At 52.4% G+C, this 115,343-nt stretch carries 88 protein-coding genes and 2 pseudogenes (2 of these 90 cut by a window edge); 26 read left to right on the top strand and 64 right to left on the bottom strand.

The window, feature by feature from the left end:
- The 10 genes from ACKGJP_RS25000 to ACKGJP_RS25045 all read right to left on the bottom strand — a co-directional run.
- Window positions 1-4,151 carry the 5' portion of an OmpL47-type beta-barrel domain-containing protein gene (locus ACKGJP_RS25000; protein ID WP_409341501.1) on the bottom strand. Its footprint begins 418 nt before the window's first position, so 4,151 of the gene's 4,569 nt are visible here — the first part of the coding sequence; it begins with the start codon at window positions 4,149-4,151; its stop codon lies beyond the left edge, outside the window.
- Window positions 4,152-4,218: 67 nt separating this feature from the next.
- Window positions 4,219-5,889: an ABC transporter substrate-binding protein gene (locus ACKGJP_RS25005; RefSeq protein WP_409341502.1), complete on the bottom strand. Its 1,671-nt coding sequence runs from the start codon at window positions 5,887-5,889 to the stop codon at window positions 4,219-4,221.
- A gap of 101 nt (window positions 5,890-5,990) precedes the next feature.
- Window positions 5,991-6,866 (bottom strand): carbohydrate ABC transporter permease, encoded by an 876-nt coding sequence (locus ACKGJP_RS25010; protein ID WP_409341503.1) that lies wholly within the window; start codon window positions 6,864-6,866, stop codon window positions 5,991-5,993.
- Window positions 6,867-6,899: 33 nt separating this feature from the next.
- Entirely contained in the window at window positions 6,900-7,814 is a 915-nt protein-coding gene (locus ACKGJP_RS25015) for an ABC transporter permease (RefSeq protein WP_409341504.1), read from the bottom strand.
- Window positions 7,815-8,084: 270 nt separating this feature from the next.
- Complete coding sequence (locus ACKGJP_RS25020; protein WP_409341505.1) at window positions 8,085-10,361, bottom strand: AraC family transcriptional regulator; 2,277 nt, start codon at window positions 10,359-10,361, stop codon at window positions 8,085-8,087.
- 166 nt (window positions 10,362-10,527) lie between these two features.
- Window positions 10,528-11,367 (bottom strand): tetratricopeptide repeat protein, encoded by an 840-nt coding sequence (locus tag ACKGJP_RS25025; protein ID WP_409341506.1) that lies wholly within the window; start codon window positions 11,365-11,367, stop codon window positions 10,528-10,530.
- An 80-nt stretch (window positions 11,368-11,447) separates the two neighbouring features.
- Window positions 11,448-12,101: a M48 family metallopeptidase gene (locus ACKGJP_RS25030; protein WP_409341507.1), complete on the bottom strand. Its 654-nt coding sequence runs from the start codon at window positions 12,099-12,101 to the stop codon at window positions 11,448-11,450.
- Window positions 12,102-12,528: 427 nt separating this feature from the next.
- Window positions 12,529-13,089, bottom strand: a complete 561-nt coding sequence (gene sigK, locus ACKGJP_RS25035) for an RNA polymerase sporulation sigma factor SigK (protein ID WP_409347252.1) — start codon at window positions 13,087-13,089, stop codon at window positions 12,529-12,531.
- 493 nt (window positions 13,090-13,582) lie between these two features.
- A complete protein-coding gene (locus ACKGJP_RS25040; RefSeq protein WP_113035934.1) occupies window positions 13,583-13,786 on the bottom strand; it encodes a helix-turn-helix transcriptional regulator in 204 nt (67 codons plus the stop codon).
- A complete protein-coding gene (locus ACKGJP_RS25045) occupies window positions 13,783-14,256 on the bottom strand; it encodes a DUF2975 domain-containing protein (RefSeq protein ID WP_219834129.1) in 474 nt (157 codons plus the stop codon). Before ACKGJP_RS25045 ends, ACKGJP_RS25040 begins: the two co-directional genes overlap by 4 nt.
- Window positions 14,257-14,710: 454 nt before the next feature.
- Between ACKGJP_RS25045 and ACKGJP_RS25050 the strand changes: the two genes are divergently transcribed.
- Window positions 14,711-15,913, top strand: a complete 1,203-nt coding sequence (locus ACKGJP_RS25050) for an IS110 family transposase (RefSeq protein ID WP_409341508.1) — start codon at window positions 14,711-14,713, stop codon at window positions 15,911-15,913.
- A gap of 210 nt (window positions 15,914-16,123) precedes the next feature.
- Window positions 16,124-16,474: pseudogene (locus tag ACKGJP_RS25055) on the top strand (transposase); the annotation flags it as partial.
- A 368-nt stretch (window positions 16,475-16,842) separates the two neighbouring features.
- Here ACKGJP_RS25055 and ACKGJP_RS25060 read toward each other — a convergent pair.
- Entirely contained in the window at window positions 16,843-19,629 is a 2,787-nt protein-coding gene (locus ACKGJP_RS25060) for a carbohydrate binding domain-containing protein (protein ID WP_409341509.1), read from the bottom strand.
- Between the two features lie 330 nt (window positions 19,630-19,959).
- On the bottom strand, window positions 19,960-21,504 hold the full coding sequence (locus ACKGJP_RS25065; protein ID WP_409341510.1) for an FAD-dependent oxidoreductase: 1,545 nt from the start codon (window positions 21,502-21,504) through the stop codon (window positions 19,960-19,962).
- A 20-nt stretch (window positions 21,505-21,524) separates the two neighbouring features.
- Between ACKGJP_RS25065 and ACKGJP_RS25070 the strand changes: the two genes are divergently transcribed.
- Entirely contained in the window at window positions 21,525-21,890 is a 366-nt protein-coding gene (locus ACKGJP_RS25070; protein WP_409341511.1) for a transposase, read from the top strand.
- A gap of 142 nt (window positions 21,891-22,032) precedes the next feature.
- Here ACKGJP_RS25070 and ACKGJP_RS25075 read toward each other — a convergent pair whose 3' ends face one another.
- The 15 genes and pseudogenes from ACKGJP_RS25075 to ACKGJP_RS25145 form a co-directional block, all read right to left on the bottom strand.
- The gene (locus ACKGJP_RS25075) at window positions 22,033-23,559 is read right to left on the bottom strand and encodes an extracellular solute-binding protein (protein ID WP_409341512.1); all 1,527 of its coding nucleotides are present in this window, start codon (window positions 23,557-23,559) and stop codon (window positions 22,033-22,035) included.
- Window positions 23,560-23,665: 106 nt separating this feature from the next.
- Window positions 23,666-24,544 carry a carbohydrate ABC transporter permease gene (locus tag ACKGJP_RS25080; RefSeq protein WP_409341513.1) on the bottom strand — a complete coding sequence of 293 codons (879 nt, stop codon included), beginning with the start codon at window positions 24,542-24,544 and terminating at the stop codon, window positions 23,666-23,668.
- 11 nt (window positions 24,545-24,555) lie between these two features.
- Entirely contained in the window at window positions 24,556-25,521 is a 966-nt protein-coding gene (locus tag ACKGJP_RS25085; protein WP_409341514.1) for an ABC transporter permease, read from the bottom strand.
- Window positions 25,522-25,716: 195 nt separating this feature from the next.
- Window positions 25,717-27,552, bottom strand: coding sequence for a sensor histidine kinase (locus tag ACKGJP_RS25090; RefSeq protein WP_409341515.1), 1,836 nt, complete (start codon window positions 27,550-27,552; stop codon window positions 25,717-25,719).
- A gap of 8 nt (window positions 27,553-27,560) precedes the next feature.
- On the bottom strand, window positions 27,561-29,252 hold the full coding sequence (locus ACKGJP_RS25095; RefSeq protein WP_409341516.1) for a response regulator: 1,692 nt from the start codon (window positions 29,250-29,252) through the stop codon (window positions 27,561-27,563).
- A gap of 96 nt (window positions 29,253-29,348) precedes the next feature.
- Window positions 29,349-30,344: an FG-GAP repeat domain-containing protein gene (locus tag ACKGJP_RS25100; RefSeq protein ID WP_409341517.1), complete on the bottom strand. Its 996-nt coding sequence runs from the start codon at window positions 30,342-30,344 to the stop codon at window positions 29,349-29,351.
- A 262-nt stretch (window positions 30,345-30,606) separates the two neighbouring features.
- Window positions 30,607-30,869: pseudogene (locus ACKGJP_RS25105) on the bottom strand (MFS transporter); the annotation flags it as partial.
- A gap of 222 nt (window positions 30,870-31,091) precedes the next feature.
- Complete coding sequence (locus tag ACKGJP_RS25110; RefSeq protein ID WP_409341518.1) at window positions 31,092-31,304, bottom strand: hypothetical protein; 213 nt, start codon at window positions 31,302-31,304, stop codon at window positions 31,092-31,094.
- 20 nt (window positions 31,305-31,324) lie between these two features.
- Complete coding sequence (gene sigK / locus ACKGJP_RS25115; RefSeq protein WP_409341519.1) at window positions 31,325-32,026, bottom strand: RNA polymerase sporulation sigma factor SigK; 702 nt, start codon at window positions 32,024-32,026, stop codon at window positions 31,325-31,327.
- 226 nt (window positions 32,027-32,252) lie between these two features.
- Window positions 32,253-32,639 (bottom strand): hypothetical protein, encoded by a 387-nt coding sequence (locus ACKGJP_RS25120; RefSeq protein WP_409341520.1) that lies wholly within the window; start codon window positions 32,637-32,639, stop codon window positions 32,253-32,255.
- 66 nt (window positions 32,640-32,705) lie between these two features.
- A complete protein-coding gene (locus ACKGJP_RS25125; protein ID WP_409341521.1) occupies window positions 32,706-33,290 on the bottom strand; it encodes a hypothetical protein in 585 nt (194 codons plus the stop codon).
- Window positions 33,291-33,310: 20 nt separating this feature from the next.
- Entirely contained in the window at window positions 33,311-33,817 is a 507-nt protein-coding gene (locus tag ACKGJP_RS25130) for a stalk domain-containing protein (RefSeq protein ID WP_409341522.1), read from the bottom strand.
- Between the two features lie 59 nt (window positions 33,818-33,876).
- Entirely contained in the window at window positions 33,877-35,037 is a 1,161-nt protein-coding gene (locus ACKGJP_RS25135; protein ID WP_409341523.1) for a DUF6155 family protein, read from the bottom strand.
- A 588-nt stretch (window positions 35,038-35,625) separates the two neighbouring features.
- Entirely contained in the window at window positions 35,626-36,549 is a 924-nt protein-coding gene (locus ACKGJP_RS25140) for a response regulator (protein WP_409341524.1), read from the bottom strand.
- A gap of 1 nt (window position 36,550) precedes the next feature.
- Window positions 36,551-37,840 carry an ATP-binding protein gene (locus ACKGJP_RS25145; RefSeq protein ID WP_409341525.1) on the bottom strand — a complete coding sequence of 430 codons (1,290 nt, stop codon included), beginning with the start codon at window positions 37,838-37,840 and terminating at the stop codon, window positions 36,551-36,553.
- 122 nt (window positions 37,841-37,962) lie between these two features.
- Between ACKGJP_RS25145 and ACKGJP_RS25150 the strand changes: the two genes are divergently transcribed.
- Both ACKGJP_RS25150 and ACKGJP_RS25155 read left to right on the top strand, forming a co-directional pair.
- Complete coding sequence (locus ACKGJP_RS25150) at window positions 37,963-39,243, top strand: cation:dicarboxylate symporter family transporter (protein WP_409341526.1); 1,281 nt, start codon at window positions 37,963-37,965, stop codon at window positions 39,241-39,243.
- Between the two features lie 51 nt (window positions 39,244-39,294).
- Complete coding sequence (locus ACKGJP_RS25155; protein ID WP_409341527.1) at window positions 39,295-40,731, top strand: NAD-dependent malic enzyme; 1,437 nt, start codon at window positions 39,295-39,297, stop codon at window positions 40,729-40,731.
- A gap of 39 nt (window positions 40,732-40,770) precedes the next feature.
- Here ACKGJP_RS25155 and ACKGJP_RS25160 read toward each other — a convergent pair whose 3' ends face one another.
- From ACKGJP_RS25160 to ACKGJP_RS25190, 7 genes are all read right to left on the bottom strand, one after another.
- A complete protein-coding gene (locus ACKGJP_RS25160) occupies window positions 40,771-42,039 on the bottom strand; it encodes a hypothetical protein (RefSeq protein ID WP_409341528.1) in 1,269 nt (422 codons plus the stop codon).
- The gene (locus ACKGJP_RS25165) at window positions 42,023-42,562 is read right to left on the bottom strand and encodes an RNA polymerase sigma factor (protein ID WP_409341529.1); all 540 of its coding nucleotides are present in this window, start codon (window positions 42,560-42,562) and stop codon (window positions 42,023-42,025) included. Before ACKGJP_RS25165 ends, ACKGJP_RS25160 begins: the two co-directional genes overlap by 17 nt.
- 911 nt (window positions 42,563-43,473) lie before the next feature.
- The gene (locus ACKGJP_RS25170) at window positions 43,474-44,589 is read right to left on the bottom strand and encodes a metallophosphoesterase family protein (protein ID WP_409341530.1); all 1,116 of its coding nucleotides are present in this window, start codon (window positions 44,587-44,589) and stop codon (window positions 43,474-43,476) included.
- Between the two features lie 257 nt (window positions 44,590-44,846).
- A complete protein-coding gene (locus ACKGJP_RS25175) occupies window positions 44,847-46,322 on the bottom strand; it encodes a nicotinate phosphoribosyltransferase (protein ID WP_409341531.1) in 1,476 nt (491 codons plus the stop codon).
- Between the two features lie 29 nt (window positions 46,323-46,351).
- Window positions 46,352-46,906 carry a cysteine hydrolase family protein gene (locus ACKGJP_RS25180; protein WP_409347253.1) on the bottom strand — a complete coding sequence of 185 codons (555 nt, stop codon included), beginning with the start codon at window positions 46,904-46,906 and terminating at the stop codon, window positions 46,352-46,354.
- 100 nt (window positions 46,907-47,006) lie between these two features.
- Window positions 47,007-47,780, bottom strand: coding sequence for an NUDIX domain-containing protein (locus ACKGJP_RS25185; RefSeq protein WP_409341532.1), 774 nt, complete (start codon window positions 47,778-47,780; stop codon window positions 47,007-47,009).
- A 159-nt stretch (window positions 47,781-47,939) separates the two neighbouring features.
- Window positions 47,940-48,467, bottom strand: a complete 528-nt coding sequence (locus ACKGJP_RS25190; RefSeq protein ID WP_409341533.1) for a hypothetical protein — start codon at window positions 48,465-48,467, stop codon at window positions 47,940-47,942.
- A 175-nt stretch (window positions 48,468-48,642) separates the two neighbouring features.
- Between ACKGJP_RS25190 and ACKGJP_RS25195 the strand changes: the two genes are divergently transcribed.
- The 5 genes from ACKGJP_RS25195 (at window position 48,643) to ACKGJP_RS25215 (ending at window position 52,645) form a co-directional block, all read left to right on the top strand.
- On the top strand, window positions 48,643-48,819 hold the full coding sequence (locus ACKGJP_RS25195) for a hypothetical protein (protein WP_409341534.1): 177 nt from the start codon (window positions 48,643-48,645) through the stop codon (window positions 48,817-48,819).
- A 266-nt stretch (window positions 48,820-49,085) separates the two neighbouring features.
- Entirely contained in the window at window positions 49,086-49,841 is a 756-nt protein-coding gene (locus ACKGJP_RS25200; protein ID WP_409341535.1) for a class I SAM-dependent methyltransferase, read from the top strand.
- Window positions 49,842-50,047: 206 nt separating this feature from the next.
- Window positions 50,048-50,872 carry a pyridoxine/pyridoxal/pyridoxamine kinase gene (gene pdxK / locus ACKGJP_RS25205; RefSeq protein WP_409341536.1) on the top strand — a complete coding sequence of 275 codons (825 nt, stop codon included), beginning with the start codon at window positions 50,048-50,050 and terminating at the stop codon, window positions 50,870-50,872.
- Between the two features lie 185 nt (window positions 50,873-51,057).
- Entirely contained in the window at window positions 51,058-51,567 is a 510-nt protein-coding gene (locus ACKGJP_RS25210; protein ID WP_409341537.1) for a cysteine dioxygenase, read from the top strand.
- 949 nt (window positions 51,568-52,516) lie between these two features.
- A complete protein-coding gene (locus ACKGJP_RS25215) occupies window positions 52,517-52,645 on the top strand; it encodes a hypothetical protein (RefSeq protein ID WP_409341538.1) in 129 nt (42 codons plus the stop codon).
- A gap of 243 nt (window positions 52,646-52,888) precedes the next feature.
- Here the strand turns inward: ACKGJP_RS25215 and ACKGJP_RS25220 are convergent, their stop codons facing one another.
- A complete protein-coding gene (locus ACKGJP_RS25220; RefSeq protein WP_409341539.1) occupies window positions 52,889-53,380 on the bottom strand; it encodes a hypothetical protein in 492 nt (163 codons plus the stop codon).
- Window positions 53,377-53,904, bottom strand: a complete 528-nt coding sequence (locus ACKGJP_RS25225) for a YfiT family bacillithiol transferase (RefSeq protein WP_409341540.1) — start codon at window positions 53,902-53,904, stop codon at window positions 53,377-53,379. The genes ACKGJP_RS25220 and ACKGJP_RS25225 overlap by 4 nt, the downstream gene beginning before the upstream one ends.
- A 222-nt stretch (window positions 53,905-54,126) precedes the next feature.
- On the opposite strand from ACKGJP_RS25225, the gene ACKGJP_RS25230 reads away from it, so the two are divergent.
- Entirely contained in the window at window positions 54,127-55,467 is a 1,341-nt protein-coding gene (locus ACKGJP_RS25230) for a TrkH family potassium uptake protein (RefSeq protein WP_409341541.1), read from the top strand.
- 93 nt (window positions 55,468-55,560) lie between these two features.
- Here ACKGJP_RS25230 and ACKGJP_RS25235 read toward each other — a convergent pair whose 3' ends face one another.
- The 3 genes from ACKGJP_RS25235 to ACKGJP_RS25245 form a co-directional block, all read right to left on the bottom strand.
- Entirely contained in the window at window positions 55,561-56,277 is a 717-nt protein-coding gene (locus ACKGJP_RS25235) for a hypothetical protein (protein WP_409341542.1), read from the bottom strand.
- 289 nt (window positions 56,278-56,566) lie between these two features.
- Complete coding sequence (locus ACKGJP_RS25240; protein ID WP_409341543.1) at window positions 56,567-57,526, bottom strand: ROK family protein; 960 nt, start codon at window positions 57,524-57,526, stop codon at window positions 56,567-56,569.
- 163 nt (window positions 57,527-57,689) lie between these two features.
- Window positions 57,690-58,484, bottom strand: coding sequence for a DeoR/GlpR family DNA-binding transcription regulator (locus ACKGJP_RS25245; protein WP_409341544.1), 795 nt, complete (start codon window positions 58,482-58,484; stop codon window positions 57,690-57,692).
- Between the two features lie 318 nt (window positions 58,485-58,802).
- On the opposite strand from ACKGJP_RS25245, the gene ACKGJP_RS25250 reads away from it, so the two are divergent.
- Window positions 58,803-59,672 carry a ketose-bisphosphate aldolase gene (locus tag ACKGJP_RS25250; protein ID WP_409341545.1) on the top strand — a complete coding sequence of 290 codons (870 nt, stop codon included), beginning with the start codon at window positions 58,803-58,805 and terminating at the stop codon, window positions 59,670-59,672.
- A gap of 159 nt (window positions 59,673-59,831) precedes the next feature.
- Window positions 59,832-60,764: a 1-phosphofructokinase gene (gene pfkB / locus ACKGJP_RS25255; protein WP_409341546.1), complete on the top strand. Its 933-nt coding sequence runs from the start codon at window positions 59,832-59,834 to the stop codon at window positions 60,762-60,764.
- 1,019 nt (window positions 60,765-61,783) lie between these two features.
- Here the strand turns inward: pfkB and ACKGJP_RS25260 are convergent.
- Together ACKGJP_RS25260 and ACKGJP_RS25265 are read right to left on the bottom strand one after the other, a co-directional pair.
- The gene (locus tag ACKGJP_RS25260; RefSeq protein WP_409341547.1) at window positions 61,784-62,584 is read right to left on the bottom strand and encodes a M55 family metallopeptidase; all 801 of its coding nucleotides are present in this window, start codon (window positions 62,582-62,584) and stop codon (window positions 61,784-61,786) included.
- 141 nt (window positions 62,585-62,725) lie between these two features.
- Complete coding sequence (locus tag ACKGJP_RS25265) at window positions 62,726-64,279, bottom strand: glycoside hydrolase family 31 protein (RefSeq protein ID WP_409341548.1); 1,554 nt, start codon at window positions 64,277-64,279, stop codon at window positions 62,726-62,728.
- A gap of 164 nt (window positions 64,280-64,443) precedes the next feature.
- Between ACKGJP_RS25265 and ACKGJP_RS25270 the strand changes: the two genes are divergently transcribed.
- From ACKGJP_RS25270 to ACKGJP_RS25280, 3 genes are all read left to right on the top strand, one after another.
- Window positions 64,444-65,325 (top strand): AraC family transcriptional regulator, encoded by an 882-nt coding sequence (locus tag ACKGJP_RS25270; RefSeq protein ID WP_409341549.1) that lies wholly within the window; start codon window positions 64,444-64,446, stop codon window positions 65,323-65,325.
- Window positions 65,326-65,440: 115 nt separating this feature from the next.
- Entirely contained in the window at window positions 65,441-66,586 is a 1,146-nt protein-coding gene (locus tag ACKGJP_RS25275) for a GNAT family N-acetyltransferase (RefSeq protein ID WP_409341550.1), read from the top strand.
- Window positions 66,579-68,528, top strand: coding sequence for a hypothetical protein (locus ACKGJP_RS25280; RefSeq protein ID WP_409341551.1), 1,950 nt, complete (start codon window positions 66,579-66,581; stop codon window positions 68,526-68,528). Before ACKGJP_RS25275 ends, ACKGJP_RS25280 begins: the two co-directional genes overlap by 8 nt.
- A 242-nt stretch (window positions 68,529-68,770) precedes the next feature.
- Here the strand turns inward: ACKGJP_RS25280 and ACKGJP_RS25285 are convergent, their stop codons facing one another.
- Window positions 68,771-69,643 carry a phytanoyl-CoA dioxygenase family protein gene (locus ACKGJP_RS25285; RefSeq protein WP_409341552.1) on the bottom strand — a complete coding sequence of 291 codons (873 nt, stop codon included), beginning with the start codon at window positions 69,641-69,643 and terminating at the stop codon, window positions 68,771-68,773.
- A gap of 100 nt (window positions 69,644-69,743) precedes the next feature.
- Here ACKGJP_RS25285 and ACKGJP_RS25290 point away from each other — a divergent pair, with 100 nt between their 5' ends.
- The 3 genes from ACKGJP_RS25290 to ACKGJP_RS25300 all read left to right on the top strand — a co-directional run bounded on the left by ACKGJP_RS25290 (window position 69,744) and on the right by ACKGJP_RS25300 (window position 71,992).
- Entirely contained in the window at window positions 69,744-70,592 is an 849-nt protein-coding gene (locus ACKGJP_RS25290; protein WP_409341553.1) for an AraC family transcriptional regulator, read from the top strand.
- Window positions 70,593-70,771: 179 nt separating this feature from the next.
- Window positions 70,772-71,326, top strand: a complete 555-nt coding sequence (gene lepB, locus ACKGJP_RS25295) for a signal peptidase I (protein ID WP_409341554.1) — start codon at window positions 70,772-70,774, stop codon at window positions 71,324-71,326.
- Between the two features lie 66 nt (window positions 71,327-71,392).
- Window positions 71,393-71,992 (top strand): AAA family ATPase, encoded by a 600-nt coding sequence (locus ACKGJP_RS25300; protein WP_409341555.1) that lies wholly within the window; start codon window positions 71,393-71,395, stop codon window positions 71,990-71,992.
- A gap of 92 nt (window positions 71,993-72,084) precedes the next feature.
- Here the strand turns inward: ACKGJP_RS25300 and ltrA are convergent, their stop codons facing one another.
- The 3 genes from ltrA to ACKGJP_RS25315 all read right to left on the bottom strand — a co-directional run bounded on the left by ltrA (window position 72,085) and on the right by ACKGJP_RS25315 (window position 76,229).
- Window positions 72,085-73,476, bottom strand: coding sequence for a group II intron reverse transcriptase/maturase (gene ltrA, locus ACKGJP_RS25305; RefSeq protein ID WP_409341556.1), 1,392 nt, complete (start codon window positions 73,474-73,476; stop codon window positions 72,085-72,087).
- Window positions 73,477-73,911: 435 nt separating this feature from the next.
- Entirely contained in the window at window positions 73,912-75,108 is a 1,197-nt protein-coding gene (locus ACKGJP_RS25310; protein ID WP_409341557.1) for a LacI family DNA-binding transcriptional regulator, read from the bottom strand.
- Complete coding sequence (locus ACKGJP_RS25315) at window positions 75,105-76,229, bottom strand: glycoside hydrolase family 88 protein (RefSeq protein ID WP_409341558.1); 1,125 nt, start codon at window positions 76,227-76,229, stop codon at window positions 75,105-75,107. The genes ACKGJP_RS25310 and ACKGJP_RS25315 overlap by 4 nt, the downstream gene beginning before the upstream one ends.
- 321 nt (window positions 76,230-76,550) lie before the next feature.
- Here ACKGJP_RS25315 and ACKGJP_RS25320 point away from each other — a divergent pair, with 321 nt between their 5' ends.
- Window positions 76,551-76,883, top strand: coding sequence for a hypothetical protein (locus ACKGJP_RS25320; RefSeq protein ID WP_409341559.1), 333 nt, complete (start codon window positions 76,551-76,553; stop codon window positions 76,881-76,883).
- A gap of 62 nt (window positions 76,884-76,945) precedes the next feature.
- On the opposite strand, the gene ACKGJP_RS25325 is transcribed toward ACKGJP_RS25320, so the two are convergent.
- Window positions 76,946-78,127, bottom strand: coding sequence for a glycine C-acetyltransferase (locus tag ACKGJP_RS25325; RefSeq protein ID WP_409341560.1), 1,182 nt, complete (start codon window positions 78,125-78,127; stop codon window positions 76,946-76,948).
- Between the two features lie 225 nt (window positions 78,128-78,352).
- Entirely contained in the window at window positions 78,353-79,396 is a 1,044-nt protein-coding gene (gene tdh / locus ACKGJP_RS25330) for an L-threonine 3-dehydrogenase (protein WP_409341561.1), read from the bottom strand.
- Window positions 79,397-79,894: 498 nt separating this feature from the next.
- On the opposite strand from tdh, the gene ACKGJP_RS25335 reads away from it, so the two are divergent.
- On the top strand, window positions 79,895-80,458 hold the full coding sequence (locus ACKGJP_RS25335) for a helix-turn-helix domain-containing protein (protein ID WP_409341562.1): 564 nt from the start codon (window positions 79,895-79,897) through the stop codon (window positions 80,456-80,458).
- 362 nt (window positions 80,459-80,820) lie between these two features.
- Here ACKGJP_RS25335 and ACKGJP_RS25340 read toward each other — a convergent pair whose 3' ends face one another.
- The 3 genes from ACKGJP_RS25340 to ACKGJP_RS25350 all read right to left on the bottom strand — a co-directional run bounded on the left by ACKGJP_RS25340 (window position 80,821) and on the right by ACKGJP_RS25350 (window position 84,010).
- Window positions 80,821-81,648, bottom strand: coding sequence for a carbohydrate ABC transporter permease (locus ACKGJP_RS25340; protein WP_409341563.1), 828 nt, complete (start codon window positions 81,646-81,648; stop codon window positions 80,821-80,823).
- Window positions 81,649-81,667: 19 nt separating this feature from the next.
- Complete coding sequence (locus tag ACKGJP_RS25345) at window positions 81,668-82,585, bottom strand: carbohydrate ABC transporter permease (protein WP_409341564.1); 918 nt, start codon at window positions 82,583-82,585, stop codon at window positions 81,668-81,670.
- 135 nt (window positions 82,586-82,720) lie between these two features.
- Complete coding sequence (locus ACKGJP_RS25350; RefSeq protein WP_409341565.1) at window positions 82,721-84,010, bottom strand: ABC transporter substrate-binding protein; 1,290 nt, start codon at window positions 84,008-84,010, stop codon at window positions 82,721-82,723.
- 179 nt (window positions 84,011-84,189) lie between these two features.
- Between ACKGJP_RS25350 and ACKGJP_RS25355 the strand changes: the two genes are divergently transcribed.
- Window positions 84,190-84,732: a GNAT family N-acetyltransferase gene (locus tag ACKGJP_RS25355; protein ID WP_409341566.1), complete on the top strand. Its 543-nt coding sequence runs from the start codon at window positions 84,190-84,192 to the stop codon at window positions 84,730-84,732.
- Between the two features lie 197 nt (window positions 84,733-84,929).
- Here the strand turns inward: ACKGJP_RS25355 and ACKGJP_RS25360 are convergent, their stop codons facing one another.
- From ACKGJP_RS25360 to ACKGJP_RS25370, 3 genes are read right to left on the bottom strand one after another with little or no spacing between them, the layout of a single operon-like run.
- Window positions 84,930-86,540, bottom strand: a complete 1,611-nt coding sequence (locus ACKGJP_RS25360; RefSeq protein ID WP_409341567.1) for a response regulator — start codon at window positions 86,538-86,540, stop codon at window positions 84,930-84,932.
- On the bottom strand, window positions 86,509-88,404 hold the full coding sequence (locus tag ACKGJP_RS25365; protein WP_409341568.1) for a sensor histidine kinase: 1,896 nt from the start codon (window positions 88,402-88,404) through the stop codon (window positions 86,509-86,511). The genes ACKGJP_RS25360 and ACKGJP_RS25365 overlap by 32 nt, the downstream gene beginning before the upstream one ends.
- A 28-nt stretch (window positions 88,405-88,432) precedes the next feature.
- Complete coding sequence (locus ACKGJP_RS25370) at window positions 88,433-89,770, bottom strand: extracellular solute-binding protein (protein ID WP_409341569.1); 1,338 nt, start codon at window positions 89,768-89,770, stop codon at window positions 88,433-88,435.
- Window positions 89,771-89,997: 227 nt separating this feature from the next.
- On the opposite strand from ACKGJP_RS25370, the gene ACKGJP_RS25375 reads away from it, so the two are divergent.
- Complete coding sequence (locus ACKGJP_RS25375) at window positions 89,998-90,984, top strand: LacI family DNA-binding transcriptional regulator (protein WP_409341570.1); 987 nt, start codon at window positions 89,998-90,000, stop codon at window positions 90,982-90,984.
- Window positions 90,985-91,224: 240 nt separating this feature from the next.
- Window positions 91,225-93,828, top strand: coding sequence for a GH116 family glycosyl-hydrolase (locus ACKGJP_RS25380; protein WP_409341571.1), 2,604 nt, complete (start codon window positions 91,225-91,227; stop codon window positions 93,826-93,828).
- 1,223 nt (window positions 93,829-95,051) lie between these two features.
- On the opposite strand, the gene nagZ is transcribed toward ACKGJP_RS25380, so the two are convergent.
- The 10 genes from nagZ to ACKGJP_RS25430 all read right to left on the bottom strand — a co-directional run bounded on the left by nagZ (window position 95,052) and on the right by ACKGJP_RS25430 (window position 109,753).
- Window positions 95,052-96,731, bottom strand: a complete 1,680-nt coding sequence (gene nagZ / locus ACKGJP_RS25385) for a beta-N-acetylhexosaminidase (RefSeq protein ID WP_409341572.1) — start codon at window positions 96,729-96,731, stop codon at window positions 95,052-95,054.
- Between the two features lie 19 nt (window positions 96,732-96,750).
- A complete protein-coding gene (locus tag ACKGJP_RS25390; protein ID WP_409341573.1) occupies window positions 96,751-98,385 on the bottom strand; it encodes a response regulator in 1,635 nt (544 codons plus the stop codon).
- A 34-nt stretch (window positions 98,386-98,419) separates the two neighbouring features.
- Window positions 98,420-100,252, bottom strand: a complete 1,833-nt coding sequence (locus ACKGJP_RS25395; protein WP_409341574.1) for a sensor histidine kinase — start codon at window positions 100,250-100,252, stop codon at window positions 98,420-98,422.
- A gap of 26 nt (window positions 100,253-100,278) precedes the next feature.
- On the bottom strand, window positions 100,279-101,103 hold the full coding sequence (locus ACKGJP_RS25400; protein ID WP_409341575.1) for a carbohydrate ABC transporter permease: 825 nt from the start codon (window positions 101,101-101,103) through the stop codon (window positions 100,279-100,281).
- 1 nt (window position 101,104) lies between these two features.
- A complete protein-coding gene (locus tag ACKGJP_RS25405) occupies window positions 101,105-101,989 on the bottom strand; it encodes a carbohydrate ABC transporter permease (protein ID WP_409341576.1) in 885 nt (294 codons plus the stop codon).
- Window positions 101,990-102,249: 260 nt separating this feature from the next.
- Entirely contained in the window at window positions 102,250-103,623 is a 1,374-nt protein-coding gene (locus ACKGJP_RS25410; protein WP_409341577.1) for an extracellular solute-binding protein, read from the bottom strand.
- A 438-nt stretch (window positions 103,624-104,061) separates the two neighbouring features.
- Window positions 104,062-105,885: a peptidoglycan D,D-transpeptidase FtsI family protein gene (locus ACKGJP_RS25415; protein WP_409341578.1), complete on the bottom strand. Its 1,824-nt coding sequence runs from the start codon at window positions 105,883-105,885 to the stop codon at window positions 104,062-104,064.
- A 258-nt stretch (window positions 105,886-106,143) separates the two neighbouring features.
- Window positions 106,144-107,787 (bottom strand): hypothetical protein, encoded by a 1,644-nt coding sequence (locus ACKGJP_RS25420; RefSeq protein ID WP_409341579.1) that lies wholly within the window; start codon window positions 107,785-107,787, stop codon window positions 106,144-106,146.
- 83 nt (window positions 107,788-107,870) lie between these two features.
- Window positions 107,871-108,764 (bottom strand): carbohydrate ABC transporter permease, encoded by an 894-nt coding sequence (locus tag ACKGJP_RS25425; protein ID WP_409341580.1) that lies wholly within the window; start codon window positions 108,762-108,764, stop codon window positions 107,871-107,873.
- A gap of 26 nt (window positions 108,765-108,790) precedes the next feature.
- Window positions 108,791-109,753, bottom strand: a complete 963-nt coding sequence (locus ACKGJP_RS25430; protein WP_409341581.1) for an ABC transporter permease — start codon at window positions 109,751-109,753, stop codon at window positions 108,791-108,793.
- A gap of 271 nt (window positions 109,754-110,024) precedes the next feature.
- Between ACKGJP_RS25430 and ACKGJP_RS25435 the strand changes: the two genes are divergently transcribed.
- Entirely contained in the window at window positions 110,025-111,794 is a 1,770-nt protein-coding gene (locus ACKGJP_RS25435) for a sensor histidine kinase (protein ID WP_409341582.1), read from the top strand.
- A complete protein-coding gene (locus tag ACKGJP_RS25440; protein WP_409341583.1) occupies window positions 111,769-113,367 on the top strand; it encodes a response regulator in 1,599 nt (532 codons plus the stop codon). Before ACKGJP_RS25435 ends, ACKGJP_RS25440 begins: the two co-directional genes overlap by 26 nt.
- Before the next feature lie 97 nt (window positions 113,368-113,464).
- On the opposite strand, the gene ACKGJP_RS25445 is transcribed toward ACKGJP_RS25440, so the two are convergent.
- On the bottom strand, window positions 113,465-115,343 hold the 3' portion of the coding sequence (locus ACKGJP_RS25445) for a methyl-accepting chemotaxis protein (RefSeq protein WP_409341584.1). Its footprint extends 173 nt past the window's final position; only the last 1,879 of its 2,052 coding nucleotides appear in the window; the start codon falls outside the window, past its right edge; the stop codon is at window positions 113,465-113,467.

Here is a 115,343-nt window from a genome sequence, read left to right on the forward strand (position 1 = left end):
TCCGCGAGAATTCGGGTGTCGATCAGGACATCGTTTTCATAAAGCCTATAAACCCTGCCGTTATTGCCCCACCATACATTCATCGCGATGTTGTAGTGACCGTCAAGAATACCCGTGTCGTATCCATTGTCATTCAATAGCACAGGCTTTCCAGGCACACCGGTGCTTGCCGACGGAAGGCTGTTTACGACAGCCGTCGCCGTACCCGTGTTGCCCGCCGTATCGACAAATTCAAAGGTGAAGCTGCCATTGTAAAGGAACGTATAGCTCGTCGAGCCCCCGTTGTTCGTAATCGTCACCGGTTCGCTTGGCGTAATGATCGCGGTAACTTGCGCATCGGCTCCCGAACCGCTGTATGCCACCGTCGCTGTAGGCGCTGTGATATCGATCCGGAACGCAGCCGTCTTCGCCGTTTCGCTATTCCCCGCATGATCCGTCGAACGATAGCCAAACGTAAAGCTGCCGTCCTGATCGAACGTTACCGGTACCGTGTAAGGCTGCCAAGTCGTTCCGCCGTTCAGGGTGTACTCCGACGATGCGACTCCCGACAAATCGTCTTGCGCCGTTAGACTTACAGTAACCGGATGCACGTACCAGCCGTTCTGCCCGTCCGGCAGCTCGGGCAGCACCGCTGCGGTTGTGACAGGAGCGGCGGTATCCGGCAACTCGCCCTCACCGGTACTTATCCATGCTTTTCCATATTCGGCCGGTTTTTTTGTTTTGCCGATCCCGCCGCCCCACTCGAGCCAGCCAAGCCTGCCGCTACCATTATTATCGTTGACCAACACGGACAGACGTAGCGGTTCACCCGAAGCAGGAATGTAAGGATACAGCTCGGAAGAGTCGACGTGAATGTAGTAAACCGTTTCGTTCGAAGCAGTTTGCGCGACATGCAAGGACCCATACTGCACCACGCTGTTCCCCGGACTCCAATTCGTCGGCAAGTTGCCTCCTACATAGGGCACCAACTGCTTATACAATACCGGACCCTGAGGCGTCAGCGCCGCCTGGAATTCCACCTGGTCGCCTGGGTACCCTTGACCGAACGTATCGATAGCGAATTGCACGCTATCCCCCTTCCAATAGCTGCCCAGCGGATTGTCCTGTACGAAGGTCCCATCCTTTACACGAACGACCAAATCGAACCCGCTATCCGAATATCCCGCTGCGAACGAAGCATCGAAATCCGAAGGCTTTGTCGACTCCAGGACGCCCTGATATTCCCAATGATCCGCAGTCCATACGGCATCATCGGCAACCTCCAGCGTATTCGGATCGAATAATTGTCCGCTCAATCCCGTTGTCTCCGGGACGGCCGGACTTTCTACAATACGGTCGAAATCCGAGATCAGGAACGGAACTGCTCCCGGCAATCCCTCCAATACCGAAACGTCTATTTGACGGATCCATAATATTTTGCCGCGAGGCACCGTCAGTGAGCTGTCTGCGCGCTGCGTTTTGCCTTCCCAGTCGGTCACAGTGGTATCCATGGAAAATGCCGCCGCCAAACGGCTATCGACCTGGGAGTCGGCAGCATGTTCAGTCCACAAGGCAAGGAGAGGACTGCCGTCATTTTCGAACAGCACCGCTTTTTGACCGTCCGCGAGAGTATATTCTCCCTGATAGGTGACCGATTGCCCAGCCAGATCGAGAAATTGATGGGCTACTGCTGCGGCAAGCCGCGGCTCGATGCGAGGCTTCGAGCGGAATAATCCTGCGGAATGCGTTACATTGCCTTTGCTTTTCGCATAAGCCAACGTTTCCATTTCGGATAAATTCAGCATGTTAAAAAAGGCGATTTTTTGCGTGCCCCATTTGAGCTGTTTCAAAAAGTCGATCATCATTCGTTTGGCGATCTCCGATTCTGTCGGCAAAGTGCCATTGACGGAGTTCGAGCTCACCAAAATCGCATGGTTCTCCGAGTCGACCCATGGCTTGGAGGGAACGTCCAGTGTTTGATCCATTTGCTGAAACCAGCGCGGATCTGCCTCGTAACCATGAAGCGCCAGTTTATCGAAAGAGGAAGCTCCGTTAAGGCGAAGCAAATGTTTATAGAAGGTCAGGTAATTGCGTCCCGCGAGCCCTCCGATCCAAACGTCCGACTCCGGCTGCACCTCTTTAATGGTTCGGTAAGCGGTACTTAACAGCTCTACAAACCGCTCCGTCGTATCCAGCCAAAACACGCTAAGCCCGGGCATATTCGGTTCGTTCCATACTTCCCATGTCTTCATCCGGTCGCCATAACGGTTCACCACGGCTCGAACGAAGTTCTCCCAATCCTGCATATCCACAGGCGCATAGGCGGAATATGCCGGGACGCTGATATTCGCCTGCGTTTGCTCCGGATGCGGCGAGGCCCATTGCGGCGTGTAAAGCAGGTTCCCTGCAAGTTCGAATCCGTAGCTTGTCAGCTTGCCCACTTGATCATCGAATTTCGACCAATTGTAAACGCCCCGTGACGGCTCAATCGCCCAACTCGTATCCCGGAATTGCGTTCCCCATGGTACCGCATGGATTCTCGCAAATTGAAAACCGATCAAATCGGCTATTTTCATCGCATTCTCGCCTTCCGACAGCTGATAACTGAAGCCCATGACCGGCCACCGCTGCGAAATCGGCTTCGTCGGCCCCGAACTGACGACCAGCGAATACCGATCGCGCGTAAAGGTCGTGAAATCCGTCGGCGAATACGTATAGGACACCGGGAGAGGCGTCGAATTCGCGCTTCCATTCTGTTCATATGCGAACGCGATCTCGTAATACCCCGGTTCCGCAGGCATCCAGCTCCAGCCCTGATCGAGAAACGATTGCCTGGATACCGGGACTTGTGAGACTAAGACATTATCCGAATTGTAAACGCTGCCAATTACCGTTTTGATCGAGCTCGGCACCGCTCCGGCATCCAGTCGGAAGACGACGGCGTCCCCTAATTTCCACCAATTCGCAAACTGTGTGCCTTTCAACGTAAAGGCAGCCGGCCCTAGCGACTGATTGGAGGCTAACGCGGAAATATCGTCCATGTACAGCCGGCCGCTTGACGAAGACGAGGTGCCCGTGCTGACTGTCGTCAAATTCAGCACCAGCGAATTGGTGCCGGCCGGAAATTGACTCTGGTCGACGTTAAACGTAACTTCCGTCCAATCCGCAAACGATAAGCCTTCCGTCCGGTCCGTGGTGTAGGACCCCAGAAAGGTCCCGCCGTTCTGGAACGAAACGAACAACCGCGGCTTATTGCCGGCATAATCCGATGAAGCCTTGAGTTTAACCTTGAATTGAAACGATGTCATATTCGCAGGCACCGCGATCGAACTCGACACCCACCCCGCATAACCGGCTGAGACACTGCCGACGTAAACCGAGCGCTGACCGCTGCTCCGCTCATCGATCGAGTATCCCGCCGTAATCGGCGGGTTGCCGGCCGGCGCGTTCCACCACCATGTCTTCCAATCCTTCGGACTGAACACGCCGTTCGTCTCGCTCAGCGTCTCGAAGTCCGGATTGGATACCGGCAACCGCTGGACGACCGGAAACGGCTCATCCGACGCTTCCATTTTCACGTCGTCAACGTAAAGCTTGCCGCTTGCCGAAGCAGCGCCGGTGCTCACCGTCGTCACATTCAGCACCAGCACATTGGTACCGGCCGGAAATTGGCTCCGATCTACGAGAAACGACACCTCCGTCCAATCGGTTAGCGCCAGCCCTTCCGTCTGATCCGTCGTGTACGCCCCCAGAAATGTCCCGCCGTTCTGGAACGAGACGAACAGCCTGGGCTTATTGCCGGCGTAATCCGACGACGCTTTGAGTTTGACCGCTATCCGGAACGACGACATATCCGCCGGCACCGCAATCGGACTCGACACCCATCCCGCATACCCGGTGCCGACGCTGTCCACGTACGCCGAGCGCAGTCCGCCGCTCCGGACATCATCGGAATACCCCGCCGCAACCGGCGGATTGCCGGCCGGCGCCCCCCACCACCATGTCTTCCAATCCTTCGGCCCGTAAACGCCATTCGTTGCGGTCAGCGTCTCGAATCCCGGATTGGATACAGGCAGTTGCTGAACGACCGCCGCATGAGCGGCGGTCGTTCCGATCAACATGGCTAGCAGCAGTCCGAAAAAATAGGCGGCATAATACTTGTACCGTCCCATCAAATCCCCTCCATCGATAAGAATGGTTGTCCTTCTCCTGCCTCATACGCCATCTATCGCCGACCGATTATTTCATTTGCTTCTGCTTGGCAACGGTATCCCATAGATCTTTAATCGTAAAGCTGGTGTTCTGGCTCTCTTTATACCATTTGATCATGAACTCGTCGATTTGTTTGCCGCCCGCTTTGTCCCATGCGCTTGTCACGTCTTTGTAGGCTTGCTCGACGGAATATTTATCGCCGCCTAGCACCGACTTCAGCCAAATGTTGGTGATATCGCTATTGACGGTATTGAATGACGTTTGCAGGTCCTTCGGCAAAGCCGGCATTTGATCGAGAAGGGTCACGAAACGATATTGCTTGCTTGGGTCGAGATACAGGGATTGCGCTTTCTTATACAGCTCGAGCCCCGCCTTTTGCTCGGGAACGTCCGTATTGAACCCATTCTCAATGAGCGAGCATTTGCCCGTCAGCAATCGGGAGAACGACTGCGCGTAATCCCCGGCCCATGCGACTTCCGCGGTGTTTTTCGCCGGATCGATGACCTTCGGACATGCGTTCGCATCCTTGTTGTAGTGTACGCCTTCCAAGCCCGAAAGCAATGCCGTACCGGTTGCCGGACGGTTGATGAAATCGATATATTTGATCGCCGCCACGGGATCCTTGGCACTCGCATTGATGGCGGTCGTCGCTTGAACCGGACTTTGGATATCCGGGATAAACTCGCCGGCCGGACTTTTCGGGAAGGCGATCGGAATGACGTCGGCGCCCGGGACGGTTTTTTTCAAGGTTTGCAGATCGGTGACGGTTGCGTCGAACCAACTGCCTACGAATACCGGGTAAATGCCCAGCCTCCCGTTCAAATAGTCCTGTCTCGCCTTGGCGCCATTCTTGTCGTTGACAAAATCTTTATCGATCAGGCCTTCGTCAAACAAACGCTTTTTGAACTCCGTCGCCATCTTCTGGTTCTCGAATGCCCGGCTCGGTTGACCGTTCACGAGTCCATAGGAGTTGATCGGATCCCCGAACAACATGCTGAGCGCAAAATCGGAACGATAGCTTAGCGCCATTCCGTACGTGTTCTTCTTTCCGTCACCGTCAGGATCCTGCTCTGTAAATGCCTTGGCCACTTTATACAACTCTTCGGTCGTTTTCGGAACGTCCAGGTTCAATTTTTTCAGCCAATCGGCACGGACGAAAATGGCATAGCTCGGAAACGCCTCCAGTACCCTTCCGATTTTATACATTTTCCCGTCCGGACTCGTTACGGCTTTTTTCAAAGCGGGATAATCCTGCAGTATTTTTTTGTATTCCACGCTGTTCTTGGCGATCAGATCGTCCAGCGGCAGAAGCTGCTTTTGTTCGATAAGCGGATTCACGATATTGCCGTCGAATTCGTTAATGACATCCGGCGCACTGCCGGAAGCAAACAGCACGTTGAATTTCTGCGTCGCATCGCTACGCGGGATCGGTACGAATTTGGCGTTGACAGGGCCGTTCTCGTTGATCCATTTGGTCCAGCGGTTGTTCTCCGCCGTTCCTTCGGCAGCCGGAATGTTTCCGCGGTCATAAACGGATACGGTGAGATCGGCTTTTTTCGCCGGAGCCGGTGCGGCAGAATTTGTCGGGGCTGCGGATGCGCCGTTTGTCGAGTCTGATTTGGTCGTATTGCTGCATGCCGTAAGAACCAGGCTGGCCGTTAAAGACGCTCCTATTGATGCTGCTAGCCACTTTTTCATGTTTGTTGTACCCCTTTCGATTCCCTCATTGTTTTATTCGCACATCATTGCCTTCCATCCTTCATTAGCGGTTCGCATCACCTCCTCCAGGAAGGGGATTCCTATCCTTTTACGGATCCGATCATGACGCCTTTGATAAAATATTTTTGCAAGAACGGGTAGACCAGCAGCATAGGTACGATCAGCACGATGACCCCCGCCGCCTTAACCCCCTCCTCCACGATGTGACTTTGGTCGTCCGGCTGAACGATCAAGCTTTGCTGAAGCGCGCTTTGACTTTGGATCATGTTCTGCACCAGAACCGTCAAATTGTATTTATCCGTGCTGTTGATATAGAGCAGCATGCTCATGAACGTATTCCAGAAGGCTACGCCGTAAAACAATGTCAGCGTGGCGATGACGGGCATCGATACAGGCAAAATGATTTGCAGCAGCAGCCGGTATTCGCCGCAGCCGTCCATTCGCGCCGCCTCGTCAATCTCCTGAGGAATGCCCTCGAAATAAGTGCGCAGCACAAGCATATTGTAGGTGCTGACAAGCGCGGGCAGCCAAATCGCCCAATAGGTGTTGATCAAGCCGAGGCTCTTCACGATCAAATACGAAGGAATCAGTCCTCCTGAAAAAATCATCGTAAAGATCATGGCCAGCGTAAACCATCTGCGCGCATAAAAATAGGGACGGGATAGCGGATAGGCGGCGCAAATGGTCATGACCATGCAAAGCATAAGGCCGACGACCGTCACTTTGACGCTATTTAGAAACGAATGCACGATCGGCGTTCCTTTGAACAGCAGGTTAAAGGTTTCCATGCTGAGGCCTACCGGCCACAAATTGACTTTTCCCGTTTCAACCGCGGACGGGTCGCTTATGGAAAGTGCAATCAGGTGCAGGAGCGGGAATAAACTTGAACAAGCGATGATCGCCAAAACGATGTAATTGACGGCGTAAAACAGCCTTTCTCCATTGGATGTGCGCATATTCACTCTCTCCCGATCAATAATTCTGATAGTTCAAAATAAGCCTTGCCGGAACCGTCTGGCAATCCCGTTCACCGTAACGATGAGGATCAGCGCGACGACGGACTCGAACATGCCCATTGCCGTAGTCAAGCTGAATTGGGCTCCTTGCAGCCCGACCCGGTAAATATAGGTGCTGATCACGTCGGCAATGTCTTTCACCGCGGGATTCTGCAGCACATACACTTGATCGAATCCGACTTCCATAATACGACCCATCGAGAGAATCAATATAAGCATGATAGTAGGCATGATGCCCGGAATCGTGATATGAACGATTTGTCTCCATTTGTTCGCGCCGTCGATATTGGCTGATTCGTATAGGGAAGGATCGATGGTCGACATGGCCGCCATGTAAATAATCGCGCTGAAGCCCATTTCCTTCCATATGCTGGAGCCTACAAAAATCGCGATCCATGACTGCATGGTGTATAGAAACGGAAACGGCTCTCCCTTCAGCCCGGTAATCCAGTGATTGAGCCAGCTCCCTTCGATACCGAAAATACTGACGACAATGCCGCCAACGATAATCCATGAATAAAAATGGGGCAGATAAACGAGCGTCTGCACGGTTTTCTTAAACCACATCTTTCTCGCCTCGTTCAATAGAATGGCCAGTGCGATAGGAAACGGAAAACCGACAAATATTTGCAGTGCGCTCAAAATCAAAGTGTTGCGGATGATCTTAAGCGAATTCGGCGAATGGAACAGCTTATAGAAATTATCGAATCCCACCCACTTGCTGTGCAGTACGCCGTCAAACAGATTGTAATCTTTAAAAGCGATAATGAGCCCCCCCATAGGCGCATATCTGAAAATAAGATAAAACGCTACGACTGGGGCAAACATGATAAGCAGCGGAATGTTTTGACGGAAACGCTTCCTATCGAACTTTCGGGTTAGTTGCATGCCTCGGCTTCCTCTCTCTGTCGTTTTTCTGTCCCTTACTGTACACCGGGCGGCCCATCCGGACAATCGATCGTTTTCGCCGGATCAACAAAATTTACGAGCCAAGGATAAACAGCTTCGCCGTCTTATTAGATGGCGCGTTTACCGGGAAGTCGAACAATCAGCAGAGGATATACTTTCTGAGACTTATAGAAAAGAACCGCCATTCACCGGATTAACCGGGCAAATGACGGTTCTATATGCGTCAGAGATCGCAGCGATCAACAATATTTACAGATCAACGGATTTCCCGGACACGAAGCGCGAGCGAGCATCCTTCCGGTAGTCCCCGGGCGTTTGGCCGGCCAGCTTTTTGAACGATCGAATAAACGTATTCGGATGCAGGTAGCCAACCTGGATCGTAATCTCCTGAATCGTACAGTCCGTTTCAAGCAAAAGTTCCTTCGCCCGTTCGATGCGGATGCGGGACAAATAGTCGATGAAATTTTCACCGATTTCTTCTTTAAACAGACGGCTGATGTTTTTCATTTGGAAGTCAAAGGCATCACTCAGATGAAGCAATGACAAATCCGGATTCGGGTAATGCTCCTCCAAATATACTTTCATTTGGCGTATAAGCGCGTAATTGCTTTTCGTTTCACGAAGCGCATCCATCTCATTCGCGAACTCCGTCAATATGCCGCGAAGCTCCTGCTGCAACTCATCCAGCGAATCCCAATTCGCCGTCGCTTTGCGGAGCTTTTCGACAGCACCGCTTGTCCAAAGCTCCTGCACATCCGCAGGGAGTTCCATAATCTCTTTATCCAGGAAAAAAATCATGTAGCTGATCAGGTTCGCCAATTCTTCCCGCATATAGATTCCCGTGCGAATTTCCGCAAACAGCTTCTCAAAATGTTCGAGCCTGTTGCCTTTCCCGGTCCGGAGCGAATAGGCTTCGGCGCGAATGTAATGAATAAGGTCCAGCGACTGCTGCTTCCCGACAGGCGGAATTTGCCAATAACCGATAACGTTCTCCTGACCGAGCGACGGTTTATATTGGATAGCCTTCAAAGCTTCCGCGCAAACGTCATGCACAAGCTCAATCCGGTCGGCACTCGAGCCTATCCCTACCGTAATGCCAAAATCGAGATAAACGGCAACCCATTCGTCTAGCTTCTCCGACAAATCGCGCACGATCGATTCCGGCTTTTCTTCTCTCGAAACGGCGGTGATTTGATACAGCACGGTCAATTGATCGTTCGCCGTCCATTCCGACCAGATCGCGACATTCCCCGTTTCGGCGATTTCCTTCACAACACTGGATAAAATGAACTTTAGCAAACTTTGATCGTGGGGCGAATAAGTATCGGTGAACTTGCCGTATTTGTTGATTTCGATGACCGCCACACACAAAGCCGTAAACTCGTGAGGCATGCCGAGACTGACCATCTCCTGCTTCCATTTCTCCGGAGTAAGCGGCCGATTCCCTTCGATCCATTCGAAAAAGAAATGTCTCCTACGGTAAACCAAGTCCTCTTCATGCCGTTTATGAAACGTATGGAACTGCTCGATCATATGGTCCAGCGCGGTATCGATGAACTTATAGTCATCCTGGACGCCTCTTCGAAAAAGTTCAACGCTCTTCTGTTGGGAGAACGTCTGAATTCGCTGGATGATCGATTGAATCGACTTGTATTTGGTCTTGGATACCACTACAACCCATAAGGCTCCGCATAGAAAGAATACAATGCAAACGGCAAGCCAATAATTCGACAATGCCGAAATGAACCGGAACATATTGCCGTCCGCGATTCCGCTAGAAATCGTCCATCCGGAATAGTCCGACCGCATATTCGTAAGGACGGACCCGCTATCGCCCGAGTCGTGATAAATCGGTGAGCCGCTGCGGTCGTCGATACGGATTTGATTGGATTTCGCCGTCGTCAATGTCTGCACGAACCCGCTTAGAGTCTGTAGTTTAACGTTAACAATGATAACTCCGTCATTGCCGGAATTGAGCGGTACGTTTCGTGCCAGCGAGATGTACTCCGTCAGCTCGCTCTGTTCGGTATAGCCCTTACGGACATTCGACCAGGAACGATTCAAAACGGGCTCTTTTAACGCGTCTGCAATGGCTTGCTTATCGATAAAAGCATCCAGCGCGGATACCGAATAAGGCGTCTGCACGGTTCCGTCCGATAAACGGTACATATAGATGGAATCAATGAGCGGCATTGTAGCCATCAGATTTTTCACCCTGACCGATGACAAATAGCCCGAATAATAACGATCATTGCGAAGGCTCGGGTTAAAGAAGGCGAGCAGCGTCTCGTCGGCTGCGATCTCGTTCGTGATCGTATTGTCGATCAGTTTCAGTTGATTATCGACGGATTGAAGCACTTGCTTCGTAAAAATGGCATTCGATTCGACCGCATTTTTGCGCGACAATTCGCTGAACGCCATTAGCAAGGCAAACATGAGGAGGGGAACGATGAAGAGAAAAATAGAGACATAAGAAAGCATCAGACGGCGCAACCATATTTTGTTATTGGCGATTTTCTCTTTCATGGTGACTCTCCTCATTAATACGGACCGTTTTTAATACAGCCATTATACATGAAATAGGGCATGCGGTGTGCAGTCATTATCCTTTATATGCGCCAACCATCGTGCTTTAACGAAAAGGGCTGCCCCTTGGTCACTCTCGCGACTTTTGGAACAGCCTCATCATTGACTAGCGCTCGCAGGGTACATGTCCATCCTCTACCTGACCTAACTCTCTTGCTAGTAACTCTATATCTTCTTTGATCAAAGGCGTAATGAGCGCAAGTTCTTTCTCCAGCGCCTTTTCAATCTGCTCCCTCGCCTCTTGCTTTCGGCCGAGTTTTTGAAGCGTTCGTGCATAATAATAATAGGACTCCGCATGCTTCGGTGCTTTTGCCATCAGCTTCGTGTACATCTCATCCGCCTCGTCCAGCCGACCGAGCAAATAATAGTTTTGCGCCAAATTATCCATGATGGTCAGATCGTTGTCATTAAATGCATAGGCTTCGAGGTTATACGCAAGAGCTTCTTCCAATTCGCCGCGCAAAATTTGGAAATAACCAAAATTCCCATAAACCAACGTGCTCTTAACCTCCTGCGATACTTTCTCTAGGCTGAAGTATGCCTCATCACGCTTGTTCTGTAACCAGTACACAGTCGCTAAATTAATCTTTGCCTGCATGATCATATCTCTGGCTTTCGATTTGTGAAGGACCTCGTCGAACATGTTCTCGGCCTTACTAAGGTCCCCTATTTTCATCAACAAATAGCCATAACCTATCTGATGATTCGGCTGAATGGATTTCGTCCGATAGGCCTTTTCCATCAAAAGCAGGGCTTTATCGCGATCCCCTCTCATATAGGCCAGATTCCCCCTTTGCGCATACAGGGTAGAACGATTGGTATAAACAAAGTAACCTACTATCAACACCATCATGGCTACCCCTATCATCCGGTTATAAGTAAATGAAATCACAATAACCGCTAGCACAACGACGATTTTGAGCACACTTTTTAAAATTGGCGGCATGAATACAACTCTCCCTTTCAACACTATTAAGCTAAAATCATTGTATCAAATTCCTGTCGGCCATACTTGAAGCCGTCGTTTTAAAGCGTCATCGCATGCCCGTGCCGTGCCAAATACGCTTCCTTTTCCTTATAATCCGGCATTATGCTGCCTACCCGCCGCCAAAATGATCGATCATGATTCATATGCAGGAGATGACAGAGTTCATGGATGATGACATAATCAATAACTTCAACAGGCGCCATCGCTAAGCGATAATTAAACGTTATTTTTTTATTCGAGCTGCAGCTCCCCCACTTGTTGACGGACTCGTCGATTTCCACGGTTTTGGGTTTTACTTTCAGCTCGGTTTGATAGATTTTTATGCGTTCTCCTATCACCTTCTTGCAGCTTGAGAAATAGAACTTTTTTAGATTGATTTTCAGCTGCTCTTCCGTTAACCCGTTCGTCTCGATGAGCTCATGTAGATGATAATATCTCCCTAGGTGCAGGAACTTTCCGTTGTCATGATATTCCCTTGTCTTAGGGGTTTCTCGAGCTTTCGCGATGGCTTGCAATTTCTCTAAAATTACGGCCCCGTGCCGGGTCACAGCGCTCATAATGATATCCTCACTTGTATCGTTAGGAGCTTTGACGGTTATGAAACCCGCTGAATCAATATGAATCGACAGCTTTTGCCTTCTTCCGTATTGAACGTCAAATTCAATAATTTGGTGATCGAATGCGATTTTCATAGTTATCATCGTTTCATGGTTATTTTTAATCGAAAAAGGGAATGAGTCAGGGACTAGGATCGCTCCTTAAATTCCCGCTCTTTCCCTCCCATTGTATCATATCTTCGAAACACTCATTCCCTCTTAGGAGACTCCCCCAGAAAGGCGACATTCTGTTCGTTCCCCAAGGTATCGTTCGTTCAGCTTCCACCTTCTCTAATAGTACATCTCAGATGACCCTCGGTGAAAAATAAAAGACCGGAACCACTGCTGTTGAGGCGGTTTCGGTCTTGTTTAGAGCTGTGGATTCGTTAACCGATCCAGTCAATGATACATTTTCTCAGACTATCCGCGGCGTTACAATCGATGAAAGAGCATTAGTGACAAAAGCTACGATACTTTGTCCTTATCACTTTAGCTGCATGTTTTTCAACGATTCCTTTTGATTTTACCGCTTCACCTTATAGAACTCATGATACAGCTTCATCAGCGCCCGCTTCTCGATGCGCGATACATACGAGCGGCTGATGCCGAGCTCCTTGGCGATTTCCCGCTGGGTGCGTTCTTCTCCCCCGTGATCCAGTCCGAACCGCCCCCGTATGACCTCCTGCTCCCGGTCATCCAAAATGTCCAGATGCGCGTAAATTTTGCTTTTCTCGATCTTCAGCTGCACCTTTTCCGCCACGTCGTCCGCTTCCGTGCCTAGAATATCGATAAGGGTAATTTCGTTCCCTTCCTTGTCAGTTCCAATCGGATCGTGAAGCGACACATCTTTACGCGATTTTTTGAGCGAACGAAGGTGCATAAGTATTTCGTTTTCTATACAGCGAGCCGCGAATGTAGCCAATTTCGTCCCTTTGTCCGGAGAAAACGATTCGATCGCTTTAATCAGCCCGATCGTGCCGATCGAGATCAAATCCTCCAGGTCCTCCCCGGTATTGTCGAATTTCTTGACGATGTGAACACAAAGTAAGGTAAATGTTTTGCTACCTTGATGGGCAACCTTGATGAATCCCTACCTGCAGCCTCGTTTGTGTCACTTAACCCATAAGTTTGCCGCTTTGGCAAGCTTATGCTTCCATATTACCGCGGCAAACTTATGCTTCCAAAATAAAAAAGCCCTTGAATACCAAGGACTTCGCACAAATGCCCATACCCGTTTTCTTAACCATGCTTTTGAACTAAAGTTCTCCGTTAGCTAAATCATTCATTGTGTTATCAATCTACTTAGTTCTTGCTTAGCAACTTCTTCAACCCAAGCAACAAGTTGGACAATCATTAATTCTGTATATTGTATATTCTGGATAACCATCAAGGGGTGTAATGTGCTCAAAACAATGGTCATGAGCAAGCATTATTATTGATGAGTTATTCTTATGGTATAGTGTCATATTGCCGTTAGCCTCAAAGGCGAAGGCTATGTAGTCGTTAGGATTGATATAGCTTTCGAACTCTTCATCATTACTTACATCTGCGACGTACGGCGGTTTTTTTTATTTTATTCAATCCTGCCGATACTCGAGAATATCTCCAGGCTGGCAATCGAGTGCTTTGCAGATCGCTTCGAGTGTTGAGATTCGAATGGCTTTCGCTTTTCCATTTTTAAGTATCGACAGGTTCGCCATTGTAATGCCGACTTTCTCCGATAGCTCAGTAACGCTCATTTTCCGCTTTGCAAGCATAACGTCAATGTTAACCACTATCATACGGTCAACTCCTGTTCTTCTTTGAGCTCGATCGCGTTTTTGAGCAGTTTCTCAAGAACTGCGGCAAATACTGCGATTACAACTGGCGCACAGGTTATAAATAGCCCGATGACCATGACGCCTGGTGCGTCTGCGCCGTCAGCTACAAAGTAGAAAAGCGGGAGATTACATGCAAACATGAGTGATACGACAACCGCCGCTCGCTTTATTTTCTTAAGCGCTAAAACAGAGGTTTGCGAAAAAGCGGTATTTGTATCGATGTACCTGAGAAGCTTAAATGCCTGAAGTAGCGTAAATGAATACGCAATAGACGCCACATACGCAGCCAAAGCGGAAAGATAAACTTTAATATCCGGGAAATCCGGCATCATACTATGCGCCATCGCTGGGAGTCCATAAAAACACATCACTAATGCAGGAATTGCCATAACAACCAGAACAACTTTTAAAAAGAGCGTCTCTTTTTTCATCTATTTCACCTCATTTTTGATTTTATCACTTCATTTATCGTTTTACAATAAAAATGTATTGATTCCTTTGTTTGAGCCCAACAAGTTATTTATAAAGAAGAAGCCATACGGCTTATTTGTTCCTCCTTCAAATTTGATCCGAGATACGGACATATTTATGAACCCACTAATTGAAGTTATTCGCGAAAATGATTAAACTATCCTGCCCGTTCGTATTATGGGGTCAACCAGTTCTTACTGGTAGACCTCATTTTTGTGTGGTCGTAAGATAGCGGTAGCCGGGGATCGAACGATTCTGCCCGTGGGAGTTGGATCCCGAGAGCTATACAGTTCATCCCCCCTACTTGTTAAACCATGATTAGGCTGGTTGGGACGATGATCCCGAATCACATGCGATAATGTGGACGACAAGAAGGTCAGGGGTTGCCGGTGAAAATATATTGGGAGTGATTATGTGAATCCTGTCATTGGTTTGGATGTATCCAAAGGGGAAAGTCATGCGCAAGCTTTTGCAAACAAAGGAACGCCCTATGGAAAGATTTTTCGTTTTAAACATGATCTTGATGGTCTTGCGTCTTTTCTTCGTTATGCTCAAGATTTAGAATCCTTTACGGGGAAACGTGCGGCCGTCATATTAGAAGCAACAGGTCATTATCATAGTCCAGTTGTTCAATTCTTGGATGAGCATCAGTTTCTGCATATCGTCATTAATCCGTTACTTTCCCACCAAGCGAAAAAGGCAAATTTACGCAAGGTAAAAACGGATGCCGCTGATGCATACCAATTGGGAGAAATGTTCTACAAAGAGGAACTGGAGCCTTACAAAAAACGAGGCCAATATCTGATGAATTTGCGTTACCTGACAAGGCAACACGAGTCTCTCACGGATATGTACGTTCAAGCAAAATTACAATTCCAAGCGGTGCTGGATCAAGTGTTCCCGGAGTATCATGGCGTGTTTGGTTACCTTTATGCTAAGGTCTCCCTTCGTTTCCTGGCTCTTTATCCAACGTCACAAGCGGTGCTAGCAATGTCCGTGGAAGAAGTCAAGACACACATTCAGAATCTTGCGGGATATGTGAATCCCAACTGTTGGACACTAGAAAGGGCGCAAAAGCTAATGGCTGCAGCAAAGCGTAATCCCTTCAAGGAGATAGCTTTTCCAAGTCATTTAATATCGATGGAACTACTCATCAATTTACTTCTTCAATACCAAGAGCATCTATCCAAACTTGATCAGTCAATAGAGGAGTTGGCTCAAGAATTATTGGAATATGATTTAATGCAATCGATCCCCGGTATTGGAACTAAACTTGCGGCAACAATTTTAGCAGAAATCGGGGAAATCGATCGGTTCGATCATGCAAAGAAGCTGATCGCATTTGCGGGTATTGATCCTAGCGTTTTTTCTTCTGGAAAGTTTACTGCTACTCGAAATCCAATTACTAAACGTGGTTCTAGAAAGCTCAGAACAGCCTTATACCAAGCTGTTCGTTGTGGTCTGCGAAGCTCACGCAACAAAAAATTAAGGGCTTATTACGATAAGAAACGTGCTGAAGGCAAACTGTTTAAAGTAGCTGTGATCGCTTGTGCAAATAAACTAATCCACTGGATTTATGCCATCTTAACCAAGAAAGAAGCTTTTCGCTTAGTCTGAATTAGCAACCCTTAGCCATTGAGGGAAACCTTCCCATATAATGCGGGACGGTTATTTGTTGTCCCCTTTTACGAGTATACCACCCTTCATTTCGTTCATTAATTATTAAATATTGACAGCCTATTAGCTGGTATAACGCAGCGAGGCTGCTGATCCCTTGAATCCGAAGTACCTACGGTAGTCAACACCCCTAAACAAAAGAGACACTACCGATTCGTGTCCCGGCTAAAAAACAACGCAATCATCGAAGAAATCGAGGAACTGCCAACTCCTGAAGACGCCAAGATCAAACGTGATGTCAGAGTCATTCTGGGTAAAGGGAACAAGCGGATGGATAATGCGCTTCGTATGATCGAAACAACCGATAGTCATGGCAGTCCGGTTCGAATCATCACTAATCGTTTCGACCTCACGGCCGAGGAGATCGGTGAGATGTACCGCAGCCGCTGGCAAATTGAAATCTTCTTTCGCTGGGTGAAGCAGAATTTAAAGCTGACCCGGTTCTACGGCGAAGATGAGAATGCCGTCATGAACAACGCTACTGTTTTGTATTATAAATAAGAAAAAGAGCAACCCGTATTACGCGGTTACTCTTTCGCAATAAGACAGAAAGGTGACTAAGTGAACTACTAGCTCACGCACATTACCTTTCTTTCGTAACAATTATCTCAGTCTATGTCCTGATCTTCAATAGACAGGCGCTGGGTATTTGCCGCCGTGAATGACCAAATATAAAAAAGTAGCACGACCGTTTACATTAGCACCTAGGGTCTTTCCATTCTTTCTCGGGCACAATTGAAATAATAATCCGATGTCAAAACCCGATTTACTCTATGGACCAATGAACTCCGTCGTAAGACTAATAGCCCCCCCCCGCAGTCATTGATTACCCCATGTCGATCACTACAAAAATGCAAGGGGTAAGCACCTCAATTCAATTGATAGATGTGAACCATATAAGGCGAGAATGTGTCCGTGTAGGAGCCGCTGCTTATGGTAAGGTTCCTATTTTCATAAACTGGCGATGCAGAGGTTTTACCTGTCAGACCTGCACCTGAAAACGTGGAAGTGACATTGTAACCTGTTTTATTTACCGCAAACAAGTAACGTGCGCCACTGTATTCCCGTACCTTGATATCAAGATCCGAAGATGATGATGAAATATTTTGAGTAACATCTGGTGCTGCTATCACATCTTTCAGCACTTCCAATTCCTGATTTAATACTTTATACGCTGCCCATAGTGGAGGACTATCTGTTTTCATATACCATAGAGTAGGTGCATCAAAGGCATAAAATGCCGTAGATTTCGCTCCATGATTAATCGCAAGATAAGTCATAGCGCGAGTCTCCTCTGGAAGGGGCGCTCTATTCGTAATTCCGTATGATTGGATAACTATGTTCACTGCCTTTCCAGTCGCCGCAACGACGTCAGTCATATCGCTTACGTCTGTAACAGAAGAATTAGGAATGGGATAAGAATGAGCAGACATTATGTCCGTTGCGCCACTATAACTCCCCCCTTGAATGATATTTTTTGTGCCTAGGTTTAAGTATACTGGGTGATTGGAGTCTAAGCTTTTAACCGCGTTATAGGCTGCCTGCATGGTTGCTGCAGAAATCGCATGACCATCAGGCTCATCGTTTAGTACCCAATAGAGTAGAGCCGGATCATCTTTATACGTATTTACCGTATTTGTGATGTAAGTAAGATCCACTTGGGTATTATTAAGATATAAAGCAGCTGCAGCTTTTAAACCAGCTGCTTTAATCTGAGAGAAAGCTGTAGCAAAAGTGACACCACCTCTTTCTCCAATGAGTACCGTGTTGAACCCCTGTGCTTTTAAATCCGTATATTCTGCTGGTTTTGATGTAACTACTGAATACATAATACGTGGTAAAAACGTGCTTCCATTAAGAAGTATTGCTTTGTAGACATCATTAGTTACACTGGTGGTGTCTGGAATTGCCGGGTAAGTATACTTATCCGCCTTCAAAACTTCCTGAATTTCTGTACCCCTGATAAATCCGTCACTTTTCCTTATTAAATAAGCTTTATAGATTGAATATCCTGTAGGAAGAGTTGACACATTGAAAGTGTCTGCAAGATTCGATGTGAGGGTTAAGTATTCTTTGGTAAAGACAGGGGTTGTCCCGCCAAAATTATACCTTTCAAGTTTTACTTTATAGTCTGACAAATTCTCATCAGTCAAGCTTACTGCGAAGTTAGTTGTTACAATTGAATCTGTGCTCCACACATGCTTTTCTGTCATGTTGAAGACAAAAGGGGTAGGTGCACTGCTTAGATTCACATTGTCTAGCCATACAGATCCTACTGCATCTTGACTTAACCAATAATAAATTTGCACAAATGCTGTATCTACAGGAGCAGTGAATACATCGCTCTTTTTGCCCCAAGCGCTTGTTAAAGGAACGTCATTGAAAGCATCGGATATATTAGTAGACCCATCCTGCTTGATAAAGCGCAGCCCCATTTTCAATCCGCCCGCAGTAAGACTGCTCTTCACATAAGATTGAACTTTAAAACTATCTCCTTGATTCACTGAAACCAAATGGCCGCTAAGAACATTCCATCCTTCTGAACTGCTGCCGGTTAACTTAAAAGAGTTTGTTCCTTGATAAGAATTACTCGTATCTATAACTCCGATCGTTGTATTCCAATCGGTCATACCACTTTCAAAACCCGGGTTCAGTTCGAGATTTTGTGATTCAAGGACAACATCATCCACCCACACAGACCCAACCGCATCTTGCGATAGCCACATGTAAATCTGAACGTATTTTGTTCCTGCAGGTGTCTTCATCGTGGGTGTGATGGTTTGGTGCCAATTAGCACCATTTGCCACTACAGTAAAACTGTAGGATTCCACTGTATTTCCTGCATCATCGGTGTACCTCATTCCTATACGAAACGTACCCGACGATACCGTGTCTTTGGAAAATAATTTTAAGACATAATCCTGGTTTTCGTTACTAGCAATGCGTGCAGTTGGATTTGTAACTACTACGTTCCAAGCGCTTGCAGAACCAGTTATTTTGCCGGACTTGGAACCCGTTCTGAATGTAGTTGAATCATAGCTGAATTCGGTCCCGCTGCTTATCCAACTTCCGTTATTAAGTTCAAAGCCAGGATCCAGCGCTAAATTATCCGAAGTCAAAGTTATATCATCCAACCAAACTGTGCCTACTGAATATTGAGGCATTAACAAATATACTTGGACTTTTGCTGTATTTGCAGGAGCTACGAATGTATTGCCCGATCTTGCCCAAGTGCTTGAATTCTTAATTGTATAGAAATTATAATCAATTGTGCCGCCAGAAGCGTTCACCCATCTTAACCCAATTTGATAATTACCTTGAGTCAGGCTAGTATTGGCATACGCATCAAGACGAAAACTTTGGCCTTCAACGGCACTCCAAGTATTGCTTGAAGCAACTACATTCCAGCGATTAGTGGCATCGGAAACATGTTTGAGGCTTTTCGTACCACTATGGGAGGTAGTGGAAACAACACTTTTCGTAGTACTACTTCCACCCCAACCAGTCAAATTAGATTCAAACCCACCATTGGATACCAAATTATTATACGATTGAGCCGAAACAGAAGGTTGCAAGGCAGGTATCAGATAAAATAGCGCGAAAGCCAATGTTGAAAGCAAACCTATCAAAATCAACTTCCTTAAACTTTTTATCATAGCAAACTCCTCCTTGATTATTTTATAATCATTTCGAACCGTAACAATAATCACTATTACCTAAATTAGCTTTCAAGTCCTACTTGATATAAACCGTCAGATCTTCGGCAACACCGCCTTTCCAATAACCAAGACCGATTTTCAGTTTCATTTCTTTTGGTGTTTTGACACTTCCAAGGGTTTGGTAGGGATCGCATATTTTGATGCTCCTCCAGCAAACCGGTCCAACATCCACTTGGCATCCTGTAGCGGATAGACCATCCGATGCTATGAAATCATTCAATCAAAGCTCGATTCTTGCCCAATTGTCGTGCGATGTTTAAGCCACAATTAGCTTTCCAATACTTGTCGGTCTTCTATCAGGCGCTTGCGTAAATCGGCGTAATCGACATCCTGAACCGATGTGCCGTGCCAGATGGCTAGCGCCGCTGCGGTTGCAGCCGATTGTCCCAAGCTCATGAACACCGGCTCCATCCGGATTGAGCCGTACGCGATATGGGAGGAGGAGAGGCAGACGGGCACCAGAAGATTGAGACACTCTTCACCCTTGGGAATGATGGATTGGTACGAAATTGGGTAGGGACCGCTAGGCGGAACCTCAACGTTACCTTCATTGACGCAACGGCCATCAATGACGATGCGCCGGCTGTTGTGAGAGTCCATCCGATAAGCGGCAAGCCCTACGGGATCAGACACTTTGCGGTAGCCACGGCAGTGGTCTTCTGTCATCACCAGGTCCGAAATCATTCTCCGCGCTTCGCGGATGTAAAGCTGTGGAGACCAGCCTCCGAAATCCATATATTCGTCAGCCGGCAACCCCCATTGCAGTGTCTCTTCGCGAACGGCCTCGGGCACGCGCTTGTCGTTGCAAAGGAAATACAGCAAACCCAGATTATAAGTCAAGTGGTTTTGGAAAATTTGCTCGCGTTTTGAGTAGCTGCCTTCAGCCCATTCATAGTTCATTCCTATATAATCGGTTGACACCCCGCCGAAATTGTTCAGATCTGTCTTGCTCTTCGGCATCGATGAGTGAAGCCGGAGGGAGTCCCATACCCCTGCTTCGATATAGCGAGCCAGCAGGGTAAACATCTCGGGATTGTAGTTCGGAGGTTCCGGAAACGGCAGGCGGTTGCCAGGATCATTCGTCAGACAGATACGGAAGTTGTAGGCTTGAACACAGTGATCCCCTTGGCCCTGATAGCCCGGAGCCGCGTCGGATACGCCATGCAGCAAGCCGCTGTCCGGCTTGCCCGGAATAACAAACGGATCGACCCATGCTTTAAAATTATGATGCGGATCGCCGAAATGAACGCCGTTCAACGTTTCCTTGTATACCGAATTCGCTTCACGGCCTACATGATACGAGACTCCGGCTGCAGCCAACAAGTCCCCCTCGTAAGTGGCGTCGATAAACATGTCCGCTTCAATCTGAACGCCGCTCTCCATCACGATGCTCTTGATCTTGCGTTGCGACTTATGAACGGTCGACAAGCGTTGACCATACAGCACCGTGATCCCATCTTGCTCGACCCACCCCTGGAAAATACGATCCGCTACGTGAGGCTCGAAGGTCCATTGCGTGCCGTGACCTTCGGTACATCCGTAGTGGCGCCCCACTGCTTGGTAAAATTCACGTGAGATACCTCCGATCGCAGCTTTGTTGCCGATATCAGTCTGACCAAGTCCGCCGGAGGACAAGCCTCCAAGCTTGTGGCCGAATTCTGTGAGCACGACTGTTAACCCCATGCGTCTTGCTTGTACAGCTGCCGCTACTCCGGCTGAGCTACCGCCGTAGATACATAGATCGGTCTTGTAGGCCTCATTGGACGATGGCGCCGAGGGCTCGTAGTACTTGATTTTGCTGAAATCCAACATATCGAATCACCTCTCTGTAGTTGTGGAATTGCCTTAGTGCGCGAAAGAACTCGGGCGCACTCACCGTGTTTGCTTTTCAGCCCCATGTTCCGATGGATAATAACAGGGCAGAACGATTGCTCCGCCTCGTCGCGCTGGGACGTAAAAACTATTACGGTTGCCACGCCCAGTGGAGCGGAGAATTCACTGCCGTTTGTCTCACTATCATGCAAACTGCGGCCCTGCATAGCTTGAACATCGAGGCGTATATGCGGTATATTCTGGATGAGCTTGCTCTGCATCCGGGCGAGCATCCGGACATCGATTCGCTTCTACGAGTGCACTCTACTTTTCTCGGGCCAACCGGAAATAATAGTACCGCGATAATCGCGATAACCACCCAGTAACGGAGCACGCGAATCAAATTCATCTCTCCTCTAGCCCTGACATTTCGAAGGAGCTTCACAGCATATTGCCCAACTGATGTCGCCCAGCCATGATTAGCGTTGTTTGCTTCTTGATCTCACCCTATCGCTGATCTCTTGCATGTTACTTATTTTTCTTTGTTGCAGCGTACCAATCGTTGACTTCCTTGTAGCTCGCGTCCCCGCCAGCAGCTTTATATTTTGTAAGGAAAGCATCCAAGTTCGAGATCGGCTCTGCGCCTGCGATGTATTTGACCGTCTGATCGTTCAGCATCGCATTCAGCGAGTCATTATTTTTAGCATATTCCTCCAAATAGGGACTGCGGCCAATCGTATCCGGGATCCGTGTTTGGGCAGGCTCTTTGATATTCAAGAAGGCGTAAGCGTCGAACAAACGGGCATCCTTGCGTACGCGGGCCTGCCAGTAGATCGGATAGTTTTTTTCATCCGAGCCGGTCAGGTAAAGGTGCGCACTATTGCGCTCATCGTTAAAAATCGGCAATATCGGGGTATAGGCTCCGTCCTTGTAAGTATAGTGCTTGTTTTCTTCGCCGATGGCCGTTAGCCGGAATGTATCCTTGTCCAGTTTGGCGTTGATCCACTTAATGGCCTCCTCCGGATGCTTCGACGCTTTTGGGATATAGGTAAGTCGATCGAATCCTGCAGGCTCCTGCAAGCCAAACTTGCCTTGCGGTCCTTTAAGGGCCGGCATATAGACCATCTTGGCGTCCGGCTTATTTTTCACCAGCGCATCCGCGAATGCGGGCACGCTGGACCAATTGACCGCTATGACACCAACCTTGCCGCTTGTGAACTTCTCATTCACGTTCGCCCCTTTGTTCACTGCGAATTCTTTGTCTAGCAAGCCTTGCTTGAACAGCTCGTTCATGAAGACGAGATATTCCTTGTAGCCTGGATCATAGGCAATAGGCACTAGCTTGCCGTTCACTTCGTTCCATGTGTTGGACAGTCCGAAAGCTCCTGCCAGGTTGAGCTCAATGGACCCGCTCCCCGAAATCGAGAACGGGATGTTCTGATTTCCATTGCCTCCAGGATCCTTCTCCTTGAATGCTTTCAATACGGTTACCAGTTCATCTGTGGTTGCAGGCATCTTGAGTCCCAGCTTGTCGAGCCAGTCTTGCCTAATCATAAGGGAGCCCGCTACATTGTTTAACGTTTTGACCGGAATGGCATAGATCTTGCCGTCGATCTTGGCGGCATCGAATGATTCCTGCGAGATCGCCGCCTTTATATTAGGTCCGTATTTGTCGATGAGGGGGCCCAAGTCGACCAAAGCCCCTCGCTTGGCATAGTCGGAATACAAAGCCCTGTAGGCGCTCACGCCGGGAGTCGTGATCGTATCGTACGGCTCGGAGGAAGCGATCAGCAGGTTCAGCTTCTCCTGCACGTTTTCCTGAGGAAGCATATCATATTGCACCTTATAGCCGGTTCGCTCCTCTAGCATCTTGCCTACCGGATACGTGTTGTAATCGTCCTTCATCCAAGCTTGCAATGTACGCAATTCAGGCTTGGGCTTCGTGCTTGGGCTGCTCGAATTCGATTGGGCATCCGAGCCTCCGCAAGCTGCCAAGGAGACGGCCATCGCTCCTACAACAGGAAGTATTAGTGCTTGCTTGAAAATCTTTTTCAAAAGCGAACCCTCCTCAAAATAGTTGGAATTTCTACCTATCTATTTCATTAATCTCCGCAGGCGTCCCCGCAAGAGAAGTTAATGCGCCGCTGGGCTAGCTCGGATCCTATCCTTTCACGGACCCGAGTAGAACGCCTTTGATAAAATATTTCTGCAAAAACGGGTATACAAGCAAAATCGGAATAGTGGAGGCGATGACCGTCGCCGATCGGACATTGTCCGGTGAAAGATTCATCAATTCGTCCGAGGAACGCTCGATTCCCACAGTGACAGAACTGGCATTCAAGACAATATCGCGCAGATAAAGCTGCAGCGGTCTGAGCGATGAGCTGTTGATGTAGATCATGGCACTAAAGAAATCGTTCCAGTAAGAGACGGCATAGAATAAAGCGATCGTAGCCATCACCGGCCCGCATAATGGCAGCAGGATGCGGAACAAAATCGTTATTGTACGAGCTCCGTCAATCCGTGCGGACTCCTCCAGACTCTCCGGGAGCCCTTCGAAATAGCTCTTGATGACAAGCAAATTAAACACGCTGAGGAGAGACGGCAGGATGAGCGCCCACAGACTATTCATGAGTCCGAGACCGCGGATCAGCATATAATTCGGGATAATGCCCCCGCTGAACAACATAGTGAATACGAACAAGAGCATGATGAAGCTAATGCCAGGCAGATGCCGTTTGGAAAGCGGATATGCCGTAACTGCCGTGATGAGTAGGGAGAGAAAAGTCCCCACGATGGTAATAGAAATAGAAACCAAAAAGGAACGAAGGAACTGGTTGGATGTGATGACGAATTTCATAGTCTCCAACTGAAATCCGACAGGGAATATCCCGACCTTGCCCGAGACAACCGCCCACTCCTCGCTCACCGACTTGGACAATACATTGACAAAGGGGAGCAGCGTCGCGATTGCCAATAGAAGCAGCGTGCCGTAGACAACAGCATCCAGGGTGAGATCACTTATGGTACGTTTCTTCATGAGGTCGCCTCCTACCAAATACTACGTTTCACAAACTTTCTGCTAAGGAAATTGCCGGACATAACCAGGATGAAGGCGATTATGGAGTTGAATAAACCTACGGCCGTAGAGAAGCTGTAATCCATTTTGCCTAAACCGACCCGATACACATAAGTTCCGATGACATCGCCCGTCTCATAGACGACCGGATTGTACATAGTTAGGATTTGTTCAGTCCCGGCATCCAGCAAATGCCCGATGCGCAGGATAAGCATAAGTACGATCGTGGGGGCAATCCCCGGCAAAGTGATATAGATCATTTTCTGAATCCGGCTGGCTCCATCGATCGATGACGCTTCATATTGGTCCTGGTCGATGCCGGCGATCGCGGCGATGAAAATGATGGCGTTCCAGCCGACTTCCTTCCACCCCGCTGTGAATACGATCGTCCCGCGAAAAAAATCGTTGTCAATCAGGAAGGAGATCGGTTGACCGCCGAACCATTGAATCACCACATTCACGATCCCGCTCGACGGAGACAGGATGTTGATGAACAAGCCGGAGATAATGACCCATGACAGGAAATGCGGCAAGTACACGAGCGTCTGTACCGTTCGCTTGAACCACATTTTTGTTACTTCATTTAGAAACAACGCTAGGATAATCGGGATCGGGAACAGCAATACGATCTTGTAGAAGCTGATGATCAAAGTATTTTGAAAGACTTGCATAAACTCGTCCGAATGCATCAGCTTGCGAAAATGCTCTAGCCCCACCCACTCGCTTCCGGCAATGCCATCAAAAATATTAAAATCTTGAAACGCAATGATCACTCCGTACATCGGGGTATATCGGAATATCAGTAAAAACGCGAGTCCTGGAAGAAGCAAAGCATAGGTATCCAAATTGTTGCGGAACAACTTCCATCTGTATTTTCTAACTTTGTTGCTTCGAACTGACGAGTGTGTCTCGTTCAGCTCAGGGGTAATACTGCTCATCGATTGACCTCCATCTCCATGTTCGGAACCTGCTCATGCATGTACTCCCAGTATAAGTGGCAGGAGGCGATCGATTGTAGGAGGCAAAACTTCAATCTCTGGTCGAATCCTATAGACCTTGGAGGAACCCGTTGCGATAAAAAAAAAAGAGAACCTCTGGTTCCCTCCATACCTATCATTTGTACCCGATCAAGCCTATTGCTTATATGGCTCGAGCCTGATCCGTACGGATACAGAAGTGCCTGCACCCAATCGGGAAGAAATACTGAGACCCGAAGTATCACCTGCAAACAGCTTGATCCGTTCATTCACATTATACAGCCCATAGGAGCTGCCTGAGCCATCTGGCCGGGTCTGAAGCTGCGGTTCGACAAGAAGCCGCTGCGCGCGTTCCTCCTCCATTCCAATTCCGTTGTCTGACACTATAAGGATCAACTCGTTCTCCTCGCGATAGGCTCTAATCAGGATGGTTCCGAATTGAGTTTTCATTTTACGGATTCCGTGCAAAAGCGCGTTCTCTACAATGGGCTGGAGCGTAAGCTTGGGCACGATATAGTCGAGCACGTCTGGATCCGGCTCGATCCGATACTCGAACGAATTCAAAAACCGGCTCTTCTGAATATCCAAATACACTTGGGCCAAGTTCAGCTCGTCTGCCACACTCATCACATCCTTCCCCTTGTTCAAGCTCAGCCGGAAATACTTGGCCAAGGAATCGATCATCTTGCTAATATCGTGATTGCCATGTCCAATGGCAATCCAGTTGATCGTATCGAGCGTATTGTACAGGAAGTGAGGATTGATCTGCGCTTGAAGCGCTCGCAGCTGAGCCTCCCTCTCGAGAACTTGCGCCTTGTAGGTTTGCTCCATTAAAGACCGCACTCGATGAATCAATACATCGACGCTATGTTCCAGCATCACGAAATTCCCGTCCGGCATCGGATGCGGCACGTCGAGCCTCTCGATCCCTTCCTCGCGAATCACGCCAATGACCTGCTGCAGGCGGCGATTCATGCTTCGAATAATCAAAGCAAGCAGCGCAAAAACCAGTAATAGGAACATCGCGAAAATACCAGCAAGCGTAGCTATGCCGGCCGACTTCTTCAGCTTGACCTTTTCGGAAATGTTGGAAGCGGATACTTGCAACACCACCTTCCAGCCGGTAGGCTGGATCGTCGAAAACATGCCGTATTCGTTCTTGTTGTGCAGCTGGAATTTGACTTTTCCTTCCGTGCCTTGTCGAATAACCGACTGAACCTCCCCTTCCAAGGATGTACCGATTCGCGATTTATCGGCATGCGCCAAAATAACCCCGGATTGATCGACAAGAAAGACGTTGTTCGGCTTCGCCTGATCGAGATCGGCCAAGATCTCCATGACCAGCTTCTCCGAAACGTCTATGAGCAAAATGGCGGACACTTGGCCAAACTGTTTGGAATCATGTAGCAACCTCGCACTCGACATGATATACACATCGCCGGTGTCAATGAAATATTGCTTGTAGATGTCGCTCCATACGATCGCACCGTTAGCATCCAGTACCTTGTTGTAAAAGGGCCAACTCTTCAAACTGTCCAACGAAAAAAAGTTAAACCGTTCTTCCGCGAGCATGGTTGTATTTTTTACGAATAAGCGCATTCTGAATACATCTGTATTCGTCTGAACGGTCTCTACCAAATACCTTAGATCCTTCAAAACTTCCAACTGCCGCCCTATGCTCGGAACGTCGTCATCTTGCAAAAATTGATTGAGCTTCTGATTCATCGACGCTGCATTGCTAATGTCCCGGATGTGCCCTAACCGGTAAGACAAATTATTGCCCGCCTGCTTCACTGTCTGCAGCATCGAACTGGTAACCTCCTCCTCCAAGATCGAGGCTGTACGCTCATTATAGACATACACCAGTGCAATTGCAGGCAGGAAGACTAAGGTGATAAAAGTAAGCAACCATCTCCGGGGCATGCTTAGCCGGCGAACAACTTCTCTAACCGAGCCTGCCGTATTGCGGACGAATTCAACCAAACGGATCATCGCCTCTTTCAGGAATGCCTGGTTTCTCGATATGCGCTTGGCGTGAACCCAGTTACCTTTTTGAATAGCTTACTGAAATAACTCGGATCGGCATAGCCGACGGCATAGCAAATAGCATAAGTCTTGTAGGTGGGGTCCAACAGCATTTTTTTCGCTTGCTCGATTCGATACAACGTCAAATATTCATTAACCGTCTTCCCTGTCTCCTGCTTGAATAGCAAGCTTACATAGGTATCGGTCAAAAACACTTCTTTCCCGATTTCCGATACGGTAAGATCATTTTCGGTGTAGCGCCTCTCAATGATCGCCTTTACTCTTTCTACTAGATTGTTCGCTCTACCGTTGCGCCGTTCTCGGATTCTGACGCACACCTCCAGCAGGTACATCTCCAGCAGTTGGCGCAGCTCGGTAATCGTCTCTTGCTTGAATAGCTCTTCCCACAGTTTGGCTTCCCTTTTTTCAAGTTCCTTGTCTTGCAGGCTCAGCTCCAGCATCAGCTGTCCAGCCAGGAGGACGATCTGCAATATTACATTGCGACTATATTTGGGCCCGCCTTTACGATGCCGCGCCAATCCATCGAATAGCTCGTCGAGTGCCAAGCCAAGTTGAACGGGATCGGCTCCCTTAAGGATCGACACCAACTTGCCGATTTTGGCCGGATCAAACGAATACGAACCTTCTTCATTCGGCTCCAGCTTAGTTACATTCAAACTATCCATCGTTAGAATCTGGTTTTGTCCCAGATACCATTTGCCGTCCGCCGCTTCCCTTGCCTGCTCGTAAGAGCCAGTTAGCCCATCCAACTGGGGCACACGGTCGCCTATCCCAATCGTGACGCTGATTCGGAGCCATCGCTGTAGACTTACGCGCAGTTGAGCAGCCAGTTCAAACAATTGCTCCTCTGGGTCTTCCGCTTCATTCATTCGCTTGATCTCTGCAGGATCGGTCGAAGTCAGCCCCTCTCGCTTCTGCTCTGCGTACACGATCCCGACGAACTCACCCCTTCGATGCTCGAACACGAATCCGTTTAGATATTCATTTATTACTTCCTGGCACACATTTTGAACGGCATAGGAGAGAATCTGGAGATCCCGCTCCGAATACATGTCCAAGATATCGGTGAAACGGTCGATCGATACTACAATGACCCAAAAGGCAGCTGTGTAAGGCATGCTCAAGCCGAGGAATTCCATCCGTTCCCGAACCCGGTCTGGCTGGGCAGCTCGTTCGCGAATCAGCGACATTAGAAATTTCTCCCTGAGGAGGGGCATGCTCTCTTTTAATTTGATCTGCATCTCCTGAATCACATTCCGCTCCGAGTGCTCCGCATCCAGCTCGGCGACGACCCGTTTGATGACCGTCTTCAGCTCTGTCAGATTAACCGGCTTGAATATATAATCAACCGCACTCACCTGCATCGCGGACTTCAAGTAGTCCGAGTCGTCATGTCCACTCACGAATACGATTTTGATATGGGGAAAACGCCTCCGAATTTCATTCGAAAGCGTAATCCCATCCATATTGGGCATTCGCACATCGGTCAATACGATGTCCGGCATGTGCTGTTCGACCGCTTCCAGCGCCGTATCTCCGTCATCCGCCTCACCGGCGAACTCGATATTGTACTGCTCCCAACTCATATAACTGCGCAAACCGAACCGAACCGTCGGTTCATCGTCCACGACCAGAAGCTTGTACATCGTGCTGCGCCTCCTTCCGTTCCCTTCAGTATAAGTGCTGAGGGAAACGATCTGGTACAGGGTAAAACCAGAATATCTGGTGTTTCTCTATACGGTTTATCGGTCTATAGGCCTGATGTCACGCGACTCCCAAGAGATCGCTGTGTCCACATACGGCTCTTCCCCATTCACGACGGCAATATCTTTACATCCGTCTCCGTTCAAGTCGGTTACGATCAGCTTTCCGTTCATTGGCCCCCATGGCCCCATCTGGGACAAATACTCGAACTTGTTCGTGGCGGTCTGCAAGTAAACCGTGAACGATTGCTGCGCCCGATTCCAGAACAGCACGTCCTGCATCCCGTCGCCGTTGTAGTCGGCTACTCTCACTTGTCCGTCGACTCCAGACGGTAGCTCCAAGGTAGGCGCGTTCTTCTCCCACTTGCCAGTAGTTAAGTTCGGCGACAGCTGCAGCCAGCGTGAAGATCGAGTAAACGGGACCACCAGCTCTTCCCTGCCGTCCCCGTCCAAGTCGCCCGTCACGAGCTGCGCCAGCTTCCGCTCGAGCGGAAGCGGTGCGAGCGGACGGTAAGAATCGCCCTGCAGAGCGATCGCCTCCAGGTGCGTCCGATCAGCCGTCCGTCCGGCCAACACCCAGCCCGCTTCCCCCTCATTCAGGGCATACAGCTCCGACCATCCAGTCGTACTCACCTTCCAAGTCCGGGTCAATGTGAAAGTCCCGTCCCCTGCCCGATAGGCGTTCAGCGTCCCGTCGAGCCGCATGACCCACAGATCGCTTCTGCCGTCCCCATTGTCGTCGAGCATCGTCCATACTTCGCCCGACTTCAGCGGAATCCGTGCCCATACCGCCGCTTCGCCGATCGGCTCGTTCCGGAATCCGGTGAAGCGGCCGCGCTGAACGCGGAGCTCCCCCTTCTCCCCGTCCCATTGCACGACGTCCGGCTGCCCGCCACCCGTCACATCGGCCAGCTGTACGCTGGATTCAGAGGCCACCTGCAGCCGCACACTCTTCGCCGGTACGAAGGGCACGAAGTCCGTTAGCGAGATGAATTGATAGGATCGCTGCTCCAGCTGCAGCAGCAGTCGCTGCATGATGCTTTTCCCCTTGCCTGCATACTGATATTGGGGCAGCCCGTCTACGATGATGGGATCGCCCAGGCTATTCAGCACCGGAGTCAAGTGCTTGAACTCGAGGAACGTAGGATGAAGCTATCGGTATAATCCGCTCTAATCGTTCGATTTGTGTACATTATATGCTAAAGCGTTTTCAAAGTCATCCATAAAAAAAACTCCAATTCGGAGTGCCGCAGCTAGCAGCAAATCGACTTGGAGAGGTCGTTCTGTAGGTACTTCGTCAAGCGGCAGAAGCTGAGGATCGCGTGCTGCGATCAGCGGCCAGGAAGCCGAACAACAGGGTGAGCGCGGCCAGGCAGAGCACGCCTCCGATCAAGAAAGGCAAGCCGATGTTCAAGTGGAACGCTCCCATCCCCATCAGCGGTCCCGCGATTGGCCCAGGCTGTCCATCGAAGAGCTGAGTCCCGACGCCACGCCTTGGCCCACCTTTGTCTTCTAAGTAATCAGCGAGGTTACGCATGGGCGGATGAGCGCATTCCCTACCGCGATTTTCTTGTGAAGTTTTATGCAACGCTACTGTTCATTAATAATTAAATATTGACAGGCTATTTGCTGGTATAGGTTAGCCAAATGCCGTTTTTATTATCGAGTATCCCCCCCCCACAAAAGGCTGAAAAATCTGCGGAAAGGGTACCATTACAGATACATAATAGCATTAGTAAATCGTTTTCAAAGCAAACTTAAGCAAAAACAAGAACAGGGAGGCTAGCCCCCCTGTTTCTGTACAACTTTAGCTGCGTGCTTCTCAACAATCCTCTTTATTTTAGTCCAATCCTCTAACTCCTTCTGGAACATCAAGATCCTGTATTGCCGATCACACTCATTCATATAAGGATAATCATGGAATTTAATGTTTCGTTCAAGTGCTTTCTTTAGTATTTGAATGTTTTGGTCTATTTCATCAATCAGCTCTTTCAAAATACTCTATCCTTTTGAAATTATTTTTTCACCTTATAAAACTCATGATACAGCTTCATGAGTGCCCGCTTCTCAATTCGCGATACGTACGAGCGGCTGATGCCGAGCTCCTTGGCGATTTCCCGCTGGGTGCGTTCTTCTCCCCCGTGATCCAGTCCGAACCGTCCCCGTATGACCTCCTGCTCCCGGTCGTCCAAAATGTCCAGATGCGCGTAAATTTTGCTTTTCTCGATCTTCAGCTGCACCTTTTCCGCCACGTCGTCCGCTTCCGTGCCTAGAATATCGATAAGGGTGATTTCGTTCCCTTCCTTGTCGGTTCCGATCGGATCGTGCAGCGACACGTCTTTACGCGATTTTTTGAGCGACCGAAGATGCATAAGTATTTCGTTTTCTATACAGCGAGCCGCGAATGTAGCCAATTTCGTCCCTTTGTCCGGAGAAAACGATTCGATCGCTTTAATCAGCCCGATCGTGCCGATCGAGATCAAATCCTCCAGGTCCTCCCCGGTATTGTCGAATTTCTTGACGATGTGGGCAACCAGCCGCAAATTATGTTCAATCAGCAGGTTACGTGAAATTTGATCGCCTTCGGCCATCCGTTTCAAGTGCTTCATTTCTTCCTCTTCCGCAAGCGGCTGCGGGAAAGCGTTATTCTTGACATAAGAAACGAGCAATGAAATCTGTTTGATAAACAATGCGACCGCAGCAAAAAATCCAGGCATCGCGATAGCCACCTCCAGACGTTCTAATCCCGCCAGTAACAAGAAACAAGTCTGTTACATTGTATGTGGGCAGCGGCCTATCCGTGCCTGTACGGGGGAAATAAGCGGGGGAGGCATGTTAGCATAAGGAAAGACCGCTTCTCGTATGGAGAGGCGGTCTTTTCGTGTAGCTTGATTATTAGTTGGAGGAAGTTCTTCAAACTAGACTAAGAAGTGTCGTGTTTTTTTATTTTTCATAATACAAATGCTCTGGTTTTACATCTAAATCACGATTTGCTAAATCGAGTGCAACTGCTAATATAATTTGTGACATTTTGCGAAGCCCTTTTTTATAGTGCTTATCAAGAGGCTCACTTTCAATTATTGGAGCAGTATTGAGATCATTGCGATCTAATTCCACTCTAGCAATAACGTTGTTATTAATAAGAATCGTAAAAATATCTTCTCCCTGCTCTGGAAGCCATTTAATGATATATGCGGTTTTCATATTTGGAAAGCAGGTTCTTAGTACAGCTAAAAGCCTCATTTTATCTTTGTCAATAAATAATGATTTATGCGCTTTAATTAATTGTTCTCTGCAATCCTTTTCCGTCTTGCTTCCAATCAGTTTCAATTCACGGAACTCCTCGTGGTTAGCACTCATTCACTTATTTTGGCAAACTTAAGCGACTCCGACACATTACGTAACCGGTATCCATATGTTTGTTAATTTATTTAAAGATTTCCATCGTTCTTTGTTGTAAGCTCCGACTAGCATCCCTTGGCCAAGATCGAAATAATAAAATCTCCGTTTGCTGCCATGTTTCTCAAGGAGTTCCGAGAATAGCTTGAAAATACTGATATCCAACCAGTCGTCATCTGCTAATAATTCGTATTTGTATGTATTCCCGTTAATCTTAAAGGAAACCCAAATCTCATTGTTTTCTATGTCCACATAATCAGATATTTCATTGACAATAAATTCATCCTTCAATATTTCAGCTATTCTCTTGATTATCGGAATGTAATCACCGTGATCTTCAATACATTCTCTATCAAAATGCCAGAAATCGTCACTAGCATACAAAAAAGAATTACCATTTGAAGCTAACTCTGAGCCCATGGCAATAAAGAGAAGGTAATATGGCTTTTCTTCATACTCCTCTCTTCTAAAATCAGAAATGACTTGATCAAGGCTTATCCCTGGATTCAGTACAATTCCGATATTTTTGACTTTGTGGTATTGTTCTTCAACTGTGAGTGTCTTTCTGAACCACCTAAACAATCGAATTTCTCCTTAATGTTTTATTTATTTGCAGCACCCACCATAAAATAATGACTCTTCTCGTTCGAAGAAACGTACAACGTAACCCGTTCACCGGATTGCGTCGAGCCTTCCATAACGTAATACAGAGGCGTCAAATGTTTCGCCTGCTCCGGCATTAGTTTGAGTTCTTCCTTGTTCAGTAGTCGGTACACGAGCGAGTCGATTTTTTTCATTCCAACCGTCTCATAGCCGACCAGCTTAGCCTGATCTTCATTGACGAGCGGGGCGCCGACTATTATATCCATGTTATAAAATTCGATCGTCTTTGTTTCATCGTTGTATTGGACATGCGCTTTAAGATTCTCCGCAACGAATCGAGCGGGTAAGTATGCATTTCCGTTATGATTGAATACGAAGTAGTCTTCATTCATTTGTTTTTCTTCGCCTTCAAAAGTTACTTTCACGGGAAATAAATTAACTTCTACCTTATCTGAAGCATAAGCCAAGCTTGAAAAAGCAAGTAACAGTCCGGCGCCTAATCCCAACAGCCATTTCTTTTTCAGAGGCGATCTCCCTCCTTCCCTATTCCAGACACCCTAATGGCCTATATCCACCTTAATTGACTATAGGTTTCGGATAAACCATTTTGGAAGCCCCAACCCGTTTCTTCCGAATCGGACACGATCGCTTCCAGCCGCTCCTTATATTCCTCAAACAGTTCGCCGGTTTCGTCTTCATTGACCATGCGAATCGCATCGGCATATACCGATTCCATACTGTAGTAGAACCGTTCATCAATATCTCCATAGGTAACGGTAAATAAAACGCCCTTTTCTACATAGATCAGCTTTAGCTCGAAACTATATTTTTCGTTGTCCGTGAGTCGTTGGAATTCCGCGATCGCTTTTTTGGCTTCCTGAAGCCTCATTTTGGGCGTGCCGCGCTCGGGGAAAAATTCCTGTTCGACTTTAACACGGTATTCATGAAATAACGTCTCCACCGCTTCTTCCCCTATCACTCTCACGGCAAGAAACCTTTCCATATCCTTGCTCGCGTCAAAACAAGCCTTCACCAGCTCGATCAGCTGCTCTTGGCTCAAGGTTTTCAAATGCTTGTTCAGAGCCGACTTGGACAGCTTCACAGACTTGCTCTTGCTTTGCTTCTGAGCCGATTTCGGTTTACTCTCCTGCGAAAGCGACTTCGGAACAAGCTGCTTACTCTGCTTTCGTAGCGATTGATTCACTTCGTTTGTAGAAAAATGCTCGGGATCATAGCTTCCCTCCAGCCAATTGACTATATCGTCGCGCTCCGAGCTTTCGGGGCCGGCAAGTACTTCAAGCATATGCAGATGCCCCCACGCACCGCCCGCATCTTCCCGCGGACAATTGCGTTGTCCGTTTAAACAAACGGGAGTCGGGTCCATCGATGCCGAGGGATCGATTTTTACCAGCGTTATCGTGTGCTGCCAATCATCGCCAAGATCATAGGTGTAGGAGAATCTCGTACTTTCTTGTTTAAGATGCTTGCCGACGGTTTCCTTTCGGGCATTCAGCTTGCCGCGAACGTCCATTCCTCTCGAAGCCGGATCCGGCAATCCAATCGATAGATAGCCGATCTGGAACTCGTATAAATGGTAATCCTCCCACCCCATGACGGTTTGGATGATTTTATGCAGCTGATCGAACGTTACGTCCGGATGGAACTTAAATTCCCTCCAAATTTTAGGTTCGATATCGACCAATTCAATCGTACAAATATAGGTCATCGCTTCATGTCTCCTTTATGCTCTGTAAGCTTTGTATGTCGTATTAATGGATCTACTTTCCAATATACCAGAACCTTTTGCATCTCGCTAACCGGCCTTTAGCTTTTCACCAGCGCCTCTTTCCAGATCAATGATGCGTCATTACGGACTTTCAAGGCCCTATTTACATTCAAAACGCCTAAGGTTGCCCTATAACGGATTTTGAAGTACTTATTCAGAGGGTTCCCCTACATCGGAGCCAAAAATAGCTTGAATAACGCCGCGAAAGTCCGCTAACCCGAAGCAACCGGCGATAACAACCGAATAAGACCCCGAAAATCCGTTATTTCACCGACGTTAGACGTCCACACCTTACTATCATCATTGTCCCGCCAAATCTCTTAACCGCTCCTTCCTCGAGGCCACCTTCTATAGTCTCAGGCTCGCCTCGCCGAGGCCACTCTCGATCTCTTTTACCCGCCTCACCGATGCTATTCTCTTTTAGCTCTCTTGCTCGCCTGGCCACCGGGGCCGTTCCTCCCCAGCCGAATGCATGTGTTTGTTTACTCCTCCCCCCCATTCACCGGTCCCCCGCAGCAACCTCACCCGTCAGCCCATCAACTGCCTGGCCTCCAAATACAGTACTTGAATGAACTTTTTTACGTTCAGCCGCACGGCGGATTGCTTCGGATCGAGATCGCTTTCGATTTCGATCATTTTTTTGCGGACTTCGCTGAAATCGAAAAATCGGGAGGCGTAATTTTCGAATTTGGCGTTGGCATAGTCGGTCAAGCCGAGCGAAGCCAAATGAACAAGCGCTTGGGAAATGGCCCGGCGCACCCGCTGCTCCGCGGCTTTCATTTCTTTTTTCAATGCGTCCCCTGACGCTCCGGTTCCCAATTTGCGCACGGCGATAAGCTCGAATAACCGCTGCAGTGGAGGAAAGCCTTCGTCCGCAGGGCTCTCTTTTTCCAGGCCGTACAGCACCTCCAGCATATCGAGCATATCCTTGCAGCCGCTCTCGCCGATCATGCCGAGCTCGGACAACAGGAAGTTCCCTGGCGTAACAATGGATTTAGACGCATACGGATGAGCGCCTCTCCGCTTATCCTGTTCAATGCCCAAGCCGGCCAGCGACCGTCTGATTTCGTGGATCGAGTGCTGCAGCTTCATCCTCTCGGTCACCCGCTGAATGACGGCGATGACCTCCAAGCGGTTGATCGGCTTCGTAATAAAATATTCAATGCCGAGAGAGTAGGCGCTGCCGATCATTTCTTTCGATTCCACCTGCGAGATCATGACGATTTTGCCGTGGAACGTCTCCGCAACGGCTCGTACCGTTTCAATGCCGTCCCGTATGGGCATCAGCAAATCGATGAGCAAAATATCGACTTCCTTCATTTCCAGCAAGCCGTTGTCCACGTATATTCCGTCCGTCGCTTCGCCGGCTACGACGCCTAAATCTCCATCCTCGATGAGCTGGGTCAGCATATAACGAATGGCGGGATCGTCATCTACGATAAAAAAACGCATGTCATGTCACCCTTTTATGAATCAGATTATGAATCGGGAGCCGTAAGGTGAAGGTCGTCCCTGTTTCTCCGGTGTGGCGGCTTTGAAAGTTTACCTCGCCTTGCAGGCTCCCCGCCAGTTCTCTCACATAATAGAGTCCGATGCCGGTCGACGGATTCCCGGAAGCATCGAATTTGGTCGTGAATCCCGGCTCGAATACCGCTTCGCGAACCTTAGGCGAAATCCCCGGCCCGTTATCGCGGACCTCGAGCACCAGCCATTCGCCGTCAAGAGAAGCGGAAAGCGTGATAATCCCTGCTGCGGCAATCGATTCTACGGCATTGGCGAGCAAATTATTCAGCAGCGACAGCACGGTATAGATCGGATAGAGCGGATGGTCGCCGCTTACTTCCAACCGGAAATCGATCGTTCTGCCCAGCATGCGGGCGTAATTCCGGTTCGTTTTCAACGCAACTTCGCACAATTCGGGCAACGGCATCATATCCGCCGAGCTTTCGCTCGAAATGATGTTGGAAATGCCGGCGTAAATGCGCTGGTTGTCCTTTTTGATTTCATGAACCTGTCCGGCGATTTGCAGAGCGCTTCGAGCCAGCGCTTCGCCGTTAGGCAGCGTCTTTTCGTCCTTCAATAGCTGGTACAGCTCATAGCTGTCCCTCGTGATGCGCTCGGCGTCCTGCTGCGTTTTTTTAAGCTGTATCGCTTCCTCGTACAGATGGGAGATGACCAGCAGCATCTGTTCGAACTGCTTTCGCTGCTGCCGTTCGGCAATTTGCCGCTCCCGGTGATTGATCAAAATAAACAGGCCGACGACGCAAAAGCTGCGGAATATCGCGATCAGCACGATCTCATTCGAGGCAATCACCGAAATCTCGTCGCGGGCGTTCGGGTAACGGAACAGCAGCTCCGCGGCATTGGCGGCAATTTCGGTGACGACGGCAAGCAGGCCCAGAACGAACGGACGCTGCCGGAAGCGCTGTATGCGGAGGCAGTAAAACAGTACCGAATAGGTCAAATAGTAGAAAAAGGCGGGATAATGCAAGTCGAATGCCTCGAATCGATGAATCATCCCGTTAACCGCCACATCCTCAGCGATCCGAAATGAGGTCACCGACAGCGCCGTAATAATGCCTAGCGCCAGTGTAGGCAATTTCCGGTTCCACAGCAAAAAGAACAGAAATGCCGGCGTGCCCAAGCTAACGCGAAAATCGTTATAGAAGGGATAAAATTTGAATTCCCCCAGTAAGGACACCGTTACAGCCATCATGATGACAAAGCCTATCTTTTTTTTCACGGACAATTCCTTTCGCGCTTTGTAGGTTTGTGTAGGATTCGATAGGTGCTCATTTACAATCATTTTACCAGCCGCACGATTATTGAGAAAGCGCTTAAAAAAATTCGCGACGAGGTGAAAGTATGAAAAAACTCGGTTTGGCTTCACAGGTATTTATCGGTTTGGCGCTCGGTATTGGCGTTGGCGCCGCCTTTTATGGAAATCCGGCGGTTGCCGCTTATTTGCAGCCGGTCGGCGATATTTTTATCCGCTTGATTAAAATGATTGTCGTTCCTATCGTAATCTCCTCCCTTATTGTCGGAGTGGCCGGCGTCGGGGACATCAAGAAGCTGGGAAAGCTCGGCGGCAAAACGCTGCTTTATTTCGAAGTTGTCACGACCGCAGCAATCGTTATCGGCCTGTTTATGGCCAATATTTTCAAGCCCGGTGCCGGTCTCAATATGGATCATTTGACGAAGACCGACATCACCAAATATGTCGATACGGCAGACGCGGTGAAGAGCCACGGATTTGCGGATACGTTCGTTAATATGGTACCAAGCAATATTTTTGATGCATTGACAAGCGGAAATATGCTAGCGGTCATTTTCTTTTCCGTTATTTTTGCGCTTGGCGTTGCGGCAATCGGCGAAAAAGGCAAGCCGGTTATCGCTTTCTTCCAGGGCGTATCGGACGCGATGTTCTGGGTGACGAATCAAATTATGAAATTCGCTCCGTTCGGCGTTTTTGCCCTGATCGGCGTAACCGTTTCCAAATTCGGCGTTTCCTCGCTCATTCCGTTAAGCAAATTGGTTCTGACCGTCTACGGCGGCATGTTCTTGTTTGTATTTGTCGTACTGGGTTTTATCGCCAAGATGGCGGGGACCAGCATCCTTTCCTTAATCAAAATCTTGAAGGACGAGCTGGCGCTGGCTTATTCCACGGCAAGCTCGGAAACCGTACTCCCCAAGCTGATGCAGAAAATGGAGGAATTCGGCTGTCCCAAGGCGATTACTTCGTTCGTGATCCCGACCGGATATTCGTTTAATCTTGACGGATCCACCCTGTATCAAGCGATTGCCGCTCTCTTTATCGCGCAAATGTATGGCATCGATCTCTCGATTACGACGCAAATTACGCTCGTGCTCGTATTGATGGTCACATCCAAAGGCATCGCAGGCGTGCCCGGCGTTTCCTTCGTCGTGCTGCTGGCCACTCTCGGGTCGGTAGGCCTTCCGGTGGAAGGCCTTGCCATTATCGCAGGCATCGACCGCATTCTCGATATGGCCCGTACGGTCGTAAACGTGCTCGGCAACGGCTTGGCGGCGATCGTCATGTCCAAGCTGGAAGGACAATACGATAAGACTCGGGCTAAACAATATTTGAAAACGGTAGTCGAATCCAAACAAAAGCAAGCGGCCTAAACGTCTGAGATAAATTCAGAACGGAGCTGTTCAAGAGGAGAGTATTTAACTATGCCAGCAACTAGCGGTGCCAATACGTATATGATTTACCGGCTTAAACTTGAGAAGCCACTGGCTGTATTTAGCGAGATCGCCTCGATCATCGACAGCAACGGCGGAGATATTATCGGGATTGACGTCATTTCGTCCGGCCGGTCCCAAACGATACGCGATATTACGGTCAACGCTGCCGACCCGCTCCAAAGCGAGCGAATCGGAGAAGCCTTGCAGCGTCTGGAAGGCGTGGAAGTGATTCATGCTTCGGACCGGACGTTTCTCGTGCATCTTGGCGGCAAAATCGAAATGAAATCGAAAATCCCCGTGAAAAACCGTGATGATTTGTCGCGCGTTTATACGCCGGGAGTCGCACGGGTATGCACGGCGATTGCCGAATCGCCGGAAAAGGCATATACGTTAACGATCAAGCGCAATACGATTGCCGTCGTATCGGACGGAACGGCAGTGCTTGGACTCGGCGATATCGGACCGGAGGCGGCGATGCCGGTTATGGAAGGCAAAGCGATGCTTTTCAAAGAATTTGCGGGAATCGACGCCTTTCCGATCTGCTTGAATACGAAGGATCCGGAGGAAATCATCCGCATCGTAAAAGGCATCGCTCCCGCATTCGGCGGCATCAATCTCGAGGATATCTCCTCGCCGCGTTGCTTTGAGATTGAAGAACGGTTGAAACGGGAACTCGATATTCCCGTCTTCCACGACGATCAGCATGGCACGGCCGTCGTTCTGCTTGCCGGCTTGTTGAACGCGGCGAAAGTAACGGGGAAACGTCTGGAAGCCTGCAAGGTTGTCGTCAGCGGAATCGGCGCGGCGGGCATTGCTTGCACCAAAATGCTGCTTTCCGCAGGCGTCCGCCATATCGTCGGCGTCGATCGTCAAGGCGCCATCCGCCGCAGCGCCGTCTATGACAATCCGCAGTGGAACGAGTATGCCCGGCTGACGAATCCGGACGATGTCGGCGGCAGTCTCTCGGAAGTGATCGAGGGCGCGGACATCTTCATCGGGGTGTCAGCTCCGAATATTTTGCGCATCGACGACGTTCTCAGAATGGCTACGGATCCGATCGTCTTCGCGATGGCCAACCCCGTGCCGGAGATCGATCCGGATCTGGCACTGCCTTATGTGAAGGTTATGGCGACAGGCAGATCGGACAAGCCCAATCAGATCAACAACGTCCTGTGCTTTCCCGGCATCTTCCGCGGGGCGCTGGATTGCAGAGCGCGCGAGATCAACGAAGAGATGAAGCTTGCCGCCGCTCATGCGATAGCCGCTGCCGTCAGCGATGCGGAATTGTCCGAGACGTACATTATTCCAAGCGTGTTCAACCATAAGGTTGTCGAAAAAGTAAGGCTAGCGGTTATCGAGGCCGCGTACCGTACCGGCGTTGCCCGTAAAGCGGCACCGGATTTCATTTTGGAAGAACAAGGCTGAGCGGCGCGCTCAGCCTTGTTTCTTTTTTATGCGGATGCTCTAGGATCCGAAATACCGCTCCGCCGGCAGCCGGAATGTCCAGGGTCCGCGTAGGAGCACCTCCGGTCTGACGATCTTCAGCTTTATTTTTTTGCTGCCCGGATCGATGTCGAATTGCACATATTCGATCTCGCCCGTCCGTTCGTTCATTTTGGCGCTGTGGCTCATTCCGTCGACTCTGAAGCTATGCAGGGATCGGGGCGCATGCTCATCGTAATGAAGATCGACGTACAGGCGAAGCTGGTTATCGCCGATCCGTTCCGTTCTATCGATCGTTACGGGAAATCCTGCAATTTCGAACGTTTGATTAAGATGATCGACGGTTACCGTCGGAACTTGAACGGTCGTTTGATCGGCATACTCGGTATTGATTTCGGGAATCGTCAGCGTGTAGTTCTTAGCTCCGTTCACGGATATAGGGAAATAAAATTCCCGGGCAGGACTGGCAAGACTGTGAATTCGCTCGATATCGTACCCCGTCCCCGATTCGTCCGTAACGGTCAGCTTTTGATCGCTGTGGACGCCATACAAACCGTAATCCGCAATCCTCAATTCCTTAGGCTGCTGCGACAGTAAAGAAATCATCGCCTTCTCGCCCGTCCTGCTAGCGACAGCCGTTATCGTGACGCCGTTGACCGACATCGTTTCGCCCATGTCCCCATAACTGTCGAACGACTCCGCTTTCACAAGCGTAAGAGGGATCGTCGTTTGGGGATTATCGCCTGCGATCAATTCCACCTGCCCGCCGGCTATCATTTTTCCTTGAAACCAGAACGAGGCCGACCATTCCCCCGGCGACCAGCTGGACATGGAGCTATTGACGGTATACTCGGTTCCTTGACCGTTCCTTACGATGACGTGCTCCAGCTTGGCGGTTTTGGTTCCCGATATCGAAATGAGCGTCATTTCGTCGTCCACCATCATCCCGGTAACCGCGATTTCGCCCCTGCCGATCTGCGCCGTGACCGGATGCTTGAGCACATACCGTTCGGCCGAGATTTCCTCCTCCTTCACAATGCCGATACCGGGCACGTACTGCAGCGCTTTTTGGATGGAAGCTACGACCTGCGAATGATAAACGGCCATCGGAACCAATAGGACGCCCGCCGTTAAGGCAACCGCCATTCTTCGGTAAAATGTCTTTCTTCGGCCATGACGGCTTTCGGCATCAAGCTCGGCTTTGGCTGCCTGGATACCCAGCTTGCTTCTGCGGTGCAGCTCGGGAGGAATCGGAATCGTTTCGATTTCGCGTTTAACGGTATTGGTCATGCAGGTCATCCTCCTTGGCCCGTTTCCGAAGCTTGCTCAGTGCCCGGTATAAAATCGTTTTGGCCGTCCCCAGCGGGATTTCCGCGATTTCCGCCGTCTCTTTGATCGTGTAGTCTTGATAAAACCGCAAAACGATAACCTGCTTCTCTTCCTCATCGAGCGAATCGATCAAATCCTTGAGCGTGATCGACAGCGGTATATCTTCCGCCTCCTCGCCGGTTTCCAGCCATTCGCCGAAATCAGGCGCCAGCCGCAGCGTTTTCTTGCGTTTCCGGAGCGAATCGAGGGAAGAGGTTATGGCGATACGAATGAGCCATGTTTTGAAATAATGAGGCTCCTTGATGCGGGAAATCGCTTTGAAGGAACGGTAAGCCGTTTCCTGTACGACGTCCATCGCATCCTCCTGATGATTCAAATACACATAGGCGATCCGGTATATGTCTTGCTCATATTGCTCAAACAGCGTCATAAACGCCGCTTGGTCGCCATTCTGCGCTTTCTTGACCAACTCAATGATGTTCATCACCCGCTTGCTATTCGCTTTCTCATTAGACGCGCGACTTTCGCATTTGGCTTTCATTATTCAAAATGAAACGGCTGTCCCGTTCATCGTAAGAATAACACGGCAATTCCCGCAGCGATAAGCGATTTATTTTCAAGAAAAGAGGTTAATTCAACTATCAATTTTGGAATGGTAATCCCACATTTTGCTATGTGATCGAGCTTAAAACTAGCCTCCACGCCCACTTCACTATTTAGCATGGAGGTACGTTTTGAGCTCGGGGTGAACCTGGGTTCATAGTTGTGAACTTAGGTTACTGAACTATGGTTCACTAATAATGAACATGAGTTCACTATACCACTGAATTTCCACATTAATGAGCGAATAGTGAAGTAAAAAGGACTATTTGGATGTGAGGTTCACTAATAGTGAAGTTTGCTTCACTATTTAGCATGGAGGCGCGTTTTTGAGCTGGGATACTGAACTTTGGTTCACTAATAATGAACCTGAGTTCATTATTTTACTGGATTCCCGCCTTAATGAGCGAATAATGAAGCAAAAAGGACTATTTGGCTGAAGTTACAAAGGAAGGTTCATGTAGTGGTGTTTGTGGAGGCACTTTGTGGAGGCAGTTTGTGAAGGTCCTGTTTGTAATGCTGTTTGTGACGCCTCCTAAAAAAGAGGCTGTCCCTCCGCCACTTTCATGACTTTGGAGCAGCCCCCTTATCCATTCACGGGAGAGAGGATTTGTCCCCTGGGCGATGGGGCTATTTCGTCAAAACTTCCATCTGCTGGATCAAGTTTTTGAACACGCATTTATAGCGGTTATTGAAGTTTATTTTCTCCCAGTCTTGAGACAGGTTGGTTCGGTACCCTTTTGGGACAGCACCTTCCTATGCTGGCTATCCCCAACAACACAAGGCAGCGAACCGTCAACCCTGAAGCATGTCCACAACGCGGTCTTCGCCCGCTCCGACTCTTGTAAAATAGAGCTTCCCCTGCCCGTAATCGACGGTAACGAGATCGAAGGCCGTTTCGGTAATCGTCCCTTCCGTTCGCGCCGGCGCATTGTCGAAATCCCGGTGGGTGCAGGCGTTGAGGCTGGAAATCATCAGGATGCCGTCCTTCGCCACGGCCTGATCGAAATGAACGTGCCCGAACAGCGAGGCAACGAGCGTGCCGGGACCCTGCTCCGTAAAATCGGCAGTGACGGACTGGGCAAAATCGCCTTCTACCGGCTCGGACGTATACGCACAACCTTGCTGATAGGCGCGCAGCAGCTCCCACATGACCCGATCGTTCTCGATGCTGTTATCCGTTCCGTACACGTCATCCTGCAGCAGTGCGACATGAGAAAATAGGATGATCTTCCACTCTGTGCGGTCCGATTTGTCGGTAAAATCCAGCGCATGGTGCGCCATCCAGTTCAGCTGCCGGTTCGAGAATGCGTACTTCCATTGCCCGTTATAGACGAGTCCCCCCTCCTCCGACCTGCGATAAGGGATATCGATGGCGTCAAGCACAATAACCCGCGTCCGGCGTTCAGGAACATCGTAATAGTAGTACAGCCCAGCAGCGTTATCGGCGTCGAACCGGACCGTCCCTTCCAGCCCTTTGAACAGCTCGCCGTACATTTCATCCGGAAAAATAACATTGTCCGTCCCGTTCTTATGATGGTAAAAATCGCGAATCGAGTTGTCGTCGTGATTGCCTTTTACCGGAAACAAAGGATACCCGGGAAGCGTCAGCGCCTGCAAGATTTCCTTCTGCGCCTGGAGCGACTCGTCCTTCGGCCCGTTGATGCTCATGTCGCCGCCGCACACGATAAAGGCCGCCGACGTGCCGGCAGCCAGCTCCCGGACCGCTTTTGCCGCATGAAGCTGGTTGCCCCCGACCTGATGATGGGGATCGGTTATGAAAATAAACTGCAGCGTTCGATCGCTGCGCAGGCTGTTCGCTTTGGTGATCGCCGTCTGGACGGAAGCCTGCAAATAATCGGGCAGCCGGCCGTTCACTTCCTGCTCCCGGTTTGGCAAGGAGGCACTCATGTTCATCTCTCCCTTTCGGATGCTGGGTTCAATCCCTCAAGATTCCAGCTTTTACGCACATAATAACACGATATAACCACTAATCACAACATAAATTACACGTATAGCAAAGAAAACCAACATAAAAACCGATCCCTATTAGGTTTCTCTATGACTCCCTTTCGTTCGGCTCCTTTTCCGCAGCATTCAAAAAAGACCGGACCAAGCAATCGCTTGACCGGTCTCCAAAAAAACCTTACGTATCCATGTTCTCCTGCCTACTCCGTCTTCCCCGCCGTATACTCGTGGATCATGCGCATCTTCAGCTCCCATGCCGTCTCGCTCAAGTTGACGCGGTAGTGCTCCGGGTTCAGCTTCCGCAAATATTGCGGCCAGAACAGCGCCAGCTGGCGCTTGTGATGCGCCCTGATCTCGTCTAACGACGGAAGCTCCGCTGCTTGCACGCCGTTGATAAATACCGCTTCCAACAGCGGCTGGGCGTCGTACCCTTCCACATATTTATGCAGGTAAGAGTGGACCGGGTGAAAGAGCTTCAGCCTGCCGCCGCTCGGCGCCTGCTCGGCGTCCGTCAAGCAGATGTAATCCGCGATCGCTTTGCCCGTCTTGCGGTCCACGATCCGGTATACGTCCTTGCGGCCGGGCGTCGATACCTTCTCCGGATTGCCGGATATTTTGATCGTCGGCTCCAAGCGCGGCTCGCCTTGACCCGTCGAGTCGCCCGCTTCCCGCGCCACCAGCTTGTAGACGCCGCCTAGCGCCGGCTGATCGGCTGCGGTAATGAGCTGGGTGCCGACGCCCCACGTATCGACTTTTGCGCCCTGCGCCTTCAGGTTAAAAATCGTGTTCTCGTCCAAATCGTTCGAGGCGACGATCACGACGTCGTTCATCCCTTCGGCGTCCAGCATCGACCTCGCCTGCTGCGACAAATAGGCGAGGTCGCCGCTGTCGAGCCGGATACCCTGCAGTCGCTTTCCTTGCTCCCGCAGCTTCTTGCCGACACGGATCGCATTCGGCACGCCGCTGTTCAGCGTGTCGTACGTGTCGACGAGCAGCGTGACTTGGCCCGGCAGCGCTTTGGCGAAACGCTCGAACGCCTCCTCCTCGCTCCCGAAGCTCTGCACCCATGCATGCGCGTGCGTGCCCTTCGTCGGGATGCCGAACCTTTTGCCAGCCAGCATATTGCTCGTCGCATCAAAGCCGGCGACGTAAGCCGCCCGCGCTCCCCATAGCGCTGCATCCGCCTCCTGCGCCCGGCGCGTACCGAACTCCAGCAGGATGTCGCCGCCCGCCACCTGCTTGATCCTGGATGCTTTCGTTGCGATGAGCGTCTGGTAATTCATGAAGTTGAGCAGCGCCGTCTCGACCAGCTGCGTTTCGAAAACCCGTCCTTCCACGCGAAGCAGCGGCTCGTTCGGAAAGACGACGGTGCCCTCGCGGACGGCATAGAGAGAACCGGTAAACCGGAATCCGTGCAGCTCCTCCAAGAACGACGGATCATACGCCTCCTCCTGTTCGCTCAAGTAGGCGATATCGTCCTCCTCGAACCGCAGGGCATGAATGTACTGCACGATGCGCTCCAGCCCGGCCGATACGGCATAGCCGTTGCCGAAAGGCAGCTTGCGGAAAAAAGCTTCGAACACCGTCTGCTTGTTATGCGTACCGTTCACCCAGTGGGCGTACATCATGTTGATTTGATATTTATCGGTATGGAGTGCCATGCCGTTCGTTTGCATCTTCCTTCGCCTCTTTCCCCGATGTTCGTCTATCGTTCTTCTGTTTGCGCCAGGATGACGTTCGCCCCCAGCGAGCCCTTAAAATGACCGAGCGCCCATTCGTGCCCCGCCTGGTTGAAGCTGGCCACCGCATCCTCATGCACCGTGATGGCGAAGCCTTTATTGTAAGCATCGACCGCCGTATGCAGGACGCAAATATCCGTGCACACGCCGATCAGATGCACGTCCTCAATGCCGCGGGCCCGCAGCGCGAGCTCCAAATCCGTCCCGCAAAAAGCGCTGTACCTCGTTTTGTCCATCCAGCGAATCCGTTCGCCCAGTTCTCTGTACGTCTCGGCCAGCTTTCCGTAAAGCGCTCTGCCTGCCGTTCCCCGAATATTGTGCGGCGGGAACAGCTTCGTCTCCGGATGAAACGGATCGTCAGCTTCATGCAAATCTACGGCCATTACGACATAGTCGCCCGCCTCCGCAAATTCCCGCGTCAATGCCGCCACCCGCTCCTCGATTGCAATCCCCGGTTCGCCTACCGGCAAGCTTCCATCCACAAAATCTTTCGTATAATCAATGACGATTAACGCTCTCACCATAACCGCCTCCTTGTTTGCGATTCCTTGCCCAACCCGGCATCGATGTTCGAGCTTCCGCTCGCGTTCTCCGGCCAACGGTCAGCCGTGCCCCAATCATTTACCCGTATATGGATAACGGAGGCTCATAGCCCGTGAACCGGTACAGCTGGGCCGGCCGCTGCGAGTATTCGACGGAAGTCAGCGGGCTGCCGTTCGTATCCTTCACTTCTTCCACGATGCCCTTCCGGCTTTGAGTCGACGTAATTTTGCGTATAAAATTATGCTCCTCGAACCCCGGCACCACGGTCCGGATTACCTGCTGCAGCTCGCCGAGCGTAAAACGTTCGGGCAAAAATTGCTTCGCGATCGTGGAGGTAAGCATCTGCTCGCGAATGCTCGAATAAGCGTCGCGGACAATGGTACGGTGATCGAAAGCCAGCTCCATCTTGTCCAGCGCTTCGTCAACCGGAAAAAGTCCGACCTCCTCGGCGTCGTCCGCCGCCTGACGATGCGCAAGCAGCGCTTCGTTCACGAGGGCGCAATAGGCATGGGAAATGATCCAGCCGCGGGGATCGCGTCCCGGCTCGCTGTAGACGCCCAAATATTCAAGATGGACGTCGTTTACGCCCGTTTCTTCCTCCAGCTCCCGCCGCGCCGTTACTTCCATTGTTTCCGTTTCTTTGGAAAATCCTCCGGGCAGCGCCCACATTCCCTGAAACGGCCATGCCTTACGGCGAATGAGCAGCACCTTCAGCTCGCGGAGGGGGAGCGATTTTTTGCCCGGCCGCTTCTCTTGCTTCGTGATCGTAAAAATGACGATATCCGCCGGCGCGCCGTCCGGGGTCCGGTAACGGTCTGCGGAATAGTTGCGTTCGTTCTCCGTTTGGTTCATGCCATCGCACCTGCCGTTCATTATTTCGCCGCCGAACCTGCGTTGCGGAAGCCCTAGCGAGTAAGGCCAACCGCATACCGAATCCGGCCGCTTTATTTATATTGTCATTTTGACATTATTGATTCCGGTTGTCAAGAGGCACAGCGTTTATCGGGATTCCTATTTGATCCGATTGTCTTTATCGAGCACTTCCTGCTTGAAGGACGGCTGCGCGTCGTCGAAAACCACCGCCCAAGCATATCTGCCTTCCGCCCCTTTGTCGTCAAGCTTCGCCTCAAGCGAGAGCAGCGCGGCATCCTTTCCGTTTACGACGACTCGATCCAACTTGTCAAGCGTTGCCAATCCGAACATGACGCGGCCGTTATGTATGACACCCCCGCTCAATGGAGCCAGCCCCGTTTCCGCTAGACCCATGCCGGTTCCCGTAGACATGCCGCTTACTTTCCAGCCGAACATGCCCTTCTCCAACTCGACGCCGACAATCCGATCGCGGTCGTTTAAGTAAAAATAGACGGCTTCCTGCCCGAAGGCTTGCCCGCCTATCAGCGTTTTCATCCGATAGCCCTCTGACTTTTCGTATTTATTAATGGCCAAGGAAATGTCGGAATAGGAATGCTTATAGTCCTGAAACGTAAGAGCCGCCCAAATGATCAACAGCAATATCGCCGATGGCAGCAGCCTTTTCATATCAAATCCCCCCTTGCGCCTTGAAATGTCATAACCTTCCACTCCGTTTCCTCGTTATATACGTCTGAACTTCGTTAATGTTTCTTTCCAAGCGGTCGGGACCGAAAAGAATAGCATGCCTGCTTATGGGAAATCTTATCGGCAAAGGAACGTTAACCCGGAGGAGGCAGCATGCATGAGGAGCAGCAGCAAGGTCATTACCGACCAAACGGCGTTCGAAACCGCGGGCATTCCGACGCCGCCGGATCAAGAGAACATTACGGCGACCGACATGGTCAGCGAAGTAGTCGAGGAGATCATCGACAATATCGAGCACTCGTTCGAGGATCGTGAGGATAAACACTCCTACTAAGCCAGTCTAGCGGGATCCATCATCTGACGTCAAAGATAGCGGATACGCGCATCATTCGTATTGCGAAAGAGAGACGCCGTCATTCGGCGTCTTTTTTTGCGCGGCACACTTTGCGCCGTGCGGTTAACATCCGGCAGCCTCCGGCTCTCCGTCGCGAAAACCCGTTGTTCCCGCAGCAATCAAAAGATAGGTGGCTTGCCTCTTTCGCGGCGCGCTTTTCCACATATTTTAAAGAGAGAAACCGTACGGAAAGGCGGAATGCCGCAATGGCGCATTTTGACAAGCTGACTTGGCTGCCGGACAGACTGCTGGCGGGCGAACTTGTATTTCGGAACGAATATAACAAGAACGCGGACTGGGAACTCGGGGAAGCGTGCATACCGCTGATCAAAACGAAGGGCTTAATGAATGCGTATCGGGAGTTTTTCGCACGCAGGCCGGATTTTACGCCATCCCGCATCTTCGAGATCGGCATGTTCTCGGGAGGCAGCATTGCGCTGTGGTACGAAATATTCGAACCGGCCAAAATCGTCGGCATCGATCTGCAGGCTAACAGGGAAAACGGCTATTTCCAGCGCTACGTTGCGGATAACGGACTGGGGGACCGCATCAAAACGTATTGGAGCGTCAATCAGGCGGATTCGTCCGCACTCAGTCAAATCGTCCAAAGGGAGCTGCCGGATGGCATCGACATCGTTTTCGATGACGCTTCCCACCTCTACGGGCCGACCAAACGAAGCTTCGAGACGCTATTCCCCCTGCTTCGAGCCGGCGGCTTTTATATCGTGGAGGACTGGAATTGGGCGCATACGCCGGCTTTCCAGCAGGAGGATTCCATTTGGCGCAGCGAAGTCGCGCTGACCCAGCTAATCTTCGACCTCGTCGAAGCTGCCGGCAGTTCCGGTCATATCGCCAGCCTGTTCGTATCCAACGGCTTCGCCGCTGTAGAGAAGAGCGCGCTGCCGCTCGATGCGAAGGCCGACTTTCGGCTTGAAGATGTCATTTTGCGGCGTAATGGCTAGATTCTCCTAAGGAAAGCTTCTTCGGAAACATAAGTTTTACCGGATGAATTCAAGATTCGATGTCGAATGGCCCACCATTCTGCTTCGTTATCAAAGGGGGCTTTTGAAACATCCACTATTTAAGAACGATTATGGCTTGCATCCTTGTACGCAATTTGTCAAAATGACGGTACAGCAGCAAATTGCCGAAAAAGGGGTAGACCACGATGACCATTCGCAAAGCATTAACGATCGCAGGCTCCGACACGAGCGGCGGCGCCGGCATACAGGCCGATTTGAAAACGTTCCAGGAACGCGGCGTCTACGGCATGACCGTACTGACCACCGTTGTCGCCATGTCGCCGAAGGATTGGTCGCACAGCGTATTTCCGGTCTCGCTCGAGGCGTTCGACGCCCAGCTTGAAACGGTGTTCGACAGCATTGGGGCGGACGCCTTGAAAACGGGAATGCTCGGATCCACCGACATCATCGAACGAGTGGCGGAGCGCATCGTCCGTCACGGGTCCGGCAACGTTGTCGTCGATCCCGTTATGATTTGCAAAGGCACGGACGAGGTGCTTCATCCCGAAACGGCGGTAGCGCTTCGCGAAGTGCTCGTCCCGAAGGCGACGATCGTCACGCCGAACCTGTTCGAAGCTTCTCAGCTTAGCAAACGCCCGGCGATCGCCACCCTCGAGGATATGAAGCAGGCGGCCGCAATCATACAAGAATCGGGTGTCCAATACGTACTGATCAAGGGCGGCGGCAAGCTGCCGGGCGAGCAGGCGATCGATCTCCTGTACGATGGCAGCACGTTCGAGCTGTTCGAATCGGAGAAGCTGGTTACGACGAATACGCACGGAGCCGGCTGCACCTATTCCGCCGCCATTACGGCGGAGCTGGCCAAAGGCCGCAGTATCAAGGAAGCGGTCGCGATCGCCAAATCGTTTATTACGAACGCGATCAAGCACAGCTTCCCGCTCAACGAGTTCGTCGGCCCGACGCTGCATGCGGCAGAGCGGCTCTACGGCGAAGCGGCCGTTACCAAATAATTACGCGAAAAGACCCCAGCTTGGTAGGGCCCGTACTCCCTTCCAAGCCGAGGTCTTTTTTCTTTGCTTCGTGCCGGGCTGCTGTCACTCTTTCAAGCGATGGGCCATACAATACCAACATAATCGATTCATAAGAAATTCTTATTGTTTCGATAGGAATTTTTGATAAATTACTGGAGGTACGTATGGAATCCTTGAGAGAGCTTCAGCGATTATTTGCCGGTATGAGCGGGCCGACTCCCGAGCAATTGCAGCGTGCGGTACAGTCGTACCGCTTTTCCCCCGCTTTTGCCGAAACCTACGTGACGGAACCGGAAAGCTTGCCATACGGAAAAAACATTTTATGGACGACTGACGCCATTCAAGCCGTGGTCATTCATCTTCCGGCGAACAGCTCGACTTTTATTCATGACCACGGCGAGTCCGTGGGATGCGCGCTGGTGCTGGAAGGTACGATCGTCAATACCGAGTACGACGCGGTTACCGAAGGCCTTGCCGCACGTATTAGCGCGGAAGAGGTGCCAGCCGGGGGCTTTTTTCACGCCGATAAAAACCAAGTGCACCGCATGAGCAACCCGTCCGACCGCAGAGCAATCAGCTTCCACGTCTATTCCCCGCCGCTGCAAGGCGCAAGGGTTTACCAAGAGGCCGCTGCGGTGAAGGGCAAGGAATCCGTATCCGCATTTGCGGATTGATTTTTCGCGCGGGGTCATCAGAGTTATTTGGTTCTATTTACGTCCCTGCAGTCAGATGACTATTTCATCGTAGTTCCACCATGGAACTTCAAGCAGGCACTGTACACTGAGCGTCTGCCTGTGCCAATCATTGTTAGGTAAGCTAGGGATACACATTCTACGCTCCCGTACAAGGAGAGCATGACCCATTATCGTATGCTTGCACATTAAGGCGTTCCAATCCAAGCTCCCGTTCGAGGAGCGACCGGCATGGAGTGCGATGGTCATCGGCCAACTGCAGTTTCAATCCATGCTCCTGTACGGGGAGCGATAGATAACTCGCATCGATATGATTACTTGGATGATGTTTCAATCCACGCTCCCGTTCGGGGAGCGACGATAAACAGCACTAAAGCGTATCCACTCCTCCACGTTTCAATCCACACTCCCGTGCGAGGAGTGACCGGTCATCTGCCGATAAAAACCCGTCGGTTGATCGTTTCAATCCACGCTCCCGCACGGGGAGCGACGTAAACCTACTCCTAAAGTAATCCCTATCAGACGTGTTTCAATCCACGCTCCCGCACGGAGAGCGACCTAACCGGCTTCATCGAAGTGCCCGATACCCCGAAGTTTCAATCCACGCTCCCGCACGGGGAGCGACAATGGCAATGGGATATGCTATATCAGGTTATGGGGTTTCAATCCACGCTCCCGCACGGGGAGCGACCACGAAGTCTCAGTAAAACTTGTGTAACCGAAAACCCTTACCACACAAGGCTTTAGGAGTCAATTTGCGCGAACCTCTTGTCACCATTGGTACAAAATCATTCATTGAGTGATCAAATCCCAATAAAACCTTGCAGGACGTGGAGCGCGAACCTCCCAGCGAAACTATGTGAACTTAGGGTTCGCGCACACCGACAAAAACTTCATTTAATGAGCAAAAACTCCTTAAGCATTTCTTAACATGAGCAACCCGTCCGACCGCAGAGCGGTCAGCTTCCACGTCTATTCCCCGCCGCTGCAAGGGGCAAGGGTTTACAAAGAGGCCGCTGCGGCTGAGGGCAAGGAATCCGTATCCGCATTTGCGGATTGATTTTTCGCGCGGGGTCATGTATCATTTGGGGCAATCGCAAACGTAACCGACTGGATAACCAGAGGTATGGAAGAGCTTGATGCTTCCGTACCTTTTTTATTTGCCTATTAGGAGGTGCATGCCATGCTAGACGACCCGAATGACGACAAGCAGGGAAACACGCCCCTCGATTCGCTGCTGCGCTGGCTGTACATATTCGTTTCCTTTGGCCTGGGCGTGTGGCTGTTGGTCAAATGACGGCCGTTAGAACTTCTTCCGCTCGCACGGAATCTTCAGCCGCTCGGCCCATGCCTGCACTCGATCTCCCGCGGAACCGTCCGTTTCCTCCAGCACCATAGTCCTGAGCAGCTTGCGGTCTGTCCGGTAGAGCGTAATGATCTTCGGGGAAACGGCGATTTTGCCGAGAGCGCCGACCGGATAGGCCGGCTTCCCCTCCATCCAAATGCCGTCCGAACGGAAGACGGCAAGCTCTTTGCGCTTGCGGCGAACGGACAAGATCGTACAGACAGCCGTCAGGACAGCGAACGCGAAAGCCAGCTTGAGCCAAACTCGCGAAGCTTCGTCCGCAATACGACCGATGAATGCCGCACCAGGCAGCATCAACACGCCGATCGATAGCACGTATTTGTCCAGCCTCCGGTCGTAGAACCGCACGTCGAACGAATTGCCGCCGTCCGTCGCTCGATCCGTATGAAGGTTTTCGTCCGCAGCCGTCATCCCCGTTCCCTGCGTCATGTCCAGCCCAAGCGCTCCCGCAGAGAAGTAATATGAGCGACATGATGCCTGCCGTGCCAGGCATACAGCCCCGCTGCCCGATCAAGCGTTACGATTCCCGACTCCGGATGGCGAAACGCCCTGGCAAAGTCTTCCTCCCCCATGCCGCTCAGCAGTATCGCCCAGCGCTCATGCAGTACATCCAGCAAAGCAAGCGACAGTCCGGCCGGTGCCGACTTGGAATCGGGCAGGTCCGCCCAGCCTGCTTCGTCATACGGCTTGATCGTCGGCCGCTCTTCGGTGAGCGCGAGTTTAAAACGCGTAAAGCTGTTCATATGACTGTCGGCCAAATGGTGGACGACTTGCCGCACCGTCCAGCCTCCCTCGCGGTAAGGCGTATCCAGCTGTTCTTCGTTTAAGTCTTCGACGGCTATACGCAGTTCCGCAGGCAAGCCGGTTATTTGTGCAATCCATGCGTTCCGCTGCTCCCCCGTAATTTCTCCATTGACGGCAAACCTTCCGATCGGGTATCGTAAGCTTTCCAATTGGCATCCCTCCGGTTTTTCGCGAGACGCCTGGGCGTCTCCCTATAGGGAAAGCTTACCATGCCTTTCCTGTTCCGGCAATTTGTCTTCGCGCGGCTTTTCGACCTGCTTTTTCCCCAAGAAGGCTGGCAATATCCGCATACAGACGCTATAGTATAGCTTAAACTACTGATATGGGACATGCATCGTAAGACATCGATTCAGCTATGAGGTGAACTCGCTTTGACTTTCTTAAAACACTATGCAAAAGTGACGCCGCCCCGCGTACTCGCAGGAGGCTTTGCACTCATAATCGCCATCGGCACGATTCTCCTGTCCCTGCCGATCGCTTCCGCCAGCGGGCAGCGCATGCCTTTCATCGACGCTTTGTTTACGGCTACGTCGGCAACCTGCGTAACCGGACTGATCGTCGTGGATACGGGCACTTATTTCACGCGGTTCGGCCAGATCGTACTGCTGGTCATGGTACAGCTCGGCGGCATCGGCTTCATGACGATGGCGACCTGGTTCGCGATCGCGCTTAAGAAGCGCGTGTCGCTGCAGGAACGGCTTATTTTGAAGGAATCGCTCAACCAAATCAACATGGACGGCATCGTCCGCCTTATCGTCCGGGTATTCATATATTCCGTCACGATCGAAGGTGCGGCTGCTCTCTACTTCATCATACGCTGGGCCAAGGAGATGCCGCTCGGGAAAGCGGTCTACTTCGGCATTTTTCATTCCGTCTCCATCTTCAACAACGCGGGCTTCGAATTGTTCGGCGGATTTCGCAGCTTAACGCCTTATGTCAACGATTACGGCATAAATCTTGTTTCCATGGTGCTCATTATTCTCGGCGGCATCGGATTTATCGTCATTACGGATTTGATCGAGTTTCCGAAAACCAGGCGGCTGTCGCTTCACAGCAAGGTCGTACTGTCGGCTACAGCGGTACTGACGGTGCTCGCGGCGGTAGGCATTTTCGTCTTTGAATATACGAACGGCAAGACGCTTGGCGCGCTCAGCTGGGATTCCAAAATTCTCGCTTCCGTCTTCCAATCCGTCACGCTGCGTTCCGCCGGTGTCAATACGGTGGATATTGCCGAGCTGCGCGGGGCGACGCAATTTTTGATGATTATCATGATGTTTATCGGCGCCGCACCAGGTTCGACGGGCGGCGGCATCAAGCTGACGACGTTCGCCGTTCTGGTCGGCGCCCTCGTTACGATGATACGCGGTAAAGAAGATGTGGTGCTGTTCCGTTACCGGATGTCCGGCAACGACGTCTACAAGGCGATTACACTCGCGTTGATCGGGGTGTTTATGCTCGTTTCCGCCACCATGCTGCTTTCCGTCTTCCAGAATAACGACTTCATGATGATCATGTTCGAAGCCGCTTCGGCGTTCGGCACGGTAGGGCTGAGCATGGGCTTGACCGGCGAGCTGACGTACGCAGGCAAGCTTATCCTCATCTTCATGATGTATGTCGGCCGGATCGGCCTCGTGACGCTTGCCTTCGCCTTGCAGCCGAAGCCCAAGAAGGAGTTGTACCGCCATCCGGAAGGCAAAATCATCATCGGTTAAAAACAGCCGGATGTCGGAGCTGTAAGATGCAGCGTACGTAATGAAACCATTTTCCGGGCAAATAAAAAACGGCGAAACGATCGCCGTTTTTTTTCATTCCGGTATTCGCTCTCCAGTCGGCTGCAGCCAAGACCAAATCACGTCAGACACGAGCTGCATGTTGGATTGACCGTCTTCGCCAATAAACGGATGGCTGCTGCGGAAATAGTCGGCATGGCCTCCGACAATCGAGACATGCGTGATCGAGGCCGGCGCGAACAAGCGCGAATTGCGGCGCGGCAGTCCGAAGCGGCCCCTCTCCCAGCCGGCCCATGTTCCTAAACGGCTTATCGGGTCGCTCACCTTGCCTCTGCCGTCTACGGCATCCACGATCAGCACGGAGTCGCGGGCGGTCAGCGGAATCGTACATTTGGGCGAGCCGATTTTCACCACCCGTACCGGTTCCTCATGGCCTTCCTCGGCAAGCATATGGGCCGCATGGACCCCCGCCAATCCGCCAGCGCTGTGTCCGACGATCAGCAGATTGCCGCCGTCGTAAGACGACTTGATGGCTTCATAAGCGCGTTTGCCGCCTACAGAGCCCTTTCTACGCGTAAATCCGGCCATCAGATCGCTTCGTACCTCTCTGAGTTGACGGACCATGCTTCGGCTCCAATCGCCGTAAGGATAAAAAATATGAACGCGAACGGCATGTCCCGCATCCTGGAACCGCCGTTCCCAACCATCTCGAAATTCGTTCATGAAATCAGGGGAAGACGCAACGCCCGCCATCATATAGACGGACCATTTATCCGGTTGATTCTTCATCATATCCCTCATCCATTCTGTATGGCGCTTTTGCATTCATGATGAAATGCCCTTACTAAAAGTATAGACAATTACAAGCACAATCATCAAACATCTCTGTCAATAAAATGACGCAGCCCCCATCCGTATCTTTCCAAGGGGTAACGCCCATGAGTAAGCGAGCCTTCGCAGTTAAGGCACCGGAGCCTGTTTTCTCTTGCCGGCATTGCAGGTAGTGCATAACGATGGACAATCGATGAGTTCGCACAAAAAAAACGGCCCCCCTGTTCAGGAGAGCCGGTTCGTTCGCTTGTTACACCCGGCTGCGCGCAAACGCCGCGCTTCCGATTATGCCGCCGTCGTCGATCAGCGTCCCCTGATGGATAGACAGCTTTTCCCAATAGCCGCTGTACACGTTCGCTTGAATCGCATCGCGCATCGGCTTGAACAGCCGCTCGCCGGCCAGCGCTGCACCGCCGCCGATGACGAGGGCGTTCGGGCTGAACAGCGTAATCGCATAAGCGAGCGCTTTGCCCAGCACTTCGCCGGTATAGTTCATGACGTCGATCGCCACTTGATCGCCTTCGTCATACGCTTTGGAAACGTGCGACGCGCTCAAGCCGCTCAGATCGCCGTCCGGAAACCAATCCTTCATCACGCTAGGCTGACCTTGCGCAATCTTCTCGCGAGCCTGTCTAGCGATGCCGGTAGCCGATGCGATCGTCTCCAGGCAGCCTTTCATGCCGCAGCCGCATGGCGTCGATTCGCCTTCTATATGCACATGGCCGAGTTCGCCGGCCATATAGCCGCCGCCGTAATACAGCTTGCCGTCGTTGACCATGCCGGATGCAAGACCGGTTCCGAGCGTTATGCCATATACATGATCGATGCCCTTTACGGAGCCTTTGATCGTTTCGCCGTAAACGTACATGCGCACATCGTTATCGATAAACACAGGCACTTTGACGTACTCGCCGAGCAGCTTCGCCACTTCAAGATTGCGCCAGCCAAGATTGCCCGCGAAGAGGCAAACTCCTCTGTCCGAGTCGATAAATCCAGGCGTTCCGGCGCCTACTGCAACAAGAAGGCTGCGATCCTTCCCTGTCTCCGCGAACAATTGATCGATCATTGCATTGATTTTGGCAAAGATGTGCTCGCTGCCTTTGGCCGCTTCCGTCGGCTGCTTTACTTTTGCCAGCAAATTGTACTCCTCGTCCAATAGTCCGCACACGATATTCGTGCCGCCGATGTCGATTCCGATTACATAGCTCATCCGTTCGTTCCTCCCGAATAATTGTAGGAATAATGACAAGCTCCGTCCGATTGTGCAGAACGGGCCGCGTTTTATGGTTTACTTGTTTCATTCTGTGTTACTGCTTGTTTATCTTACAATAGGTACCGAATAGCGCGCAATGAAAATACACGCTCCCCTACCCCTACAGCGAAACCTCGGCGCTGTAAACTTGTACGCCCCGCTCTGCGAGCTGCCGCAGGAAGTCCTTGTCGGCGCCATCGTCCGTGATGCAGCCATAAAGCGCTTCAAGCGGCGCGATGGAGAACAACGAGGCGCGATCCAGCTTCGTATGGTCGAAGACGGCGATCGTTTGCAGGCTGTGCTTGAGCAGCGTTCGGGCGGTCTGCGCCTCCAGTTCGGAATACGTCGTCGGTCCTTGCTCGAGCGTCAGCCCGTCGATACCGAGAAACATTTTGCCGATGTTCAGATGCTCGATCGTCTTCTCCGCAAGCGGTCCGCACAGCTCGTAGCTCTTGCCTCGCATCACGCCGCCGATCACGACCACTTGTACCGCATCGTTGTCGGCCAGCTCCATGGCAATATTGACCGCGTTCGTCACCACCGTAATGCCTTCGCGCCGTTTCAGTTCACGAGCGATCAGGAAGGTCGTCGTTCCGCCCGACAAGCCGATGATGTCGCCTTCCTCGATCAGCTCGACCGCTTTCCGGGCGATCGCTTCCTTCTGTACCCACAGCCGCTGCTGCTTCTCCGTAAAGGAAACCTCCTTTACCGACAGGAAGCCTTCCAGAAGCGCGCCGCCGATCGTACGGATCACGCTTCCGTTTTTTTCTAATATATCGAGATCACGCCTGGCCGTCGCTTCCGAGCAATCGAATTGTTCGATGATTTCCTGGATCGTAATGCGACCGTTCTGCTTCAGCCATTGCATCATGCGCTGCCGGCGCTGCTCTCCCTTGGAGGAGGCTGCTTCTTGCATATCGTCACCCGCCTGTATTACCGGTTCTAACCGAATATGATGATAAACCCCGTTACAAGATTTCGTCACAACCACGTTTTATTCCTGCCGGAAAGGAGAAACAATAAAGGAGCGTTGCCAATGCCGCTTAACTTGTCCGGCTGCAGGACGATCGTGAACTCGATAACGCTTCTTCTATAGATCGGGAGTCGAGATCCGTCTTTTTGTTGTTTGACATCTTTCGTTTTTCTCCCTTATAATCAACTTAATGAAATTTTAAATCATTTTTTTGATCGTTTCAATCATTTTGTCTGTCGATATTCAAAAGGAGGCAACATCATGGGTCATCTCGTTTCGTCTACATCGCTATTGCAAACCGCACGCGCGAACAGCTACTGTATTGGCGCTTTTAACGTTCACACTTTGGAAATGCTGCAAGCTGTCGTCGAGGCGGCCGAAGAGCTTGACGCTCCGCTCATTCTTCAAACGACGGTAGGCACAGTTAAACATCTCGGCCCCGATTATATCGTAGCGGCGGCCCAAACGGCAGCCAAGCGCGCCGGCATTCCGATCGCCTTGCATCTTGACCACTGCACCGATTACAACCTTGTCGTCCGCTGCATCCGCGAAGGCTACACATCGGTCATGATCGACGCTTCCATGCATCCTTTCGAGGAAAACGTGCGTCAAACGATCGAAGTCGTTAAGGTTGCCAAAGCGGCAGGCGTCAACATCGAAGCCGAGCTCGGCAAAGTCGGCGGCGTCGAGGACGACATTAGCGTAGCTGACGAAGATGCGAAGCTGGCGGATCCGGAAGAATGCGTCAAATTCGTCGAGCTGACAGGCGTTCCAACGCTTGCACCGGCTATCGGAACCGCGCACGGCATTTACAAAGGCGAACCGAAAATCGCGTTCGAACGCCTCGAACAAATTTATAAGCTTGTCGCCGTTCCTCTCGTGCTTCACGGCGGCTCCGGCATTCCGGAAGAGCAAGTGAAACGCTGTGTGGCGCTCGGCATGGGCAAAATGAACGTTGCCACAGAACTGCGCATCGCATTCTCCGACGCGATCAAAGCCGTATTCAACAACAATCCGGACGAGAACGATCCGCGTAAATATATGGTACCCGCGAAAGAAGCGGTCAAAGCGCTGGCCAAAGAAAAAATGATCATGACCGGCTGCGTAGGAAAAGCAAAAGATTTCCGCTAAAACCATGACCATCGAGCGTTTACGGCTCGGACGGCAATACCATTGAGAAGATAATTGAATCCCGGCCTTAGCGAGCCTCATTCGCAGGGGCCGGGATTTGTCATGCGGAGCGGTATGCCCGCTCCATGCCAGAAAAAGCTCATAATGCGAGGTGCTGACATGATTACAACGGTAACCCTTAACGCCGCCATCGATAAAACGTATGCCGCTCCCGGCTTCGCGCTCAACAAAGTGTCGCGCGTCCAGAAGATGGACGCCGCTGCCGGCGGCAAAGGCATCAACGTCGCCCGCGTCGTCCACGCGCTAGGCGAGAAGGTCACTGCAACGGGATACGTGGCGGGCTATAACGGACGCTACATCGCGGAGCATGTGGAGAAGGAAGGCATGGGTCAGGACTTTGTAGAAGCGCATGGCGAATCCCGCCTGTGCCTAAATATCATCGACGCGGAGAACGGAACGCAGACGGAGCTGCTGGAGGCCGGTCCCGTCATCGACGAGGCCGCTCTTCAGGCGATGCGGGACAAAATTCGCGCGCTCGCCTCTAGCTCCCGCTATATCGTCATGTCCGGCAGCCTGCCGAAAGGCTGTCCTTCCGGAACCTACGCCGAGCTGATCGGAATCGCCAAGGATGCCGGCGCCATCGTAGCGCTCGATACGAGCGGCGACGCCCTGCTCGAGGGCGTGAAAGCTGTGCCGTTCTTGATCAAGCCGAACGAGGACGAGATCGAAAAGCTGCTCGGCAAGCCGGCGCAAACGGAAGACGAGCTGATCGCTTGCATCCGCGAGGTGCTTGCGCAAGGAATCGGCTGCGTCATCGTCACGCTGGGCGCCAAAGGCTCGCTGTTCGGCTATGACGGCCGCATTTACCGCGTGCAGGCGCCCGTCATCGACTGCGTAAACGCCGTGGGCAGCGGCGATTCGTTCGTCGCCGGCACGGTCGTCGGCTTCGCCCGCGGCGGCTCCGCCATCGACGCCGTTCGTCTCGGCACGGCGTGCGGGACCGCGAACGCGCTCAACTTCAAGGCCGGCGAGGTTAACCCGGCCGACGTCGAGCGGCTGCTCGGCGAGGTGAAGATCGAGGAAATCGTCTAGCCGGAAGTCGCAGGCTGCTCCCGATAAGTTAGCAAAGAACCCCCAACCCCACAGCTGCTGAAGCGGGGTTGGGGGTTCTTTTATGCAGGCCTGACTAATCAAACGATATTTACCTTTTATTGGCATTTGGGATTGGCCTGTTGCATGTGGGGGATAACGAAACAATTGGACACAGTATGCGAAATTGCCAAAAGAAGGAGAATTAGTGAGCTAGTTGATTGTATAGCTAGAGTTGGCACCTTTTGTTGGATGAGCATATTGTTCGGATGAGTAGAGAGTTGGCCTAAGTACATAGTCTTGGTTGAGATATCTAGTTTGATTGAGTTACGTAGTTTGACTGAGTTACGAAGTTTGGATGAGTTACTTAGTTTGCCTAAGCACATAGTTCGGATAAGTAGATAGTTGGCTAAGTACATTGTCTTGGTTGATTCACGTAGTTTGGTTGAGTTACGTAGTTTGGCTGAGTTTGAGCTCCCAGTTTGGCTGAGCACATAGTTCGGATGAGTAGATAGTTGGCTAAGTACATAGTCTTGGTTGAGTTACGTAGTTTGGCTGAGTTCGCAGTCTGTCTGAGCTAGCAATTGGCTTCGTTCACCGTTTGGCGGACTGGGTAGTTCGCTAAGGCAGGAAAATTTAAGGTATATTATACATGTTAGACTAATTATCCAGATTCTTAGTCAGCCTTAATGAACTTCGATTCACTATTAGTGAATCAAACTTCACTATTCCGGTGCAAAAGCATGCTTTTTGCGCAAATAGTGAATCAGACATCGCTATTTGGCCATCTAGTTCACTAATTGTGAACTTGGATTCACTATTTGTCTGAAACGGACGTATCCCCTTGATTTAGTGAATTTATGTTCATTATTAGTGAACTTCAGTTCACTAATAATGAACGTACATTGAATAAAGGCAATCCAAGCAATAGCCCCTCTCCTCTCGCCATAACAAAAACGGTTGAGCAGGAAATCCCGCTCAACCGCGTTTTTGGCATCCAACAGACTGCAGCGCGCCAAAACCTATAAATCAAGGATCCGGCTACTATCGCCGACACGCTTGGCAATCGTCATATCCCCGATTCGGGTCACTCCGGGTTTTCCCTCGAAGCTTTCGGCCGCAGCTTCCTTCTTAAAGGTCACTTCGACATTGTAATGCGGCTGCCCCAGAGCAAGCGGTTCGCGTGTCTTTACGCTTGCCGACCGCAGCGCCTGTTCGACCGATTCGCGTATAAGCCTTTTGGACACCGCAGGGTGAAGGCAAGTCGCTTTGCCATGCGCGTGACCGTTCTTCACGGTCACGCCCGGCAAATCTTCGCCCAGCAGCGAACGCGCTTCCTCGACAGCGGCGCGGTCGCCGCTAATAAACACAACCGGCACGCCGTAATGGCCGGCAATTAACGCCAGCTGTCCGATTTCGCCGTACGTCTGACCGTTAACCGAATAGGAATGCCAGTTTTCGTGGCTCTGCGTATGCGCCAGCACGGCGCCAGGCGTCCCTTCCATCGCATGATAGCCGATCAGCAGCAGCGCGTCGAACGGAGACAGCTCCATGGACGGGAAGATGTTAGCCGCCGTATCCGGGCGTTCGATTTCCACCATATCCGGAAGCTTCTCCCACAATAGATTGTAATCGGCGCTTCCGTGGCCGTCGTTGATGACGATACGTTTGGCCCCCGCTGCAAGCGCTCCTTCGACCGCCGCCCCGATTTCTTCCGTATAAAGGCTCTGATACTTGGCGTAGAAAGGATGCCCCTGCTTGACTTGATCCCATTCCGTAACGAGACTGATCCCTTCCATGTCGCCCATAATGTAAACATTCATTGACAAGCGCCTCCCTCGACTCTCTTGAACGGCGTTCGCATCCGCGTCTTTGTCCCTGTCATCCTGCATAGACCGCTATTTTTCATGATAGCAGGCGCTTGGACTTCCGTATACGGGAAACGAGTCGATTAGGAAAGCCGGCTACGCCTGTCTCCGATACCAAGGCAAACGCGAAAGCGGGGCGTTCACATCCCGCACGCACGGACCTTCGACGGTGCTTCCGTCGTCGCCTCGCCAGCTGCCCGGCGGGAACGCAACGCTGCGGCTTGCTGCGCCTTTCGCCAGCATCGGAGCTACCAGAACGCTGTCGCCGAGCATAAACTGATCGTTTACGTTCTCGTAGCCGCCCTCCGGGTACACATAGGCCAGATGACGCATAATCGGCTCCCCGGTTTCGGCTGCCTGCTGCGCCAAAGCCATAATCTCATCCCCGAACTGCGCGTGCAAATTCGCCGCTTCCACACACAACGCCAGATGCTCGCTGTCCAGAACCCGCCATGGCGCCGCAGAAAACTGCATCATCGGAAACAGCGCGGAGCACTGCGCATAGCGCACGAACAGCTCCTGGTCCAGCTGGAAGGCGGATTTCACCGTAAAATCGTCGTTCAGCACATCGCCTACTTGACCGCCGCCGATCATGTCCGGACAGGCAAAGGCATAGCCCAGCAGCCCTTGGGCAAGCCCGTCAGGAATGAGCGAAGCAAGCCCGTCGTTGCCCCAGCTATGGCTCTTGTCCCGCAGCCTCTGAACGAGCGGCTTGCCGGCGTTCTTCCAGCAGGCGCGGTATTCGTTGAGCGGATAGCGCAAGCCGACATTCGCCCACGCTTCGCAATGTCCGTTCGGATGAAGCGGGACGGCGCTTTTGTCGGAAGCTCTGTAAAACTCCGGGTCGCCCGCATCGAATTTGAAACCGTCGATGCCGTACCGGTCGATGAGTATCCGAAGCTGTTCATGATACCAATCGACCGCAGCGGCATTCGTGCAATCGAGCACCGCGCTGAGCCCGTTCCACCAGCGGCGTATCGCCGTTTCGCCGTCTTCGCCGCGAAGCAGCCATCCCTTTTGCTCCAGGTAACGGAAGCTCTCGCTATCCGGACTGACGAACGGACACGTCCATAGCATTACTTTAAAACCGAGCTCATGCAGCTTATCGGTCATCGCCCGCGGGTCGGGGAACCGTCCGGGATGGAACTTCCAGACACCGTAGTCCTGCATCCAATTGTCGTCGATCATAATAACGCCGGGCGGCATCCCGTTCGCCAAGACGCTTTCCGCGTAGGCGATCGTTTTGTCCTGCGTCGGCTCGTAGGTCATCTCGATCCATGTATTGTACTGCGGCGCCGTAAAAAACAGCGGATCCGGGCACTGTTCGTCAGCCGGAAAATACGACTGCGCAGCCCGTCGAAACGCTTCGGGCAAATCGCTTGCGGCGGCGTCAAAGCGGATCTCCCCGTCCGCTACCTCCACAATCAGCTTGTCCGCGGTTACCCGAAAGCGGAACGTTTCCTCCGACCATACGGATCTTCCTTTGCTCGAAAGCAGCAGCGGCGCGCCTTGATTTCCCCGCAAATTGAGGTGCATATTCCTTTCCGTCTCCTTGCCGCCGCCAAAAGGCATGATCGCACCGTCGCATACGACGCCGCCCCACCAATACTCGCCCTGCAAAAGGTCCAGCTCCAATCGATTCCGTTCCATCCAACCGCTCCTCCGTTTTACGTAAATGATTTCACATTACGATCAGCTTACGGTACAATCGTCTCAACCGTCTAGCGGCGGAATTGCCTGATAGTTACACAATCATGCTATTTTTCTACTGGACTGACGATTACACTTGCGACCGGAAGGAGGAGGCGGCGGCATTGACCAGCCAACCGATTCACGACATCAATCCCCTCATGCTCAGCGACGAGTTTCCGTTCAATTTGTTTCGGCCGCAGTCCGAAGGAACGGTATTATTCCATCCGCATTGGCACGAAAAGCATATGGAAATTATCATGATGGCGGAAGGGCAAGCGGAATTTCATATCGGAGGTCGCTCTTACGCCGCCGTACCGGGCGATATTTATTTCATGCCGGAAGGCCAAATCCATGGCGGTTATTTACAAGGAGCGGTTCCGGATTATTACACGATCTTGTTTAACCGCTTCGCCTTGAGCGGGACTGCGCCGAACGGCTTGCTTGACGCGCCGATTCTTGGCAAGAGTCTGGCTCTTCCCGATCGCCTTCGTCCGGACGACCCTCATTATGAAGGGCTTGCTCAAACGATACGCAGCATCGTCGGCGAATTTGCGGAAAGGCAGCAAAGCTACGAGATCGTCATCCGGTCGTATTTGCATATCCTTCTTGCCCGGCTCTCGCGCGCCTATGCCGCTGAGGATTTTCCCGCTTACGGCACAGCGCCGGGCATGCGCCATGCGGAGCAGCTCAAGCATGTGATGATGTACGTCGACCTGCACTACGCGGAGAAAATCCCTGTGGAGCATGCGGCCAAGCTGGCCAATATGAGCACCTACCATTTTTGCCGAACGTTCAAAAAAGCCGCGGGGCGCACCTTCACGGAGTTCCTTAACGCTTACCGGATCGCCAAAGCGGCGGAGCTTCTCGTCCAGACGGATTCGCCGATCACCCGGATCGCCGAGCGGACCGGCTTCGGCACGGTCAATTATTTTGACGAGCTGTTCAAGAAATATAAGGGCGTATCACCTTCCCAATTCCGCAAAAATGACGGGAAACGACAATGATCCGGCCATAAAAAGTCATCGTTGTAGTCTGCCCGCACAGGCTCCGATTCGGTACAATAAGAAGGAACGCTTTTTGTCCCCCTATAAAATGATGCCTAACAGGAGGAATATCACTATGGCCACTGTCCGCCGCTTGCTTAAACCCGAAGAATTCCGCGACGCAATCGCGTTGTCCGACGAAATGTTCCGAGATGCCGAGCAGGTATCGATGGGCGTCGGGTTTCCCGGCGTGTTCTCCCAAACCTTAAAGCAATCGTATGGCGCCTTCTCCGACACGGACGGCAAGCTCGTCTCCTTCATGGGTCTAGTGCCCTCGATCGTCCGCATCGGATCCGCCAAACTGAACGTTTACTCGCTCGGATCGGTCTGCACCGACCGCGGACATCGCGGACAAGGATATGCCAGCGAAATTTTGCAGGCGATTATCCCGCATATGGAGCAGGCGGGCTCGCCTCTGCTGTTCGTCTCCGGCGGGCGAGGCTTGTATACGCGGCTCGGATGCGCCCAATACGGCGGCTACACGCAGTACACGCTGGATGCGGCATCGGCTAGCGCCATCCACCTAAACGGAGAACTCTCTTACCGCGAAATGACCGAGACGGACTGGTTTCATCTGCAGGAAATCGCCGAAGCTCGGCCCGTCCGCTTCGAGCAAAGCGTTTGGGATTTGGCTCAGCTGATCGACGCCGAAGCGCTGCCGCGCTGCATCAAACACGGCCAGCGCGTGCTCGTCGCAGAGCGGAACGGGAAGCCGGAGGCCTACCTGATCATCGGAATTCCTAATACGCCTACGATCAAGCAGCCGCCTCGCGCGTACGAATGGGGAGGCCCGGCGCAAACCGTTGCCGCCCTACACGCGCATGTGGTAACCCATTACGGTCTCGAGCAGCTGAATACGTTCGTTCCTTGGCACGAGGAAGAGCTGCATGCCTCATTGAAGGACGTTCAGAACCGGCAGCCGTACCGCTCCTATTGCACGGTCATGATCGTTTCGCCGGAACGGCTCGCTCTTCAGCTAAAGCCTTATTTGGCGGATAAAAACGCGACGCTCGCCGAGACGTTCGAGCTGCGCAAAACCGGCGATGAAGGCAGCGTTCAATTGTCTCTGGCCGGCAAATCGGCGGTCGTATCCCCGCACGAGCTCATCTCCCTGCTGTTCGACGTGCATCCGGAATCGGACATCGACCCTGCGCTCAAAGCCGAACTTTCCCAACTTTTACCTATTCCAATGCCGGGAGAGCTGGGGCTAAATTATGTATAAGCAGGATTCGGCGGCGCCTACTCGGGAATGGCTCTGCGAGGTAGAAGCCGCGCCGGCCGACATCTCGATCACCGTAGAGGGTCCGCGGCTGCGGATCGATGCGGTGGACCGGCTGCCGGGGAGCGATTGGCAGGGCGTCCTGCTGCTGACTCCCGGCTTCACGGGTAGCGCTGGGATAATGGCAACGGAAGCCGCCGCGTGCGTGATCGTCGACCGCTGCAGCCAGGTGCGGGAGATTGCCGCTCCAGGCTTGGCGGCGAATGCGTCCGCCGGAGCTTGCATTCGCTCCGGCGGCTTTGCCCTGCTCTTCTATGGCGGCGATTCGGAGGATTCCGGACGGTTCTCCTCTCTGTTTAAGCAAGGCGACGCCGTCAAGCTGAGGCTGAACGGCGATATCGCCTCCGCGAGGGAGCTGGCCGCAGCATGCGGCGAGCAGCCTGCCCTGATGCTTGCAAGCGGAGCGCTGACATCGCTCTCGGAGCCTGCGTTCTTGCTGCAAGGTCAGGCTGTCCGCCGCCGCGAAGGAAGGACTTATGCCGTCAAGGTGAACGGCACCGACGTGCCGATCGAGACGGACGGCTCATTCGTTTGTACGGTACCGCTGCGCTTAGGCGGCAACGTAGTCGAAGCGTCGCTGACGGAGGACGGCGCTCTTCTCGACGCCGCGCCATTGTTCGTTTTTCGCCAACCGGCATCGGAGTCGCCCGGTACGAAGAGCGGCGATGTGTTCTTATGGGTGGAGCAGGGCCATAACATGCTGAAATTTCAATCCGAGGCGGCTGTCCGGAGTATGCTGGAGAATGCGAAAGCGGCGGGCATAACCGCAATCGTCTTCGACGTGAAGGGCGTTGAAGGCTTCGCCGCGTACCGACGGAACGGACTGACGGGAAGGCCTTATGTTAGCGGAATGACGTCGCCCGACCGCAAAGGCGCCAATCCCGACCAGGATCTGCTCGACCTGTTCGTCCGGCATGGCCATGCGGCCGGACTTCGCGTCTATGCAGCGCTGAACGTGTTTGCCGAGGGATCCTTTTACCGGAATCAGTTTGCGCTCCCCGACCGGCTGCCGGCGTGGGAGCAGCAGCTGCAGCGGCCGGAAGACGGCGGCCGGGTCCTGCGACAGAGAGAGGCTTCCTACGCCCGAAACGGCAAAGCGACCGTACAATTCGTCAATCCGGCGAACGACGCCGTCCGCGATTACGAGCTGCGCGGCATCCGCGAAATCGTCGAAGGCTACGACATCGACGGCATTTTGCTCGACCGCTGCCGCTATGACAACGAGTTCGCCGATTTCAGCGACGGCACGAAAACGAAGTTCAAGCAGTATTTGGCTGCGCGCGGCAAGCAGCTGGCGCATTGGCCGCATGACGTGTTCGCGTATGACGAACGAGGAACGCGTACCGAAGGCCCTCTTTATGCCGACTGGTGGGCGTTCCGCGCTCATGTCATCGCTTCGTTCGTCGCCGAAACGCGGAGCATGATCGACTTGCACAACGCGCAGCGCGGCAAGGCCGTCCAGCTTGCCGCTTATGTGGGCTCGTGGTACGAGCTGCATTACCGGTACGGCGTCAACTGGGCCAGCCCCCATTTCCGCTACGACCGGCGGCTCGGCTTAACGGAGGACGCGCTGTATACGGACGAGTATGCGGCAGCGGGCTACACCGGCAGCTTGGATTTTCTGATGATCGGCACGTATCAGCAGACCGTTCGCGACGTCGAGCGCTACATCGCGCTCGCCAGGCTCGTGACGAACGGCGAACTGCCGGTTTATGCCGGCGTCGCGATCCCCGCATTGCGGGAGCCCGGGCTGCGGCAGGCGGTCATGAGCCGCTGCTTCGGCAAGTCCGACGGGCTTATGCTGTTCGACCACTGCCACATTAGCGATTGGAACCAAGTAGCGGAGGATTTGCGACAATCGGCAGTTCCCGCTTGCCGATCGTGAATACGAGGCAATCCGAATAAATGCTGAACTAGGCACGCATTCTTTCGACGCTTTACCTTCACCCGGCCAATGTCCGGATGGCGGCACTGCGAATCTCGCATACCGGAGTCCAAGCCGTATTCGAACGGATCCGTCCAAGACGAGCTATCCGGCTTAGCTTATATCAGCTAGGCCGGATAGCCTGTTTCGGCCTCATCCGTTCGATTCCTTCCCTGCCGAAGCGGCAGCTCCCCATACCGCCGTTACGGAGCCGATCTCCACGAAGTATCGATGCCGCTATACCCTTCTACCAGATGCTTGCTTTCCGCAGGACAAGACTCGATGAATCGCCGCGCCGATTCGGGCAACGGCCAGATCGGTCCCGGGTTATAGCTGCTGGAGCGAAAGCTCATACCGCAGCTTAGGCGAGGCTCCGTTCCTTTATGCGCATTCACCCCGTGATAGGTTCGTTCCGCAAAAATAACGAGATCCCCCGGCTCGGAAATCACCGGTATCATGCCGGGCACATCCATGTCGCAGCAAGGTTTAGGCTCCGTTCCCATGCGATAAAACGATTTACGCCCCTCGGTGAACGCAAACCCTTCCGGTCCCGTCCAATCGTCCGTATGCGAATCCGGCAAAATCGCCAATCCTCCGTTATGCGGATGGCTGCCGGTCAAATAAAACCAAAGAGAAGCGGCTCCGCTGTTATTGAGAACGGCGTTGGCGCCATACGGATGCTCCATGGCGTTCCAGTCCGTATGCCAGGCATGCACCCCGGAATTTCCTACATCACCTCCCGCTCCCGGCTTCTTGTAAATGGCTGCGCTTCGATTGAGCGTCATAGGCTGCCCGTCATTCAGGTAATTCGCAATACGCATAAGCGGTTCATAGGCCAATAGCTCGGCCATCACCGGACTTTTCTCGATGAAGGCGATATCCGTTATGGAAAGAATCGATTCGTTCGCGAATTGGGGCCCAAGCACTCTGCGAACCTCCTCTTTAAGACCCTCCACATGTTCCTTGGAAAATAGTTGTTTAACGATCGCGAAGCCATGGCGTTCTTTACATTCCCTAATGTCCTGAAGGCGGTCTTGATCGAACTCGTACGGATAAGGCAGCAGGTTTGGTTTCATTCTGAAATTCTCCTCTTCGATTTGTCGTTTTGTGCTACAATGATAGCGCTCTTTTAAGTGTATGAAACTTGCGCGCATAATCATGGAGGTGTGCCATGCCATGCTGGAATTGCCGAATGAATTCAGATCGATGTGGTGGCATAGACCGACCCCGCTCGAAAAGTTATGGGGCATCTGGCCGACAACCATCGGGCTTACGATTGCCAAACCGACATACCGCAGGGCTTCTCCGGCCATTTCGGGATATGGGCTTATTTACATCGATGGGGGAGCCATGCACTTTATCGATCATGCCGGCAACGAACACCTCCTCCGTAAAAACACCATTTTCTGCATCATCCCCGGCGTTCTCCATCAATACTATTATGCGGAGTCCGAGCAGCCTCCCCGGATGTACTGGATAACGTTCAACGGCAAGCATTCCCTCCAAATGCTCAATCGCATCGGCTTTTCCGAGGAGACTCCCTACCTTACGGGGTGGGATGAATCCCGCTTGCTGCCGTATCTGCAATCCATGGAGCAAGTATTCGCTTCCGAAGAAAACGCCGATAGGCTGAGCTTCGTGCTGCTGCTCATTCAATGGTTCGACGAGCTCCTCGCCCAAGGGCGCCAGCGGGGATACGAGAACGCGCCGAACATGTCCATTCTGCAAAGCAGCATCGAGTTCATGAACATCCATTTCACTAGCGGCATCCGGGTACAGGACGTAGCACAGCATGCCGGAATGACCCGCTCCCATTTCACCAGAATGTTTACCGAACGAATGGGCTTCTCCCCAAAAACTTATTTGCAGCGGTTGCGCATGGAGAAGGCGATGCAGTACCTGAAGGAAACGTCATTTACGCTTACGGAAATCGCACTTGCGATCTCTTATCCCGATGCGTATTCGTTCAGCCGAGCATTCAGCCAATATTACGGTTTCTCCCCCTCTCAGGCTCGGGACTTCTGAGACGTAACTCTCATCGATTACCTTCATCCTAGCAGAGGAGCATGTGGGGAAAAATGGGATTATGTTTCGAATTCCGGCCGCATTTTGTGCGCCGAAGAAACTTTTTCTTCCATTGCAGCGTATGTAGGTAGAGAGGCGGCCCAGTAGCCGCTTGAAGCGATGGAAGGGAGATTGACCATATGAAGAACCGGCAAACAGACAAGCCGTCAAAACGAACGGCCAAATGGCGGCGCGAGCTTCGCGATTGGGGCGTTTCCCTATCCGTAGCCGTCGTCTCGGCGCTTCTGATTCAGAACTTTGCGTTCGCACAGACGGAAGTAAGGAACGTTTCCATGCAATCGACCTTATATGAAGGTCAACGACTGATCGAAGACAAAATAACGTACAGGTTCGGCCATCCGAACCGCGGCGACATCGTCATCATTCAAGGACCGGAGAGCGAGCAGAGGCTGATCAAACGGGTCATCGGTTTGCCGGGCGATGTGGTAGATATGAAGGACGGTCAAGTTTATGTGAACGGCAATCGGTTAGAGGAGCCTTACGCTCGCGGCGCCACGTATTCAAAGGGGCTGGCTCTCCCCTACGCCGTACCTGATGACAAGCTGTTCGTCATGGGCGACAATAGGGAGCACAGCACGGACAGCCGGGAATTGGGCCCGATCGCCCTATCGAGCGTCGAAGGCCGGGCGGTATTCCGTATTTGGCCTCCGCATACATTCGGCGGGCTTCAATAGCAAGTCTGTCGGATGGCATGCGACATCCGGATTCACTACTACATGTAAACGACGAGGTGTTAAACGGTGATCATTTGGATTAACGGCGCATTCGGTTCCGGCAAGACGCAAACCGCCTTCGAATTGTCCAGACGAATACCGCATTCCTTCGTCTTCGATCCCGAGAATGCCGGCTATTACATAAGGAAGAACATACCGAAGGAAGTGCGGGCGGCAGACGATTTTCAAGACTATCCCCTGTGGCGCGAGACGAACTATGCCATGCTAACGCACATCGCAAACGAGTACGATGGCATTGTACTCGTGCCCATGACCGTCGTGAATCCCCAATATTTCGATGAGATCGTCGGCCGTCTGAGGCGTGACGGAAGAACGGTTAACCATTTCGCCTTATGCGCTTCTAAGCATATCCTGCTTAAGCGATTGCGCAGCAGAGGCGAAGGAAGCGGTTCATGGGCTGCCCGGCAAATCGACCGATGTGTCGACGGCTTATCGGGCGATATCTTTCAGCGGCATCTCGATACCGAGAACATGACGGTGACAGAAGCAGCCGAAACGATCGCCGCCATGTCCCATATTCAGCTTCTGCCCGCGCGCAAAAACAAGCTTCTCCATAAACTCGATCGCCTCAAAACGCAACTCAAACACCTCCGTTTCTTCCAATAACAACTTCAAACGAATCGAGTAAGAGGGGGCGACTAACCCCCGTCTTCTCACACCACCGTACATGCGGGTCCGCATACGGCGGTTCCAAAAGGTTAACAAAGCTCCAAATAACGTGAAAGCAGACTTTTCAGCCCTTTCGCTTCCCAATAGGAAGTGGGAAGGGCATTATTTGTGTTTCGAGACATTTCCCATACGCCTCGCCTGGAATTGGCCATGACAAAGCAAGCCCACTCCGGAACGCCGAGTGCTCGAAGCTCGCGAATTCGAGTGCGTACCCGTTTCCACTGCTTCCATAGGCACATGCGTAATCTTCGACGAATCCACTGGTCGAACTTCTCACAGTGGTTCTTTGCTGAGGCCAAACGAAAATAGCCAATCCAGCCTATGAGGTATCTGTTTAGTTGCGTAATACGGTTTTCCATGGACATTGACCGCGATCGGTTCGTTAGCTCTCGGACTTTCTCTTTGAATCGTGAGAGCGTTTGTGGAGCTAGACGAATCGTCGCTTTCTTGTCCCTCAGAAAACTAAAGCCCAGAAACTTGCGGTTCCAGGGCCTGTCTACCGCACTTTTCTCTCGGTTCACCTTCAGTTTCAGCTTTCCTTCTACGAAGCGAGTCACCGATTCCATCACACGATCACCTGCACGTCTACTGGCCACGAAGATGTTGCAGTCGTCCGCATAGCGGACGAATTGTAGGCCTCGTTTGGTTAGCTCTTTGTCCAGATCATCCAGTAGAATGTTCGCCAAAAGCGGACTCAATGGGCCGCCTTGCGGCGTTCCTTCTTCCGTTTTCTCTAGTGCCCCATCCGCCATGACTCCGGCATTCAGGTAAGCACGAATCAGTTTCAAGACACGCTTGTCCTTCACTTTGCGTGCTACCCTTGCCATGAGCATGTCATGATTGACTCGGTCAAAGAATTTAGCCAGATCCATGTCTACGACCCATCTAAGGCCGCTTTGAACGTAGATTTGTGCTTGTTTGACGGCGTCGTGCGCCCGTTTCCCTTGACGAAATCCATAACTGTACCAAGAGAAATCCGCGTCGAAGATCGGATTCATGACTTGTAGAAGCGCCTGCTGGAGGAAGCGATCCATCACGGTCGGGATGCCGAGCAGCCGTACGCCGCCTCCGGGTTTGGGGATTTCCATCCGTTTGACTGGCGCGGGTCTGTACGTTCCCGCGAGGAGTTCGACTTTCGCCGCGTCCCAGTGTGTTTTCAGGTAAGCCTGTAGTTCTGCTACCGTTACACAGTCCACCCCGGGAGCTCCTCCGTTTTGCACCACTCGCTTGTAAGCCAGTCGAAGGTTGTCTCCTTCGAGCATTCGCTCTAGCAGGTCGTTTTGGTCTTCGCGAGAAGAAGGGGCGACTTGTGCCGTCGAAGAACTCGGCGCTCCGGCATGCCCTGACGGCTTCACCGCTTCTCTTTGCCGCGAGCTCTCTTGCGAGATTTTCTGCTGTCTTTGCTCTTCGCTCGAACGCATCGGTTTCCTCTCTCCTTTCGGTTCGGCCCTTCCGCAAGTTGTTGCAACAACGAACGTACTATGGCCTCTGCTGACTCCTGCGGATTCAGCAGAGCCTTCCGGCTCTGGTTACGAAATCACTTCGCGTATTCCGCAGGCCTCCCCAGATAAGAACGTCATCTTTCCGCCCGCGCTTGCCCAAGTCTACGGCCGCAGCCCTTGGCAGCTTTGGATTTTGTCTTGTAATGGAGACTCATCCGACTGCGACCGCCTCAAATTGGATTCGTGTACCTCAAGCCGTGCGTTTGCCGTAAGCTTCCTTCAGATTCCGCCTCGCGACGGACACCCTTGCTCTTGGCTAATGGTAGGCGCTTGCCAGCCCCCATTCCGGACTTTCACCGTAGAGATGACGCCCATGCTGGGCGTACATGCAAAAAAGGCTGACGGCGGTTGCCGTCAGCCTTTTCCTTCGGTCGACATTCGCGGAACGAACGTGACCGGTATGTGATGCTCCTTGATTTCGGCAGGCTGCGCGTATGGATCCAGCCCGGCTTTTTCCAGCTTACGGCCTTCCCCCAAATGCGTAAGGAGCCATTCGATCATAAGCTTGGCCTGCCTCTTATGCGGAATCGCGAAGGTGCTCATGCTCGGATAGCTGTCCCTCGCGAATGCTTCATCGTTGATCCCGATGACTTGGAATTGCTCCGGAACCGCATAGCCTCGCTCCAGAAGCTTCATCATGACGCCGAAGGCGACATGATCGTCAAAGCCGATCATGCCGACAGGCCCCGTCGAGCCGGCCGCCGCCCGAATTCGGACGATCTCCTCGATCGCCTGCTCCGCGCTGCGATCCGACATTTCGACGACATGGACGCCGCAGTTTTTCGGGAGTGCCAGGCACCCCTCCGTAAATCCGCCACGCCTCTGCCGATCGGTTGCTTCGGCCGACTTGGAGCCCAGGTAAATAAGCGTGCCGCAGCCTTTTGCATGCAAGTAACGAACCGCTTGGACGCATGCGGCGTAAAAGTCGAGATTGACGATGCCGACCGCGGCATCCGACGGCCACTCCCAGGCATTGAACAGCATGATCGGCGTTTCGCTGCCTACGAGGCGCTTGATCGATTCATGACTCATCGTCAAACCGTGACAAAACAAGCCGTCTACGCGGCGTTCCAGCAGCGCTTCAAGATGGCGCTTCTCCTTGGCCGGATTCAAGCGGGAGGAAAATACGGACAAATGATACCCGCATTGATGGGCCAAGTTCTCCATCTCCTCCGCCAGTTGGCCGAAATAGCTGCCGAAGCCCGGAATCAGCATGCCCAGCTCGTTCGTTCGCTGCTTGCTGAGGCTTGCGGCCATCCGGTTCTTGCGGTAGCCGAGCCGGCTGGCGGCCTCTTCCACCTTACGGATGACTTCATCCGAAAGCGGCACGTCGCGGCGGTTGAGCACGTTCGATACAGTGGCGATGGATACCCCCGCTTCCTCCGCAACGTTCACTACGGTCACCGTTCGATTCTGGCTGCGTCCGGACCGCTTGGGTGCCGAGGCTGTCGCCGCCTTAGAAGCCGTTTTGTCCGTCGGCTCCGTCATGGCCGACTCGTCCTTATCCTTTACGCCGTTCTGCCCGGCCTGTTCGTCCTTGCTTTCTTTCACTCGTACCAATACCCCTTATGTCCTTTTTCCAAGCGCATGAGCGCTTCCAAGTAATAGTAGTCTCCCCAAACGTTGAAGCCGTCCGGTGCGAGATTTCCTCTGACGTGATAAGAGCCGTGCTTGATAAAGCCTTGGGCATCCTTCTCGCCGACCGTCGAATAACGGTTCACTAGCGATGTCAAGCTCCGATTCACCGCTTCCCGCAGGTAAGCCGCATCGGGATCATTCTCTTCGAGATGCGAAAGGATTTCGAGCATCCCGCACGCCGCGATCGCGGAAGCCGAGCTGTCCCGGTACGTTTCGGCCGTAACCGGCACGTTGAAATCCCAGTACGCCACTTCGTCCTCGGGTAGATGCGCGACGAAATAGCGGGCGAGCCGCTTAGCCGTTTCGAGAAACGTCTTCTCTCCAGTATATCGGAAAGAAAGCGCAAATCCATAAATGCCCCAAGCCTGCCCGCGTGTCCAGGTAGAGCCGTTCTGATAGCCCTGGTGCGTACTGCCGCCGATCGGCTGGCCGGTCTCGGGCACGAAATGGAACGTATGGTACGACGAATCGTCGCCGCGAACGAGAAAGCGCTGGCTCTTCTTCGCATGAAGCAAGGCGATTTCCCGATATCGGGCTTCGCCGGTTTGCTCATAGGCCCAGTATAATAGAGGCAGATTCATCAAGCAATCGATGATGATGCGTCCCCCGTTATCCGGATCGCCCTTCGGCCCCCACGCTTGAATATATTCGCCCTCCGGACGCCAGCGGTTCAAGAGAACGTCAGCCGCTTGAAGCGTCAACCGCTTGGCGTTCTCGTCCTTCTCGATCATCCACTGGGCCTTCGAGGACAGCGAGTAAAGAAAGCCGATATCGTGATGATCCAGCGCGCGCATCGCTTCGATGCGTTCCCGGAAGCTTTCGATCGTTCCGCCGGCCGCCTCGGCAAAAGCCTTGTCTCCGCTATATTCGTAGCACAGCCACAGGATTCCGCTCCAAAACCCGTCCGTCCAATCCGTATTCGGATTCAGCTGATAAACGCCGTCCGATTCGCTTACATGCGGGAATTGTCCGTCAAACCTTGCTATATTCGCTTTCGTCACAGCAACGGCGTCTTCAATCGCCTGCTTCCACATTCACAACACGCTCCCATTATTTAAACGTTTAAATACAAATAAAATGTACACTTTAAACGTTTAAACTGTCAATCCTTTTTTGTAAGCGCGCACATTGGATTTTCGGGAGTTCTTCGCGCAATCGAGCCGTTATGTACATTTCATTCACTTTAATGTATATTTATTCACATTATAGAAGGAGGGATTTTTCATGCATTTTCTAAGCCTTTGCGATTTGTCCCGGATTCAAATAAACGAAATTTTCACATTGGCCGATCGGCTCTCTGCTTCTCCTCATGCAAGACCGTTAAGCGGAAAAACGTATGTGCTTTTTTAGCGACGGTGGGCAAGCCCTCCCTTGAAAATAACCGCAATTACACGTTTTACGCGGACCTGGATGCCGCACTCCCCGGCAGCGACGTCATCTTGACGGACAGCTTGCTCGCCGATAGGCGTAACGAGAGCTATTTGCATCGTTATCAAATCACGCTGGAGCGAATGCGTAAGGCGAACGAGCAAGCTCTGCTCAATCCTTGTCCGCCCTTTTACCGGAACGAAGAGGTTAGCATCGACGCTATCGCTTCCGAATATTTCGTCGGCTATGATTTCAAGAAAGTACTGATTACGGTTCAGCAAGCGGTTCTTCTCTACTGCAGCGGCATAACAAGCATATAAGCGCAAAAAAAACCTTTTGCCCGCAGCCCGTAAGCCGCTAGCAAAAGGTTTTCTACGTTTTCTTATCCGATGAGGCCAAACTCTTTCCCGACCTTCGCCAGCTTCTCCAGCGCAAAATCGAGATCCTGACGCGTATGCGTCGCCGTAACGATCAGCCGTACGCGGCCTTTGTCCAACGCCACGGTAGGGTAAACGATGCCTTGCGCAAAAATGCCTTCCTGCAGCAAACGGTCGGACACCTTCATCGTTTGCGCCGGATCGCCGATAATAATCGGCACGATAGGCGTTTCGCTAGCGCCGGTGTCGAAGCCGAGCTTCTTCAGCGAATCGCGGAAATAGTTCGCGTTGCCCCACAGCGTCTCCATCAGCTCCCCGCCGCTCTTCTTCAGCACGCGCACGGCCGCAAGACAAGTTGCCGCAACCGATGGCGGCTGGGAAGTGCTGAACAGGAACGGACGCGCTTTATGAATCAGGAAGTCCTTCAGAACTTGCGGACCTGCCATGTACCCGCCGACAGCGCCGATTGCCTTCGACAACGTGCCGACTTGAATGTGCACGCGTCCGTTCAGGCCGAAATGATCGGTCGAGCCTTTGCCGTTCGTACCGAGCACCCCGCTCGCATGGGCATCGTCGACATAAACGATCGCATCGTATTTCTCGGCGAGCTCGACGATCGCGGGCAGCGGCGCAATGTCGCCATCCATGCTGAACACGCCGTCCGTGACCACTACGCGGGAGCGGAAGCTACCGCTTTCCTTCAGCCGCTGTTCGAGCTGATCCATATCTTTATGGGCGAAAATTTTACGGTTCGCCTTGGTCAGCCGAATCCCGTCGATGATGCTCGCATGATTGAGCTCATCGCTGATGACAACGTCGTCGGCGCTAAGCATGGAACCGAGAATCCCCTGGTTCGTCGTAAAGCCGGATTGGAACACGAGCGTAGCTTCCGTTCCTTTGAAGGCAGCCAGCTCCTGCTCGAGCTGATCGTGAATCGCCAGCGTTCCGGTAATCGTGCGCACGGAGCCGCTTCCGACGCCGTACGTTTCGATCGCTTCGATCGCCGCCTTCTCCAGATCCGGATGGCTAGTCAAGCCTAGGTAGTTATTGGACGACATCTGCAGCACCTTGCGTCCGTTCAGCTCCATCCAGGAGCCGGAGCCGCTTTGCCACACGGTTAACGGCCGGTACCTGCCGTCCTGCTTCAATTGGTCGAGCTCTGCCGCCAAATGGTTGAAATTCGCCATCGAATACGCCTCCAATGATCGTTCCGTAATATTTCAATGAAACACAATACAGCTGCGGATTGCTATAAGGGCCTCCAGCCTTCCATTGAACTCGCGTTCCAGGAACTTCTTTAATGGTAGAACGCGAGTTCAAAGGCGGCACACAGCGAAGCTCCTTTACGAGCACCGTTATAGCATCCTCCGCATCGGTGTTTCTCCTAATTTTTACGGAAATTCTGTGATACTCTACTCATGTATAAAAACGATTTTGCCGCACTTGCCCGACGTCATCAGCTCGAAAGCTTCTTCGAACTGCTCCAGCTTCATCCGGTGCGTAATGAGCGGCTTCAGGTCGATCCGGCCGCGCTCGAGCAGCCCTTTCATCTGGTACCACGTGTCGTACATTTTCCGTCCGGTAATGCCTTCTACGCGCAGCCCTTTGAAAATGATATGACGCGAAAGGTCGAGCGATACTTCCTTCGTCGGAATGCCGAGCAGCGAAACGCGTCCTGCATTCGCTGCCGCTTCAAAGCCGTCGCGGATCGCGGCAGGGTGACCGGACATTTCCAGCACGACCTCTACGCCTTCCCCGCCCGTCTGCTCGCGAAGCGTTTCGGCCATCGGCACCTCGGCGCTGTTGATCAGTACGTCGGCTCCCATCGACTTCGCCATGTCAAGCCGGTACGGATTGATATCCACCGCGAAAATCGTGCCCGCTCCGCAGGCCTTCGCCACCTGAATGGCCATCAGCCCGATCGGACCGACGCCGATGACGGCGACCGACTTGCCGACAATGTCGCCCGATAGCACGGTTTGCACGGCATTTCCCAGCGGATCCTGCAAGCAGGCGATTTCAAACGGCATATCCTTGCTGTTATGAATGACATTGCTCGCCTTGACGATCGCATATTTCGCGAAGCAGCCCGGCGCCGTAATACCGAAGCTCTTCGTATACGGGCAAACGTGCGCATTGCCTGTGCGGCAAGCCCTGCAAACGCCGCAGACGATATGCCCTTCGCCTGAAACATGATCGCCCACCTTGACGTTCGTCACATTTTCGCCTATCGCTTCGACGATCCCGGCAAACTCATGTCCGAAAACGTTCGGGGTAACGACCGTGCTTTCGGCCCACTGATCCCATTTGTAAATATGCACGTCGGTTCCGCATAAAGAAGTCGCTTTCACGCGCACGAACACTTCATCCGGCCCGAACGTCGGCACCGGCACTTCTTTATAGACGGCCCCGGGCCCACGCGTTTCCTTGACGAGTCCCCACATCATTTCAGTCATCCGTAATCCCCCTTATGAAATGAACACCTATCCCGTAAAATCGGCTTCGCCTATGTACATGTTCGCTTCGTCTTTATGGCGACGAACGACTGAGCGTTACCGATTGTTTGATACGACATGATAGAGTGATCAAAGCTAATTGATGTTGTTGTACAATATATTATACATATGTGCGTTATATTGTACAATGGGGATTTTGACGATTTCTTCGAATGCTTAGGTAGTTGTCGTCAAACTCGGCCGATAAGCCTTTATGTAAGCGGATTTGTTCCGGGCTATCATGCATTTCGGCATGTGTGTTCCGGCAGTAGGTAATAGGCTCGGGGACGGCTGTCACTTTTTTCATCGCGTTACTCACTTCTCCTTCATCATATGCGTTTCTATGAAGAACGTCAATTATATTGCACAAACGTACAACATAACGACCGACACTCCGGTTGCTGTCGAACGGCCACTCGTATAATATAGAAAACAGAACTCAACAAACCGGAGGCACTTATGGAAATAACGGAACCCATTCATAAAAAAATCGGCAAAAACCTGCAAGCGATCCGAAAGGCTCGTGCGCTATCCCTCGATCAAGTAGCGGAGTTAACGGGCGTCAGCAAAGCGATGCTCGGTCAAATCGAGCGCGGCGATTCGAATCCGACGATATCGGTGCTGTGGAAAATAGTAAACGGCCTGCGCATCTCCTTCACTTCCTTGATCGAGAATGACACCGCCAAAGTACTGATCGTCCGCCGCGACGATTTGACGCCCTTGCTCGAAGAGGAAGGGGCCTATCGGGTATTCCCGTTCTTCCCGTTCAACCAGCAAAAACATTTCGAAATCTATACCGTCGAAATGGACGCGGGCTGCAGCCATACGTCGGAAGCGCATAACGAAGGCGTCGAAGAATACATTCTCGTCATCGACGGCGAGCTGGACGTCCGTTTCGAGCAGGAATCCCACCGTGTCAAAGCGGGGAGCGGCATCCACTTTACCGCCGACCAGCCACATACTTACGTCAACTCGGCTGACACCGTCACCAAGTATTACACCTTGATTTACTATCCGGAGTAAAAGGAAAGCTAATCCTTTCCCAGTAAAAAGAATTACAGAATGCCAACCGCCGCTCTATACGCATACGCCTGCACTAGCGCTTAGGCCCTACTAAAGTGGCCTAAATAGGCCACATCATATGATCATGAGCCCCCGGCAGAATATTTCCTGCCGGGAGTTTTTATATACTTTCCTCCAATGGCCGATGATCGGGAATTACTTTAGGAGAATGAGCGGGCGGAGCATGATATAACGGTCGGATAGTTTACGGGCCGACTTTTGAATTCGCGTTCAACCTTAAACCCTAATCATAGGAACGCGGATTCAATGGAAGGCAGGAGGCCGTTATATCGTGCGTAGTCACCGAATTCTCCTTGATAACCCTACTTCGAGCCCGTCAAAGCAATCCCCTCGATAAACGACCGCTGGAACACCAGGAACAACACGATCATCGGCCATATCGCCAGCACCGACCCGGCCATCATCGTCGGATAATCCGTCGTATGCTCCCCCTGCAAAGAGGCGAGACCGACGGACAGCACCATTTTTTCCGGCGAATTGTTGACGATCATCGGCCACATCAAGTCGTTCCACGACCACAGTATCGTAAAAATCGCCAACGCCACGAGCCCCGATTTCGCCAGCGGCAGCATGATCCGCCAGAAGATCGTAAACTGGTTGCAGCCGTCAAGCTTGGCCGCCTCCTCCATCTCCTTCGGCATCGTCATGAAAAACTGCCGCAGCAGGAACGTCCCGAACGCGCTGAACAAACCCGGCACGATCAGCGCTTGCAGCGAGTTCAGCCACCCGAGATGCTTCATGATCATGTACTGCGGAATGATAAACACTTGTCCCGGCACCATGAGCACGGACAGCATCAGCAGAAACAAGAAGTTTCGTCCCGGGAACTCCAGCCGTGCGAACGCATACGCCGCCAGCGCGCAGAAGATCAGCTGTCCGATCGTTTTGGCGACCGTCGTGACGATCGTATTCCAGTAAAACGTCAAGAACGGCAGCGCGTCGATGACATTGGAGTAATTGCTCCAGCGGAACGTTTTCGGGAAAATAACCGGCGGAATTTGCGTCGATTCTCCCAGCGATTTGACGCTCGTAAGCAGCATCCAAATAAACGGAACGACCATGACGATCGCGCCCAGCACAAGAATGAGATGCACGATCGCCTTTCCTCGGTTGAATGGTTTCGCACCCATGCCGCATCCCTCCCTAACGCTATTCGTAATGAACCCATTTCTTCTGAAGCTTCATCTGGACATATGTCACAATCATAATGATGGCGAACAGCACAACTGCCACCGTCGCCGCATAGCCCTTCTGATTCAGCATGAACGCATATTTGAAGAACAAATACACGACGGATTGCGTCGCCTCGATCGTAATGTTTCCGACCATCAGGAAGATGATGTCGAACACCTGGAAGGCATTGATCAGACCGAGAACCGCGACGAAGAAAATCGTCGGCGACAGGAGCGGAAGCGTAATCTGGAAAAACTTCGTAAACGGCCCCGCCCCGTCGATTTCAGCCGCCTCGTAGTAGGAAGACGATATGCCTTGCAGGCCCGACAGGAAAATGACCATGTTATGGCCGATTGAGCTCCAGACCGCTACGATGACGACCGAGAACAACGCGATATTCGGATCCGTCAGCCACTTCGGCCCTTTGATGCCGATAAAGCTTAGCGCGTAATTGATCAAGCCGTAATCGGCGTTGTACAGCCACTTCCATACCATCGCCACGGCGGCGGGCATCGTTACGACCGGCAAAAAATAAATCGTCCGGTAAATCGTCAATCCTTTAATTTTCTGATTCAACAGCGTGGCGATCAGGATCGACAAGAAAATGCTGATCGGCACCATGCTGATGATGTAAATAAGCGTATTGCGAAACGCCCTCAGGAGCGACGGGTCGTCGCCGAGCTTCTTGTAATTATCGAGTCCCGCCCATGTGTAATTGCCGAATGCGCCCCAATCGGTGAACGTGTAGAAAAAGGTTTGCACGACCGGCCATATGTAAAACACGAGCAGCCCGATCATAAGCGGCGCAATCATGACATAGCCCCAAAACCAGTCCTTCGTCGTAATGGATTTTCTTTTTTTGGCCGATTGTCCGGCATCTGCCGATGTACGCATATGGATTCCTCCGTTCAAGCATAAACGGCTTCGTCTATTTCTAAGGACGACCCGTTTCCTTCCAAAGACGCGTTGCAGGGAATGCACTCTTCTAAAAAACCGGCCCTGCACATGAGCGAGAGCCGGTCGGAACGCCTATTTTTCCTGCGCTAGCGCTTCGTTCATTTTTTGACCGAGCTGTTTGGCCGCTTCTTCGACTTTCATTTCGCCCGACCATGCCTTCTGCAAGATATCGGTCTCGAGCGTGTTCCACTTCGCCGTGTCTTTGGAGGCCGGATACGGCTTCGAATAACCGACCATATCGATGAAGGCCTTCAAATTGAAGTTCGGCATCGATTTGACCCAGGCGTCTTGCGTCCCGTTGAACGCCGGAATAACGGCGCCGGTTTTGGCTTGTATATCCGCCGCTTCCTTGGAAGCGAGAAATTTCAGAAATTCCCATGCTTCGTTAGGGTACTTCGTTTTGGCGGCAATCACGTTGCCGAGGCCGTGGATGACGACCGCTTGCTGCTTGTTCTTCGGCAAAACGGCTACGTCGACTTTATCCTTCGTGTATTCGTTCTTGGAATAATCGAGCGCGCTCCAAGACCCGTCGTAGAACATCGCCACCTTCCCGGATTGAAACATGCTAAGCGGGGAGGAATCGGTCATTTGGGCCAGCGTTGGGGACACTTTGTGCACATGGATCAAATCCGTCCAAAACTTGAGGCCTTGAATCGCCTCCGGCTTGTCGTAGCCGGAAGTCTTTTTGTCTTCGGATATGACATAACCGCCCGCCTGCGGAATCGTGTTGTAATAGCCGCCCTGACCGTCCAGCGCCGCCGCGATGCCCCATACCCCTTTGGACGGATCGGTCAGCTTTTTGGCCGCATCGACGAGCGTATTCCAGTCCCAGTTGGCATCGGGATACTTCACGCCGGCTGCATCGAACATTTTTTTGTTATACCATAAACCGATCGTATCGTAGTCCTTGGGCACCCCGTAGTTTTTGCCATTGACCGTGTAGAGCTGAACCAGGGAAGCCGGGTAGTTGCCCATGTCGAGTTTGTCTTGCGATATTTTCCCCGTAATGTCCATTAGCTGCCCGTTCGCGGCGTATTTGATAATGTTCGGGCCGTTGATCCATAGCACGTCGGGCAAATTTTCGCCGATCGCCGCCGTCTCCATCTTCTGAAAATATTGCTTGTACGGCGTATGCTCAATCGTCACGTTGATGTTCGGATGCGTCGTCTTGAATTTCGCGATGATCTCTTCCATAGCCGGAATTTGCGCCTGCCCCCATAGCGCATATTTCAGCGTAACCTGCTTGCCTGTTTCCGTCGTGCCGCCTGGGGAAGGGGAAGCTCCCTGCTCCGTCTTTTTGGCGCAAGCGGGAAGCACGACCACAGTAAGAGCCAGCGCGGCAGTCAGCCATTTTCGTTTCACGATCTTTCCTCCCTTGTTAAGGATTTTCGCAATTAGATTTCTCCTCCCGTTCCGGATTTATGCGCCGAGAAAGTTCTCGTACTAGTGAATCTTTCCTTATGAACCGCAGGTTTTTGCTGTAAACTATTCCATAAAGGCATGCGAGGGAATCCTCTTTATTACGGAAAGGGTGGAAGGCGTTGAACATTTGGGAAGGCAAAAAAGTCAGATTACGGGCAATCGTACCCGATGATTGGATGAAGTTTCATGAAAATGATCAGGATTCGGAGGGAGCCCGATCATCGGATGCCGTATACTTTCCAAGATCAGAAGCAGGAACGAAGTCGTGGGCGGAACATCAAGCCTCTAAAGGGGCGGATGGGGACAATATTATGCTTGCTGTCGAAACTCTCGATGGAGAATTAGTAGGAAGTATCAATTCCCATAGCTGTGATGCCCGAAATGGAACTTTTAAGTATGGCGTGGCTATTTTTCGCAGAAATTGGCGGAATGGCTATGCATCGGACGCTGTGAAAATCTTGCTCCGTTATTTTTTTAATGAATTGCGTTATGAGAAAGTAACGGCGCATATTTATGCTTTCAACGAAAGCTCCATTAGATTGCAAGAGCATCTTGGCTTTACACAAGAAGGGAAGCTTCGAAAGATGATTTTTACAAATGGACAACACTACGATGAATACGTTTTTGGGCTGTTGAAAAATGAATGTGATGGCTGGAAGTAAAATAAGAAAAACCGTCCGGAAATCACGGACGGTCCTTTGGTGCATGGCTCTACGTTTGTGCGTGTCGGAGGGAATAGGTAGGGGCGGCTTTCAACCGCTCTTGAAATCGTGTTTCATTGAACTTGTTTTGCGATAATAACACGATTTCAAAGGCGGCCAATAGCGAAGTTCCTTTGCAGCCCCCCCGCGCGGACCGTTCATTCCTGCCCCGCTCCCGTCCCCTTCCGCTTATCCCTGTAGTCCGACGGCAGCTCGCCGGTATGCTTCTGGAATACTTTCGTGAAGTAGCGGCGCTCCGCAAAGCCGACGGCTTGACCGATTTGCGCCACGCTTTTGTCCGTAAGCAGCAGCTGGGACTTCGCCTGCTCGATGCGCAACTTGGTCAGATGCTCCAGGAACGTTTCGCCGAACGTTTGCTTGAACAATAAACTGAAATAGCTGGGACTGATGCCGAGGAAATCGGCGATGTCCTGGGTACCGAAGTCGCTGCCGAGCTGACGCTGCATATAATCCTGCGCCGCCACCATAAGCGTTTCGCTCGTTTTCTTTTTGGATGCCGATTCGAGGCTGCGGCGGGTTATCTCGTTAACGATGTCGATCAGGTCGGAGATGCTCTGCACCTGATCGAGCTTGCGCCATATTTGCTCCTCGGCCTCGCCCGCGATCGACCGGATTTCCCTCATTTCCCGGAGCAGGTGAAGCGCCACAAAATGCAGGATCGGCATCACGCGCTCGATCGACTGCTCCGACACCGAACGGATGATTGGACCCAGCCTGAGCAGCGCCTTTTCCGTTTTGTTGCGGTCGTTCTGCTTGAGTCCCGCCACAAGATCCTCCGTCAAATTCCATAGCGATTCGCCGGCGCCGGACTCGTCCTTCGTTTCTTCGCTGACGAGCATTGCCTTCGGCTGCGATTTTCCGAGCTGAATCGATCGCTGCAGCTTTTTGTACACATTGGCGAGCTCACCGATCTGCACCTGTCCGGGATAGGCGACGACGCTGACCGATAGCTTGACATTGCTTGCAACCTCCTGCTGCAGCCGCTCGCCCCACCGCAGCGTATCCTCCGTCTCGGGCGGAGACGCTTCCTTGTCGCGCTCCACGAGGACGCACCATTCGCCTTCCCGCATTTGCAGCACCACATAACGGAGCGACCAGACGGACAGCGCCTCCTGCAGCACATTGCGCACCGCAAAGCTCCACAGCTTCCGCTCCTTGTCGTTCCAGCCGAGCGACAGCTGGGAATACCGGTCCAGATCGACCAGCAGCACGGCATAACGGAACTGCTCCAGATCGGCTTCCTCCTCGGCCATCACGTAGAGAGGATGAACCGAAGCATAGTTGCGCATGACGTCATGCAATATTTTTTCGTAAGCGAGATTCGCCACGCTTGTCCATCGTTTATTCCGCTGCTGCTTATTCCGCTTCTTCATGCGGATGCGTTCTCCGAGCTTGCCGATCGTCGCCGCCAGCTCCTCGTAATCGATCGGCTTGACGATATAATCGCTGACGCCGAGCTTAAGCAGCGACCTCGCGTACTCGAACTCCTGATACCCGGTAATCATCAGCACCTCGGCATGTTCGTTAAAGGAGCGAAGCTCCTCGATAAACCGGATGCCGTCCATTCCGGGCATGCGGATGTCGCTTAAGATTAAATCCGGACCGTGCTCCTTCACGATATCCAGCGCCTGAAGCCCGTTGCGCGCAAGCCCTACGACCTCGAACGCCAGCTCCTCCCAAGGGATAACGGCCTCCAGATTGCGCAATATATTCGGTTCATCGTCCACCAGCAGCGCTTTGAGCCGCAACCTGCTCGCCCCCTCTTTTGGGTATCACACATTTGACGACCGTTCCCTTCCCGGGTTCGCTGCATAGGAAAAGGCCGTAGCGTAAGCCGTAATGAATGCGGATGCGGTCGGCTACGTTGCTTAATCCGAGTCCGTTCCGTTCTCCCCTGGCCATCCGTTCCCCTTCAGGAAAAGCGGCTCCCCCTGCAAACCCGGCAGCTTGCGGACTTCCGGACTCCGCTCCCTCCGTGTCGTCCCGGTCCGCGTGATAACGGAATGCCGCCAGCCGGCTTGGCGCGATGCCGAGACCGTTGTCCTCGACGAACAACGAGAACCGGTCCTCTTCCTCCTCGGCGTAAATCCGGATGTGTCCCATATAGCCGATCCCCTCGAAGCCATGCTGAATGCTGTTCTCCACCAGCGGCTGAAGCGTCAGCTTCAAGATCGGATAGGCCAGCAAGGACGAAGGGATGCCGATCTCGTAATCGAAGCAATCCTCGAACCGGAACTTCTGGATGTCCAAATAGCTCTTAAGATGGTCAAGCTCCTGCTTTAGCGGGATTTCTTCCTTCGGGTGCATGCTGATGCGAAGCAGATTGCCGAGCTGATGGACCATTTGGCTGACCTTTTTGCCTTTGTTCTGAATCGCCATCACATTGATCGACTCCAGCGTATTGAACAAAAAATGCGGCTTGATCTGAGCCTGCATCAGCATCAGCTCCGCCTTGTTTTTGCGGTCTTGCTGCACCCGGACCTCCTCAAGCAGCCCTTCGATACGCTCCGTCATGCTGTTGAAGCCATGAGCCAACACCGACGTCTCGTCATCGCCCCGGTGCGCCACACGGACGCTCAAATCGCCCCGTTCCACCCGTCTCATCGAGCCGACGATCCGAAGAATAAATTGGATGATGTTGCGGACGAACACGAGGTTGAAAATGAGCGCACTGCCGATGCATAACAGCGTGATGAGCGCGACCCAGCGCATGATGGCCGTAAGCTCCCCCGAAACCGCCTCCCAAGGCGTAAAGAAGACGAGCTTCCAATCCGGGATGCCGAGCTCCTCCATATCCAGCCGGGCATGCGAAACGATCGTCTCCGTCCCGTCCACCTCCGACTTCGTGCTATCGATGGGTTTGGACAGATCGAATGATTTGGAAACGAGCGACAGCAAGTCGCTGCCTTCGAGCGTGCGGCGGCTGTCGAACAGGATCGTACCGTCATCCTTGGCGATCAAATACCGGTGAATGGAATCGTCCAGCGGGAAATACGAGTCGAAGATGCGCTCCAGCTCGCTGAAACGAAACCGGACGACCATCAGGCCGATCGTATCGAACGTATAGTAATCCTTCACAACGCGTAGCTGAAAAAAATCGCGTCCTTCCCCGGCAATCGGCTTCGCCTCGGCCGGCCCGATCCATTTGGGAACGCCGTTCCTTTTCACCGCTTCGGCGTAAAGCGCGCTTCCGTTCAGCTTTTCATACGGGATCATCCGCGTGACGCCGCGCCCGGCGTGAACGGTTTGGCCGCCTGTCCCATACAGCGTTACGGATTGAATCGGCGCATACGTCAGCAGCGTTCTGCGCAATTCGCTTTCGTACTCCACCAGGTGAACGGCGGAGCCTTCTCTGCTCCCGTCGCCTTCGTTCAAGCCGTGAAAGATGTTCTGGATATCGGATTTCACCATCCAGAAGTCGGAGAAGTAATTGGCTTCTTTGAACACATACGTTACGTTGCGGCCGATCGCCTTCAGCGTGAGCTCCGTTTGCTCGCCGTACTTTTTCTCGATCAGCTGCTGGGAGGAATAATAACTGACGAGGCCCAGCACGAAGAGCGGCGCAATGATGAAGGCCATAAACGCAAAAAACATTTTCTTGTTCAAACTCACGCGGATTCGCCCCTAAATATGTTCGCCTCTATTGCGGCTTCGTTCTGTTTGCCGCCTCTTGTACGCTTTGCACCATATCGAGCATCGGACGGGGACCGGTTCTGCCGCCGATTTGCTCCTGGATGCCGCGCTCGACGGCCTCCTTCACCTTCTGCTGCACGACGGCGTCGTGGGCGGGGAATACGCCCTTCGCGTTGTTGACGACATTCAGTATTTCCTGAATAATCGGCTTCACGCCGCTCAAGTCGGTCAGCTTCATAGACGGCAGCATCCCGGCTTCAAGAAGCTGGCGCTTTTGCATCTTCTCGTTGAACATTTGTACGATAAACTGCTTAACGGCGGACAATTGCCGTTCGTTCAGCTCTTTGGAGAAGCCGTAACCGTTCGAATATCCGCCCATGATGAGACCGTCCCCCGGCCCGTTCATATCGGGAAAAGGAAAAAATCCGACGTCGTCCGCGATTTTGGAAACACCCGGATCGATGAGCGGCGAATTCGCCCAGCTGCCGTCCACCATCATCGCGGCTTGTCCGGACATAAACGGCCCCGCCTGTTCCAAATATTTTAAAGCCAGGCTGTTTGCCTGCATGTATCCGTTTTTCAGCAGCAAATCATACTTGGTAAACGCTTCGACTACCTCCGAGTCGTTCCACTTTTTGGAGCCCGAAACGAAGCCTGCCACCGAATCGGCTCCCGCCAGCCGCACCCACATGTAGTTTGCGGTCATAAGCGGCGCCCAGCCTTCCTTGGAGGCTAACGCCAACGGCGTATAGCCGCTTCTTTTGACCAGGTCGCAAACGCCGAGAAATTCGTCCCACGTTGCGGGCACGCTCGCGTTCAGCTTGCGAAATATCGCTTTGTTGTAATAGACGCCTTCCACATAGCCCGCCATAGGCAAACCATATACTTTCCCGTCCACCGTGAACTCGTCGAGACTAATAAAATGCTCGCGCAGCCCGAGCTCCTGCAAAATCGGCGTCAAATCGAGCAGCCGATCGGCTTTTACATAGTTTTTCGTATCGGTACCGCCGAACAGGTCGAAAATTTTGGGCGGACTGCCTGTCGCCATTTCGGCTTTCAGCGTCGTGTCGCGGTTAACGGTATCTTCAACGCCGTCCAGCTCGATTTTTAGTCCCGGAACCGCCGTTTCGGTCGCCTTCACAACGTCCTGCAGCATATCGAACCGCGTCTGCTGCGTGTCTTTCACCTGCGTATGGCGCAGCGTGATCGAGAAATTTTCCGTTTTGACGGGCGGGGTCGCAGACTGTGCGGATCCGGAGGGATTCGAATCCTTATTACCGCAGCTTGTTAGCGTAATGGCGAGAGCAGTCAATGTTGCAGCATGCGCTACGGAAACGATTTTCATCAGCATTCGACCTCCGACGGGATACGTTCATTAAATCGCTTACACGATTTTTATCTTTCATTATAATCCAAATCATGACCGAAACCTACCCGATACAAAACGCCGGGAGGAACGTGCGGCTCTTATCGATATCCTGAGGCGTTCACGTGAACGTCTCTTACTTCGCCTTCTCAAAAATGGTATGATAGCAGGCATGAAATACATTCTTATGTACAAAGGTGAAACGGATGAGTATTACCAGCAAAGAAATCGCGGAGATATGCGGCGTTTCCAGAGGTACCGTAGACCGCGCCCTGAATAATCGCCCAGGGGTGAACGAGGCCACGAAGCAAAAAGTTTTGGAGACCGCCCGGCAGCTGGGGTACCGGCCTCATTTTCTCGCCCAAAGTCTTGTTAGAGGCAGGACGATGTCGATCGGAGCAGTCATATTCGACATCAACAATCAGCTGTTTCCGCAGCTCATCCATGCCGTCGAATCCCGGGCAAGAGAAGCGGGCTACTTTCTGAACCTGACGCTTACGAACAAAAATCCGGATATCGAGAAGGAATGCTTGCACCATTTGGCGGATCGGAAAATGGACGGCATCATTCTGCTTTCCGTGAATACCGGCGCGACTTTCGAGCAGTTCATTCAGAAGCTGAACATTCCCGTCGTCACTTTCGGAAACCGGATATCCGGAACCGTTCCCCACGTATGGATCGATGACCGGAAAGCCGTGCGGGACGCCGTCACGCTGCTGGCGGCAAAGGGTTACGAGGAGATCATCTACGTCTGCCCACCCTTGTCTTTGCGCGGCCAAACGAACGTATACGCCGTAGAACAGCGGTTCGCGGGTTTTCAAGACGCCTTGGAACAGGCTAGCCATATCCGTTCCCATGTTATCGATCATAAAGGATATGTCGAAGAAATCGAAGGACGCCTGAAAGCAAACGGCAGGAGAAAAGCGATTTTCTGCACAAGCGACAAATATGCGTTGAACATTTGGCTCCATTTGAAGAAAAAAGGAATTCGGGTGCCCGCAGATGCCGGGCTTATGGGCTTCGATAATATTGAAACGCTGAAATATATGACGCCTTCCCTCTCGACGGTATCATATTCCCTCGAAACGATCGGCAACCGGCTTATCGACTGCTTGATCGGTCGAATCGAAGGACGGGAAGTGCCCCCGACCACGCTGGTCGAGCATCAAATCATAAAAGGCGAATCCTGTTAAAAGCAAGCGGATAGGGTATCCTAATCGAATCTTGTCTACAATCGCCGGAAGCCTTTAAAGTCTCCTCCTGTATCCAGGGCCGGAGACTTTTTTTATGTCGATTCGGATGAAGCGAATCTTAATGCAAGAGGATCGTGCACGTGAACGAAATGGTGTTTACATTGTTTTTGGCTATATGCTAATATAAAGTCGTTCACGTGAACGGTCTACTATTTTATTTCTAAAAGGAGACATGCGGCAATGAGCAGATTTCGATATGAAGGCGCCCGAACGAAAGGAATTTCTTTCCCGCTGGGAGGCATCGGGACGGGCAGTCTCGGTCTTGCCGGGAACGGAAGACTGATCGATTGGGAAATGTTCAACCGGCCCAGCAAGCAGAGCGAGAACGGCTTCAGCTTCTTTGCGGTGAAGGCGGAGGCGGACGGCGAGCTGCTTGACGCCCGCGTGCTGAACGGCGATCTGCATCCCTCTTACATCGGCAATATTCAAACGAGGAAACACGGCGGCTACGGCTTCGGACCGAACCGGGCGACCATGGCGGGCGTTCCGCACTTTCAGCATACCCGCTTCACCGGCGAATTCCCTTTCGCCCGGTTGCATGCGGTGGACGACTGCTTCCCGGGCGAAGTCGAGCTGACGGCCTTCAATCCGTTCATTCCGCTTAACGATAAGGATTCGAGCATTCCCGGCGCTTTTTTTGACATCGAACTGAGCAATACGACCGAGCGGACGATTACGTATACGGTCAACCTGTCGCTGACGAACCCGATGCAGGATAACAAACGCTATCATCGTTATAAGCAAAACGGAAAGATTCAGCTGATTAAGCTGTCTTCGCACGGCCATGATTTCGGCGCTCCCGAATACGGCGATCTCTGCATCGCCACCGATGCGGACGACGTCAGCTATCAAGAATACTGGTACCGCGGCAGCTGGTTCGACAATCTGGAGATTTTCTGGAAGGACTTCACCACGGCGGCCAAATTCGCGAACCGTATGTACGACTCGGCCGCAACCAAAGGAAAAGGGGAAGACGTCTGCTCTTTGGCCGCGCATTTCGAGCTCAAGCCCGGCGAGAAGCAAAACGCCCGCTTCGTCATCGCTTGGAGCTTCCCGAACTGCCATAATTATTGGAACCCGCAATCGTGCGGCTGCAGCGACGACTCGTGCAAGCCCGAGAACCCGGCGACGTGGAAAAATTATTACGCCACACTGTTCTCCGATTCCACCGAAAGCGCAGCCTATGCGCTCGGGAATTGGGAGCGGCTATACGGCGATACGAAGCTGTTCAAGGATGCGCTGTTCTCGTCCAGCCTGCCTCCCGCAGCGCTCGACGCCGTATCGGCCAATATTTCGATCCTGAAATCGCCGACCTGCCTGCGTCTGCCGGACGGTTCGTTCTACGGCTTCGAGGGCTGTATTTGCAATGAAGGCTGTTGCGAAGGCTCCTGCACCCACGTATGGAATTATGCGTACGCGCTGCCGTTTCTTTTTCCGAAGCTGGAGCGGTCCATGCGCGATCTGGATTACAAGTACAACTTCCGTGAAGACGGCAAAATGGCGTTCCGGTTGCAGCTTCCGCTCGGCAGATCGGCATCGGGATTCCGGGCCTGCGCGGACGGACAGTTCGGCGGCGTCATCAAAACGTACCGAGATTGGAAACTATCCGGCGACACCGAATGGCTCCGATCGATTTGGCCTGCCGTCAAGAAGTCGATCGAATTCGCATGGGCCGAAACGAACGAGGACCGCTGGGACGCCGACCGCGACGGCGTGCTGGAAGGCCGGCAGCATCATACGCTGGATATGGAATTGTTCGGTCCGAACGCTTGGTTGAACGGGTTCTATCTCGCGGCGCTCAAAGCGGGCGCCGAGATGGCCGGTCATTTGGGAGAAGCGGGCACGGCGAAGACGTATATGTCGCTTTTTGCAAAGGGCAAAAAATGGACGGACGAACATTTGTTCGGAGGTGAATATTACGGCCAAATCGTCGATTTGAAGGACCGCTCCGTTCTGGAAGCCTATGATGAGAGCGCCGTACGGGATTACTGGAACGAGGAAGCGAAGGAAATCAAATACCAGGTTGCGGACGGCTGCGTGATCGACCAGGTTTTGGCGCAGTGGCATGCCAATCTGTGCGGCTTGGGCGAAATATTCGATCCGGAGCAGACCCGCAAGTCGCTGGCATCCATTTACCGCCATAACTTCAAGAAAAGCATGCGCAACGTCTTCAATCCGTGCCGCTTATACAGCTTGAACGACGAAGCCGGGTTGATGATCTGCACCTGGCCGGAAGGAACCGCTAAACCGACCGTGCCGCTCACCTACGCCCAGGAAACGATGAACGGCTTCGAGTATCAGGCGGCGATTCATATGATTCAGGAGGGCTTGGTCGCCGAAGGCATGGAGATCGTCGAAGCGATTCGCGACAGGTATGACGGGGAACGCCGAAATCCGTGGAATGAATTCGAGTGCGGAAGCAACTATGCCCGATCGATGGCCAGCTACGCGCTGCTGCTCGCCTTCAGCGGCTTCGAGTACGATATGACGGCCAATCGAATCGGCTTCCATCCGATTTCGGACGGCGATTCTTTCCGCAGCTTCTGGTCGCTCGATTCCGGCTGGGGAACGTTCGAGCGGCGAGAAGGCCGGATCGAATTGAACGTGCTGTACGGTGCCCTTGAGATCGGTAGCTTGAACCTGCCGTTTATGAAAGGACAGCACACAAGCGGGATCTCGATCGGTTCGGAGCCGCTCGCCTGCAATCAGCATGACGGCCTCCTTACGTTCCCCGCGAACGTTCGGCTGCATGCCGGTCATTCGTTGCTGATCACGCTCGAGTAGGCGATAAGGTGGATGCGGTAGTTGTTCGCCAAAGCTGAAGCGGCGATCGGCCGCTTGGTAAGCGTGTGTGCGAACGCGTGCGTGCGAACCGGAGTAAATGGTCGGAACGGAGAGACCTTCCCGTCAGTCATTAGACCGCGGCGAAGGCCTCTCTTTTTTCTGGAGCAGGGCTCCATGCTGTGAAATCAAGGGAGTCTTCACGGCTCCCTGTTTTCATCGACGGAGTGTAATACACCGGAATTAAGCCATTTAGGGCTATAACGCCTAATAGTCGGTTTGAAGAGGCTGTCGATTCATTGTGTAGGAAGCATGCCATTCTTACAATATAAGTCAAAATATTAATACCTCATTTGTTGCATAACGGATTTTGAGGGCGTTATGTAAAGGAAAATAGATAAATATAAAGGAATAACGGTTTTTGGAGGTGTTATCGGGTAAAAATGGACTACTATCGATACATTTGGCGATAAATAACGACCCGAGAAGGCGCTATGATTCCGATGCGGGGTACTTGTCGGCAAATAAGGCCTCCAAAATCCGCTATCGAGGAGTATTGCCTATTCTACGCAATGAATCGACAGTCTCTTGAAGGGTATTATCGTCTACATTTCACCTAACGTTGGACCGGCCTTAAGTGCGGCCTTAAGAGAATCACATACTTAATGGGGACGGAGTTACTGCTAGTCGGACCCGTACAATTTAAGTACTTACCTACGTTCCAACTGAATGTGGGACAGTAAACTCTTAAGTCGCCCCGCTCTATTACATATAACCCCTCATCTTGTAGCGGAACGTCAACGCCTTATTTCCGGATGTCGGAAGGGTTATCGACGTTATACGGAACTATTGGACCTTATTCGCATTATTTGGAATGCATTTCAACGCAGAACGGCTGAATAGCGAATCGTGGTTCCTCAACGACTCGACATAGAGGGAAAACGCGGCACATAGCGTACTTACGTTCCGCCTGACGTGAGACGAGGCAATTTTTAGTCGGAAAACATCCTTTCATACGCAACTACGTTCTGCTATGTCGGGACAGTTAATGCTTGAATCGCCCCGCACGTTTTCTTTCGTTCGGAAACTGCGTCATTCGTCTTCCCCGTTGAATTCGGCCACTCTCGATTCAATAAACCGACGCTCAGTCTCTTTGGAGAGCCGCTCAAGGTTCGGCAAGCGCTCAAGGCCAGCGATAAGATTGCCTCTTCTTTTCACATTTCACGTCAATCCGTCAGCTTACCGGACCAGCCGAACGGAAAGCGCTCGCCGATCGAAACCGGCAGCTTCCCTTGCGGCTGCAGTTCACCGAGCAAAATTGCCGCGAGCGCGCGCATCGTATTCGGCCGATTTTCATAGCAAGCCAAGTAAGCGCCGACCTCCGGAAACGCAAGCAGGTCGAAAGGATTGCGGCCCGCTGCGACGATAAGGCGGACGCCTTCTCGAGCCGCCAGCTCCCGTACGAGACGTGTCTGACCGGAGGAGAACGAAGCGTTGTAGGTAACGAAGACGATTTGCCCGCAGCCTTCGGATTCGGCCAGAACCCGTTCGATCTCCCGTTCGTCCGGCTGTGTGCCGATCCGCTGCTCGAACACTTCGTTCATTGCAGCCTTCAAGTAATAGCCGGCCGTTTCGTCCTGCGGGATGACTTCCTCGACCTCCGTGTTCGCGCGTACCTCCGTCCATACTACGTACGTTTTCACGCGGCGGTCGAGCGGAAGCAGCCCTCCGCTCTTCACGAGCGTCACGCTGCGCTCGCTGGCGCGGCGGGCGACCCGCAGCCGCTCCGCGCAGCCGATCGCGGCCAGCTCCTCTGCGCCGCCGCTGCTGCCAGAGCCGCCGGCTTCGCCCGCTTCACAGGAGGCCTCCCCGGCCTCCTGCGAAGCTCCCGGCGCCGCAGCCAGGCGCTGCTTCAGCCGTGCAAGCCGCTCGAGCGAGCGGTCGATGCGCACTTCGCTGATGCGCCCGCTGAGCACGGCTTCGCGCAGCGCCTCCAGCGCCGCAAGTTGGCGGTCGAAGCGGTGGCTGACCAGAATCAGGTCAGCCCCGGCCTCGACCGCCTGTACGGCGCCCTCCGCGACGCCGATGGTGCCGGCGATCGCGTTCATCTCCAGGCAGTCGGTCACGACGACGCCGTCGTAGCCGAGCTGCCCGCGCAGGAGCCCATCGATGACGTGCGGCGACAAAGTCGACGGCCGCCCGTCCGGCTCCAGCGCCGGAAACAAAACATGCGCCGTCATAATCGCGGCGACGCCCTCTTCGATCGCCTGCCGGAACGGCGCCAGCTCCACCCGGTTCAGCCGTTCCATGTCATGGGCCAGCACCGGCATGGCATGATGCGAATCCATCGCCGTGTCGCCATGCCCGGGAAAATGCTTGGCGGTCGCCGCAACGCCGGCATCCTGGAAGCCGCGGATCGCAGCCAAGCCAAGTTCCCCTACGAGAGCGGGATTTTCGCCGTATGAACGGATACCGATAACCGGGTTATCCGGGTTGCTGTTCACGTCGAGGCATGGAGCGAAATTCATATTGATGCCCATCGCCCGAAGCTCGCTGCCGCTGATATTCGCCGTTTCATAGGCCGCAGCCGGATCGCCGATGGCGCCAAGCGCCATGCTGCCGGGCACAAGCGTCACGCCCCGGTCGATCCGGGCGACCATCCCTCCTTCCTGATCGATCGCCACGAGGAGAGGCAGCGTTGCGCCCGCTTCCTCGTTCAGCTGCTGCAGCTCGGCCGACATTGCCGCCATCTGGCGGACGCCGCTCACATTGCGGCGGAAATAAATAACGCCGCCAATCCGGTAATCCCGGATCAAGGTTTCCATGTGGGCGGACGGTACCGTTCCGTGAAAGCCGCACATGACCAGCTGCCCGATCTTTTCCTGCAAGCTCCAGTCGCGCTTCATACCCGATTGCCTCCTTCGCCTATTCGTGCTTACGATCATCTCCGCCGTCCAAGCTGCCGGCCATCGCCGGCTTCTTGCTTTCGCGGTATTCCGACGGCGTCATGCCCGTATATTTCTGGAACACCTTCGTAAAATATCTGCGCTCCAGATAGCCGACCGCTTCGCCGATTTGCGCGACGCTTCGATCGCTCATCACAAGCAGAGATTTGGCGGTTTCCATCCGGAGCTTCGTCACGTATTCCACGAACGTGATGCCGTAATGCTGCTTGAAGAGCAAGCTGAAATAGCTGCTGCTGATTCCTAAATAATCGGCTACCTCCTCGATGCCGAGGTCCGCCGAAAGTCTTTTGTCGATATAATCCTTCGCCGAAATCATAAGCACCACGCTCGATTTTTTGCCGACGACCACCTGCAAGCATTGATTGATCAGCTCGTTCATGACGACGAGCAAGTCTTTCGACCCTACGCAGCGGCCGAGCTTGCCCCAAATCGATTCCTCTTCAGCCTGGGAGAGCACATCCATCTCCCGCATTTCGCGCAGCAGATGAAGCACGAGAAAATGCAAGATTTGCTGAACCCGCAGCAGCGAAGCATCCGGAATCGTCTTCAAGTGCTGGTTCAGCTTCTGCAGCGCTTCCTCGGTATGGCTGCGGTCGCATTGCTTCAAGCCCGATACCATTCGCTCCACGAGATTCCACAGGAAATCGACCGGCTCCTTCGAGACGCCGAGCTCATCGTCTGCCGCCATCAACAGGCCTTCTCCCGGAGCCAAGCTGACGGCGCGCTGAACGCTCTTGTAGGCTGCAGACAATTGCCCCGCGGCTACCAGTCGCGGATTAATGCCGACGCAGACGCCCAGCTTCACGTTTTGCTTGACCGCCTCCCGCACCTGCTCCGCCCAACGAAGCGCCTGTCCGCCGCCGAAAGCCGCATCGCTTGCGGGATGCTCGATCAGCAGACACCACTCGCCCTCTCGCATCTGCAGCACCGCATATTTTTTCTTTTCATCCTCAAGCGCCTCCTGCAGCACATTGCGAATGGCAAAATTCCACAGCTTGCGTTCCTTCTCGCTCCAACCTACCGAAAGCTGCGAGTACCGGTCGAGATCGACGAGCAGAAGAGCGTATTCCAGCTCCTCCAGCTGCAGCTCCTCTGCCGCGAGCAGGGGATGCGCCGCCACCGACGTATAGTCCATCAGAAAGTCGTACAATATTTTTTCGTAAGCCAAGCTGACGACGCTGCCCCATTTGCGCGCCTCGCTCTTCGCCTCCTGCCTTTTGGTCCGAATCGCCGCGGCCGTTTTACGGACGACTTGTTCCAGCTCCTCGTAATCGATCGGCTTGAGCATGTATTCTTTGACCCCGAAACGCATGACGGAGCGGGCATATTCGAAATCCTGATAGCCGGTCAGCATGACGCATTCGCATTCGCCGTTCAGCTCGCGCAGCTTCTGCACGAACGTAATTCCGTCCATAACCGGCATCCGAATATCGGACAGCACCAAATCCGGCTGATGCGCCTCGGCCATTTCCAGCGCTTTCACCCCGTTGCCGGCGAGCCCGACGATCTCGAAGCCGATTTCCTCCCACGGAATCACCTTCTGCAGATTGCGCAAAATGTTGATTTCATCGTCCACCAAGAGTGCCTTCAACATGTCATCACTCCTCATTCAACAGCTGTATTTGCCGCTATCCTGCCACTTTCCCCTCTCCGTCGATCGCCGGTATCGTGCACTTGATGATCGTACCGTGCCCCGGCCGGCTGCATAGCAGCAAACCGTAGCCGGGTCCGAAATGAATCCGTATCCGGTCCGCGACATTGTTGACGCCTAGACCGTGCCGTTCCCCGAACGGATACGTTACCTTCGCATCCAAGAGCGACTGGTTCATCGCGGTTGCATACTGGAACGCAGTCAGCCGCTCCGGCGGAATACCGATGCCGTTATCCTCCACATAGAAGACGAGATTGCCCGCTTCCAGCCTGACCCGGATCCGAATCAAACCTTTATATTCGATCCCTTCGAAACCGTGCTGAATGCAGTTTTCCACAAGCGGCTGGAGCGTCAGCTTCTGAACCGTATAGTGCATAAGCTCCTCGGGAACGTCCAGCTCGTATTCGAACAAATCCTCGAAGCGGTAGCTTTGAATTTCCATATAGCTGGTTAAATGCTCCAGCTCCTGGCGGACCGATATTTCTTCCTTGTGATGGATGCTGATACGCAAAATATTGCCGAGCCGCCTTACCATCTGGCTGACCTTGCGCCCTTCGTTCTGCACCGCCAAAATATTGATCGATTCCAGCGTGTTGAACAGGAAATGCGGTTTGATTTGGGCCTGGAGCAGCATAAGCTCGGCTTTGTTCTTGCGCTCTTGCTCCCGCTTGATCTCGCTCAGAAGATCGCTGATCCGCTCCGCCATACTGTTGAAGCCTCTGGACAGAACGGACGTTTCGTCCTCCGACTGCGCCTTCACGCGAATCGACAAGTCGCCGAGCTCCACCCGTTTCATTGCGCCTACCACTCGTAAAATAAACCGGATAATCCGATTGACGAACACGAAATTAAATATAAACGCAAACCCAAGGATAACCGTCAGGAAAAAAGCAATCCAGCCCATCACCGTCGTCAGCTGCCCGCTGACATCGTCAAGCGGCGTTATCGAAACGACGCTCCAGCCGGCCGCGCCCAAATCCTCAAGTTCGAGCGATTGGAACGACACAATGCTCGGCTTTTCGCCGAACTCCAGCTTTTCGCTTTCAAACGAATGGGACGGCTTTCGCGAGCCTTTGATCGTCTGGTATAAATTTTTCCCTTGCAGCTCCTGATTGTTATTATCGTAATGAACAAGACCGTCGGGGCCCATCAGCAGAAACCGCCTGTTGCTGGAGCTGCCCGTGTTGTACAAATTAAAAATGTTCTCCAGCTCGCCGAATTGAACCTGAAGCAGCATGATGCCGCGATCCTCTAAATTATAAAAATCTTTGACCAGGCGCACCTGGTAATAGTACGAGCCTTCGAGCCCGAGCTCGGGACGCTCCGTCGGTCCGATCCATCTGGGAGTCCCGTTCCGTGCGAGCACCTCGTCGTAGACGGGGCTTTCCTTCAATTTGTCGAACGAAATAAGCCGCTTATTCAAATTGCTGGCTGCGTAGGAGGAGCCTGAGCTCGAGAAGAGCGCGACGGATACGATCGGCTGGTAGGTCAGCACCGTCTGCCGGATGTTGCGCTCGAACGACGAATTCAGCTCGTTTCTTTCCTCCGTAGGCTGGCTACGCCAGTACATTTCCTTGTAAATCCCTTGAATTTCGCCTCGCATGATCGCATAATAGTCCGAAAAATAATTCGCTTCCTTCAAGACGTACCGGATGTTCCGGCCGATCGCCTTGAGCGTCAGCTCGTTCTGCTCGCTGAATTTCGTTTCGATCAGCCTTTGCGAAAGCGTGAAGCTGCCCCAGCTTAACGCAAGCAGAGGCAGGATGATGAAAATGAGGAACGCTCCGAATATTTTTTTCTTAAGGCTCATTCCTCATCATGCTCCTCTTCCGCTGCTTACCCCTTGACGCTTCCCGCAGCAACGCCTTCGATGATTTTCTTCTGCAAAACGGCATATACGATAATAACCGGCACGCTGCTGATCATGACCGCCGCGCTCATCGCTCCGTAGTTGAAGTTGAATTTGTCCATAAACGCGACCACCGCGACCGGCAAAGTGCGCAGGCTTTCCCCCGACAGGAGCAGGCTCGCCAAAATATACTCGTTCCAATGACTGATGAAATTGATGATGAACACCGTGACGAGCGTGGGCATCGTCAAAGGCAGAATGATTCGTCCCAACAAGCCGAACACCGAAAGCCCGTCCATAATGCCGGCTTCCTCCAGTTCCTTCGGAACCGATTTAAGAAACGCCGCGATGACGAATACCGATAGCGGAATGCCGAATGCCGTGTAAGGAACGATCAAAGCGAACGGCGTATTATAGAGGCCGAGATTTTTGATCATGATATACAGCGGAATCAATAGCGATACCGGCGAAATGAGCAGGGAAAGCAGCAGCAGCCCGTACGTGATTTTGCTGAGGGCCGGAAACTTCATCCGGGTAACCGCGTACGCGATTCCCAGCGCGAGCAGGATCGATACGGTCGTCGCGGTCGTCGCGATGTACAGACTGTTAAAGAAAAACTTGCCGATTTTGGCGCTCGTAAAAGCTTTCGTGTAATTTTCGAGACTGAAGCTTTCGGGCAAGCTCCACGGATTCGTGACGATTTCCGAATTCCCCTTAAACGAAGAGTTCAGGACGAAGAACAGCGGATACAGGATAATCAACAGATAAGGCAGGAGCACCAGGTGCGGGAATATGTTCGTACGCCTTTTCATCTTAGTATTCGACCTCCTGCGACCTTCTGGTAATGAGATGGAAAATGAGGGTGAGCACGCATGTCAGTACAAAAATAACGATGGAAATCGCCGTGGCGTAGCCGTATTGTGACATCGAATACGCTTGCTTGTACATGTAGGTTCCCATGACCTCGGAGCTTCCGAACGGTCCGCCCGCCGTCATGATCAGAACGATGTCGATCGCATTCATGGCGCCCGTGATCGAAAGCAGCAGAATGACGAGAATGATCGGACGAATGAGCGGGATGATAATGTATCGGGCTTTCCGCCAGCCTACCGCGCCGTCGATTTCGCCGGCCTCCTGCATTTCCTTCGAAATGCCGAAGATCGCCGCAAGCACGAGCACGATATAGAAACCGAACCACTGCCAGGAGTTCGTGACCAGAATGGCCAGGAACGCGAAGTTTTCTTCGCCCAGCCAGCCTTTGGTCCATGATTCCAAACCAACCAGCCTCAAAATCTGGTTGACCAGACCCGCATCCGGATGATAGATAAACTTCCAGATTACGCCGACAACCGCTGTGGACAAAATGCTCGGCATAAACACGGTCGTTTTATAAAAGTCCATAAACTTGCGTACGTTGCTAAGAATAATCGACAAAATGACGATGATCGGAATTTGCACGAAGGATGAGAACAGCACGAAAATCAGATTGTTTTTAAGCGCCGTCAAAAACTTCTCGTCCTGCACGGCTTTCACGAAATTGTCGAGGCCGGTAAAGACCGGTTCGTTGATTCCGTTCCAGCTCGTAACCGAATACCGCAGGGAGCTAAGGAGCGGTACGATATAGAATGTGATGTACAGAGCCATCGCCGGCAAAATAAAAATCGCATAGGCATATGGATTGCGCATGACTTTATTCATGATAGACCTCCTTAAACGTTTTCCGGAGGAAAACGACTTCGTAAGCATCAGCTGTTTTCTGAAGGAAAATCGCTTCGTAAGCATCGGCTGCTCCAAGAATGGATAACGGCTTCGTCTCCAGAAGCTGTTTACCGATAGAAAACGATTTCGTAAGCATCCGTTGTCTTATTGGTGAGTGTGGCCGGAGGTCCTAACGCTCGTTTAGCGTGAAGCGGGCACCACCGCAATCGTGTGGCGCCCGACCTTTCGTGCCTTCTTCGCTATTTCGCTTTGTTTGCTTCGTCTTGCGCTTTTTGCATTTTTTCAGCCGCTTTGTCAGCCGTTACTTTGCCGCCCATCAGCTCTTCCATCGTTTCTTCCAGCGTTTTCTTCACGGATGCTTGCACGAGTGCGTCGAATGCCGGGAAGGCGCCTTTTTTAGCGGAGCTTTGGCCTTTCACCACATCGGCGACAAGCCCTTTCACATCGCCCGGATCGGCAAGCTTCATGGCCGGGATACGGCCGGAGTTTTTCAGCTCGCGTTTTTGGTTTTCGTCGTTGAAGAAATTTTTGATGAACGCTTTGACCGCTTTCAGCTCGTTCTCGTTAAGCTTGCTGGAGAAGCCGTAGCCGTTGGAGAAGCCGCCGTTGATGTAGTCGTCGCCTTTGCCGCCCACGTTCGGGAAGTTAAAGAAGCTGACGTTGTCTTTGATCGTCGATTTCTCGCCTGTGATTCCTGCGATTGCCCAGCTTCCGTCCATCAGCATGGCCGCTTGGCCGGTGTAGAACTTCGCTTGGCCGTCCGGATATTTCATCGCGATGACGTTTTTGTCGATGTAGCCTTTTTGTTTCAGCTCTTCAAGCTTTTTGAAAGCGTCGACAACTGCCGCATCCGTCCATTTCGATTTGCCTGTCGCGAACCCTTCTTGCTGCTCCGGTCCGCCGTTGCGAACGAACAGGGTGTTGGCCAGCATGTTGATTACCCAGCCGTCTCCGCCTCCGCCGCCCATGGCGATCGGAACGATGCCCTTCGCTTTAAGCGCTTCGCAAACCTTGAGGAATTCGTCCCACGTTTTCGGCACTTGCACGCCGGCGTCGGCGAACATTTTCGTATTGTAGAACACGCCTTCTACGAAGCCGGAATCCGGAAGGCCGTAGATTTTGCCGTCTACCGTAAATTCGCTGAGGTTTAAGAACTTGTCTTTCAAGCCAAGCTCGGTCAGAATCGGAGTCAGGTCGAGCAGACGGCCCGCTTTCGAATAGTTCTTCGTATCATCACCGCCGAACAAGTTGAAGATCGGAGGCGGGTTGCCGGCAGCCATTTCGGCTTTCAGCTTCTGGTCGCGGTTCACGACGTCGTCCACGCCGTCAAGCTCGAATTTCAAGCCCGGCACTTGGGATTCGGTCGTTTTGACCACGTCTTGCAGAAGAGCGAGCGTGTTTTTCGCCGTGTCGCGGATGTTAATGTGGCGAATCGTCATTTTGAAATCTTTCGGTTTCTCGGACTCTGCCGGTTTCACCGAAGCCGAAGGAGATGCCGAAGGAGAATTGGACGCTGCGTTCTTATTGTCGTTGCTGCCGCTTCCGCATCCTACTGCCGTTGCCGCCATCGTGAGTGCCATCGTGAGGGATAACATCGTTTTCTTCTTATTCATTTGCGGTGACCTCCTATTTTTCGTTTGCTTGGTTTCGCTTACATTTTGATTATAGGAAGAACGGCGCATTCCTCACAGACGGACATTTCGCGAAAAGAGGGATAAAATTCTCTACTCCGTCTCCGCTTAACGAAGCTCCGAAGCGTAGACCCGGTTCTTTGCGGGGAGCCCCTAAGAGCACAAAGTGCCCCTTATGATTGGGACAATAATTGCATAAGAAAGCGGCTAATATGCGCAACCGGAGCAGGGGGTATCCGTCTCCACCTCCGTGAAAGTCGTATCCTTTTGATTACACGCAAGGAAAGGATACGACATTCAAGTCGGCCGCCAGGTTTTTCCGCCGCATACCCCCTACTCCTTTGCCGAGTATTAGGCACCCCAGCAACTTTCCCCGGCACAATCAAAAAAGCTGTCCCAAACATCGGGACAGCTTTCGTTTTAGGGGCGGGCAAATGCAGCGGCCGCCGGGGCGGATTCGGCCATAATATCCATAACGCCGCGGAAGACGGCGTTAGCAAGACCGGCTTCGGATGCGTCCGTGTCCGCGATCATGACTGCGGCCGCGAATCGGGGCTCGTCGGTCGGCCCGAAGCCCACGAACCATTGATGAACGAGACTTCCGCTTCCCGTCTGCGCCGTGCCGGACTTTCCTGCCAGCTTCCATTTCGCTTTTTGCAGCGACTTTCCCGTTCCGTGGTCGACGACACCTTGCATCCAAGCGAGCAGCGTCGCAGCCGTCTTGGGTGAAATGCCCGCCATACGGCCGGAAACGGTTTTCTCGGGAAAGGCGTAAAGCAAACGGCCGCTTTGATAGCGAATTTCGGTCACCGCCCGCGGCTCTCGGACGACGCCGCCGTTCAAAAGCGTCACTACCATATTGGCGGCGGCAAGCGGCGTCATCCGGACATCCCGCTGTCCGATTGCCGTCTGGGCGCGTACGCCTTCATCGTTCGGCGGCGTCCCGGGCGCGAACAGCTGACCGCCGTCTTCGCCGTCCAGCTGGCGGAAGGAGGGCTGTCCCGGCGTATCGCCGGTCCATCCGACGGGAAGGAGCACGCCGAGCTTTCGGGCATAGGCCGCGAGCGTCTCGGAGGACAGCCGCTGCATCACTTTTGCAAATGTTATGTTGCACGATTCGGCAAAAGCGTCGGAGAACGTAATGTTCCCGTGTCCGCCCGGGAGCCAGCACGAAAATCCGTACTTGCCGAGCTCGCCCTCGCAGCGGAACACTTCGTTCGGCTTGACGACGCCTTCCTCCAGCGCGGCTGCGGCCACGACCGTCTTAAAAACCGACCCCGGCTCCGCGGCTTGAAGCGCTCGATTCTCCCACCCGCGCTCATCCAGCTTAATGCGATAGGGGTTAAACGCCGGTCTGCTCGACATGGCGACGATATCCGCCGTTTTCGCGTCGAGAACCACGACCGCACCCTTTCTTACGTGAAGCCGGTCAAGCAGCGCTTCAATTTTAGATTCCGCAGGCAGGCTCAATGCGGTGACCACTTTCGTCGGATAATGGACGTTAACCGGTTCGACTAACCGGACATCGAGTCCGGATAGCGGATTGTTCTGCCCGTCGGTAAACAGCGACAGCGTGGTGGGACCGATGCCCTGCACATAGGGCTGAAACGTTTTCTCCAGCCCCGATCCGCCAATGCGGCTTGCCAGCGTAAACTGGCCGCGTGCCAGCTTGTCCGCGTATTCCGCTTGTACGCGTTCGGGGTTTTCGCCGATAAAGCCGATCAGTTGGGACGCAGGGTAGGGCTGAATATAGCGAGACTCGTAGGTCGTTACCGTAATGCCTGGCACGCGAAGCTCTTTTAGCCGCTTCGCTTGAGCGTCCGTGAGCCTTAAGGGGACATCGCGCAGCGATTCGTCGCTTGCGGGGCCGCGGCTTTGCTTGGTCCACCAAGCAGGCTGCTTCAGCCCTTGCAAGAAGCCAAGCCACTCCCTCTCGGACACGCCCAGAATGCCGGCCGCAGCCGCAACGCCAGAGCTCTTTTTGGCCTGTTCCTTATTGGGGAATACCAGCAGGGCAGCGTATCGCTCCCCGGTCAGCGGGAGTCCGCTGCGGTCGTAAAAGCCCCCCCGTCCGCTATCCAGCACGACCCGCTGCTCGCGCTGCTCGACCGAATGGCGGATAAGCGCAGAACTAGCATGTCCGAAGCCGGGTACAACCTGCACCATCAAAAGCCTGACGGCAAGTACGCCCATCATGACGCTTACCGCGAGCAGAACAAACACTATACGCCGTTTATCGAGCATCCTGTTAGCCACTCCGTTTTATGCGATATGTTGATGTTGCTACCAGTATGTACATCGCACACGGGCGGCAAACGGACGTTAGCGAAAACCCCCTTTTCTTAAAAGGAAGCCAGCTTGTCACAGAAACCGTCGCGCTTTCCTGAACAATAAGAAACGGCCCCTAAGGGCCGTTGCATAGATTATGGAATGAAGTCGGCTTTCACGTCGTCGATGAGCGTTTTCTTAATGTGCCTATGCCGTTGAGTTTTGCCAGACCCGTTATTTCTTCTGGTTCGTCGGCCATGCAAACGGGATACCCAGCGCTTTTTTGGCCTCCTGGAACTTCTTGTTCTGATAGTCGTACAGCTTCTGATAGCCAAGCTTGTTCTCCAGCTCGATGCCCTCGTTGTAAAATTTCTCGATGTCGGCGTCGGACTTCGCCAAAATCATTTTGGCTCTTTGCTTGGTTCGGTTCTCTTCGATCTTCGCATTAATCCCCGCTTCCTCCGTCCCGCCAAGCGGCGTGGCCGATTCGAACGGAAGCATGTCATAGGTAAACTCGCCGAAATATTCATTCGCCTTCCGCTTCAGCATTTCGTCTTCCGTGTTCACCACAGGCGCCGTTCGCTGAATCGGTGCCCAGTTGATCAGCCATTCCAGCGTACCGTTCCCATATTTCAGCTTGGCCTTGTTCGCGTCCTCCGCCTTCAGCTTGTTGAACTCGTCCGAAATTTTCACTTTTCCGTTCGCGTCATAGTCCCAAGCTGCGCCTTTCGGTCCGTAATAGACGTTCAAGCTCATTTCTTCCTGCGACAAGTAGTTGAACAGCTTGATGATCCGGTCCGGATTTTTGGCCTTGCTGCTGATCATCGACAATGTCCAGCCGGATGCAGGAACCGGATCCACATAGGGCTTGTTTCCTTTGTCTCCTTTAGTAGGCCCTACATTCACGTACACCGCTTTCGGATCTTTCTGGAACAATCCGCTCCAATTGATGGTCTTGTTCGTCATGGCAAACACGGCTCCGTTTACGACCTTCTCCTGCACTTGGTTTTTGGTCAACGTCTGGCTGTCCTCCGGCATGAGTCCTTCCCGGTACAGACGGTTCAGGAACTTATACGCTTCCAGCGTTTCCGGCGTGCGCTCGCGGTCGATCAGATTGCCCTGCGCATCCTCCCGAGGCGCCCCGAAGAAGTACGAGATGACCCAGCTGTCAAAATATGCGGGCGTCAGCGCAAAGCCGTTATATTTAGTACCCGAATCCTTGACCTTGCGAAGCGCCGCGACCAAGCCTTCCTTCGTTGTGAAATCGTCAGCCTTGATGCCAAGCTGATCCATGATGTCTTTACGGGCATACAAGCCCTGGTTGCTGAGGATACGATCGCCGGGCTTGAACGTTTCCTTAGCCCAGAAATAGCTGGCGTATCCATAGAAATGGCCGTCCGGGTTGCGGAACCAGTCCTGCATCGTTTTGGGCACCTGGAACGACGGGTCGTGCTTCTTAATCAGCTCGTCAAGCGGCGCTACCAAGCCCGATTTCTCGAGCACGCCCCTCTGCGGCGAAGCTTTATCGACCGTGATAACATCCGGGATGTCGCCGGAGGCGATGATAGCGCTAAGCTTGTCGGAATTCCCCGACATGAAATCGATCGAGATGCCGGTGTCTTCCGTAACTTTTTTGTCCAACAGGTTATTTACGGAATCCCAGTTTTTCTTGTAATAGTCTTGGTCGACGAACCAGGTGATCTTGAGCGGCGACTTGTCCTCCGGCTTCTTCGTCGATGCCGCGGACGACGATTCCGACGGCTTCGGGGACGCCGACTGCTGCGCACCTTTATCCTTGTCGGAAGTACATCCCGCCATTAGCGATCCCAGCATCGTAACGGCGAGCGCGGTGCCGTATAAACCCTTCCTGCTTTTCATTCTTTTTTCCTCCCCTTCGTCTATGCTTTATGTTGTTAATTTACAGCATAAGCGTGAGACTTGCATGCTATTTGCCGTAAAGATCAACCTTTCACGGAACCGATAAGAACGCCTTTCACGAAATATTTTTGCAGGAACGGGTAGATAACAAGGATCGGCGCGGTCGTGGCGATCATCATCGCAAGCTTGAGCGTCTCGGGGCTGATCTGCTTCGCTTCCTCCGGAATCATGCTGGCCGCCTGCTCGCCGAACTTTTGCGCGACCGATGAGTCCGTCACGATCCGCATCAGAAATAATTGCACGGGCTCGAGCGATTCCTTCGTCGTGAACAGCATCGCATCCATGTACGAATTCCAATGATACACCCCGTTGAAAAGGGCGATCGCCGCCAAAACCGGCTTCGTAAGCGGCATCACAAGCTGTAGAAATATGCGGTATTCGCCAGCTCCGTCGATTTTGGCCGATTCGATGATCTGCTCGGGAATCGTCCGGAAGAACGACATGACGATAATCATATCCCAGACGCTGAACATCGAAGGAACGATGTACACGAGAAAGTTGTTCAGCAGTCCGAGCTCCTTGTATAGCAAGTAAGTCGGAACGAGTCCGCCGTAGAAAAACATCGTAAACATCATGACGACCAGATACACGCTGCGGCCTGCCAGCGCTTTACGCGACATCCCGTAAGCGACAAGCGCGGTGAACGCTACATGAAGCGCCGTCCCGGCGATCGTCCGTGAAACCGTAATGAAGTAAGCATGGTAGATGGTCGTATCGGAGAAGACCGCGATATAGTTGGATAACGTAAATTCCCTTGGCCAAAAATAAACGCCTCCCCGCATATAGTCAAGTCCTTCGTTGAACGAGCCGACCAGCGCGAACCAGAACGGGGCAAGCGTCGCGATGACAATACCCGCCATGAAGACGATATTGAGCGCGTCGAACCACCTATCTCCTCTTGATCGGATTTTCATCATGATTCCTCCTAAACGTAAGCTGGAGCTTAGAACAGACTGTTGTCCGAAATTTTACGCGACACGTAATTGGCGCCAAACAGCAGGATCAACGCTACAACAGATTTGGCAAGCCCGACCGCCGTCGAATACGAATAGCGCATCTGCTGCAGCCCGACCTTGTACACATAGGTGTCGATCGTTTCGCTAACATCGAGATTAAGCGGGTTCTGCATCACCATAATTTGCTCGAAGCCGGTATTCAGAATCGAACTGACGGCGAAGATCAGCATGATGACGACCGTTCCCATAATGCTCGGAACCGTAATGTGCAGCATTCTCTGGAATCTGCCTGCGCCGTCGATTTTGGCCGCCTCGTACATTTCCTGGTCGACACCCGCGATCGCCGCGATATAAATAATGGCGCCCCAGCCGATCCCCTTCAAGATCTCGGCTCCGACCATGATCCCCCAGAATAGCTCCGGCTTGGCCATGAAATTGATCGGTTCGTCGAGAATGTGCAGCTTGACGAGCAGCAGATTGACGATGCCGTTCGATGGCGAGAGCACCGTCAGGATCAAGCCGCCGAAGATGACCCATGAGACGAAGTGCGGCAGGTACGAAACCGTTTGCACAAATCGCTTGAAGCGCATTTTCGTCAGCTCGTTCAGAAATAGCGCGAAAACGATCGGCGCCGGAAACCCAAGTATCAATCCGAGCAAGTTCATCGCCAGTGTGTTGCGCAAGACGTTCGTGAAATTAGGATCGTTGAAAAACTCGTTGAAATGTGTCCAGCCTGCCCAAGGCGATTTCATAACGCCCAAGAAAAGATCGTATTCCTTGAACGCTATTAAGATCCCGTACATCGGAATATAGGAGAACACGATCAGGAACAATATGCCTGGCCATACCATGCTCTGCAGCGCGAACTGGCTCTTGGACCGCAACCTCCTGCCCGTCGCCGCGATGCCTGCTTGGCGAGAACGACGCTGCGCGCTTACGGCTCTTTCCACTTCCCATTCCCCCTGTGTCGTTACCTTAGCCGGATCGACTACGGACAACGTTCTCTGTTTGATGCTCCCGTTCCGAACCGCGGGTCGTTTTCTCGTCAGCTAAGCGACTGCGGAAGCATAAACCTACTATACGTTTTGAAAGCGCTTATAAAAATACCGCCATTTTTGTTTTGATACCTTCATTTTGGATGATCGGGCAGCGAGAAAGGTTTCGCGTTCCGGTTGTCGAATACTGTGATTAACGACCCCCATCCGGAAAGAAGGTTTGCCGTTGCGCCGTTCCTTGAACGCCATGAGCATCAAAAGCAAAGTAACGCTCGCTTTCGTATTCTTGATTATGCTTCCATTTAGCGCACTCGGGCTGTACTCCTACGACCAAGCTCAGCGATCTATGAAATCCCAATTGATCTCCAATTCGCAGACGACACTCAAGCAGGTCAAATATACGATCGAGAACAAAATCGACTTGATTGAAAGCGTCAGCAACAACATTACGTACAATTACCGGCTGCAGCTGTTTTTAGGAGACCCTTTCTCCCCTGACGGAAATTCGATCGAAACGTATTTCAGCTATGCGGCGCCGCTCGTTAATTACGCGATGCTGTTTCAAAAAATCAATACGGACAAAATTTCCGTTTACATGAGCAACGAAACGATTCCCGAGGGCTTCGGCGCCTTTTACCACGAAAATAAGGCAAGTCAAGAGCCATGGTACGAAGCGTTCAAGCGTTCGGACCAAAAGTTCCTGTGGGTGCTGCGCGAAAGCCCGGATAGCGGACAAACGTTCAGCTTTGTGCAGAAAATGATTTCCATCGAGGGGAAAGATCTCGGCATGACGGTCGTTGACGTAAGGTTGAGCGACCTTCTGGCCCCCGTTTCCGGCACGAACGATCCGAGTCACGCCATCGTCGTATCGGATGAACGGCACCGCGTAATCTTTTCCTCAGGAGAACCGAGACCGCCGGCTGCCTTATCCGGGACGGTTATGCAAACGCTCTCGAATGGCTACTCCACGCAAGACGGTATGTTGTATGTCGGCGAATTGCTCAAAGGCGTCCGCCTTTCCATCCTCTTGGCCATTCCGCTGCCAAAAACAGCGGGTTCTCTCCAGGTAGCGACGAATTTAGCTTTTATTTCGGCCATGGTCGTACTGCTATTGGCTTTTTACTCGGTGTTGAAGATGGTCTTGCGTAAAATGAAAACAAGCATCAAACAGATGGATCAGGCGATCGGCAGCGGCTTCCGGCCTATCCTCATCGATCGGAAGGACGAATTCGGCGTCATCTCGGAAAAGTTCAACATCCTTCTTGATAAAATCACCGTGTTAATGAGCGACATGATCAAAAAAGAGACGATGCATAAGGACGCCCAACTGATTGCTCTGCAGTCGCAAATCAACCCGCATTTCATCTACAACACGCTCGATATTTTTAGCGCGAAGATGGAGCTCGCCGGACAATTCGACGTGTCGGATGCGATGGCCGATTTTGGCAAAATGATGCGCTACAACATGGACGGCAAATCGAAATTCACGACGCTGGAAGCGGAAATCCGTTATTTGGAGCAATACATGAATTTGCAGAAGGTCAAATTCGGAGACAGCGTCCGGTTTCGCGTTAATGTTCCGGACAGACTGCTTCCATTCAAAATGATCAAGTTCATTCTTCAGCCGATCGTCGAGAACAGCATGAAGCACGGCTTTGCCAATCGGCAAACGCTTGACGTGGACATCGATATTTGGCTGCAGTCCGAAAGCTGCATCTGCGTGTCCGTCCGCGACAATGGAGCCGGCATAGCTCCCGAACGGCTTACGGCTATCAATGAACAATTTCGCACATCCGTTTACGCCGCCAAAAGCAGCGAGTTTAGGGAAGGAATCGGCCTCGGCAACATCAATGAGCGGCTGAAGCTGTATTACGGAGAGGACTATCCGATAAGGATGAATAGCGAACACGGCCTGTTTGCTCAGACGGTATTGACCATTCCATACGACGAGACGGGAGAGGAAGAAAGCGATGTACACGGTATTAATCGTCGATGATGAAGTGCTGATTTGCGACGGCGTAAAGGCTAAGCTCGAACGCGCCGGGATTCCCGAGATAGACGCCATTCATACCGCATACGGAGGACTGCAAGGACTGCAATCGGCCAGAGCCATTATGCCGCACATCGTCATAACCGATATACGAATGCCCGACATGGACGGGATTAGCTTGATCAAGGAACTTGCCGCCTCGCTTCCGCGGACGAAATTCATCATGCTGAGCGGGTATGACGACTACGCTTACGTACGCGAAGCATTTAAATACGGAGCGATCGACTACTTGCTTAAGCCTGCGGGCTCGGCGGAGCTGGCCAAACAAGTGCAGACGGCAATTGCCGCAATCGAGGAGCATAGCCTTCTGGCCCGAAGAGACGAGAGAAATCGGCAGGATGAGCAAACGCTGCTCGCCGCCCGATTGAATATGCTGCTAAACGGTTCGGTCCGATTGCATACGGACTCTGACCCTGCGGAGCATCGTTCTCGGCATAGCATGGATTCCGGCCCGAATCCGCCGCTTGAAGCCTACTTCTTACACGCCCGTTTTGCCGTCTCCCTATTGGCGATCAACGACAACCCCTTTAACGGAAATGACCTGAAACGTTCAAATGCTTGCTTCGAGCATCTCGTTCAAGAAGCAGGCATCCATAATCAGCTGCGGTTTTTGGCGTTTCATAATATGCAGGGGGCCGTTAGCGTCATATTCAACTTCACGGAGCATGTGCCGCTCGATTTGGTTGTCACGCTGCTAGGGAACGCTACTATGCAATTGGGAACGCATGCTCAAGCACGCCCTGCCGCTTCGATTAGCGGACTTGGCGAGCGTCTCAGCGAATTGCCGGGGCTTTACAAGCAGGCGGTGCATGCGATGTCGTATCGAATATTGAGAGAACCAAGCGAAGTGCTAAGATTCGCAGAACCCATACGCCGCCATGAGTCAGCTCTCCCGGACAGAAAAGACATTGAGGAGCTTCGGCAAGCTGTCGATACGCTTCGCTTGGAGCGGATCGGCGATTGGATCGACCGATGGTTTGACGATAACCGAAGGAGCAGTATATCCCTCGAACAACTTAAAGCGCTATACGACCTCCTGATGACCGAAATTCACCGACACGTTAACGGCCGTCTGCTTTTCGAGGAAAGCGAGCAAGCTCATGCCTTCGGTACGTTCCATTCGTTAAGCGATCTCCGTCATTACTTGAAGGGCTACGCCTTCAATGCCAAACAAATCGTGATGGAACGCTCAAGCCATGACGGAACCGTCATCGCTGTCGCCGAGTCGATCGTTCGCGAGCAATACAGCCGCGACCTCCAGCTCGCCGAGGTGGCAAACCGCGTATCCATGAACTATTCCTATTTCAGCAAGCTGTTTAAAGAGCGAACCGGTTTGACATTCACCTCCTATCTGATTAAGATCCGCATGGAAGAAGCGCAAAAGCTGCTGAAGAACCCTACGCTGCGGATCAATGAAATATCCGAGATGGTCGGTTACGGAAATCTGTACCATTTCTCCCGCGCATTCAAAAACTATTTCGGCGTTTCGCCCAAAGAGCACAGGAAAACAATGCAATAACATAAAGGAATTCCCCGTTTATTCCTGCTTGAAACAGAAATAAACCGTCCTGCCAGACAAGCTGGACAGACGGTTTATCGGCTTATGACAGGTAAGCTTATACCCGGAATTTATCCAGCGACTGCTGGAGCGAATTCGACAGATCCTCCAGGCTTTCCGACAATCGGACAAGCCCTTCGCTGACACTGAGCTGCTCGTTGCTGAGCGAAGCTACTTCTTGCGAGGTAGCGGAAGACTCTTCGGATACCGCGCTGACGTTCGTCATCGCTTCGTTCAAGACTAGCTGGGATTGATCCAACAATTGAATCGACTGCGTAGCGCTTTCGAGCTGGACGACAAAGCCGGACATATGCCCTTGCACCTGCTTGAAAATTTGCTCCGCTTCTTTCACCGATTGGATCTGCTCTTGGAACACCGGATACGCCGTGGAAAGCACGGACACCGTCTCGTCGATTTCCGTCTGAATCGTCTCCGTAATTTGGCCGACGACCTCGATCGACTGCTTCGACTGCTCGGCAAGCTTGCGAATCTCGTCGGCGACGACCATAAACCCTTTGCCGGCTGCGCCCGCGCGCGCCGCTTCGATCGTCGCGTTAAGGGATAAGATGTTCGTTTGCTTCGTCATATTGTTCAGCACATCGAGAATTTTGCGGATAGACGACGTGCTTTCCTTCAAACGGTCGACCTTCTCGACCATCGAGCGGGTCATTTCTTCCGTCGCGTTCGTTTTGACGATCAGCTCCGACATGTAAGTCGTTCCGCGTTCGCTTTCCTGCTGAACGACGGCAGCCGAGCTTCCCATCTCCATATTCGACTCGACGACCTGGCGCATTTGACCGCCGATTTCGTTCGTCAGGCTGCTGCCCTTCTCGGCTTCGATCGCCAGGCTTGAAGCGCCGTTCGCGATTTCTTCGGTAGCGACCGCAATTTCCTTGGCGGAAACCGCCGTTTTCTTCGAGGCGTTAAGCAGCTCTCCCGCCGTACGCAATACTTCGCTTGCGGAATGGTTCGTTTGCTGCACCAGACGCGTGATCTGCTCCATCATCTGGTTGAAGCTTATGCTCAGCTGGCCGATTTCGTCCTTGCTCGAATAGTCCATCCGAACGGTCAGATTGCCTTGCTCGCCTTCCTTCATCAGGTTGCGCAGCTTGACTAGCGGGCCGCCGATCATCCTTGCGACGAAAAATCCCGCAATACCGGCAACGGCCATGGAAACCAATACGGCCACCCACGTTACGGTTTGAATCCGGCTTGTTTCCTGGACGAGCTCGCTAACCGGGGCAACCGCCGCGATCGACCAATCCGACATGGCCATCTTCTTGTTGACGATGAGCTTGCGGTCCCCTTCAATCGTATTCACGGAGGAGACGGCTTTATTAGCATCGTCTGCGCTCACTCCAACGAGCGGTACCGCGAATTTCGATTCTACCGCTTCCTTATCGGGTGAGCTGATCAGCTTGTTGTCGACGTCGACGATCACGATTTGGCCGGTATCGCCGATTTTGATTTTGGACAGCCCGTCCGAGATCGAGCTTAGCTTGATTTCGAACAGAAGCAGGAACGCTTTCTTCCCGGTAAGCGGATCGCTCAATACCCGGGACAAGCCGAATACGGATTCCCGCATGCCTTCGCTAAACCCGGTCTTCTTCGAATCGACCCAAATGACTTGTCCGTCCGATTCGGCGCCTTGCTTAAACCAGTCCGTCTTCAAATAATCGAAATTCGTAAAATTCGACCCGGCCAGAACGGGCTTCACATCGTTGCTTTCCTGAAGCGGCAGCAAGCTGATGCTGGCGATGGTGGAATTGCCTAGCAAATAGCTCTGCAGCTTGTCGCTCAAATCCTTGAACCGCGTCAATCGCTCGTAAGCGTTGTCAGTCGGTTCCGTGTAGCTGCGAAGCGTCGCCTTGAACGAGTTATCGGTCAGAAACTGCATAGAAATCGACTCGTAATTTTTGAGCATCAGTTCCAGCTTA

This window comes from Paenibacillus litoralis (assembly GCF_046244365.1).
Lineage (GTDB): Bacteria > Bacillota > Bacilli > Paenibacillales > NBRC-103111 > Paenibacillus_V.

Bases quoted from the DNA above. Each gene is read 5' to 3' on its own strand.
- ACKGJP_RS25315 (WP_409341558.1), bottom strand. From the start codon at position 76,229: ATGTGGAAGCAGGCGATTGAAGACGCCGTTGCTGTGACGAAAGCGAAT.
- ACKGJP_RS25040 (WP_113035934.1), bottom strand. From the start codon at position 13,786: ATGATAGTGGTTAACATTGACGTTATGCTTGCAAAGCGGAAAATGAGC.
- ACKGJP_RS25140 (WP_409341524.1), bottom strand. From the start codon at position 36,549: ATGCGTTTTTTTATCGTAGATGACGATCCCGCCATTCGTTATATGCTG.
- ACKGJP_RS25235 (WP_409341542.1), bottom strand. From the start codon at position 56,277: ATGATGAAGAATCAACCGGATAAATGGTCCGTCTATATGATGGCGGGC.
- ACKGJP_RS25085 (WP_409341514.1), bottom strand. From the start codon at position 25,521: ATGAGCAGTATTACCCCTGAGCTGAACGAGACACACTCGTCAGTTCGA.
- sigK (WP_409341519.1), bottom strand. From the start codon at position 32,026: ATGCCTGGATTTTTTGCTGCGGTCGCATTGTTTATCAAACAGATTTCA.
- ACKGJP_RS25155 (WP_409341527.1), top strand. From the start codon at position 39,295: ATGCCAGCAACTAGCGGTGCCAATACGTATATGATTTACCGGCTTAAA.
- ACKGJP_RS25135 (WP_409341523.1), bottom strand. From the start codon at position 35,037: ATGACCTATATTTGTACGATTGAATTGGTCGATATCGAACCTAAAATT.
- ACKGJP_RS25375 (WP_409341570.1), top strand. From the start codon at position 89,998: ATGAGTATTACCAGCAAAGAAATCGCGGAGATATGCGGCGTTTCCAGA.
- ACKGJP_RS25175 (WP_409341531.1), bottom strand. From the start codon at position 46,322: ATGCAAACGAACGGCATGGCACTCCATACCGATAAATATCAAATCAAC.
- ACKGJP_RS25325 (WP_409341560.1), bottom strand. From the start codon at position 78,127: ATGGCGAATTTCAACCATTTGGCGGCAGAGCTCGACCAATTGAAGCAG.
- ACKGJP_RS25260 (WP_409341547.1), bottom strand. From the start codon at position 62,584: ATGAATGTTTACATTATGGGCGACATGGAAGGGATCAGTCTCGTTACG.
- ACKGJP_RS25195 (WP_409341534.1), top strand. From the start codon at position 48,643: ATGAGGAGCAGCAGCAAGGTCATTACCGACCAAACGGCGTTCGAAACC.
- ACKGJP_RS25090 (WP_409341515.1), bottom strand. From the start codon at position 27,552: ATGATCCGTTTGGTTGAATTCGTCCGCAATACGGCAGGCTCGGTTAGA.
- ACKGJP_RS25210 (WP_409341537.1), top strand. From the start codon at position 51,058: ATGGAATCCTTGAGAGAGCTTCAGCGATTATTTGCCGGTATGAGCGGG.
- ACKGJP_RS25390 (WP_409341573.1), bottom strand. From the start codon at position 98,385: ATGTTGAAGGCACTCTTGGTGGACGATGAAATCAACATTTTGCGCAAT.
- ACKGJP_RS25160 (WP_409341528.1), bottom strand. From the start codon at position 42,039: ATGACCAATACCGTTAAACGCGAAATCGAAACGATTCCGATTCCTCCC.
- ACKGJP_RS25220 (WP_409341539.1), bottom strand. From the start codon at position 53,380: ATGACGCAGGGAACGGGGATGACGGCTGCGGACGAAAACCTTCATACG.
- ACKGJP_RS25030 (WP_409341507.1), bottom strand. From the start codon at position 12,101: ATGAAAATCGCATTCGATCACCAAATTATTGAATTTGACGTTCAATAC.
- ACKGJP_RS25405 (WP_409341576.1), bottom strand. From the start codon at position 101,989: ATGAATAAAGTCATGCGCAATCCATATGCCTATGCGATTTTTATTTTG.
- ACKGJP_RS25285 (WP_409341552.1), bottom strand. From the start codon at position 69,643: ATGAAACCAAACCTGCTGCCTTATCCGTACGAGTTCGATCAAGACCGC.
- ltrA (WP_409341556.1), bottom strand. From the start codon at position 73,476: ATGCGTTCGAGCGAAGAGCAAAGACAGCAGAAAATCTCGCAAGAGAGC.
- ACKGJP_RS25190 (WP_409341533.1), bottom strand. From the start codon at position 48,467: ATGAAAAGGCTGCTGCCATCGGCGATATTGCTGTTGATCATTTGGGCG.
- ACKGJP_RS25420 (WP_409341579.1), bottom strand. From the start codon at position 107,787: ATGAAAAGCAGGAAGGGTTTATACGGCACCGCGCTCGCCGTTACGATG.
- ACKGJP_RS25095 (WP_409341516.1), bottom strand. From the start codon at position 29,252: ATGTACAAGCTTCTGGTCGTGGACGATGAACCGACGGTTCGGTTCGGT.
- ACKGJP_RS25100 (WP_409341517.1), bottom strand. From the start codon at position 30,344: ATGCAGCGACTGCTGCTGCAGCTGGAGCAGCGATCCTATCAATTCATC.
- ACKGJP_RS25415 (WP_409341578.1), bottom strand. From the start codon at position 105,885: ATGCTCGATAAACGGCGTATAGTGTTTGTTCTGCTCGCGGTAAGCGTC.
- ACKGJP_RS25410 (WP_409341577.1), bottom strand. From the start codon at position 103,623: ATGAATAAGAAGAAAACGATGTTATCCCTCACGATGGCACTCACGATG.
- lepB (WP_409341554.1), top strand. From the start codon at position 70,772: ATGAAGAACCGGCAAACAGACAAGCCGTCAAAACGAACGGCCAAATGG.
- ACKGJP_RS25395 (WP_409341574.1), bottom strand. From the start codon at position 100,252: ATGAGCCTTAAGAAAAAAATATTCGGAGCGTTCCTCATTTTCATCATC.
- ACKGJP_RS25020 (WP_409341505.1), bottom strand. From the start codon at position 10,361: ATGAAAGAGAAAATCGCCAATAACAAAATATGGTTGCGCCGTCTGATG.
- ACKGJP_RS25170 (WP_409341530.1), bottom strand. From the start codon at position 44,589: ATGAGTGCCTCCTTGCCAAACCGGGAGCAGGAAGTGAACGGCCGGCTG.
- ACKGJP_RS25380 (WP_409341571.1), top strand. From the start codon at position 91,225: ATGAGCAGATTTCGATATGAAGGCGCCCGAACGAAAGGAATTTCTTTC.
- ACKGJP_RS25240 (WP_409341543.1), bottom strand. From the start codon at position 57,526: ATGAGCTATGTAATCGGAATCGACATCGGCGGCACGAATATCGTGTGC.
- nagZ (WP_409341572.1), bottom strand. From the start codon at position 96,731: ATGAAGCGCGACTGGAGCTTGCAGGAAAAGATCGGGCAGCTGGTCATG.
- pfkB (WP_409341546.1), top strand. From the start codon at position 59,832: ATGATTACAACGGTAACCCTTAACGCCGCCATCGATAAAACGTATGCC.
- ACKGJP_RS25400 (WP_409341575.1), bottom strand. From the start codon at position 101,103: ATGAAAAGGCGTACGAACATATTCCCGCACCTGGTGCTCCTGCCTTAT.
- ACKGJP_RS25015 (WP_409341504.1), bottom strand. From the start codon at position 7,814: ATGCAACTAACCCGAAAGTTCGATAGGAAGCGTTTCCGTCAAAACATT.
- pdxK (WP_409341536.1), top strand. From the start codon at position 50,048: ATGACCATTCGCAAAGCATTAACGATCGCAGGCTCCGACACGAGCGGC.
- ACKGJP_RS25265 (WP_409341548.1), bottom strand. From the start codon at position 64,279: ATGGAACGGAATCGATTGGAGCTGGACCTTTTGCAGGGCGAGTATTGG.
- ACKGJP_RS25025 (WP_409341506.1), bottom strand. From the start codon at position 11,367: ATGCCGCCAATTTTAAAAAGTGTGCTCAAAATCGTCGTTGTGCTAGCG.
- ACKGJP_RS25215 (WP_409341538.1), top strand. From the start codon at position 52,517: ATGAGCAACCCGTCCGACCGCAGAGCGGTCAGCTTCCACGTCTATTCC.
- ACKGJP_RS25290 (WP_409341553.1), top strand. From the start codon at position 69,744: ATGCTGGAATTGCCGAATGAATTCAGATCGATGTGGTGGCATAGACCG.
- ACKGJP_RS25370 (WP_409341569.1), bottom strand. From the start codon at position 89,770: ATGAAAATCGTTTCCGTAGCGCATGCTGCAACATTGACTGCTCTCGCC.
- ACKGJP_RS25200 (WP_409341535.1), top strand. From the start codon at position 49,086: ATGGCGCATTTTGACAAGCTGACTTGGCTGCCGGACAGACTGCTGGCG.
- ACKGJP_RS25060 (WP_409341509.1), bottom strand. From the start codon at position 19,629: ATGATAAAAAGTTTAAGGAAGTTGATTTTGATAGGTTTGCTTTCAACA.
- ACKGJP_RS25005 (WP_409341502.1), bottom strand. From the start codon at position 5,889: ATGAAAAAGTGGCTAGCAGCATCAATAGGAGCGTCTTTAACGGCCAGC.
- ACKGJP_RS25150 (WP_409341526.1), top strand. From the start codon at position 37,963: ATGAAAAAACTCGGTTTGGCTTCACAGGTATTTATCGGTTTGGCGCTC.
- ACKGJP_RS25340 (WP_409341563.1), bottom strand. From the start codon at position 81,648: ATGGGTGCGAAACCATTCAACCGAGGAAAGGCGATCGTGCATCTCATT.
- ACKGJP_RS25010 (WP_409341503.1), bottom strand. From the start codon at position 6,866: ATGCGCACATCCAATGGAGAAAGGCTGTTTTACGCCGTCAATTACATC.
- ACKGJP_RS25345 (WP_409341564.1), bottom strand. From the start codon at position 82,585: ATGCGTACATCGGCAGATGCCGGACAATCGGCCAAAAAAAGAAAATCC.
- ACKGJP_RS25080 (WP_409341513.1), bottom strand. From the start codon at position 24,544: ATGAAGAAACGTACCATAAGTGATCTCACCCTGGATGCTGTTGTCTAC.
- ACKGJP_RS25065 (WP_409341510.1), bottom strand. From the start codon at position 21,504: ATGTTGGATTTCAGCAAAATCAAGTACTACGAGCCCTCGGCGCCATCG.
- ACKGJP_RS25440 (WP_409341583.1), top strand. From the start codon at position 111,769: ATGTACACGGTATTAATCGTCGATGATGAAGTGCTGATTTGCGACGGC.
- ACKGJP_RS25045 (WP_219834129.1), bottom strand. From the start codon at position 14,256: ATGAAAAAAGAGACGCTCTTTTTAAAAGTTGTTCTGGTTGTTATGGCA.
- ACKGJP_RS25245 (WP_409341544.1), bottom strand. From the start codon at position 58,484: ATGCAAGAAGCAGCCTCCTCCAAGGGAGAGCAGCGCCGGCAGCGCATG.
- ACKGJP_RS25250 (WP_409341545.1), top strand. From the start codon at position 58,803: ATGGGTCATCTCGTTTCGTCTACATCGCTATTGCAAACCGCACGCGCG.
- ACKGJP_RS25165 (WP_409341529.1), bottom strand. From the start codon at position 42,562: ATGAACATCATTGAGTTGGTCAAGAAAGCGCAGAATGGCGACCAAGCG.
- tdh (WP_409341561.1), bottom strand. From the start codon at position 79,396: ATGACTGAAATGATGTGGGGACTCGTCAAGGAAACGCGTGGGCCCGGG.
- ACKGJP_RS25275 (WP_409341550.1), top strand. From the start codon at position 65,441: ATGGCCACTGTCCGCCGCTTGCTTAAACCCGAAGAATTCCGCGACGCA.
- ACKGJP_RS25335 (WP_409341562.1), top strand. From the start codon at position 79,895: ATGGAAATAACGGAACCCATTCATAAAAAAATCGGCAAAAACCTGCAA.
- ACKGJP_RS25185 (WP_409341532.1), bottom strand. From the start codon at position 47,780: ATGAACCAAACGGAGAACGAACGCAACTATTCCGCAGACCGTTACCGG.
- ACKGJP_RS25280 (WP_409341551.1), top strand. From the start codon at position 66,579: ATGTATAAGCAGGATTCGGCGGCGCCTACTCGGGAATGGCTCTGCGAG.
- ACKGJP_RS25425 (WP_409341580.1), bottom strand. From the start codon at position 108,764: ATGATGAAAATCCGATCAAGAGGAGATAGGTGGTTCGACGCGCTCAAT.